Here is a 113596-nt window from a genome sequence, read left to right as displayed (position 1 = left end):
CGGGCCGGTTCGCCTCGGCCAGCCGGTCGAGCTCCTCGCGCGTGAGCTGCCGGTCGCCCAGCGCGAACCGCCAGTTGAACGCCAGCAGCGCGTCGGCCGACAGGAACGACGGCGCGTCCGAGGAGACCTTGCCCGGCTCCGCGCCCTCGTCCGCCGGGCCGACCACCGCGCGGGCCGTCAGCTTGCGGGCCAGCTCCTTGGGCCAGTGCACCTCGACACCGGCGACGGCGAGAGCACGGGCGCCGGCCGCAAGGAGATCGGTGACCTCCTCGTCGGCGAGTTCGACGACGTCCGGCACGGCCGCCGAGAGCAGCGGCGCGAGCGGCGGCCACGCGCGCGCCGCCCGCCGCAGGGCGAGCAGGGCGTCCATCCGCACACGCGGCCCGAACGCCCCGTCGGACCCCGCCCATACGTCGGCGGCGTCGGCGGCCAGAGCCGGGTCGCTCACACTGTGGATCTGCAGCACGGCGCGGAACGACGGGTCCGGATCGTCGGTGCGGGCCACGGCCTGGATGCTTGGGGCGCGCGGGGTCGGGTCCAGCGCGTCGATGTCCAGGGCCGCCGAGGCAGGGTCCGACGCCGCGAGGTCCTGCGCGCGCGTGGTCGGCTGCGGCGCCTCGATGGCCTGCGCCGCTGAGACAGGGTCCGTCGTCTCGACGTCCTGCGCCTGTGCGGTCGGGTCCGACGCCGCGAGGTCCTGCGCACGCGCGGTCGGCTCCGGCTCCTCGATGGCCTGCGCCGCCGATGCAGGATCCGTCGCTTCGACGCTCTGCGCCCCCACCGTGAGCCCGAGAACCTCGATCCGCAGCGACAGCCGCACGCCCGCGTCGAGGCCCGCTGCCACGTCGGCCGCCCAGGCGCGGTGCCCGGGCACGTGCCGGGGTTCCCGGACCGCGTAGGCGGGGCCGCCGGTGACCAGGGACGCGGCGGGGGAGCGGGGGAGCGTGTCCGCGACGGCGTCCAGGAAGCCGCGCAGCAGCCGCTCCGGGTCCGGCAGCCGCAGGGGTTCGCTCTCGTCCAGCGGGAGGGCATGCGCCTCGGGCGGCATCGCCGCGCCCAGAGCGCGGACCCGTTCGACGTCCTCGGGGCGCAGCGGGCCCGCCCGCCAGGCGTCGTGGTCGGTCTCGGACAGGCCGGGCAGCAGCAGACCACGGGCCGCGAGCTGGAGGGCCTGTACGGCGGCCGCGCCCCAGAACGCGGTCGCCCGGTGGGCGTGCGCGGCGGCACGCGCACGTGTGAGGACGGGCAGGGCCGCCCGCACCGGCAGCAGCACGGCCGGCACGGTCACCGCCTCGACGCCCCGCTCGCCCGGCACGACGACGGCGAGATCCTCGACGGTCCCCGAGGCGACGGTCGGCGGGGCGTCCCCGTCGGGGTCCCAGAAGGCGACGACTCCGGTGCGGGCCGGGTCGCCGGGGACGAACACGGCGCAGCAGCGGGCCAGTTGTGAGATCTCGGACGGTGTTGCCGCGGGAATCCTCGGCACAGGAATGCGACACTCCTCAAATTTGACTACTCGGCGCGGAGTGGCCGAGAGTACAGCACTTTCCCGGACCACCTCGAAGGGCGCGGCCGTGACCTGGGTCACTTCATGGAAGCGCTGGGTATCCCAACCTCAGGGACGTGTCCCAGTCTCAGGGACGTGTAGGGGTCGCGTCTCAGGGACGTCTCAGGGTCGTGGTGCGGAACTGCGGGAAGCGCGGACCCGTTTTCAGGACAGAGAGCGGCAGTGGCCGCGGAGGAGGCGACACATGTCGAAGAACGCGAAGATCGCCGCAGGAGGTGTGGCGGCCGGCATCCTTCTGCTGATCTGGCTGCCGTGGTGGGCCGCGCTCCTGATAGTCCTGGGAGTACCGGCCGCCGCGTACCTCACGCTGGACCCCTCGCAGCGGCGCAGGCTGCGCCGCGTCACACGCAAGGAGCTCGGTCGCTGAGACCCCCGGCCTACCGGGCCGCCCCGGTCCGGTCGGTCAGGGCGCAGGAGTCGACCACATCGCCGCTCGCGGGCCTGCTCACGGCATGGTCCGCGGGCGGCGGGGTGCCCCGCTCCACCCACGCCACCAGCGCGTCGAAGGCCGACCGGTAGCAGGGCAGGATCGGACGCAGCCGGTCCGGATAGCTGTCGTACAGGCCGTCGACGTGCGTCCCGCCCTCGACCGTGTAGTAGCGGTGCAGCCCGCCCCGCCCGCGGGCGTCGATCATCCGCGCGTACACATCCGAGTCGGCGGCCTTGGGCAGCAGCGCGTCCAGGTCACCGTGCAACGTGATCAGCGGCCGTCCGATCCGCCCGGTCAGTGCCACCCGGGCCACTGCGCGCCGGACCGACTCGGGGCGTGCGGCGTAGTCGTAGACCGCGTCGGTCGCACAGGGCGCCAGTATCTGCTCCGGGGTCGTACCGGCGGTCGGGCCGGGGCAGTCGCTGTCGTAGGACGGGTCGAACTCGGCGCGGTAGATCTTCTGCGTGACTCCCCAGTAGGCCATCTCGTGATACGGCCACAGGAACTCCGAGCCGCGCGCGAAGCCCACCGCGTACAGATCCTCGTCCCGTGCCGAGCCGGTCATGCGGGCCACGGCCGTGGGCAGCGAGGTGAGCAGGTTCGGGCCGTCCTCGGTCCACAGCGCGCCTTCCCAGTCCACGCCGCCGTCGTACAGCTCGGGGTGGTTCTCCAGCTGCCAGCGCGTCAGATAGCCGCCGTTGGAGATGCCGGTCATGTAGGTGCGCCGCGGCGCCTGCCCGTAGCGCTGGGCGACGGCGCGCTTCGCCGCGCGCGTGAGCTGGGTGGTGCGTGCGTTCCACTCGGCGACCGCGTCGCCGGGGCGGGTGCCGTCGCGGTAGAAGTCGGCACCGCTATTGCCCTTGTCGGTCGCGGCGTAGGCGTAGCCCTGAGCCAGCACCTGGTCGGAGATCGCCTTGTCCGTCGCGTACTGCCTGCGGGTGCCCGGCGCGCCCGTGACGACCAGCCCGCCGTTCCAACGGTCCGGCAGCCGGATCACGAACTGCGCGTCGTGCCGCAGGCCGTGGGTGGCGTTGAAGTGGGAGGAGTCCGGGAAGTAGCCGTCGATCTGCACCCCGGGAACCCCTGACGGGGTGCGGGTCGCTTTGGCGGTCAGCCCCGCCTGGTCCGCCAGGTCGGTGTACGCGGTACCGGCGAGCCCGGTCGTCGTCAGGTCCGCCAGACACGCACTCTCCTGATGGGCCGCGCCCGGCACGCGGACCCGCTCCTGGCGAGCGCAGTGACCAACCGTCGTTCCCGCGGCGGGAGTCGGCCAGGTGAGCGCCGTGGCCACCAGCGCGGCGGCGAGGAGCGGGATGCCTCGGGACATATGCATGAGGGCCTCCGGGTCGGATCGGGGAGTCCAGGGCTGCCTCATGGTGCGAGTGGTCCCCGACGCCATCCATGGGGCGGGACCACATGGAACGGGGCCGACGTATGGGGGCTACCGGCGGTGACTGGGTTCAGAGGGGGCGTACGGCCATCTTGTCGAGTGCCTCCAGCAGTCCCGGCAGCTCCGGGCCGCGGCCGACCGGCAGAACCTCGCCGGGCTCGTCGTCGAGGAGCACGAAGGCGATGTCGTCGGTCCTGGCCACGAGTGACCAGCCGGGCCCGTCGGCGCGCAGCGTGCGGGCGTCGCCCGGCGCGAAGGACGAGCGGACCCGGCCCAGGGGCGGCGGGGAGTCCACGTAGCCACGCGCCTCCGCGAGGACGCGCCGGATGCCGACATGGCCCTTGGGGGCGGCCGCGTCTTCGCCCTCCTCGGCCTGCTCGGCGGCCCCGTTCGCGTCCGGCGTCGGGAAGTCCGCGTCGTCGATCTGCTCGCGCCACGTGGCCCACTGGAGGGCGATCTCGTCGGCCCCCAGGCGTCGCTGGGCCGGGCCCCAGACGCTGGTGTCCGGCGGCGTCAGCGGTGGACCGTCCGCGATCTCCGGGTCGGGGTCGTGCGGGGCGGGCACGCCCGGGGCCGCGACGGCGACGGCGAGCGGCCAGCCCGGCAGGGCGGCGACGACCGTGCGTTCGTCGGGGGACAGGTCGTACTCCATGCCGCAGTCCCAGGACGCGATGGCGACGGCGACCAGCGAGACGTCGTCGATGACGACCGTCCAGCGGGAACCGTCGCCGTCCTGGCCGATCACCAGGCCGTACCCGTCGGCGAGCGGCGCGAGACCGAGCGCCGCACAGGCTTCCGGATAGTCGTCGCCCAGCGCGCTCGGGAACTTCGCCGGCGTCAGCAGCACCGCCGTGAGCACATAGAGCGCGTCGTCCGCGGCGGCGACGGCCTCTTCGTCCGTCCCGGCCATCCCAGCCTCCCCATCGGTATGTCCAACGGCGCGCACCCTAGTGCCCGCACGAGCCGCTTGTCACGACTCCCCAACACACCCGGAGCTGCAGTTTTCCGGCCGGACGGGGCGAATCGACCGCGGTCGGACCGTCCGTTCAGGCCGCCGGGAGCCCCAGGAGCGCACGGGCCACGGTACGCGGTGACTCGTCGCGCTCCCGCGCGAGGGCGATGACCGCGCGGCACGCCAGCTCGCTCACCCCGAACGACAGCGCCTCCGGCGACACCCACCCCGCGGCCTCGTCGATCCGCTCCTGATCGTCCTCCGCGCACGCCGAGACATAGGTTGCCGCGGCCTCGAACAGGTTGTGCGTGCGCCGGTCCCGGCCGTCGTCCACGTTGGTACGCACCGAGTTGACGAATCTGGCGAAAGACTTGTGGACCCTGCCGAACATGCTGACCACCTTCCCCCTGTGCTTGCCTGGCCGATCGGTCATCTCCTCCTGTTCAACGTAGAGTTGGAGCCTCGGGGACAGAAGGGGGACGGTGCGGTGAAGCGGGGCGGACGACTCTCCCCGGGGCCGCGCGCACTCGTTCTCAATGAGCTGACCAGGGGAGTCGATCAGTGAGCTCTGTCGTGGGAACGGGCCGTCGGGGCGGACGGCACGCGGTCGTCGTGGGCGGGAGCCTCGCTGGGCTGCTCGCGGCGCACGTCCTGGCCGCACACGCCGAGCGGGTGACCGTCGTCGAACGCGACCGGTTCCCGGACGGCACCGCCGCCCGGCCCGGCGTACCGCAGGGCAGGCATCCGCATGTCCTGCTCCAGGGCGGACAGGTGGCGATGGAGTCGCTGCTGCCGGGATTCCTGGCCGAGCTGCGGGCGGCGGGGGCGCCTCGGGTGGGCATGCCGTCGGACATGGTGCTGTGGCAGAACGGCCGCTGGTTCCGCCGGCTGCCCGCCACGACCCACATCTACACGGGCTCCCGCGCGCAACTGGAGGAACTCGTGCGACGCCGGGTCCTCGCCAACCCCGTGATCAGCGTGGTCGAGGGGACCGACGTCGTCGGCCTGCTCGGCGATGCCTCACGGGTGCGGGGCGTGCGGCTGCGGGAACGCTCCGGCGGTCCGGGCGCGGAGCCCGAACCCCTGGAGGCCGATCTGGTCGTCGACGCTTCCGGCAGCGGCACCAAGGCTCAGCAGTGGCTCGAGGCGCTCGGCGCCGAGACCGCGCTCGAGGAGACCATCGACACCGGGCTCGCCTACGCCTCCCGTGTCTACCGCGGCAAGAGCGGCGTCCTCGACGGCGAGACCCTCGGCTACTACGTCTACCCCAACCCCGAACAGGTCCACGCCGGTGGCGCGTTGCCACTGGAGGACGGCAGCCATCTGGTCATCGTCTCGGGGCTGCGCGGCGACGAACCGCCCACAGGGGACGACGAGTTCGAGGCGTACACCAAGCGTCTCGCGCACCCGCTCCTGGACCGGTGGCTCGACGACGCCGAACCGCTGTCGTCGGCGTTCGGCTACCGGCGGACCGCGAACATCCGCCGCCGCTACGACCTGCCCGGCCGCCGCCCGGCCGGATTCCTCGCCACCGGCGACGCGTTGTGCACCTTCAACCCGATCTACGGACAGGGCATGGCCATCGCCGCGATGAGCGCGGTCGCCCTGCGTGACGCGCTCGCCGACCGTCGCCGTACGCCGACCACGCGCCGCGTGCAGCAGGTGCTTCTCGCGGCGTCCCGGCAGGCGTGGGACATATCCGCCGGCGCGGACCGCAAGATGCCCGGCGCGGTCGGCAGCGCGGTCACCGGTGGCCCCGCGGACCGGGTCGCGGACTGGTATCTGAGCCGGGTCACGGAACGGTCCCCGGGCGACCCCGTCGTCGGGCGCGCCTTCCGCTCCGTACTGACCCTCTCCGCGCCCGTCAGCGCCCTGTTCGCGCCGCCGGTGGTCCGGGCCGTCCTCTTCACCCGACCGGGGCCCACGCCCACCGAGCCGCCGGCGACACCGGAAGAACCGGGGACCTGAACGGGGCGGGCCGGCCAGGCCGTCCGACACCCGAACGATCTCGGGCGGCCCGCCTCTGCACACCAGCCGGGCGTCACGGTCGCCCCGACCACCGCAGCACGCAGAAAGGGCGATCATCCGTGCCGAGTTGGGACCGCAGGCTGAGGGCCGCCGGTGTGCAGGACCCTGCCCTGCGGGACGACTACTCCGTCGCCGCCCGGGTCTTCGCCCGCAGGATCCTCGCCCACTACGCCGTGGTGCGGCTGCTGGTGGCCCCGGCCCTGCAACCGCACCTGATCGCCGCCTACGCCTTCCTCGCCCGCACCGACGACCTCGCCGACCAAGGCCCCCTGCACGAGCGCCTGCCGCGCTGGCGGGCCTGGTCCGAGCAGGTCACCGCCGGGCTGGACTCCGGCCAGGCACAGGACCCGGTGCTGCGGGCCTTCCTGCACACCGTGTCCGTACGGCAGTTGCCGCATCACTGGGTGCACACCTACCTCAAGGCCACCGACGAGGAACTGCACTTCACCGGTCACGCCACCGAGGCCGACTTCCAGCGCTACGTCGACCACCTCGCCCTGCCGGCCCTGATGCTGATCGAGGACCTTCAGCACGAGGGCGGCGGTGACGCGGACTTCCGCTCCCGTTGCCGCTCCTTCGCCGAAGGTCTGCAACGCCTGGACTTCCTCACCGACCTCACCGAGGACCTGGGCGAGGGGCGCCTGTATCTGCCGCAGGAGGACCTCGACCGCTTCGGCGTCACCCGCGCGGCCCTGGAACAGGGTCAGGACACCGAGGCCGTACGGGAGTTGATCGCCTTCACCTGCCGCAGGACGAGACAGGCGCTGACGGACGCGCGGGCCCTGCCGGCCGCCACCGCACCGAGTTTCCGGCCACTGCAGCGGGCTCTGCTGGAGCTGGCCGAGCACCAGCTGTCCCGGGTCGAGCGCACCGGGTCCGCGGTCACCCGACGGACCGTCGGATACGGCATCCGCAAGCCCCTGGCCGTCCTGTTCCGCGAACGGCGTGCCATGAGGAACGGGGCGTCGCGCGGGGAGTGACGGCCACCCGGTCCCCGGTGTCCGAGCGCCGCCGTCCGTCAGGTGTTGTCGACCAGCACGGCGAGCCCGGCGACCAGCCCCAGGAAGGCGAGCAGCGCGAGCAGGCAGACGAACAGGGTCAACCAGCCGGTCAGGATGCCGGCCAGCGCGAGCCCGCGTCCCTCGCCGTCGAGCCGGCGTCCGCGGAAGCGGGCGATGTGGCCCGTGGGGATCGCCGCCACCGCGCACAACATGGCCAGGGCGACGAAGACGCCCGGGTTGAGCCAGGCGATGCCGGTGGCGAAGTTGGCGAGGAACGCCAGGGCCGCGAGCGCGAAGAACGCGCTGACCTTGGCGGCGCCGTTGCGTCCCGCGAGCGGCCGTTCGGCCCTGCTCTCGTCCGTGGTGTTCATGATCGGGTCCCTTCGAGCGAGGTCAGGGTGTCACGCAGCCAGGTGAGTTCGGCGCGGGAGGTGGCGCGCGCGATCGTCAGGATCCCGCGGCGGAACGGATCGTCGAGCTCCTCGGCGCGCACCGGCCGGTCGCCGTCGTAGAAGAAGCTCGCGGGCTCCTCCAGGAACGCCAGCCTGCGCCGCAGCACGGCCGCCTGCGCGGCGGCGTCGTCCAGGTGGCGGAGGAACGCGAGCAGGGTGAACCAGCGGTTCTCGTCGGTGATGTCGCGTCGCACGGGCTCGGCGAGCCTGCGGCGCAGATCGGCCCGGCCGTCCTCGGTGAGCGTCAGGACGTGCCGGGGGGCGGCGACGGAACCGGGCTCCGTCGTGCGCTCCAGCAGTCCCGCCGTCTCCAGCCGCTTGATCGCCGGGTAGAGCGTGCTCTCGGCGACGGGTCTCACATGTCCCGTGAGCGCGGTGATGCGTTTGCGCAGCTCGTAACCGTGCAGGGGGGCGTCGTACAGGAATCCGAGGATGGCCAGCTCCAGCATGCCCGCATTCTGCCGTACCGGCGGTGTACATCGCTCACGTAGTACATCGGTTCCGATGTATGGTCAGGTGGTCGAGAAAGATTCCGAGGGGGAACGCCATGCAGCAGGCAGAGTTCGACGGCAAGGGCAGCCGCATCCGCTGGACGGAGGTGCCTGGCGCGGAGCCCGCGCGCGTGTATGTGCACGGGCTGGGGTCGATGTCGGCCGTGTACCACGCCCACATCGCGGCCCGGCCCGAACTCGCGGGCCGCCGCAGCCTGTTCGTGGACCTGCCCGGGCACGGCATCAGCGACCGGCCGGAACACTTTGGTTACACGCTGGAGGAGCACGCCGACGCCCTGGCGGCGGCGCTGGACGCGGCGGGGCTCGGCGGGGCCGAACTGGTCGCCCACAGCATGGGCGGGGCCGTCGCGATCGTCCTGGCCCACCGACGGCCCGACCTCGTCTCCCGCCTGGTCCTCACCGAGGCCAACCTGGATCCGTACCCACCGCTCACCGCGGGCAGCAGCGGCATCGCCTCCTACGAGGAGGACGACTTCGTCAGCGGCGGCCACGCGCGCGTGCTGGAAAGGGTCGGGCCGCAGTGGGCCGCGACCATGCGGCTGGCCGACCCGCGCGCGCTGCACCGTACGGCCGTCGGACTGCGGCGCGGCTCGGAGCCGGTGATGCGCGCGATCCTCGAAGGGCTCGCCGTCGAGCGGGTGTATCTCCAGGGCGAGGCGAGCGGTGAACTGGAGGGCGCGCGGGCCCTGGAGGCCGCGGGCGTGCGGGTGGTGACCGTGCCCGGCGCCGGTCACAACGTCATGTTCGACAACCCCGACGCGTTCGTGGCGGCGGTCGCCGGGCGCGACTGACGGGTCAGGCCTCCTTCACGGCCAGCGCCAGGAACCTGCTGTCCTCGTCGACGTACGACGTCATGCGCCACCCGGAACCGGCCAGCAGGGGCCGGAGGTTGGGCTCGGCGCGCAGGTCGTCCGGGGTGATCTGCCGCCCCTGCCGGGCCGCGAGGGCCGCCCTGCCGATCGGGTGGAACAGGGCCAGCGTGCCGCCCGGACGCACCACGCGCGCCAACTCCCGCAGATTCGCGGCGGGGTCGGGGAGGTGGGAGATCAACCCCGCCCCGAACACGGCGTCCAGCGACCCGGACCGCAGCGGCAGCGCGGCCACGTCCGTCAGCAGAAGGTGCCCGTCACGGTCCCGTCCGGCCCGTACGGCGGCCTGGAGCATGGCCGAGGTCAGATCGGCCCCCAGGACCACTCCCGAGGGCCCCACGGCGGCGCGCAGGGGCGGCAGGGCGCGCCCCGTGCCGCAGCCGGCGTCGAGCACACGGTCCCCCTCGCGCAGTCCTAGATCGGCGACCGCGGCCGCGTAGGCGGGGCCGTCGCCGGGGAACCGGGCGTCCCAGCCGGCGGCCCGGGCGCCGAAGAACTCCTGGACATGTGTGTGGTCGTCGCTCATGTTCCGCATGATCCCTCACCGACAAGGATGACGTCGCTGTGCACACGTTCGAGCGGGAGGCGATCGTTCAGGGGCACCTCTGCGTCATATTCCAGCACCTTTCGAAATGCGCCCCCTTTGTGCTCCCATGCCCCGACTAGCGTCCCGGAGCCATGGGACACCTGGACCACGCAGCCCTCGGCTGGCTGACCCCCGCGCTGTCGTACGTGATGGCCTGCATCGGCGCCGCGCTCGGGCTGCGCTGCACCGTCCGCGCGCTCGGCGCCACGGGACGCTCACGCCGCAACTGGCTCATCACCGCCGCCTCCGCGATCGGGACCGGCATCTGGACCATGCACTTCGTGGCCATGCTCGGCTTCAGCGTCAGCGGCACCGACATCCGCTACGACGTGCCGCTCACCATCGTGAGCCTGCTCGTCGCCATGATCGTCGTCTGCGCCGGCGTCTTCGCCGTCGGCTACAGCAAGGACCGCGCCCGCGCGCTCTTCCTCGGCGGACTCACCACCGGACTCGGCGTGGCGAGCATGCACTACCTGGGCATGGCCGCCGTACGCCTGCACGGCGGCGTGCACTACGACCCGGCGCTCGTCGGCCTCTCCGTGCTGATCGCCGTCGTCGCGGCGACCGCCGCCCTATGGGCCGCGCTCAACATCAAGTCGCCCGTCGCCGTCACCATCGCCTCCCTGATCATGGGCGCCGCGGTCAGCAGCATGCACTACACCGGGATGTTCGCGGTGAGCGTGCGCGTCAACCCCTCCGGCGCGGCCCTGCCCGGGGCCACGGCGATGCAGTTCATCTTCCCCCTCGCCGTCGGCCTCGGGTCCTACCTGTTCCTGACCTCCGCCTTCGTCGCGCTCTCGCCGACGACGGGGGAGCGCGAGGCGTCCGCCTCGGCGCAGCGGCCGGTCGCGAGCGTCACCCGTTGACGCCGCGCCGGCCCCGTCGCCCCGCCGGGCACGCCCACCCGACCACTTCCGAGGCAGGAGGCCATGCGAACACCCCGTAGGACCCCCACGAACGGCGCCGAGGCGCCCCCGTCCCCCGCCCGCGGCCGCCGCGCGCACGCCGGACCACCCGCCGACGAAGGACCGGACGAACCGGCGGGCGCCGTACCCGACGAGCCGCCCACGCGCGCGGGGCGATGGCTGATACGCCCGCGCACCGTACGCGCCAAGATCGTCTGCCTGCTGATGGTGCCGGTCGTCTCACTGCTGGCCCTGTGGGCGTACGCCACCGTGACCACCGCCCAGGACGTCTCCCGGCTGCGGCAGTTGCAGCGCGTGGACTCCGAGATCCGCTCGCCCGTCGCGGCCGCCGTCGCCGCGCTCCAGGCCGAACGCGCGGCCGCGGTGCACTACGCGACCGACCCCGCCGGCGGCCGGAGCGGTGACCTCAAGACACTCGCCGAACGCACCGACAAGGCCCTGGCCAAGCTGCGCCTCGGCGACGACAACACCGTCGCCGACAGCGAGGAACTCCCCGCCGGAGTGGCCAAGCGCCTGGAGGCCTTCGTGACCGGCGCCGAGCAACTGCGCTCCCTGCGCACGGCGGTGCTCGACCGCAGGGCCGGCTGGGACGAGACCTACGCGCGCTACACCCGCACCATCGCGACGGCCTTCGGCGTGGGCGGCGCCCTCACCGGCATCCAGGACGCCGAACTCGGCTCCGACGCGCGCGTCCTGCTCGAATTCTCCCGCGCGGGCGAGGCGCTGTCCCAGGAGGACGTCCTGCTGACCGGCGCACGCCTCGCCGGCCGCCTCGACGGGGAGCGGCTGCGGCTGTTCACCGGCGCCGTCGACACACGCCGTACGCTCACCGACTCCGCCGTCGCCGACCTGCGCGGCCCCGAACGCGCCGCCTGGCAGGACCTCGCCGACGGCAGCGCCTACGCCGACGTGGGCACCCTCGAGGACAAGGTCCTCGCGAGCCGCGCGGGCACGGCGGCGATCGCCGCGGCACCCGAGGCCACGTGGACCAAGGCCCACACACGCGTGCAGGACGAGATGCGGACCATCGAGGAGGGCGCCGGGCGCGGAGTCGCCGACCGGGCCGACCCCTTCACCCGCGGTCTGCTCACGCCCGCCGGTGCCGCCGTCCTGCTCGGCCTCGCCGCCGTCGCCGCGTCGCTCGTCATCTCCGTGCGCATCGGACGCGGCCTGGTCGTCGAACTGGAGGGCCTGCGCAACAGCGCCCTGGAGATCGCCCGGCGCAAACTCCCCGAGGCCATGCGGAAACTGCGCGCGGGGGAGGAGATCGACGTCCAGGCGGAGGCGCCGCCGGGACCGCCCTCGGAGGACGAGACGGGCCAGGTCGCCGAGGCCCTGAACACGGTCCACCGCGCCGCGCTGCGGGCCGCAGTGGAACGCGCCGAACTCGCCAGCGGCATCTCCGGCGTGTTCGTCAACCTCGCCCGCCGCAGCCAGGTCCTCGTGCACCGCCAGCTGAGCCTCCTGGACAGCATGGAACGCCGCTCCGAGGACCCCAACGAACTGAGCGACCTCTTCCGGCTCGACCACCTCACCACGCGCATGCGGCGCCACGCCGAGAGCCTGATCATCCTCTCCGGCGCGGCACCCGGCCGGGCCTGGCGCATGCCGGTCTCCCTGACCAACGTCGTCCGCGCGGCCGTCTCCGAGGTCGAGGACTACGCGCGCGTGGAGGTACGCCAGCTTCCCGAGGCGTCCGTCGTCGGCGGAGCCGTCGCCGACCTCACCCACCTCCTCGCCGAGGTCGTCGAGAACGCCGCGCAGTTCTCGCCACCGCACACGCGCGTACGCGTCACCGGCGAACCCGTCGGCAACGGCTACGCCATCGAGGTCGAGGACCGCGGCCTCGGCATGGGCAAGGAGACCCTCGCCGAGGCCAACCGCCGCATCGAACAGTCCGAGGCGCTCGACCTGTTCGACAGCGACCGGCTCGGACTGTTCGTGGTCAGCAGGCTCGCGGCCCGGCACGGCATCAAGGTCCATCTGCGGACCTCGCCCTACGGCGGCACCACCGCGGTCGTGCTGCTGCCCACCGCGCTGCTCCACAGCGGCGCGGAGGAACGTTCCCCTCGCAAGGCGGTCGACCCGGAACGCGAGTACGCGCGCGTGCCCGGCGCGGCCCGGCAGCAGGAGTCCGTGCACGCCTCGGCCGACCGGCCCGCCCTCGTGGCCCCCGTCCCGGTCGTCGCGGAGCCCAGGGCCGAGGTCACGGCCGTGGCGAAGGCGGAGGCGGGGTCCGACACCCCGCCCCCCGGAGTCACCACCCTGCGCCTGCACCGCCCCCCGGACGACGCCGAGGAATCGGACGACCTGCCCCGCCGGGTCCGGCAGGCCAACCTCGCCCCTCAGCTGCGCGAACCGCGCACCGAGGAAGCACAGCCGCAGCCCGACCCGCGCGGCGACGACCGGCGCACCCCCGAGCTCGTACGGGACCGGATGGCGGCGTACCGCGACGGCTGGGCACGCGGTGGCGGCCGCCGGCCCGGGCGCGGCGCCACCCCCGATTCCCCCGCGGTCAGCGACAGCAGCGAAGGAGACCCCGCATGATCCAGGATCCGAGCATGAGGGCCGCACAGCGGTCCGGCGAACTGGACTGGCTGCTGGACGACATGGTGCTGCGGGTCAGCGAGGTACGGCACGCGGTGGTGCTGTCCAACGACGGCCTCGCCGTCGGCTCGTCGACCGACCTGCGCCGCGAGGACGCCGAACACCTCGCCGCGGTCGCCTCCGGCTTCCACAGCCTCGCCAAGGGCGCGGGCCGCCACTTCGGAGCGGGCGGCGTGCGCCAGACGATGGTCGAGATGGACGACGGCTTCCTGTTCGTGGCGGCCGCGGGCGACGGCTCCTGCCTCGCCGTCCTCACCGCCGTCACGGCCGACATCGGCCTGGTGGCCTACGAGATGGCACGACTGGTCAAACGGGTCGGCGAGCACCTGTACACGGCGCCGCGCGTCGCCGCGCGGCCTCCCGCCGGATGAGACGAGAAGGCGGTCCACGCTCATGACGGAGGACATGACCGGCGCCCCGCGCGAGCCGGGCAGCCAGTGGTACGACGGCGAGGCCGGGCCTCTTGTCCGGCCGTACGCCATGACGGGCGGACGCACCAAACCCGGTCCCACCGGGGTGCGTTTCGACCTCATCGCGCTCGTCACGCTGGACGCGGCCGCGCCCGGCGTCGACGACGACACCGCGCTGGGGCCGGAGCACCGGGCCCTGATCGAACTGTGCCGTGTCGAGACCCAGTCGGTCGCCGAACTCGCCGCGGGCGCCGATCTGCCCGTCGGTGTGGTCCGGGTGCTCCTCGGCGACCTCCTGGAACTCGGCTGCGTCACCGTCAGCCGTCCCGTACCGCCCGCGCAGCTTCCTGACGAACGGATTCTGCGCGAGGTGATCGAAGGCCTGCGGGCCCTGTAGAGGAAAGTTCGAAAGCCAATGCACACGACTCGGTCACATCGGTCAAATAGCGGTCCAATCCCTCGAAGGGGTGCCGCAGTTGTCATCATGCTGACTTCACGCACCTGCGCCGTGCTGACTGCACGCACTCGCACAGCCGACCGTTGCCGGCACTCCCGAGAGAAGTGATCGATGGTCTCCGAGCACTCCGACGCCCAGGGCGGCGAACAGACCGCGCTGGCGTTGAAGATACTGGTCGCCGGCGGATTCGGCGTGGGCAAGACCACCCTGGTGGGCGCGGTCAGCGAGATCAGGCCGCTGCGCACCGAGGAACTCCTCAGTGAGGCCGGTCAGTTGGTGGACGACACCGACGGCGTGGACCAGAAGGTCACCACCACGGTCGCCATGGACTTCGGCCGCATCACCATCCGCTCCGGCCTCTCCCTCTACCTCTTCGGCACCCCGGGGCAGGACCGTTTCTGGTTCCTGTGGGACGAGTTGTCGCAGGGCGCCCTCGGGGCCGTGGTCCTCGCCGACACCCGGCGCCTGGAGGACTGTTTCCCCGCGGTCGACTACTTCGAGCACCGGCACATCCCGTTCGTTGTGGCCGTCAACTGCTTCACGGGGGCCCGCACTTACGGCGCCAGCGATGTCTCCCGCGCCCTCGACCTGGATCGTGGCACCCCCGTGGTGCTCTGCGACGCCCGGGACCGCGACTCGGGCAAGGAAGTGCTGATCCGGCTCGTCGAGTACGCGGGGCGGATGCACACCGCCCGGCTCCTGGACTCGGTGGGCTGACCGCGCTCGCAGGCGGGCTCCCCCGGCCTTTTCGTGCAAAGGTTCGGCCATCTTCCGCGCCTTGGCCCGTCCTCCTTGCCCGGGCCCCGGCCGTCGGGAAAGGTGGCGGGGAGATCCTCCGGCCAGGGGGAGACGTCACACGGGGAGACGGAACATGGCGCAGAACCAACAACTCGGCTGGCTGCTGGACGATCTGACCGAGCGCGTCGACCATGTGCGGCACGCGCTGGTCCTGTCCAACGACGGCCTGGTGGCGGGAGCCAGCACAGGCCTGCGCCGCGAGGACGCGGAACATCTCGCCGCCGTCGCGTCCGGACTGCACAGCCTGGCCAAGGGGTCGGGCCGCCACTTCGGCGCGGGCAGGGTCCGGCAGACGATGATCGAGTTCGACGACGCGGTGCTCTTCGTCACCGCCGCCGGCACCGGCAGCTGTCTGTGCGTGCTCTGCGGCGCGGAGGCCGACATCGGGCAGATCGCCTACGAGATGACGCTCCTGGTCAATCGCGTGGGCGAGCACCTCACCGTGGACGCCCGCCAGCCCGAGCGGAGTTCGGCCATGGACCTCTGACCTGCTGATTCGTACACCCTCACCAAGTTATCCACAGGCTCGTCGCGAGATCCGCCGGACCGGTTACGGTTTTTTCACGGCGAACGCACCCAGCGTGAGCGAGTGACTCCACGGGGGAGTACCACCATGTCAGGCGCCACCATCACCAAACCCCACCAGCTGTCCTGCGCGCCGAGCCGCGCGGCACGGGAACTGGGCCTCAAACGAAGCGAGTTCGACCTCGCCGTCCATCTCGGCCATATCCGGACCGTCCCCGACGAGGGCGGCGGGGGACGCCGGGTCACCCGCTCCGAGATCGACCGGCTCCGCACGGAGGAGGGCTTTCCCGAGGCGCTCCAGGACCGGGTACGGGTCGTGGGCACGACCGACGGCGCGGCCGTCATGGACGTGCCGGTCGGCAGGTTCACCCGGCTCGCGCGACTCGGTGTGGTGTCGCCGGTTCGCTTCTATCTGAACCGGTACCGGGCCGTGGTCTGGCTGTATCTGGCCGAGGAGCTACGGCAGGTCGCCGCCGCCGAGGAGAACTCGCCACTGCTGACCGCCCGTCGTACACCCGAGGGGATGCGTGATCTGCTGGACGCGGGCGTGGACCTGAGGGCGCGCAACTGGCGCGGACGGCACCGGGAGTTCCTGCTGCGCACGGCCGACGGGCCGTGGGAGAGCGCCGGGGTCCTGGCCGCCTTCCTCGACCTGGCCCAGATCTCGGAAATCGTCCCCGATCCCTACGAGCGCTCCCACCTGCTCCGGTTCCGGCCGGACCCGCCCGCCCAGGGGGCGCAGGGCTCGCCCGCCGCGTTCCTCGCCGAGCGGATCATGACCGCCGACGACCCGGACGAGATCGACTGGCTGAGGACCGCTCTGGCCCGGGCCCTGGAGGACGCCCGAACTCTCCGGCCCGCGCCACGCCCCGCGGCCCGGCAGACGACCCCAGCGCAGCGGACACCTCCGGCCCGGCAGACCTCTCCGGCATCGGAGCACTCTCCGGAGCAGCCGTCCGAGCCGGACGTGCCGTCCCGCGGCCTGCTCGGCTGGCTCCGCCGCAGAAGCGCGTGAGAACCGCGTGAGACGTGAGACGCGTGAGACGTGAGAAGCGTGTGACCGGGCGCGGGCGCGGGTGGCTCAGAGCGCCCTGAACAGCCCTTCCTGGACGACGGACACCAGCAGCCGTCCCTCCACGTCGTAGATCCGCCCCCGGGCCAGCCCGCGCCCACCCGTGGCGATCGGCGACTCCTGGTCGTACAGGAACCACTCGTCCGCGCGGAACGGCCGGTGGAACCACATGGCGTGGTCCAGCGACGCGATGTCGAAACTCCGCGGACCCCACAGGGGTTCGACGGGGATACGGACGGCGTCCAGGAGGGTCATGTCGCTGGCGTAGGTCAGCGCGCACGTGTGCACGACCGGGTCGTCGCCGAGCGGCCCGACCGCGCGCATCCACACCGCGCTGCGCGGCTCGGCGTCCTTGACGTCCTCGCGCGTCCAGCGCAGCCGGTCCACATAGCGGATGTCGAAGGGCTGGCGGCGCGCCATCCGCTCCCAGCGCTCGGGCAGTTCGCCCAGATGCTCCCGGATCTCGTCCGTCACCGACGGCAGCGACTCCGGGTCCGGGACCTTGCGGGCCGGCGGGAGCTGGTGCTCGAAGGAACCTTCCTCAGGCTTGTGAAAGGAGGCGGTGAGATTGAAGATCGTGCGGCCCTGCTGCACGGCGGTGACCCGGCGGGTCGTGAACGACCTGCCGTCCCGCACCCGTTCGACCTGGTACACGATCGGCACCCCGGGCCGACCGGGGCGCAGGAAGTACGCGTGCAGCGAGTGCACCGGGCGGTCGCCCTCGGTGGTGCGGTTGGCGGCGACCAGCGCCTGCCCCGCCACCTGTCCGCCGAAGACCCGCTGGAGGGACTCCTGCGGGCTCAGGCCACGGAAGATGTTGACCTCGATCTGCTCCAGGTCGAGCAGGTCGACCAGTCTCTCGGCCGGGTTCGTCATGGGTGGGATTCTCCTGTGCTCACAGCTGGCCGACGTCGGTGACACGGATGACAGCACGACCCTCCGCGTCGGAGGCCGTCAGGTCGACCTCCGCGCTGATGCCCCAGTCATGGTCGTCGTTCGGGTCGTCGAAGATCTGCCGGACGCGCCACAGACGGTTCTCCGGCTCCTCCTCGATCAGGAGCAGCTTGGGCCCGCGGGCGTCCGGCCCGGTGCCGAGGTCCTCGTACTCGTCCCAGTACTTGTCCATCGCCTCGCCCCACGCGTCGGCGTCCCAGCCGGCCTCGGCGTCCAGCTCGCCGAGCTCCTCGACCTGGTCCAGGGCGGCGAGTTCGACACGGCGGAACATGGCGTTGCGGACGAGGACCCGGAAGGCGCGGGCGTTGGTGGTGACCGGCTTGACCTCGTCGGCCTTCTCCTGGGCCTCCTCGGCGGTCATCTCCTCCGGGTTGGCCAGCTGCTCCCACTCGTCCAGCAGGCTGGAGTCGACCTGGCGCACCATCTCACCGAGCCACTCGATGAGGTCCTGGAGGTCCTCGGACTTGAGGTCGTCCGGGATGTTGTGGTCCAGCGTCTTGTAGGCACTGGCGAGGTAACGCAGGACAATGCCCTCGGTGCGAGCGAGCTCGTAGAAGGACACCAACTCCGTGAACGACATGGCCCGTTCGTACATGTCCCGGATGACGGACTTCGGGGAGAGCGGATGGTCGCCGACCCAGGGATGGCTCTTGCGGTACGTGTTGTACGCGTGGAAGAGCAGCTCCTCCAGAGGCTTCGGGTACGTGATGTCCTGGAGGCGCTCCATGCGCTCCTCGTACTCGATGCCGTCCGCCTTCATCGCGGCGACGGCCTCGCCCTTTGCCTTGTTCAGCTGGGCGACGAGGATCTGCCGCGGATCGTCCAGCGTCGATTCCACGACCGACACCATGTCCAGGGCGTAGGACGGCGAATCGGGGTCGAGGAGTTCGAACGCGGCGAGCGCGAAGGTGGACAGCGGCTGGTTCAGCGCGAAGTCCTGCTGGAGGTCCACGGTGAGGCGGACGATACGGCCGGAGGCGTCCGGCTCGTCGAGCTTCTCGACGATGCCGCCGTCCAGCAGCGAACGGTAGATCGCGATCGCGCGGCGGACGTGCTTGAGCTGCGCCTTGCGCGGCTCGTGGTTGTCCTCCAGCAGATGCCGCATCGCCTCGAAGGCGTTGCCGGGCCGCGCGATCACCGACAGCAGCATGGTGTGCGTGACCCGGAAACGGGAGGTCAGCGGCTCCGGGTCGGAGGCGATGAGCTTCTCGAAGGTGCTCTCCGTCCAGCCGACGAAGCCCTCCGGCGCCTTCTTGCGCACCACCTTGCGGCGCTTCTTCGGGTCGTCGCCCGCCTTGGCGAGCGCCTTCTCGTTCTCGACCACGTGCTCGGGCGCCTGGGCGACCACGAAGCCTGCCGTGTCGAAGCCGGCCCGTCCGGCGCGGCCCGCGATCTGATGGAACTCGCGGTTGCGCAGGGTGCGGACACGGTTGCCGTCGTACTTGGTCAGGGCCGTGAACAGCACGGTGCGAATGGGGACGTTGACACCCACGCCCAGCGTGTCCGTGCCGCAGATGACCTTCAACAGGCCCGCCTGGGCGAGCTTCTCCACCAGACGCCGGTACTTGGGCAGCATGCCGGCGTGATGGACGCCGATGCCGTGCCGTACGTAACGGGACAGGTTGCGGCCGAACTTGGTGGTGAAGCGGAAGTTGCCGATGAGATCGGCGATCTGCTCCTTCTCCTCCTTCGAGCACATGTTGATGCTCATCAGCGCCTGCGCCCGCTCCACGGCCTGCGCCTGGGTGAAGTGCACGATGTAGACCGGCGCCTGCTTGGTCTGGAGCAGTTCGGTCAGGGTCTCCGTGAGCGGGGTGAACTTGTACTCGTAGGAGAGCGGCACCGGACGGGTCGCCGAGCGGACCACCGCCGTCGGGCGGCCGGTGCGCCGGGTGAGGTCCTTCTCGAACATCGAGACATCGCCGAGCGTGGCCGACATCAGGATGAACTGCGCCTGCGGCAGCTCCAGGATCGGGATCTGCCAGGCCCAGCCGCGGTCGCCCTCCGCGTAGAAGTGGAACTCGTCCATCACGACCTGGCCGACGTCCGCCTGCTTGCCGTCGCGCAGCGCGATCGACGCCAGCACCTCGGCGGTGCAGCAGATCACCGGGGCGTCCGCGTTGACCGACGCGTCGCCGGTCAGCATGCCGACGTTCTCGGTGCCGAAGATCTTGCACAGCTCGAAGAACTTCTCCGAGACCAGCGCCTTGATCGGGGCCGTGTAGAAGGTGACCTCGTCACGGGCGAGCGCGGCGAAGTGCGCGGCCGCCGCGATCATGCTCTTGCCGGAGCCGGTGGGCGTCGACACGATCACGTTCGCCCCGGAGACCACCTCGATCAGCGCCTCCTCCTGATGGGGGTAGAGCGTGAGCCCGCGCTCCTCGGCCCACGACTCGAAGGCTTCGTAGAGGGCGTCGGGGTCTGCGGTCGGCGGCAGCTGATCGATGAGGGTCACCCACCCATCTTGCCTGCCCTCCCGCCTCATAGGGGAATCGGATGCGGCTACGAAGATCACGACCAGTACGCTGTGTCGCCGACACAGCGTCAGCGCGGCCGGTCAACTGGACAGCGGTACACGAGGAATGGGGCGGGCAACGGCCATGATGGGACCAGCACACTCACTGTCGGGAGCCGCCGCCTGGCTCGGCGTCGGAGCGGCAGCGGCCGCCGCCGGGCACACCATGCCCTGGCCGGTGCTGCTCGCCGGCGCCCTGATCTGCGCCGGGGCCGCGCTCGCCCCCGACCTCGACCACAAGGCGGCCACCATCTCGCGGGCTTTCGGTCCGATCTCGCGCGGGCTGTGCGAGATCGTCGACAAGCTCTCGTACGCCGTCTACAAGGGGACGAAGAAGCAGGGCGACCCGCGTCGCTCCGGCGGCCATCGCACGCTCACCCACACCTGGCTGTGGGCGGTGCTGATCGGCGCCGGTGTCTCGGTCGCGGCGATCACCGGTGGGCGCTGGGCGGTCCTGGCGATCCTCTTCGTGCACATGGTGCTGGCGATCGAGGGCCTGCTGTGGCGGGCCACCCGTGGCTCCAGTGCCGACGTCCTGGTGTGGCTGCTGGCCGCGACCAGCTCCTGGATCATCGCCGGGGTCCTGGACAAGCCGGGCAACGGCTCGGACTGGCTGTTCACGGCGCCGGGCCAGGAGTACCTGTGGCTGGGCCTGCCTGTCGTGCTGGGCGCGCTGGTCCACGACATCGGGGACGCGCTGACCGTCTCCGGCTGCCCGATCCTGTGGCCGATCCCGGTGGGCCGCAAGCGCTGGTACCCGATCGGTCCGCCCAAGGCCATGCGGTTCCGGGCGGGCAGCTGGGTCGAGCTCAAGGTGCTGATGCCGGCGTTCATGCTGCTCGGCGGGGTGGGCTGCGCGGCGGCGCTCAACTTCATCTGAGAGCGGAGCAGCCTTATTCGAGAGCGGAGCAGCTCTCTCCGAGAGCGGAGCGGCCCGGCGCCGGTGGCCGGGGCGGCCTCACGGGAAGCTCACTTCCCGGGTTCCGCCCCACCGCCGTACCGCCGCTCGAACTGCGCGATGCGCCCCTCGGTGTCCACCGTCCGGGCCTTGCCGGTGTAGAAGGGGTGGCTCTCCGAGGAGATCTCCACGTCCACGACGGGGTAGGTCTCGCCGTCGTCCCACTCGATGGTCTGGTCGCTCGTCGCGGTGGACCGGGTGAGAAAGGCGTAGCCGGCGGCGCGATCGCGGAAGACGACCTCGCGGTAGTCGGGGTGCTTGTCCTGCTGCATGTGCGCTCCTCGGGGTCAGCCGGACAGGGCGTCCTCGTCGACGATGTGCATCGCGGCCTCCTCGGCGGAGGCGGCCGCACCGTCGATGCCCACATCCGTGGCGATCAGGCCGCTCTCCTCGTCCTCGTGCGCGCCCTCGTCGGGGGCCACGAGCCGGCCGGAGCGACGGGCGCCCACTTCGTTGTCCAGGAGTTCGCCGTCGGTGCCGTCGACGTCGCCGATGCCGTCACCGTCGGGTACGGGGGCGTCCGGCAGCTCCTCGGCGAGCCGCTGGTCCAGGGTCTCGCGCTCGGACACCGCCACACCGGTGTGCTCGACCGCCCACGGGCGCTCCGGAGGCGACCAGCCCCGGTCGAGGGGGTCACCGACACCGTCGTCGTCCAGGGTGTCCTCCGCGTCCAGCAGTCCCGCGTCGTCCTGGATCTCGGACCCGTCGGGCTGGTAGACGTCGTCTCCCCATCCGTCGGAGCTGTTCACGGATACCTCCAGGTGGTGGGGCCGGGCCCGGTGTCACCGCGGTGGCCCGCGGCGCGGGCACAGGCCGCGTCCGGCGCGCCACGCGTGCGTCGTGTCCGGGCGTTCCCCGAACCGGTGCCGCTCTCCAGCCTTCCACCCCGGTTCGGCACCGCGCAACGGCACGGAGGGCGGACGGGGCCCGGACCGTGCCGGGATCGAGCCGTTCCGCACTCTGTCGGCGGCGCCGGAAGCCGAGGTCGGCCGGAGGTCGGTGAGGTAAGCGGTCCAGCTCCGCCGGACGTCGGTGACCTGCGCGGTCCCGCTCCGCCAGAGGTCAGCGGCTGAGCTGTCGATGGTGGCGTTCCGGGTGACGGTCAGCAGCCAGGTGAGGTCGGAGGCACGCCGAGCGTCGTAGCTGCCGGCGGCTCGCCAGGCGCGTACGAAGACGTCCTGGCTCACGTCCTCGGCGAGGGCCGGCTCCCGGGTCACCGACAGGGCCGGCCCGTACACCGCGTCCTGGAAGCGGCGTACGAAGGCGACGGACGCCTGTGCGTCGCCCAGCGCGAAGCCGGACGGGGAGCAGGCCCAGCGCGACCGAGGCCGCCATGGGCACCTCCATCGTCGAGGTCGGTGACTCACGGCTCGGCGACGTCCTCGGTGACGGCGGCTACGGGTACCGACCAGGAGCCGCCGTGTTCCCGCGACCACCCCTGATCAGCTGGTTCACCCGTGCCAGGACCTCCACAGCGCCGCGTACGCCCCGTCCGCCGCGACCAGCTCGTCATGGCTGCCGAGCTCGCTGATCCGGCCGTTCTCCACGACCGCGATGACATCGGCGTCATGCGCGGTGTGCAGCCGGTGGGCGATGGCGACGACCGTGCGGCCGTCGAGGACCCGGGCCAGGGACCGCTCCAGGTGCCGGGCCGCGCGCGGGTCCAGCAGCGAGGTCGCCTCGTCGAGGACCAGCGTGTGCGGGTCGGCCAGCACCAGCCGGGCCAGCGCGATCTGCTGGGCCTGGGCGGGAGTCAGGGCGAACCCGCCCGAGCCGACCTCGGTGTCCAGGCCCTCGTCCAGTGCCCGCGCCCAGCTGTCCGCGTCCACCGCGCCGAGCGCCGCCCACAGTTCGGCGTCGTCGGCGCCGGTGCGGGCGAGGAGCAGGTTGTCGCGGAGCGAGCCCACGAAGACGTGGTGCTCCTGGTTGACCAGGGCCACATGGGAGCGGACCCGCTCGGCCGGCATCCGGGACAACTCCGCGCCGCCCAGGGTGATCCGGCCGTCCCGGGGCGCGTAGATCCCCGCGAGCAGCCTGCCCAGCGTGGACTTGCCCGCCCCGGACGGGCCGACCAGGGCCAGCCTCGTGCCGGGGGCGACCTCCAGGGACACCTTGCGCAGCACGTCCACGCCCTCCAGGTACCCGAAGTGCACCCGGTCCGCGTGGACATGGCGCCCGTCGGGGTCCACCGAGTCGTCCCCGGCGTCCGGTTCGACGTCGCGGACGCCGACCAGCCGGGCCAGCGACACCTGGGCGACCTGCAACTCGTCGTACCAGCGCAGGATCAGCCCGACCGGGTCGACGAGCATCTGCGCGATCAGCGCACCGGTCGTCAGCTGACCGACGTCGATCCAGCCCTGGAGGACGAACGCACCGCCGACCAGCAGCACCGACGAGATGATCAGCACGTGGGTGACGTTGATGAACGGGAAGAGCACCGACCGCAGATAGAGCGTGTAACGCTCCCACGCCGTCCACTCCTCGATCCGCCGCTCCGACAGCTCGACCCGGCGCTCCCCGAGGCGGTGGGCCTCGACGGTGCGCCCGGCGTCCACGGTCTCGGCGAGCGCGGCGGCGACGGCCGCGTACCCGGCGGCCTCCGAGCGGTAGGCGGACGGCGCCCGCTTGAAGTACCAGCGGCAGCCGATCACCAGCACCGGCAGGGCGAGGAACACCGCGGCGGCCAGCGGCGGCGCGGTGACGACGAGCCCGCCCAGCAGCAGGAACACCCACACCACACCGATCGACAGCTGCGGCACGGCCTCGCGCATCGCGTTGGCGAGCCGGTCGATGTCGGTCGTGATCCGGGACAGCAGGTCACCGGTGCCGGCCCGCTCCAGGACGCCCGGCGGCAGCCCGACCGACCGTACGAGGAAGTCCTCGCGCAGGTCGGCCAGCATCCGCTCGCCGAGCATCGCGCCGCGCAGCCGGACCTGCCGTACGAACACGGCCTGCACGGCGAGCGCGAGCACGAACAGCCCCGCCGTCAGCTCCAGATGGAGCTCACGAGCGCCGTCGGACACCCGTTCCACGAGCCCGCCGAGAAGCCAGGGCCCCACCATCGACGCCACCACGGACACCGTGTTGACGGCAATCAGGATCAGGAAGGCACGGCGATGTCTGCGGAACAGCTCGCTCACGTACGCGCGTACGGTCGCGGAGCCCCCGACGGGCAGGGTGCTCGCCGTCGTCGGGGCCGCCGGGTCGTACGCCGGTGGCGCCACGCCGATCATGCCGTCTCCTCGATCTCTTCCAGCACGCCCTTCAGGGCGGCCTCATCGGCTTCTTCTTCGGTCTCGCGGGTCACGACCGCGCGGTACCGGGGTTCGGTGTGCACCAGTTCGCGGTGCACACCCACGGCCACGACCTCGCCCTCGTGCACCAGCACGACCCGGTCCGCGCGGTCCAGGAGCAGCGGCGACGAGGTGAACACCACGGTCGTGCGCCCGGACCGCAGATTCCGTACGCCCTCGGCGATCCGGGCCTCGGTGTGCGAGTCCACGGCAGACGTCGGCTCGTCCAGGACCAGCACCTCCGGGTCGGTGAACAGCGACCGGGCCAGGGCGAGCCGCTGGCGCTGGCCGCCGGACAGGGAGCGTCCGCGTTCGGTGATCCGGGCGTCCATCGCGTCCTCGACGTCGAGCGAGCCCTGGACCAGGGCGGCCAGGACGTCCTCGCACTGGGCGGCGGCCAGCGCGTCGCGCGGGTCGACGTCACCCGAGGCGGGCACGTCGAGCAGTTCGCGCAGCGTGCCGGACAGCAGCACCGGGTCCTTGTCCTGGACGAGTACGGCGGTCCGCGCGACGGACAGCGGCAGCTCGTCCAGCGGCACCCCGCCCATCAGCACGGACGTGCCCTCCTCGGCGGGGTGGCCGCCGAGCCGCTCGGCCAGCGCTCCCGCCGCGTCCGGGTCGCCGCACACCACGGCGGTGAGCCGCCCGGAGGGGGCGAGCAGACCGGTCGCCGGGTCGTACAGGTCCCCGGCCGGACTCTCACCCGTCAACGACCCCTCGGCGGACGTGGCCCGCTCCAGCGACAGCACCCGCGCGGCCCGGCGGGCCGACGGACGAGAGAAGGAGTAGGCCATCGCGATCTCTTCGAAGTGGTGCAGCGGATAGGTGAGGATCATGACCGAGCTGTAGGCGGTGACCAGTTCGCCGACGGTGATCCGGCCCTCGCGGGCCAGGCCGACGCCGTACCAGACGACCGCGATGAGCAGCAGCCCCGGCAGCAGCACCTGGATCGCGGAGATCAGGGACCACATCCGGGCACTGCGCACGGCCGCGTGCCGCACCTCCTGCGAGGCGCTGCGGTAGCGGTCGAGGAACAGTTCCTCGCCGCCGATGCCGCGCAGCACCCGCAGTCCGGCGACCGTGTCCGAGGCCAGCTCGGTGGCGCGGCCCGCCTTCTCCCGCTGGAAGTCGGCGCGCCGCGTGGCGCGCGGCAGCAGCGGCAGTACGGCGACGGCGAGGACCGGCAGGCCCACGGCGACCACGACACCGAGCGCCGGCTGGTAGACCACCAGGGCCACGCAGACGAGCACGATGGTGAGGGCGGCGGCGGTGAACCGGGAGACGGCCTCGACGAACCAGCCGATCTTCTCGATGTCACCCGTGGACACGGCCACGACCTCACCGGCCGAGACCCGCCGGGTCAGCCCCGAGCCCAGCGCGGACGCCTTGCGGGCGAGCAGCTGCTGGACGCGGGCGGCGGCGGTGATCCAGTTGGTGATGGCGGTGCGGTGCAGGAAGGTGTCGCCGAGGGCGTTGCCCACGCAGCAGAGCGCCAGCAGTCCGCCCGCGAGGGCGAGCCGGCCTCCGGAGCGGTCGACGACGGCCTGTACGGCGAGGCCCACACAGAACGGCAGGGCGGAGATGGACAGGAAGTGCAGCAGTCCCCAGGAGAGGGACTTGAGTTGTCCGCCCAGCTGATTCCGGAAGAGCCACCACAGGAATCGGGGACCCGAGCGCGCGTCCGGCACACCCGGGTCGGGATACGGAAGGTCTTGAATCTGCATGACGGATGTCGTCCCAGTGGCTCGTGGCAGGGGGGTGGAGGGACCGCGGTCGGCGGTAGCAAACCGTGAAAGGTTCGCGTCATTCCGTGGTCGGGGGCAAACGGTTTTCCGTGCGCGGTGGTGCGACCATGGCGGGGTGCGGAGCGAAGTACGGCATGCGGTGATCTGCGGAATCCTCCTGGCGGCCCTGTCCGCCTGCGGAGGCACCAACGAACGTCATACGGCGACCTCCGCGGCGAGGCCCACGGCCACCGCCCCCACCGGCATCCCGAAAACCGGCATCCCGAAAACCGGGCTCCCGGACATCGGCGCCCGCCTCCAGCGCCGTGTCCCCGCGGCCTCCCGACAGGTCGTGGCGGTCTACGGCGACGGCAAGGAGTCCCCGGACGCGACGGTCGTCCTCTACGAGAAGCGCGGCCCCGCCTGGGAGCGTCTCCGCAGCTGGCCCGCGCACAACGGCAAGAAGGGCTGGACCACGGACCACCACGAGGGCGACAAACGCAGCCCCGTGGGCGTGTTCACCCTCACCGACGCGGGCGGGGTCCTGAAGAGCCCCGGCTCGAAACTCCCGTACACACAGTCCGCTGCCTTCACCGCCCCGCGCTGGTGGGCCAAGTCGCACTGGCACGACTTCGACTACGTCATCGCCATCGACTACAACCGGGTCAAGGGCACCCCGCCGAACGACCCCACCCGCCCGGAGGGCGAGTCCAAGGGCGGCGGGATCTGGCTGCACATGGACCACGGCAGCGGTACGTCCGCCTGCGTCAGCCTGTCCAGAACCGCGATGGAGTACCTGCTGCGCACGCTCGACCCGGACCGGCATCCTGTGGTGGTGATGGGGGACAGGGCCGACCTGGCGAGCTAGCACTCGCGGGGGAGGCCTCATTGCGGAGAGCGGCCAACTCGCCGTAGAACACCGGCCATGAAGAGACGGATCATCATGTCCATGCTCGCCGGAGCGACCCTCGTGGCGAGCACCCTCCTCGGGACGGCCCCCGCCCGGGCGGCCGGGGCATCGGCCCAATCCGCCGATGTGTCGGTCCAATCCGCCGATGTGCCCGCCGAGTTCGGCTCCGACTGGCACGACCCCATCACCGCCGCCCCGCCCGTCACCAAGCCTTCGGGCAAGTCCTGCGAAGTCACGCTCGCCGAAGCTCAGTTCCGCGATTTCACGCCGTACAAGGGCAGTTACACCCCGCCGGAGGGCTGTGGCGACCGCTGGAGCAAGGTCGTGCTGCGGATGGACGGCAAGGTGAAGGGGCGTCAGTTCGACCGGCTCGGCTATCTGCACGTCGGCGGGGTCGAGATCTTCCGTACGTCGACGCCGGAGCCGTCGCCCGACGGCATCGAGTGGTCCGTGGAGAAGGACGTCACCCGCTACAGCGACACCCTGCGCTCCGGCCAGGACGTCGAGATGCTCATCGGGAACGTCGTCGACGGCACGTACACCGGTGTCATCGACGTCAAGGTCACCCTCACCTTCTACGCCGGCCGTCCCGCCGTCCAGGCCCCCGACCAGGTCCTCACCCCGGCCGACGGCACCGTCACCACCCCGCGCAACAGCGAACGCATCGTCGCCGAGGTGTACGCCACCGGCTCGGGCGGCGGCTGCGAGGAGTACTGGTATCTCACGGTCCCGGACGAGGCGCCGTACTCCTGCAAGGCCGCCGGCGGCCCCTACCGGGAGGTGCAGATCACGGTCGACGGCCAACTCGCCGGAATCGCCGCCCCGTTCCCGCACGTGTGGACCGGCGGCTGGTCCAACCCCTTTCTCTGGTACGTCGTTCCGGGCCCCCGCGCCTTCGACATCAAGCCGATCGAATACGACCTGACGCCGTTCGCCGGGATCCTGAACGACGGCGAGCCGCACCGCGTGCAGGTGGATGTCGTCGGCGTCCCCGAGGGACAGAGCGGCTGGAGCGCACCCGTGAACATCCTCGTCTGGCAGGACGCGAAGCGCGCTCAGGTCACCGGCAAGCTCACCGCGCACTCCGTCGGCGACCTCGCCAACTCCTCGACGTACACGCCCGGTTCGGAGCAGCGCCTGGACACCGAGGGTGCCCATCGGCTCACCGTCGCCGGATACGTCGACACCTCGCACGGCCGGGTCACCACCACCGTCCGCCGCTCCCTGGCGAACACCTCCACGCACCGCTGGACCGACGGCGAGAACTTCGACGCGCTCAAGGCGGCCTGGACGGACGACGAGTCGGTCACCGTCGACGGACGCGGCCCGGCCCGGACCACGCGCACGCACCGGACGTACACGATGGACGGGACCACGACGATCGGCACGGACGACCGGCTGCGGACCGTGCTGACCCTCGGTGACCGGGCCTGGGTCGTCACCGACGGCCGGCGCACCCAGTGGCTCGACGACACCTATACCGGCGACGCCACCTGGACGCTCAACGTCCCGCGCGACCAGCGGCACGCCGTCGGCACGACGAGTGAGCGCTACCGGCTGTACGGCCCAGGCCGCTGCTACGACCGCTCGCTGACCAGCGTTCAGGGGGTGCTCACCGAGGATCGACAGGGCTGCTGACGGGAGTTGTGTGCGATGCGTCACTCAAGGCGTGATTTACGCGGCCGAAACACGGCGGTCTTGTAGGAGATCAACGGCGCGGTCAAAGTGATCGCCACGGAAGCCGCTTTCCGTATCGCAGAAGTTCCCCGTCCGTGCTTCTGTGCGCCAACGTCCCCCACTAGGAGTGCCCGTGCCGCCGTCCGTCCCGTCCCTGCCGCGACGCGTCGCACGCATATTGCGTACCTCTCTCTTCGCCCAGGTCGCCGTCGCGCTGGTCCTCGGCATCGTTGTCGGAAAGCTGTGGCCCGGCTTCGCCTCGGACCTCCAGCCGCTCGGCGACGGCTTCACCCGGCTCATCAAGACGATCATCTCGCCGCTCGTGTTCTGCGTGGTCGTCGTCGGTATCGCCAAGGCCGGCGACCTCAAGGCCTTCGGCCGGATCGGGCTCAAGGCCCTGATCTGGTTCGAGGTCGCGAGCACCCTCGCCCTGCTCATCGGCCTGCTCGCCGCCAACGTCGTCCAGCCCGGCTCAGGCATGAACGTCGACCCGTCCACCCTGGACACCTCGGCGATCGACGCGAAGACGGGCGGCGGCTCGCTGCCCTCGACGACCGAGTTCATCGTCAACGCGATCCCGACCAGTTTCATCGGCGCCTTCGCGGAGAACGCGCTGCTCCAAGTCCTCATCCTGGCCTGCCTGGTGGGCGCCGCGCTGCTGCACCTCGGCCACACCAAGGTGCCGCAGGTGCTGCCCGCCATCGAGCAGGCCCAGGAGATCATCTTCGCGGTCGTCGGCTTCATCATGCGCCTCGCCCCGATCGCCGTGTTCGGCGCGATGGCCGTCCTGATCGGCAACTACGGCCTCGGCGTCATCGAGACCTACGCCAAGCTGATCATCCTGTGCTACGCCGCCGCCGCGCTGTTCATCGCGCTGCTCGCCGTCGCGCTGAAGATGCTCACCGGGCTCAGCCTCTGGAAGTTCCTGCGCTACATCCGCGAGGAGATGCTGCTCGCCCTCGGCACCGCCTCCACCGAGTCGGTCATGCCGCGGGTCATGCAGAAGCTGCGCAAGGCCGGTGCCCGTGACGACGCCGTGGGTCTGGTGCTGCCGACCGGCTACTCCTTCAACCTCGACGGCGCCTCGCTCTACCTCTCCATCGGCACGCTCTTCATCGCCCAGGCGGTGGGCGTCGACCTCAGCCTCGGCCAGCAGATCACCGTCGTCCTGGTGCTGATGCTGACCAGCAAGGGCATGGCCGGCATCCCCGGCTCCGCCTTCCTCGCCCTGTCCGCGACCGCGTCCTCGCTGGGCGCGATCCCGGCCGGAGCCGTCGCCCTGCTCCTCGGCGTGGACCGCATCATGGACTCGATGCGGGTCGTGACGAACCTGCTCGGCAACTGCGTCGCCGTCTTCGCGGTGTCCCGCTGGGAGGGGGCGCTGGACCTGGAGAAGGCGAAGAAGGTGCTGGACGAGGGGAAGACCGAGGCCGAGCCCGATCCCGAGGCCGAGCTCGAACCTGAGGAGGGGGCCGCCGAGGCGGTCGTGCCCGCTCAGAAGACGAAGGAGACGGCCTCCGAGGCCAGTTGACCCCAGCAGCCAGTTGACCCCAGCAGCACAGCGAAGAAGAAGGCCGCGGCTCATCGCCGCGGCCTTCTCTCATGTCTTCAGCACCGCTTCCCCGGCTCGGGCGCAGCCCCGTCCACCAACGTGTCCAGCAGGACACCCAGCACCGCGCGCTCCTTCTCCGTCAGCGGCTCCAGGATCTCCGCCGCCGCCGACCTCCGCGCTCCCCGCAACTCCCGCAGCGCCTTGCGTCCGTCGTCCGTCAGCTCGATCCGGATCACCCGCCGGTTCGTCGGATCCGGCACCCGCCGCACCTTGCCGGCCGCCTCGAGCCCGTCGACCAGCGACGTCACCGCGCGCGGCACGACCTCCAGCCGCTCCGCGAGATCGGCCATCCGCGGCGGCGAGCCGTAGTGCGCGAGCGTGCGCAGCAGCCGCGACTGGGCCGGGGTGATGCCCAGACCGCTCTGCTCGATGTGCCGCTTCTGGATGCGATGCACACGCCGGGTGAACCGGAGCAGCTGCTCGGCGAGCAGGCCGTCGGAATCGGGGGTGGTCGCGGGCGCGGGGTCGGTCATACGGGAACAATAACAGGACCTTGTGCATTGTGAGTATAGGTAACAATGAGCTATGGTCCGTGAGTCTCACCCGACAAGCCTCCCGAAGGAGCCCATGCACCCCGACAACGAACCCAAGTGGACACCGGCCGGCGACTCACCCGAGCAGCCCCGGCAGGTCCGCCGCATCCTGAAACTCTTCCGCCCCTACCGCAGGCGTCTCGCCGTCGTCGGCCTCCTCGTCGGCGCCGCGTCCCTGGTCTCGGTCGCCACGCCCTTCCTGCTGAAGGAGACGCTGGACGTAGCGATCCCCGAGGGCCGCACCGGTCTGCTCAGCCTGCTGGCGCTCGGCATGATCCTCAGCGCCGTACTGACCAGCGTCTTCGGCGTCCTCCAGACCCTGATCTCCACAACGGTCGGCCAGCGCGTCATGCACGACCTGCGCACCGCCGTCTACGACCGCCTCCAGCGGATGTCGCTCGCGTTCTTCACGCGCACGCGTACCGGTGAGGTCCAGTCCCGTATCGCCAACGACATCGGCGGCATGCAGGCGACCGTCACCTCCACCGCCACCTCGCTGGTCTCCAACGCCACCAGCGTCGTCGCCACGATCGTCGCGATGATCGCCCTGGACTGGCGGCTGACCGTCGTCTCGCTCCTGCTGCTCCCCGTCTTCGTGTGGATCAGCCGCCGCGTCGGCAACGAACGCAAGAAGATCACCACCCAGCGCCAGAAGCAGATGGCCGCGATGGCCGCCACCGTCACCGAGTCCCTCTCGGTCAGCGGCATCCTGCTCGGCCGCACCATGGGCCGCTCCGACTCGCTGACCCGGTCCTTCTCGGAGGAGTCCGAGCGGCTGGTCGACCTCGAAGTGCGCTCCAGCATGGCGGGCCGCTGGCGCATGGCCGTCATCACGATCGTCATGGCCGCCATGCCCGCCGTCATCTACTGGACCGCGGGCCTCGCCCTCCAGATGGGCGGCCCGGACGTCTCGATCGGCACCATCGTCGCCTTCGTCTCGCTCCAGCAGGGCCTGTTCCGCCCGGCGGTCAGCCTGCTCGGCACCGGTGTCCAGATCCAGGCCTCCCTCGCGCTGTTCCAGCGCATCTTCGAGTACCTCGACCTGCCCATCGACATCACCGAGCGTGAGAACCCCGTCCACCTCGACACCATCAAGGGCGAGGTCCGCCTGGAGGGCGTCGAGTTCCGGTACGACGACAAGAGCCGCGCCATCCTCGACGGCATCGACATCACCGTCCCCGCCGGCGGCAGCCTCGCGGTCGTCGGCCCGACCGGCGCCGGAAAGTCCACGCTGGGCCACCTGGTTCCGAGGCTGTACGACGTCGCGGGCGGCCGCGTCACCCTCGACGGGGTCGACGTGCGCGACCTCGACTTCGACACCCTCGCCCGCGCGGTCGGCGTCGTCTCGCAGGAGACGTACCTCTTCCACGCCTCGGTCGCCGACAACCTGCGCTTCGCGAAGCCGGACGCCACCGATGAGGAGCTCTATGCGGCGGCGAAGGCGGCGCAGATCCACGACCACATCGCGGGTCTGCCCGACGGTTACGACACGGTCGTCGGCGAGCGCGGCCACCGCTTCTCGGGCGGCGAGAAACAGCGCCTGGCCATCGCCCGGACGATCCTGCGCGACCCGCCGGTCCTGATCCTCGACGAGGCGACCAGCGCGCTGGACACCCGGACCGAGGCGGCCGTCCAGGAGGCCATCGACGCCCTGTCCGCCGACCGCACCACGCTCACCATCGCGCACCGCCTGTCCACCGTCCGCGGCGCCGACCAGATCGTGGTCCTGGACTCCGGGAGCGTGGCCGAGCGCGGTACGCACGAGGAACTCCTGGAGAAGGACGGACGGTACGCCGCCCTCGTACGCCGGGATGCTCAACTGGAACCGACAAGCTGAAGATATGCCGGGTTTGTAACGATCTGGGGGTTACCGTGCCCGCATGTACCAGAACACTCCGTCACGGAGCACGATCCGACTGACGCGCCGGGGCCGACTCGTCCTCATCGCGACCGGGGCCGTCGTGGCCGGCACCGCCGTGGCGGTGCCGCTGCTGAGCCTGGAGAACGACAAGGACGCCAAGCCCACCTCGCTGGTGATCCCCGAGGGCTGGCGCGCGAGCCAGATCTACGACGCCGTCGACAAGGCGCTCGTCCGCCCGGCCGGCACCACCAAGAAGGCGCTCGCCAAGGCCGGTCTGAAGCTGCCGAACGACGCCGAGGGCAACCCGGAGGGCTATCTCTTCCCGGCGACCTATCCGCTGAACGACAAGTCGACTCCCGAGTCGCTGCTGTCGTTCATGGTCAACACGGCGAACCAGAAGTTCAGCGGCGCCCCGGTCGCCGCCGGTGCCCAGCGCAACGCGATGAACGTCTACCAGGCCGTCACCATCGCGAGCATCATCCAGGCGGAGGCGGCCTCCAAGGCCGACATGGGCAAGGTGGCGCGGGTCATCTTCAACCGTCTGGAACGCGGGATGCCGTTGCAGATGGACTCCACCATCAACTACGCCCTCAACCGCTCCACGCTGAAGACGACCGAGGCCGACACCCGGATCGACAGCCCCTACAACTCGTACCAGCGCATGGGCCTGCCGCCGACCCCGATCGACAACCCGGGCGAGGAGGCGGTGCGCGCGGCGATCTCGCCGACGCCGGGCGACTGGCTGTACTTCGTCACGGTGAAGCCGGGGGACACCCGGTTCACGGCGAGCTACGAGGAGCACCTCAAGAACGTGGCGGAGTTCAACGCCCAGCAGAAGAGCGGCGGTTCGCCGAGCGGGAGTTCGCGTCCTTCGCAGGCTCCCAGGAAGTGACCCGGCGGGCGGGACGTCAGGCGGCGGCCTCTTCCCCTTCGAGGCCCTTGTCGAGGTGCTCTTCGAGGAGCCGTCTGATGTCCCGTACGGCCGCACGGCCCGCGCGGTTGGCGCCGATGGTGCTGGCCGACGGGCCGTAGCCGACGAGGTGGACGCGTGGATCGGCGACCGCGCGCGTCCCCTCGACCCGGATCCCGCCGCCCGGCTCGCGCAGCTTGAGCGGCGCGAGATGGTCGACGGCGGCCCGGAAGCCGGTCGCCCACAGGATGACGTCGGCGTCGACGCGCCGCCCGTCACTCCACTCCACGCCCTCCGGAGTGATCCGGTCGAACATCGGCTGCCGGTCGAGGACCCCGTCCTCGATGCCCTGCCGGATCGCGTCGTTCAGCGGCAGCCCCGTCACCGAGACCACGCTCTTCGGCGGCAGCCCCTGCCGCACCCGCTCCTCGACCAGCGCGACGGCCGCCCGGCCGACGTCCTCGGTGAACTGACCCTCGCGGAAGACGGGCGGGCGCCGGGTGACCCAGGTCGTGGAAGCCGCGTACGGGGCGATCTCCAGCAGATGCTGGGTCCCCGACGCGCCCCCGCCGACCACGACGACCCGCTGCCCCGCGAACTCCTCGGGCCCCGGGTACTGCGCGGTGTGCAACTGCCGCCCCCGGAACGTCTCCTGACCCGGATAGCGCGGCCAGAACGGCCGGTCCCAGGTGCCGGTCGCGTTGATCAGCGCCCGCGTCGCCCAGGTCCCGGCCGAGGTCTCGACCAGCAGCCGCCCGCCGTCCCCCTCCCGCACCGCGCGCACATCGACGGGCCGCCGCACCCGCAGATCGAAGGTCCGTTCGTACGCGGCGAAGTACTCGGCGATCACCTCGGAGGACGCCCGCCCGGGATCGGCGCCCGTGAGCTCCATGCCCGGCAGCGCGTGCATCCCGTGCACCTTGCCGTACGTCAGTGAGGGCCACCGGAACTGCCACGCCCCGCCCGGACCGGGGGAGTGGTCCAGGACGACGAAGTCGCGCTCGGGCTCGAAACCGGTCCGGCGCAGGTGGTAGGCGCTGGACAGACCGGCCTGACCAGCGCCTATGACGACGACCTCGGTGTTGTTCACGGTTCTACCAACCATGCCGGGGTCGCGGATCTTCCCCCGAGGTCAGCGCCCTTCGGTCAGTTCCCCGCGGCGCGCGGAGCCGTGGTCGAGGCCGGCAGGCCGCCGTTGTACCGGGGGTCCACGAACTCGGCGAAGTCGACCTTCTTCGGGATCAGCTTCAGCTCGGTGAAGGTGTCGGCGATGGCCTGCTCGGAGGCGATGAGCGGCTTGTCGACCGCGACCGCGACCCGGGTGGAGTTGGTGCGCTTGACCGAGGCCAGCGCCACGTCGTAGGGCAGCCCGGTGTCCTTCGCCCAGACCTTGGCCCACTCTTCCTGGTGGTCGTACACCCATTCTGTGGCCCGGCGCAGCCGCTCCAGGTAGTCCTTGATGGCCGCGGCCTTGTCCTTGTCCGCGAGCGCGCTCGGCGCGGCCACCTGGACGTTGATGCCGTTGACCACCCCTTCGCCGGTGGTGAGGATGCGCCCCTGCTTCGCCTGGAGGATCTGCGAGGTGTACGGGTCCCAGACCGCCCACGCGTCGACCTGGCCGCTGGTGAACGCGGCCAGCGCGTCGGCGGGCTGGAGATACTTGACCTTGATGTCGCTGATCGAGAGCCCGGCGTCCTTCAGCGAGGCGACCAGCTGGTAGTGCGCGGACGAACCCTGCGCCACGGCCACCGACTTGCCCTTGAGGTCGGTGGTCTTCTTCAGCTTCGAGTCGTCGGGTACGAGGATGGCCTCGCCCTTGGAGTTGCCGTGCCAGGCGGCGACCACCTTGATCTTCGACCCCGCGCCCGCCGCGAACACCGGCGGGGTGTTGCCCACGCCGCCGATGTCCACGGCCTTGGCGTTGACGGCCTCCAGCAGGGGCGGGCCGCTGGTGAAGGTCGACCACTTGATCTTGTAGTCGAGGTCGTCGAGTTCACCGGCGGCCCGCAGGATCGCCTCCGAACCACCCTTCTGGTCACCGACGTTGAGCGTGAGGGAGCCCTTGCCGTCGGTGCCGGACCCCGTGCTCGCGGACGAGTCGCCACCGCAGGCGGTGAGCAGGAGGGCGAGGGGGAGGAGCAGTGCGGCGGGGACGAGGCGTCGTCGCATGGGGGTTCCGTTCTTTCTGTCTTGTCGGTGTCGCGGTGGGGGTGTCGGCGTGCGGGGCGTGGAACGTGGGGTGTTGGCGTGCGGGGTGTTCTCGTTCAGGCGGCTTCCGCGGCCGTGTCGACGCCCAGGCGTTCCAGGAGGCTCGTGCGGATCTCGGCGAAGCGGGGGTCGGCGATGTCGCGCGGGCGGTCCAGGTCGATGCGCTCCTCATGGGCGATGACCCCGTCGTCCATCACGAGGACGCGGTCGGCGAGCAGGACGGCCTCCTCGACGTCGTGCGTGACGAGCAGGACCGCGCAGCCGCGCCGCTGCCACAACTCGCCCACCAGACGCTGCGCCTTGATACGGGTGAGCGCGTCGAGCGCGCCGAACGGCTCGTCCAGCAGCAGCAGATCGGGCTCGCGCACCAACGCCCGGGCCAGTGAGGCGCGTTGGGCCTCGCCGCCGGAGAGGGTCTTGGGCCAGGCGTCCGAGCGATGGCTCAGTCCGACCTCGTCGAGGGCCTGGTCGGCGACGGTGCGCGCGGGCTTGCCGGGCAGGCCGAGAAGGACGTTGCGCCACACCTTCTTCCACGGCATCAGCCGGGGCGCCTGGAAGGCGACGGCCTTGCGGCGCGGCACCAGGACGGTGCCCTCGATCTCGCGGTCGAGGCCGGCGAGGATGCGCAGCAGGGTGGACTTGCCGCAGCCGCTGCGGCCGAGGAGGGCCACGAACTCGCCCTTGCGGACGGTGAGTTCGAGGTCGTCGATGACGGCACGGTCGTAGAAGGAACGGGTCAGCCCCGCCACGCGCACCGCGTCTGCGGTCACCGGCCGGTGAACGTCGGTCGCCATTGCAGCAGCAGCCTTTCGAGGGTGCGGACGATGAAGTCGGCGAGGAGGCCGAGGAAGGCGTACACGATCAGGCAGACCACGATCACGTCGGTGCGCAGGAAGTCCCGCGCCTGCACCATGAGGAAGCCGATACCGGAGTCCGCGTTGACCTGCTCGGCGAAGACGAGCGCCAGCCAGGCGATGCCGAGGGAGTAGCGCAGGCCGGTCATGGCGCCGGGCAGTGCCCCCGGCAGGATGACGTGCCGCACGAGCCCCCAGCGCGAGAGCCCCAGGGACTCCCCGGCCTCGATCAACTGGGCGTCCACGCCACGGATTCCGGCGTAGACGTTGAGGTAGAGCGGGAAGGTCACGCCGAGCGTGATGATGGCGACCTTGGGTGCCTCGCCGATCCCGAACCAGATGATGAACAGCGGGATCAGCCCGACGAACGGCACCGTCCGCAGCATCTGCACGGGCGCGTCCACCAGGTCCTCCCCGATCCTGAACAGGCCCGAGACGAGGGCGAGTCCGGTGCCGATGAGGGTGCCGAGGAGCAGACCGGCCGCGACCCGCTGGAGCGAGGTGCCCATGGCGGTGGTGAGCGACCCGTCGGAGATCAGATCACCGGCGACCCGCGCGATACGACTCGGTGGGGCGAGCACGTCGGGGGTCAACACACCGGTGGAGCTGAGGACTTGCCACAGGGCCAGCAGCAGGAGCGGGCCCGTGGTGCGGCGCAGCCAGCGGGGGACGCGGGCGCGGCGGGAGGAGGCGGGGACGATGGGTTCGAGGTCGAGCGGGGCGTCCGCGGTGGATGTAACCGAAATATCGGGTTCATGAGGATGTGGTGGGGCATGGCTGATGCTCATGAGTGCTCCACGGAGGGGGGAGGGGATGCGGCCGGGCGCCGCCGCGTCAGGCGGGCATCCCGGTCAGGGGTGCGCGCGCATCAGACGTGCGGGGAGGGCGGAACGCAGACGCGAGGGGGTGTGAAAGAGGGCGTCAGCAGCCGCGACGACACGCGGCGGAAGCCACCCGCAGCAGGTCGATGTGACCGCGCGTGGTGAGCAGAGCTGAACGCAACATGCCGCAGAAAGTAGCCAGCTGGCGTGGGCATGGTCAATGGCGTCTCGCGGAATGGACCCGCGGTATCAGTCGCTGGGCGGCGGTTCGCGCGCGCGGCGGGACGGATGGGCGAGGATGGCCGCATGTCAGACGCGTTCACCACCCGAGTACTGAACATCGCCTCCGGTTCCACGGAGCGGGTCGTCGACCTCACCGCCGACTGCGAGGCCTTCCTGCGCGACGCCGCCGCCGGTCGCGACGGCCTCCTCAACATCTTCGTCCCGCACGCCACCGCGGGCATCGCGATCATCGAGACGGGCGCCGGCAGCGACAACGACCTCCTCGCCGCCCTCCACACCCTCCTCCCCGCCGACGACCGCTGGCAACACCGCCACGGCAGCCCGGGCCACGGCCGCGACCACGTCCTCCCGGCATTCGTCCCGCCGCACGCGACGCTGCCGGTGGTGGGCGGGAGACTGGAGTTGGGGACGTGGCAGTCGGTTTGCCTGGTCGACACGAACAGGGACAACCCGCAGCGGAAGGTCCGGGTCTCCTTCCTCGCCGGCTCCTGAGGGTGTCGTCCAGGCACGGCTGGCCGGCTCGCCCGCCCGGTTCGGCCGGTTCGCCCGGTCAGTAGACGGTCAACCCGTAGGCGCTCAGCACCTCCTGGATCGGCTGGTAATAAGTGGTCCCGCCGACCGTGCAGTTGCCGGAACCGCCCGAGAGGATGCCGATGACTTTGTCGCCGGCGTAGAGGGGGCCGCCGCTGTCGCCGGGTTCGGCGCAGATGTTCGTCTGGATGAGGCCGTAGACGATGTCTCCGCTGCCGTAGTTGACGGTCGCGTTGACGGCGGTGACGCGGCCGCAGTGGACGCCGGTGGTCGCTCCCCGGCGGCAGACGGACTGGCCGACGTACGCCGTGGCGGTGCCGGTGATGTCGACGGAGCCGATGGTGCCGGGGTGCGGTACGGCCGAGTTGGTGTAGCGGACGACGCCGAAGTCGTCGCTGGGGAAGCTGGTGGCCGTGGTGGCGCCGATCACCGTGGTCATGGCGGAGCTGGTGTACCAGGTCGTCGCGCCGTCGGTGCAGTGCCCTGCCGTGACGAAGTAGTACGTGCTGCCGCTCTGCACGTTGACGCCGGCCGAGCAGCGCCAGGCGGAGGTGTAGATGGCGTCGCCGCCCGAGAGGAGGGTGCGGAGGCGGCCGTCGGTCCGTTCGACGCTCGCGGCGTTCGTGAATCGGCTGGTGGCGGCGCGGAGTCGGGTCAGGGCGGTGTCCGTGACGGTGGAGTCGGCCAGGACCCGTAACCGGCCGGTGCGCTCGTCCACGGACCAGGACGTCCCGGCGATTCCCAGGGACTCGACGGCCGAGGCCGCGGCGGCGGACGGGGCGACGGGGGCCGCGGCCGCGCCCGGGCCGGAAGCCGCCAGGGCGGCGCCGACGAGCAGGCTCAACACCGAGGCGATCAACCCTGAACGTCTGATGGTGGTACGGCGTGCTCTCATCACCCAGGCCTCATTCCTTGGAGGACATGGTGCGGGGACATGTGGTGGCGCGCGGGTGCCGGGGCCTCAGTGTGCCCGGCGGCGCCCGGTGAGGGGTAGACGGGCTTCGGCCGAAGAGGGCCGTGAGAGCCCCGTGCCTTCCGTGAGAGCCCTGTGACTTCCGGTCGGACTCCTCCACCGGACTTCGAGTACGCGTCGAGCCCCTGCCATCAGCCTTTCGAGGCGCTGGTTTCCCGGCGAGCCGAGCGCGGGCAAGCCGTGTGTCCGTCCTCGGTCCTGGTGCCCTTCGATCCCGACGGGAGTCCCCCCACCATGGCAACGTTCCTCTACCGACTGGGCCGTTTCGCGTTCCGCAGGCGTGGCCTGACGGTCCTGTTGTGGCTGCTGGTCCTCTTCGGTGCCGGATTCGCGGCGTCCTCCGCTCCGCCGCCGCCCGCCGACACCTTCTCCATGCCGGGCACCGAGTCGCAGAAGGCCTTCGACCTGCTGGAGGAGAAGTTCCCGACGGCGAGTGCCGACGGAGCCAGCGCCCGGGTCGTCCTCCGAGCCCCCGAGGGGGAGCGGATCACCGCGGCTCAGAACAAGGCGGCCGTCGCCGACCTCGTGGCCGCCCTCGGCAAGGATCCGAAGGTCTCCCAGGTCACCGACCCGTTCAAGAGCAACGCCGTCAGCAAGGACGGCACCACCGCCTACGCCGTGGCCACCTACAAGGTGTCGGCCACCGAACTCACCGACAAGCAGCACGACGCCCTCGACAAGGTCATCGAGTCGGGCCGTGCCGACGGTCTGACCGTCGAGGCGGGCGGTGACGCGGTCAAGGTCGACACCGCGATGAGCGGCGTCGGCGAGAAGATCGGTCTGCTGATCTCCGCGGTCGTCCTGCTGATGACCTTCGGTTCCCTGATCGCGGCGGGCATGCCCCTGCTCACCGCCGTCATCGGTGTCGGCGTCGGCATCAGCGCGATTACCGCGCTGGGCAGCGTCCTCGGGCTGTCCTCGACCACGACGACGCTCGCCATGATGCTCGGCCTCGCCGTCGGCATCGACTACGCGCTGTTCATCGTCTCCCGCTACCGCTCGGAGCTGCTGGAGGGCCACGAACGCCGGGAGGCCGCGGGCCGCGCGGTCGGCACCGCGGGCGGCGCCGTCGTCTTCGCGGGGCTCACCGTCATCGTCGCGCTGGCCGGTCTGAGCGTGGTGAACGTCCCCGTGCTCACCAAGATGGGGCTGGCCGCCGCCGGTACGGTCGCCGTGGCCGTCCTCATCGCCATCACCCTGGTCCCCGCCCTGCTCGGCTTCGCCCCCGTGCGGGTGCTGCGCCGCCGTGACCGCGCCGCCTTCCGCGGCAAGCCGCTGTCGGCCCGCAAGCAGCGCAAGGCGGCCAAGCGCGCCGCCAAGCAGGCCGCGCAGAGGCCCAACCTCGGTGCCCGCTGGGCCCGTTTCGTCCTGCGCCACCCGGTCGCCGTCCTGCTGGTCGGTGTCGTCGGCCTCGGTGCCGTGGCCCTGCCCGCCGCCCAACTGGAGCTCGGTCTGCCCGGCGAGGGCACGATGGCCACCGACACCACCCAGCGCAAGGCCTACGACATGCTGTCGGACTCCTTCGGCGCCGGCTTCAACGGCCCGTTGACGGTGACCGTCGAGTCCGACAAGGCGGCCGAGACTGCGAAGACCATCGGCGCGCAGTTCGCCAAGCAGCCGGGCGTGGCCTCCGTCGCCCCGCCGACCGCCAACAAGGCGGGCGACACCGCGATCTTCAGCGTCGTACCGACCACCGGACCCGACGCCACCGCCACCGAGGAGCTCGTGCGCTCCCTGCGCGACCGCGCGGGCGCCCTGGAGAGCGGCACCGGCTCGGAGATCCTGATCACCGGTCAGACGGCCCTGCTCATCGACTTCTCCCACACCCTGGACAAGGCCCTGCTGCCCTACCTCGGTCTGGTCGTCGGCCTCGCCTTCCTGCTCCTGATGGTGGTCTTCCGCTCCCTGCTGATCCCCTTCAAGGCGGCCCTCGGCTTCCTGCTCTCGATCGGCGCGGCACTCGGCGCGGTCGTCGCGGTCTTCCAGCAGGGCCACCTCGCCGGCGTGTTCGGCATCGACCAGCCCGGCCCGGTCATCAGCACCATGCCCATCCTGATGATCGGCGTGGTCTTCGGACTCGCCATGGACTACGAGGTGTTCCTGGTCAGCAGGATGCGCGAGGCGTACGTCCACGGTGCCGCGCCCGGCGACGCCGTCGTCACCGGCTTCCGCTACGGCGGCCGGGTCGTCACCGCGGCGGCCGTCATCATGATCAGCGTCTTCTCCGGCTTCATCGCGGAGGACAACGACCTCATCAAGATGATCGGCTTCGCCCTCGCCTCGGCCGTGCTCTTCGACGCCTTCGTCGTCCGCATGGCCATCGTCCCCGCGCTGTTCGCCCTGCTGGGCGCGAAGGCCTGGTGGCTGCCCAAGTGGCTCGACCGGCTGCTGCCCGACCTGGACGTCGAGGGCGCGAAGCTCGACCAGGGCCGGGCGAGCGGGCCGTTCTCCCGTCCGCACCTGCAACGCGAGCACGAACTGATCCGCTGATTCCTCTGATTCCTCTGATTCCCCTGATCCCCCGGTGGACCGGCGCCCGGCCCGGCATCACTTCCAGTCGTACGCGTACGCGGCGACCCACGTGATGTCGAGCTGGGCGCTGCTGCCCGGCGCGGCGCCCGGCCCCTCCAGGGCACTCTCGTTCTGGAGCACCCAGGACAGCGGGCGGGCCGGCACATCGCGGGTGTCGTGGCCGATCTGGCGGCCGTCGACGAAGAACCGCACATGGCCCGGCGTCCACTCGGTCGAGACCGTGTGCCACTCCGTCCAGTCGTCGCTCCCCTTGAAGTAGCCCTGCTCGCCCCCGCCGCACGGATGGTGGAAGGCGGTCAGGTCGCCGTCCCAGTTGCCCTCGGGATGGTCCATCTCGCAGCCGCCGCCATAGTGCAGCCAGGCCGACTTGTACCCCGGGGCGACCTTGGTCACCTTGATACGGGCGCTGTACTTGCCGTACTTCATCTGCATGACCGCACGTGGCACCACCGCCGCCGCGTGCACGGGCCCTCCGTCGGCGGGCCGCCACATCCTGATGTACATCCGGCCGTCGCCGTTCGGCGCGGGCCCCACGCTCACGGTGTCCTCCGGGTGGTAGACACCCACGACACTCCGGCCCCGGTCGTTCGCCGTGTCACGCCAACCGGTCGGATAGGCCCACCAGTTGTCGCGGTACTTGCCGCGCAGGCCCCCGCACTCCGCGCCGGAGGTGTCGACGCGCCGGTCGCAGTCGCTGAACGCGCCGAGCGGCACCCGATCGCCGTTGAAGTCCTCCGCGAGGACCTGCCAGAAAGGCCCGCAGTCGCCCCGGGGCAGCGCGGTGCCCGTGGTGTGACAGGCGTCGGCCTGCTCCTCGGGTGCCCCGTCGGCACGGGGGATGCCGAGAGCGGCGGCCAGGAGCACCAGCCCCATGGACATCAGCAGGGTGCGCCTGCGCGTACGCGTGTGCGGTGCGGCGTGCAAGCCCATCGGAAGGTCCTCCGGTCCCGGTGTCGTACGACGTGCCGCGCGAGGGAGCATCCTCGCCGCAGCGCCGGTACGGCACCACCCCCGCGACGACCCGAGTAACGGACCGCCGTCCTCCGCCTCGGCCGGGCCGCGTTGCCTTCCGACTATCCGATCGTTGATCACTTCACGCGGTGAGCGATGATCGGAGAGCCCTGTGCGCATGAGCGACCTCCAGCGGTGCGAGATCCGGCCCGGAAGGCTGGTCGAGTGGACGCTGCATCCGGCGTCCGTGGGAGCGGCGCGCAGACTCCCGGACGACGCGCGGCCACCCGCGTACGTCCAGGAGTCCCACATCCGCACCGCACGGACCGTCCGGGAGGACGGACTGTTCGTACCGACCTGGCTCGGCACCGCCTTCGACATCCCCGGGCGTATCGAACTCGACGTGCTCCAGGGCGCGTTGCAGGCCTGGACCCTGCGGCACGAGACGCTGCGCAGCGGCTTCCGCTGGGCCGGTGAGGAGATGCGCCGGTTCACGCTCGACGCGGACGCCGTCGCCCTGCACCGCGAGGACATCGGGGAGTTCGCGGACGCCGTGACCCTGACCCGCTATCTGCAGGACCGTTTCGACGTCGCCGCCGACGCGCTCGGCTGGCCGAACTTCCTGTTCGCCGCGGTCGTCCGGGACGACGGCGCGAGCGTCTACATGGCGTTCGACCACAGCAACGTGGACGCCTACTCGATCCACCGCATCATGGCCGAGATCCACGAGCTCTACACGGCCGGACTCGACGGACGGGCCCTCACACCCCAACCGGTCGCCAGTTACGTCGACTTCTGCGCGAGCGAACGCAGCGACGCCGACCAGATCGATGACACCCACCAAGTCGTCGCCCGCTGGCGGGAGTTCATCGCCCGCTGCGACGGCAGACTGCCGAACTTCCCCGTCGACCTCGGCCTCGACCCCCAAGGCCCGCTGCCCGAGCAGAAGTTCCTCCAGGAGATGCTCGTGGGCGCCGAGGACGCGGCGGCCTTCGAGGCGTACTGCCGCCCCTACGGCGGAAGCCTGGTCGGGATCGTCGCCGCCGTCGCCCTCGCCGCCCGCGAGATCAGCGGACTGACCGTGTACCGGACCGTCGTGCCCTTCCACACCAGGGTCAAGTCCCGCTGGGCCGACTCGGTCGGCTGGTACGTCGGCGGTGCCCCCGTCGAGATCCCGGTGGCGCAGGCCGCCGACTTCGACGGCGTCCTCGAACTGGTCCGCGCCGCGCTGCGCGACACCCGCGCCCTCTCCCGTATGCCCCTCGCCCGCGTCCTGCGCCTCCTCGGCGCCGACTTCCGCCCCACCTCACCCGACCTCTACTCGATCGTCTCCTACGTCGACTCCCGCGGCCTCCCCGGCGCCGAACGCTGGCAGGAGCTGAAGGCGTACGGGCTGATCCGGGTGTCGTACGGCGACCAGGTGTGCGCCTGGGTCACCCGCGTCCACGAGGGACTCCAGTTCGCCTGCCGGCTGCCCGACACGGACGTGGCGGACAAGAACCTGCGACGGTGCGCGGAGCTCGTACGGGAACGGATCGTCGAGGTGGCGCGGGCGGGCAAGTCGCTGTCCGTACCGGGGTAGCCGCGCCTCAGGGAACGTGGAAGGGGCCGGGTGTCTCAGCGCGTGAAGACGAGTTCCGCCTGGTCGCGCCGGGTGGTGTGCAGGTCCCAGTACACGGGGGAGATCTCCTCCGGCTGGGCCGTCGGGAAGTCGGGGATGACCGACATGCCGATGGACACGTCGATGCCGACGTGGGCGGCCTGCACTCCGGTGCCGGCCAGTTCCTTGTGCAGGTTGAGCACCCAGTTGCGCAGCGCCGCGGCCGCGGCGTTCACGTTGCCGACCTGCGGGACGGGGTCGATGGAACCGGCGCCCGTGGTGAACAGCAGGGTGCCCGCGCCCGCCTCGCGCATGGCGGGCAGTACGGCCTTGGTCGCGGCGATGGCCCCGTAGAGCTGGAACTCCATCTCCCGCTGCACATGGGAGGGTTCGGTGTCGACCGGGGTGGTCAGCGTGGTCGAGCCGAAGGTGCCGACGGGGGAGTACTCCAGGACGTCGATGCCGCCGAAGTGCGCGGCGGCGTCCTTGAGGGCCCGGGTGAGCGCGTCGCGGTCGAGCACGTCCGCGGGGAAGGCGGCGGCGGTGACACCCTCGGCGGTGAGGGTGCCGACGAGGTCGTCGAGCTTGCCGCGGTCGCGGGAGATCAGGGCGACGTCGAAGCCCTGGGAGCCGAAAGTACGGGCGATGGCCAGGCCCAGCTGGGGTCCGGCGCCCACGATGGCGATGGTGGTCATAGCGATCCTTTCCAGATGTGGATAGAGCTATCCGTATCGAGGTTGCAGATATGGAATGCCCTATCCGGTTCACTGTCGTCAGCGTAGCAGGGGAAACGGATAGGGTGTTCCGATTGCTGGAGTGGTGGTCGTCACCCCTGCTGAGGCGCGGAAGCGCCCGCTGTGGGCCGGACACCCGATGTCCGGCCCACAGCGGGCGCATTCGAAGTCGAAGTCGAAGCCGAACCAGCTCAGTCCGTCATGGCGTCGCGCACGAGTGCCGTGTCGACGAACTGCTCGAACCGCACGATGAGTCCGCCGCGTACGACGAAGTGATGCGCGACGCGGACGGCGAGCGCCTTGCCTGTGGCCTTGTTCCTGGCCGTGTATCGGGCCAGGACAACGACGTTCTCGCCCTCGACGACGTAGGTGTCGTCGTGTGCGGCCCAGCCGTCCCACTCCTTGCCGAGCTGTTCCATGACGTTGGCGGTGACGCCGTCGGGGGTGCGGTAGGTGCCGGCGAGCGGGAAGCCCGCCATCTCCGTCCACTCCACGTCGGGGGCGAGGGTGGCGCGCAGGGCTTCCAGGTCACCGGCGGCGGAGGCCAGGTACTGGCGGCGTACGACGTCGGCGGGCGCGGTGGAGGTGGCGAACCCTGTCGGGTCGGTACCTGTCGGGTCGGTCATGGTCAGCCCCACTTCATCTCGCCCTTGGCGACCTTCGCGCCGATCTGGGCGGCGATCAGCATGCCGTTGTCGGGGTAGCGGGCCACGAGCGACTCGGTCAGTGCGGCGCCGTCGGCGGCCTTGCCGAGCTCCTCCTCGAAGGCGACGAGGTAGTCACGGGTGGCGGTGATGGCGGAGGCGTCGGCCGGGGTGCCGGGCAGGCGGTGGCCGGGGACGACCAGCTCGGGCTGGAGCGAGGCCATCTCGTCGAGCAGCTTGATCCAGAGGGCGCGGTCGTCGGGGGTGGGGGTGTCGGCGACCCAGACGTGCTCCTGCTGGAAGAGCAGGACGCCGCCGAGGAGAGCGCGGTGCTCGGCCTGCCACAGGTAGTGGCGGTCGGAGAGGCCTTCGGGGCCGCCCTTGAGCTCGAAGCGGTGGCCCTCCAGGGTGAGGTCGCCGGTGAGCGGGGTGAGGTCGACCAGGCGGGTGGGGAGGTTGGGGCCGAGCGCCGCCCAGGCCTTGAGCTTGCCCTCGTAGGAGTGCTTGATGTGCTCGATGACGATGGGGGTGGCGACGAAGGCCGCGTCGGGGAAGGCGTCGGCGATGACCTCGGCGCCGAAGTAGAAGTCCGGGTCGCCGTGGCTGACGAAGACGGTGGTGAGCTGCTTGCCGGAGTCGAGGATCTCGGCGACCAGCCGGTGGCCGTCGGCGCGGGTGAAGGCGGCGTCGACCAGGAGGGCCTCGTTCTCGCCGGTGACGAGGGTGGCGGTCTTGTTCTTGCTGCCGGCCGGGAAGTCGAGGTCGAGGACCTTGAAGGAGAGCGTGCTCATCGATGACTCCTTGTGCGGTGGGGACGGGGGAGGTTCAGCGGGTGGGAAGGGCCGCGAGCCGCTGGTCGACCTCGGCGGCGGTGGCGTGCCCGTAGGCCAGCGGCAGGACGGAGTCGCCGTCGACCGCCAGCAGCGTGGGGAATCCGGTGACCCCGAGCTCGGCGGCCCGGCGGAAGTCGGCCCGCGCCGCCGACCGCGCCTCGGGCGCCTCGAAGGCGGCGACCACGGCGTCGGCGTCGATTCCGGCGGCCTCGGCGACCGCGCGATAGGTGGCCGGGTCGGAGAGGCTGCGTCCGTCGACGTAGAAGGCGTCCTGGAGGGCCGTCGCCAGCTCGGCCACGCGGTCGGGAGCGACCTGGCGCAGGGCGGCGACACCGCGCGCGGCGGCCTCGGAGTCCATCACGAACGAGCCGTCGGCGATCAGCCCGTCGTACGCCGCTCCGAACGCCGCGCCGGTCAGCTCGGCGATCTTGGCGTTGGCGCCCTGGACGTAGCCGAACTCCCGGATCGGCACCCGGCGCGACCCGGTGAACAGGCCGCCGGAGACCACCTCGACCGGCAGTTCGGGGTGGCGGCCGGTGACCTCGCGCAGGGTGCGGGAGAACCCGTGCGACCAGCCGCAGTAGGCGTCGAAGACGTAGACGAGCTTCATCGGAGACCTCGGCAGGGATCCGCGCCCGCCGGTTGCGAGCGATTCATCTGACAGAACAGTAACTGACGTGTCAGATATTTCGGGGCTCGTGTGAGCTGGGACACACGGGTGGGGCTCAGTCCATTACATCAGCGTCGCCGCCGGTCCGCAGGGTCCGCGGCAGGTCAGGGCAGTCGAGGCAGCACGTCCCGGGCGGTGTGGCTGAGGATGCGCAGATCCTCCGCGAACCGCGCCCGGTCCGCCGCGGGGAGCGGCTCCACGAAGTACCGCTTGATGTTCTCCAGGTGCACCCGGGACGCCCGTACGGCGGTCTCCTCGCCCAGCGGGGTCAGCCGCACCAGCCTGCCGCGCCGGTCCTCGGGGGACTCCGTGCGGGTCACGAGACCCGCCTTCTCCATGCGATCGACCAGCCGGGTGACACCACCGGTGGTCAGTACCTGCTCCTGGGCGACGGCCCGCATGGAGAGCCCCGGCTCGCCCGCCCGCCCGAGGATCAGCAGCACCTCGAAGACGAGATGGCTGATCCCGCACTCCACCTCCAGCGCGCGGCCGAGGATGTACTCCAGCCGGTTGGCCGCCCCCTGGAGCCGCCCGAACGCGAGGATCAGCTCATGATCGGCGGCCTCCTTCGCCGTCCTGATCTCCGCTTCCTCACCCACGGCCGCGCCGCCCCTCTCGTCGTTTCGGTACACCGTACCGATCAAGCCTTGGAGCGTGGCCCGGGCGGCCCACCTGGACTCCCCGGCCTTCGCCGGTCAGTGGGCGGCCTTCTCGGTGGCGGCCCAGGCCGCGAGCAGTCGCAGCGCGTCGTGTTCGGAGGTGCCGGGGGCCGCGCTGTAGGCGGTGAGGGTCAGTCCGGGCTGGGCGGGCAGTTCCATGGCGTCGAAGTCGAGGCTGAGGACACCGATGGCGGGGTGCCGGAAGGACTTGCGGCCGGAGTGGTGCAGCCGCACGTCGTGCTTCGCCCACGCGGTACGGAACTCCTCGCTGCGGGTGACCAGTTCACCGATCAGGCCGGTCAGCTCGGAGTCGTGGGGCGCGCGTCCGGCCTCGGTGCGCAGCAGGGACACCGTGGTGTTCACGGACTCGTCCCGGTCGGGGAAGAAGTCACGGCCGCCCGGCGTGAGGAACTGGGCGCGGGCGATGTTGACCGTCTCGCTGTCCGGGTCGGGGAACAGCGGGGCGTACAGGGCGCGGCCGAGGGCGTTGGTGGCGAGGATGTCCAGGCGGCCGTTGCGGATGAAGGCGGGCGAGTCGGTCATGGACCGCAGGACCCGCAGGAGGCTGTCCGGGAGCGGGCCACGGGTACGCCGGGCACCCCGTACCGGACGTCTGGCGGCGGCGCGGGCCAGGTCGAACAGATGGGCGCGCTCGGCGTCGTTCAGCTGGAGGGCGTTCGCGACCGCGTTGAGCACCTCATCCGAGGCGCCGGCGAGACGGCCGCGCTCCAGGCGTACGTAGTAGTCGATGCTGACGCCCGCGAGCAGGGCGACCTCCTCCCGGCGCAGACCCGGAACGCGCCGGTGGCCGCCGTAGGCGGGGAGTCCCGCCTGCTGCGGGGTGACCTTGGCGCGGCGGGAGGCCAGGAACTCACGGATGTCGCTCTGGGTATTCACGCATACCAGGCTAGATCGGGCGGCCCGGCCGTGGGGGGTCCTGTCGGCACCTGGCACGGCAGTCCCTTCCGCACCCTCCTGATCTGCGGTTTCGTCGGCCTGCTCGTCGGCGACGGCAAGGGCGACGGTGACGGAACGACCTGGCTGGAGCCCGTCACCGACGAGCAGTACGTCGCCGCGCTCAGCTCTGCCGGCCAGTGACGGAGGTGAGGGCGTGCGAGAGGGCCGCGTCGTCGGGCGGGCCGTCCGTCCAGCGGGCGGCGATGTGGCCGTCGGGGCGGACGAGCAGTGCGCCCTGAGGGGTGAGCTCGCAGAGGTCGGCGTGGGCGGCGGGGAGGGGCTCGACGCGCACCGGCCATGGGGCGGAGGCCTGTCGCTCCCACGGGGTCGGGTCCGGGGTGAGCAGGGTGAACCATTCGCCGACGGCGTCGAGGGTGGAGCGGCCGGGGGTGAGCCAGAGGTGGGGCATGCGGTGACCGGGGCGGGGGGTAGGGACGTAGTCCGTGCCCGTGCCCGTCCCTGCGTCCGGGGCTGTGTGCGTCTCCGTCTGCACAGCAGCGGAGTCATAAGCGACGCCCAGCACCAGCCCGAGCTGCGCGAAGTACCGCTCCGACCACGGCAGTTCGACACCGTCCGGGGACGCGTCACCGGCCTCCAGCTGCTCCTTGCGCCTGTCCTGCGCCTGGTACATGAGCTGGGCGTTGGCCACCGCCTGCTGGAGGGTGCGTTCGGCGACGGGCCGGCGTTCCGGTTCGTAGGTCGCCAACAGGTCAGGTCCGGCCCACCCTTGGAGCACGCCGGCGAGTTTCCAGCAGAGGTTGTGCGCATCGGCCAGGCCGACGTTCATGCCCAGGCCCCCGGCGGGCGGGATCGTGTGCGCGGCGTCGCCCGCCAGCAGGATCCGGCCGTGCCGGAAGCGTTCGGCGACGAAGGCGTTCACCGTCCAGTGCTCGACCCGCAGCACCTTGGCGCGTACGTCGGTGCCGGGGCCGAGGGCGTGGGTCACGAGGTCGGCCCAGTCGGCGTGTTCGGCGTTCTCGGGGGTGGGGGCGATCCAGGCCCAGCCGCCCTCGGGGTACAGCGGGAGGAACCCGCCGTGCGCGGTGAAGTAGACCCCGGCGGGCTGGCCGGCGGACCAGTCGGTGAGGTCGGCGTCGAAGACGACGGTCGTGGAGCGGGCGATCGGTCCGGGGCCGGCGGTGTCGATGCCGAGGTGTTGCCGGACCGTGGAGTTCGCCCCGTCGGCGGCCAGTACGTGGCGTGCGCGGACGGTCGTCTCCGTACCGCGTCCGTGGTCGACGAGCGAGGCCACCACGTGGTCCGCCTCCTCGCTCAGGTCGACGAGTTCGACACCGAAGCGTGTCGGTGCGGTGGCCGCGGCCAGCAGCGTGGGTTCGAGCCGGTCCTGCGAGGTCACCACGCCGAGCACGGGGCTCTCGGCGATCGGCGCGTTGAGCCCGACCATCGCGGCCGTGGCGAAGTCGCCGCCGCGCAGGGTGTCGCGGAAGCGGATCCGGCCGAACTCGGGGGCGAACGCCTTGTCCGCGATCGGGGCGGCGAGCCCGAGCTGCCGGTAGATCTCCATGGAGCGGGTGTTGACGAGGCGCGAGCGGGGGAAGGGCGACAGCTCGCGGTGCTTCTCGACGAGCAGGGAGCGCACGCCCCAGCGTTCCAGCAGCACGCGGGCGGTGAGCCCGACCGGGCCGCCACCGACGATCAGTACGTCCACCTCGGCGTCGTCGCCTCGAAGCGTCATGCGATCAATCTTCCGTACCCGATGGCCGCCCGCAAAAGCGCACGCGGGCGGCGCACGGAAGTGCGCCCCGCGTCAGCCGGCCGCCGCGCAGGAACCATGCCGCGCGATCGCGTACGTTCGGGTGCATGAACAGTGACCACCGTGAACGGGCGGAGCGTTTCGTCGAGTTGCACCGGGAGGGCTGTTTCCTGCTGCCCAACGCGTGGGACGTGGGTAGCGCCCGTGTCCTGGAGGCGGTGGGATTTCCCGCCGTGGCGACCACGAGCGCGGGTGTGGCCTTCTCCCTGGGGCGCCCGGACCACGACTTCCACGACGAGAAGGGACCGGAGGGCCGGGTCGACCGCGACACGATGATGCGGCGGATCGGCGAGATCGCCGGCGAGCTCACCGTGCCCCTCAGCGCGGACCTGGAGGACGGGTTCGGTGAGGCCCCCGAGACCGTGGCCGCAACGATCGCCCTGACCCTCGCCGCCGGTGCCGCGGGCGGCAACATCGAGGACTTCACCGGTGACCGGGCGCGACCGCTGTACGAGGAGTCCCTCTCGGTGGACCGCATCCGCGCGGCCCGGGCCGCCGTCGACACCGCCGGTGACCCGTTCGTGCTGGTCGGCCGGACCGATGTGCTGCTGGTCGGCGGCCCGCTCGACGAGGCCGTCCGGCGGGCCAACGCCTACCTCGCGGCCGGCGCGGACTGCGCGTTCGTCCCGGGCGCCGCCGACGCCGGGACCATCGGCACGCTGGTACGGGAACTCGACGGCCCCCTCAATGTGGTCATGGGACTCACGGGCAACGCCCTGTCGCTGGACGACCTCCGGGAGCTCGGTGTCCGAAGGGTGACGGTCGGCGGCAGTATCGCCCGCGCGATGTACCGCCATCTGCTGGACTCGGCACGGGAGTTGGCGCGCACCGGCACCTTCTCCTATGCCGAGGACCAGATCTCGCAGACGGATCTCAACGACCTGTTCCGGCGGAGCTGAGGCAGGGAGCGGCCTACGCGGAGACCTCCTCCGGACGGGGTACGGCGGCGCTCTCGGCCGAGTCGTCGAGCGTGCCCTGGTGCGTCTCCCGTACGAAGCACACGGTCAGCGCGGTGATCGCGGCGCCCCCGGTGAGCAGCAGCGCCACCGGGGTGCTGTCGCCGCTTCCGGCCACCAGGCTCCCGGCGATCATCGGGGAGAACCCGGCGCCGACGAGAGTGGCGCCCTGGTAGCCGAGGGAGGCGCCGGTGTAGCGGACCTTCGTGCCGAACATCTCGGTGAGCAGCGCGCCGAGCGGGCCGTACATCGTGGACTGGGCGATGCCGTGGCCGAGGACGACGGCGAGGATCAGCAGCCCCGGCGACTTGGAGTCGACCAGCGCGAGGACGGGGAAGGCGAGCGCGGCCGAGGCGATGGCTCCGGCGAGGACGACCGGGCGGCGGCCGACCTTGTCGGAGAGCGCGGAGGCGCAGGGCAGTACGACGAGCGCGACGCAGGCCGAGACGGTGAGCGCGTCGAGCACCTGCGGGCGGGCGTACCCGATGCCGGTGGCGTACGCGATCATGTAGCTGGTCAGCAGGGACTGCGCGGTGAAGGCGCCGATGCCGACACCGCAGGCCAGCAGTACGGGGCGCGGGTTGCGCAGGACGTCGAGGATCGGCAGCCGGGACTCGGCGCGGTCCTTCTTCACCTCGGCGAAGAGCGGGCTCTCCACCACCTTGAGCCGGACGAACAGGCCGACGCCGAGCAGGGCGACGCTGAACAGGAACGGCACCCGCCAGCCCCACGCCGCGAAGTCGTCCTTGGGGAGGGTGACGACGTAGGCGACGACCGCGGTGGACAGCAGGGAGCCGAGCGGGGCGCCCATCTGCGTGAAGCTGGACCACAGACCGCGGCGCCGGCCGCCGGCGTGCTCGACGACCATCAGGGTCGCGCCGCCCCACTCACCGCCGATCGCGATGCCCTGCACGACGCGCAGGGCGATCAGCAGGACCGGCGCCCACACACCGATCGTGTCGTACGTGGGCAGCAGGCCGATGAGGAAGCTGGCGCCGCCCATCAGGCCCATGGTGAGCAGCAGCATGGACTTGCGGCCGAGCCGGTCGCCGAAGTGGCCGAAGAGGATGCCGCCGAGCGGACGGGCGACATAGCCGGCGGCGAAGGTGCCGAACGCGGCGATCGTGCCGACAGCCGGGTCGGCGCCGGGGAAGAACAGTTCGCCGAAGACGAGCGCGGCGACCGTGCCGTAGACGAGGAAGTCGTAGAACTCCACGGCGGTGCCGAGCAGTCCGGAAGCCGCGACCAGGCGCAGCTGTCGGGTCCGCTCGGCGGCCGTGGAGGGTGATGCGACGGGGGACGGGGGCATCGCGGTCTCCCTTGACCGGGGGAAGGACACCGCGAAAGTAGGCTCTCAGGTGACCGCCGTCAAGAAAGTGCACAACATTGGTCGCCGGGGGACCGGTCCGCTTCCCTGCCTTTGAAGGGCGTGTGAAGGCCCCTCGCACCCCGCCCGCCCCCTGCGCCCCCTGGTCTAGGGTGCGTCGGGTGGACGCGTTGACAACTGAAGATCCGCAGCACATAGGCCCGTACCGGCTGCTCGCCCGTCTCGGCGCGGGCGGCATGGGGCGCGTGTATCTCGCCCGCTCCGAGGGCGGGCGGACGGTCGCCGTGAAGGTGGTGCGAGCCGAGTACGCGGAACAGCCCGAGTTCCGGCAGCGGTTCGCGCACGAGGTGGCCGCCGCGCTGCGGGTCGGCGGACGGTGGACCGCACCCGTCCTGGACGCCGACACCGAGGCGGCCACCCCCTGGGTCGCCACCGGCTATGTCCCGGGCCCGGATCTGCACAGCGTGGTCGCCGACGAGTACGGCCCGCTGCCCGAGCACTCCCTGCGCGCCCTCACCAACGGACTCGCCCACGCCCTGCGTGCCGTCCACGGCGCCGCGCTCGTCCACCGTGACCTCAAGCCGTCCAACGTCCTGCTCACCATCGACGGACCCCGCGTCATCGACTTCGGTATCGCCCGCGCCCTGGACGGCATGGCCGACGGGATCAGGACCCGGACCGGCGCGGTCATCGGCTCGCCCGGGTTCATGTCGCCCGAGCAGGTGCGCGGACAGCGGCTCACCCCGGCCTCCGACGTGTTCTGCCTGGGCTCCGTCCTCGCGTTCGCCGCGACCGGGCGGATGCCGTTCGGTACGGCCGACAGCGGGGTGCACGCCGTCATGTTCCGGATCGCCGAGGAGGAGCCGGACCTGGACGGCGTCCCGTACGGCATCCTCGACCTCGTCCGTGCCTGTCTCCAGAAAAAGCCCGCCGAACGGCCCACGGTGGAGCACCTGTTGGCGTGGACGAGCGACGCGTACGTCGGCGACGGCACCCCCTGGCTGCCCGGTCCGCTCCTCGCCGGACTGGGCAGCCACGCGGCCCGGCTCCTGGACGCGGACGCCCCCGTGCACACACCGCCGCCCGCCCCGACTCTGGGCGGCAGTGACGGCCCCACCAGACCTCCCCGGCCGTCCCGTTCCCGTGCCCGATGGATCGCGGCCGCCACCGCCGTCGCCGTCACGGCCGCCGGCGCCGTCGTGGCCACCCGGCTCTCCGGCGACACGGAGACGAAGGACGACGACAAGCCGGCGCCGGCGGGGGAGAGCAGCGCCGAGACCCACACCTTCGGCGGTGCCTGGGCCGGGATCGTGCAGCGCTCGGACAGCTCCGTGGCGGACGAGCACGAGTACCTGCGCATCGACGTCGACGAGAACGCCGAACCCGGCCGGAAGGCGGCCGACTTCGTCTACCTGAGCAAAGAGATCTACTGCAAAGTCGAGTCCACTCTCGGGTCGAAGAAGGGCGACACGCTGACCCTCGCCTCCTTCAAGGTGGTCAAGGCCGTTCCCGCGGAGGAGGCCAAGGGGGCTTGCGATCTCAGCCGGACGAAGGGCATCAAGTCATCGCCCGGAAAGCTCACTTGGACCATGGGTGACATGACGGCCGACCTCAAACCCGTGGCGAACACCGGGAATCGGCCGGTCCCCGCCAAGTTCCTCGGCACCTGGGAGTCGGAGATCCAGGGCACGCTGACCCTCAGGCAGGGCCCGGTCGGCACGAAGGCCCAGTTCACCGGTTGGTCGATCGACTGGCGCTGCCACGGAACCGCCGAACTGGTGTCGGCCTCGGACGACTTGGTGAACCTGAGCCCCCTGGAGCTCGACGCCTCGACCCCGCGCGGCATCGGCTGCCCGCACGGCGTCCCCACGACCCTCACCTGGAAGTCGGCGAACGAACTGGAGATGCGCTACCCGGAGAGCGGCGGGATCCGTCTGACCCGGGTCAAGTGACGCGCTTGGCCGAGCGGCCGTCCCCGAACAGCAGCCGCCGGGGATTCGCGACCCGGAACGCGTACGCCGCCGCCCCGCCCAGACCGAACCCGGGATGCTGCGGCGGCTCCGCGTACGGCCGGTCCGAGCCCTGCACCACGGCGTCCACCCCGAGGGCGCGGACCACGGCGTCCACGGCGCGGGGCCCGTACGAGGACGTCTCGACGAACACGTACGGATCCACCGCCCCCGAGCCGTCCCCGCGCGCGGCGAACCGTTCCCCGTGCAGCGGGGCGAGTCCGGCGAGCAGCGCGAAGCACACCCGCAGCCGGGGGTGCCGGGGCCGCCCGAAGGCGCGGAAGGCGAACCAGGCGGCGTGCATCTGCTGGACGTAGGGCACCATCGCGGGCCACCAGCCGGGACCTTCCGCGCCGCCGGGCGCGGGTCCGGGGTGGACGAAGAGCGGCAGGTCGCGCTCCTCCAGGAGGTCGAGCAGCGGGGCGCAGCGCGCGTAACCGGCCGCGTCCACCAGGGCGTTGGCCGGGAGCTGGAGTCCGGCGAAGCCCGCGTCGAGGTCCCGGGCCGTCTCCTTCGCGTCGATGTCCCGTACACAGGCCGCCGCCCAGGCGCCGAACGGTTCGGGGAGCGCGGCCGAGCCCTCGTGGTAGGCGTCGAGGAGCGGACGGGCCTCGGCCGCCGGCAGCCACTCCACACCGATCGGGGCCGACAGGGAGACCAGGGCCCGGCCCAGACCGTCCGTGGCGGCGAGAGCGGCGCGCAGGGCGATGTCGTGGTCGGCGGGCGGGATGTCGTACGGCGGCTCGCCGTCCAGGTGGAGGGTCCAGCCGTCCAGGTACGGCGGCTCGCGGCGCGCCCGCAGGGCGGCCACCAGGGACGGGGTCCACAGATGCTGGTGCACGTCGACGTTGGTCATGCCACTTCCCCCAGCCAGGCGCGCAGTGTGCTCCGGACGTCCACGGCACTCATGATCTCGTGCTCCACCACCTCCACGTCCACCCCGCAGGGCCGGTCCTCGGCCAGCGGCGGCACGAATGTCCGGATCGCCCGGTGCAAGTACTCCGGACCCCGCCCGAGCGCGGTCGGCGCCGCCAGCTCCACGGCCTGCGCGGCGACCAGCGCCTCCACGGCGAGCAGCAGCCGCAGCCGGCCGAGCAGCGTAGCGAGCCGCCGGGCCCCCAGCGAGGCGTTGGTCGAGTCGTCCTCGACCGCGTCGGCGCCGTGCCGGGGATCGGTGGACACCGGCACGGACAGCATGCGGATCTCGGCGACCAGCGCCTGCGCCGTCTTCGTCAGCGGCGCGAAGCCCGAGCGCTCCGGGCCGTGGGGGGAGAGGTTGGCCGGAAGGCCGCTGACGGCCGGGTCCAGGAGCCGCCGCATCCGCTCGGCGGACAGGGCCGCGGTCTGGGTCAGCGCCAGCGCGAGGGTGTCGAGGGCGAGTGCCAGGGCCGGGGTGTGGAAGTTTCCGGAGGAGAGGATCTCCCCGGTGTCGCCCAGGACGACCGGGTTGTCGCCGCAGCCGTTCAGCTCCGGGTCCAGCGCGGCCGAGGCGAAGTCCAGCGCCGCGTACGCCGCCCCGTGCACCTGCGCCGAGCAGCGCAGACTGACGGGATCCTGCACCCGCCGCGCGGTCCGCGGCAGCTCCCCGCCCCGCAGCAGTGCGAGCAGCTCACCCGCCGCCCGGGCCTGCCCCGGCGCGGGCCGCAGCCCCAGCACGCGGGGGTCGAGCGGGCTGGTGTTCGCCCGGAATCCCTCGTACGTCAGTGCGGTGACCCCCTGGGCCAGGGCGAGGACCGCCGCCGCCTCGTGCAGCACGAGCGCCCCCTGCCCGGCCGCCAGCGGACTCGCCCCGCACAGCACGATCCCGTCCTTCGGGCCGAGCCGGACCGGCGCGAGCCCCGCCCGCCGCAGCGCGGTCGCCCCGTCGAGCACCTCGCCCGCGAACTCGGCACGGCCCTCTCCGATGACGACCAGACCGACATGGGCCATCTGGCACAGATCGGAGGCGCCGATCGACCCGACCTCCGGGACGACGGGGTGCACGCGCACGTTGAGCAGATCCACCAGCAGCCGTACGGTCTCCGGCCGCACCCCGCTCCCGCCGCCCGCGACGCCGTTCACCCGGGCGAGCAGCGCGGCCCGCACGACGGGCACCGGCAGCGGCTCCCCGACCGCGTTGGCGCGCCCCCGGACGGTACGGACGCTGAACAGCTCCAACTCCTCGCGGGGCAGCGCGTACGAGGACCGGCTGCCGAGCCCGGTCGTCAGGCCGTACGTCGGCACCCGGCGGTCCACGACGTCCTCGACGACGGCACGTTCACGCTCCAGCCGGGTCAACACGCCGTCGGGGAGAGTGACTTGCTCGCCGTGGTGGGCGACGGCGACGACATCGTCGTACGACAGCGTCCGCCCGTCGATGACGATCACGCGAACCTCAACTTCTGGCCGAGGCCGCGCTCTTCGGCCTTGCGCAGCATCGCCGCGCCGAGCGCGATGTCGGAGAGGGACAGGCCGCGGTGCCAGAACAGATTGGTCTCGTCCGGGCTCTCGCGGCCCGGCTTCAGACCGGCGACGATCTCGCCCAACTCGCCGTGCAGATTCGACTCGTTGAGCCTGCCCGAGTCGACGTGGGCGCGCAGCGCGCCGAACGGGCCCGCGTGCGCCTGTCCCCAGTCGTCGACGACGATCTTGTCCATGACGTCGGTGAGACCGAGCTCGACGGCGCTGTTCGTCCCGTAGGGCACGACCAGGGCGCCCGGTGCGATCCACTCGGTCCTCAACAGCGGTTCCGGGCGCTCCAGTCGGGACGCCTCGACCACGATGTCGGCGCCCTCGACGCAGGACCGCCAGTCCTCGGTCACGGTCACGGGCTTGCCGAGGTCGCGCTCAAGGCGCTCGGCGAACGCCTTGCGGCTCTCGGGGCGGCGCGAGTGGACGCGGATCTCGGTGAGGTCGAAGAGCCGGTCGAGAAGCCGGACGTTCCAGTACGAGGTGGCACGGGCGCCGATGTGGCCGAGCACCCTGGCGTCCGGGCGGGCCAGATGGCGGGCGCCCAGCGCGGTGAGGGCGCCGGTGCGCATCTCGGTGAGGGCGGTCGCGTCGAGGACGGCCGCCGGCATGCCGGTGCGCGGGTCGAAGAGGTTGAGCAGCGCCATCTCGGACGGCAGCCCCTGCCGGTAGTTGTCCACGTAGTCGCCCACGATCTTGACCCCGGCCAGCGACAGCGGGGCGACATAGCCGCGGAGCACATTGAAATGCCCGTTGAACGCCGGGTCCGGGGTGAGGTGGACGCGCGGCTCGATCACCGTCTCGCCGAGGCCCTGGGCGCGCAGCCCGGCCTCGACGGCGTCGAGTATCTCCTCGTCGGTGAGTTCCAGGCGGGCGATGTCGGCGCCGTTCAGAAAGGTGAACCAGACCGGTTCCATGGGGGGACTCTCCCTGCCTCTGAGCTGGGCATTTGCGGATTTCGTACGAATGTAACGCGCCGTTCACAGAACGCCATTGACGCGCCATTCAGTCTCCGGGGACTCTGCATGACCATATGCAGTCGGGCAAGGGGCAGTCTTGATCAGATTCGACGTGGTGAGCAAGAGGTATCCGAACGGCACCACAGCCGTCGACGAGCTGTCCCTGGAGCTGGCCGAGGGCGGCATCACGGTCCTGGTCGGCCCCTCCGGCTGCGGCAAGACCACCACCCTGCGCATGATCAACCGCATGGTGGAGCCGACCTCCGGGACGGTCAGCCTGCGCGGCAAGGACATCCGGGAGGTCAACGCCCCCGAACTGCGCCGCGGCATCGGGTACGTGATCCAGCACGCGGGGCTCTTCCCGCACCGGACGATCCTCGACAACATAGCCACCGTCCCGCTGCTGCTCGGCTGGAGCAAGAAGAAGGCGCGGGCACGGGCGGCCGAGCTGCTCGAACTCGTGGGCCTGCCCGGCGAGTTCGCGGGGCGATACCCCAACCAGCTCTCCGGCGGACAGCAGCAACGCGTCGGTGTGGCGCGGGCGTTGGGCGCCGATCCGCCGGTGCTGCTCATGGACGAGCCGTTCAGCGCGGTCGACCCGATCGTGCGGGCCGAGCTCCAGGCGGAGTTCATCCGGCTCCAGAAGGAGCTGCACAAGACGATCGTCTTCGTCACCCACGACATCGACGAGGCGATCAAACTCGGCGACAAGATCGCGGTGTTCCGCACCGGCGGCAAGCTCGCCCAGTTCGACAGCCCCGAAAGGCTGCTCGCCCAGCCCGCCGACGACTTCGTCGCCGGGTTCGTGGGACACGACCGGGGCATCCGCCGGCTGTCCTTCGTCAAGGCGACCGAGGTGCCGCTGCGGGAGGGGACCGTGCTGTCCGCGGCCACTCCCGTGGCGAAGGCGAGGGCGGCCGGCGAGCCCTGGGTGCTGGTCGTCGACGACGAACGACGGCCGCTCGGCTGGGCCGCCGTCGCCGAACTCCCCTCCGGCGGCACCCTCGCGGACGCCCCGCTCAAGGAACTCGGCCACACCTTCCACCTCGTCACGGACTCGGCGCGCGCCGCCCTCGACGCGGCGCTCCTGTCACCCGCGCGGCTCGCGGTGGCCGTGGACGCGGAGGGCGCGGTCGCCGGGGTCGTGGACGCGCACGAGCTGAGCGGCGGGCTGAACGGGGCCGGGGCCGAGCACGAGCCGATCGGCGGGGTGAGCGATGAGTGACGGCGAGCCACTGGTCCGCTGGGACTGGATAGCCGACCACGCCGGTGAACTCGCCGACTACACCGGCGTACACCTCCGCCTCGGCCTGCTGCCCGTGCTGTTCGGGCTGATCATCTCCGTGCCGCTCGGTATCGCGTGCCATCGCTGGCGGTGGCTGTACCCGCCAGTGCTGACCGTGGCCAACATCCTGTACTCGATACCGTCGTTGGCCCTGTTCATGATCTTCGTGCGGTACACGGGGCTCACCGAGCAGACCGTGCTGATCCCGCTGACGCTCTACACCCTCTCCGTCCTGGTCCCCAACGTGGTCGACGGGCTGGCCTCGGTTCCCGAACCGGTCCGGCTCGCCGCCACCGCGATGGGCTTCGGCTCGGTGCGCCGGGTCGTGCAGGTCGACCTGCCGATCGCCGTCCCCGTCGTCATCGCCGGGGTGCGCGTCGCCGCCGTGTCGTCCATCAGCCTTGTCGCCGTGGGGCAGTTGATCGGCCAGGGAGGGCTCGGCTACTACATCATCCGCGGCCTCCAGCTCGACTTCCCGACCCCGATCGTCACCGCGATCGTCCTGATCATGCTGCTCGCGCTCGTCACCGACGCCCTGCTGGTGCTGGCGCAGCGGCTGCTCACCCCCTGGTCCAGGAGCAAGGCATGAACGACTTCCTGAACCAGACCGAGCTCGTCTGGCACTGGCTGACCGACTCCCGGCAGTGGCACGGCGACGAGGGCATCCCCGCCCGGCTCCTCGAACACCTCACCTACAGCGGTCTGTCGCTGCTGTTCGCCGCGCTCATCGGGCTGTCCTTCGGACTGCTCGTCGGGCACACCGGGCGCGGCGCGTTCGCCGTGGCGAGCGTGGCCAACCTCGCGCGGGCCGTCCCGACCTTCGGCCTCGTCGTGCTGGTCGTCACCCTCGCCGGGCTCAGCACGGCACCCGTACTGGTCGCGCTGGTGGCGCTCGCGGTCCCGCCGATCCTCATCAACACGTTCGAGGGCGTACGGGGCGTGGACCCCGCGACCCGGGACGCGGCCCACGGGGTCGGCATGACCGCGTGGCAGGTGCTCTTCCGGGTGGAGGTGCCGATGGCGCTGCCGCTCATCCTCCTGGGCCTCAGGGTCGCCGCGATCCAGGTCGTGGCCACCGCGACGGTCGCCGCGTACCCCGGGCTCGGGGGCCTCGGCCGCTTCATCGTCGACGGGCTCTCCCGCAACGACTACGAGCTCGTCATCGGCGGCTCCACGGTCGTCGTCGTCCTGGCGCTCGTCGTGCAGATCGTGTTCACCGCGCTGCGGCGCGCCATCGTCTCGCCGGGCCTGCGGGTCGCGGCGCCGAAGTCCTGAGTTCACCGGGCCATTCCGGCTCCTTTTTGTAAGGCATTGAGAAAGGAACCACCCATGCGAGGCATGTACAGAGCCGCCGCGTTCGCGCTCATCGGCACCCTCTCCCTCACCGCCTGCGGCGGCAGCGACAGCGACGACAACCCGCTGGACGCCGGCAGCGCCGACAGCGACAGCAAGGCGATCGTCGTCGGCTCCGCCAACTTCCCCGAGAACCAGCTGCTCGCCGAGATCTACTCGCAGGCCCTGGAGGCCAAGGGCCTCAAGGTCACCCGCAAGTTCGACATCGGTGCCCGCGAGGTCTACTACGACCAGGTCGTCAAGGGCGGCATCGGCGTCTTCCCCGAGTACAACGGCGCCCTGCTCGCGGTCGCGGTCGACAAGACCAGCACCGCCACCAGCACCGAGGACATCAACGCCGAACTGAAGGCGAAGCTGCCGAAGTCGGTGGAGATCCTCGACTCCGCCGCGGCGCAGGACAAGGACTCGGTGACGGTCACCGCCGAGAAGGCCGCCAAGTACAACCTCAAGACCCTCGCCGACCTCAAGTCGGTCGCCAAGGACTGGACGATCGGCGCCGGTTCGGAGTTCAAGACCCGCACCCAGGGCGGAGTCGGCCTCAAGACCGTCTACGGCGTGGAGTTCGGCAAGTTCCAGCCGCTGGACGCGGGCGCGCAGAGCACCCTGCTCAAGCTGCTCAAGGACGACAAGGTCCAGGCCGCGAACATCTACACCACCGACCCCGCGATCGTCGAGGACAAGCTCGTCGTCCTGGAGGATCCGAAGAACCTGTTCTCCTCGCAGAACGTCACGCCCCTGGTCTACAAGGACGCGGTGAACGACACGGCCAAGGCGGCCCTCAACGGGGTCTCGGCCAAGCTCACCACCGAGGACCTGCTGGAGCTGATGAAGAAGCTCGTCAACGACAAGGAGGACGCGAGCGACGTCGCCAAGGAGTGGCTGACCTCGGCCGGGCTGGTGAGTTGACCGGCCCCTCCCGCCCGGACACACCGGCACCGTCGGCCCTCGCACGGCTCCAGCAGCTCTTCGAGGGCCGACGGCTCACCCCGACCCAGCGCCGTATCGCACAGTGCCTGGTCCGGCAGGCGGCGGCCGTGCCCTTCCTGTCGAGCGTGGAACTGGCCCAGCTGGCCGGGGTGAGCCAGCCGTCGGTGACCCGCTTCGCGAGCGCGCTGGGCTTCGACGGCTATCCGGCGCTGCGCCGGCACATCCGGGACCTGGCACCGGCCGCGACCGACGGGAACGGCCGCGCACCGAACCCCTACCAGCGGGCGATCCGCGCGGAGATCGAGAACCTCCGCCAACTGGATTCCCTGCTCGCGGACCCCACCCCGGTGGCCCGAGCGGGCCGCCTCCTCGCCGCCTCCCGCCCCCTGCCGGTCCTCGGCCTGCGCGCCTCCGCCGCCCAGGCCCGGGGGTTCGCCTACTTCAGCGCCAAGGTCCACCCCGACGTACGCCTCCTCGACCAGGGCGGCTCCCTCCTCGCCGACCGCATCGACGCCGCCCGCCACGCCGGGGCCACCGCCCTCCTCTGCTTCGCCCTGCCACGCCACCCGCGCGAACTCCTCGACACCCTCGCCCACGCCAGGGCCACCGGCCTCACCGTCATCACGATCGCCGACGGCACCTTCGCCCCGGTTGCCGCCCACAGCGACCTCCTCCTCCCGGCGGCCGTGGGCACGGGCCTGGTCTTCGACACCGCGAGCGCGCCGATGCTGCTCGGCCAGGTCCTCCTGGACGCCATGTGCGACGAACTTCCGGACGCCCAGGCGCACTTGGAGACCTTCGACGCGCGGGCGGCGGCAAGGGGGCTGTTCGTGGACTGAGCGGTCCTTGATCCGGGCGCGTACCCCTGGTCGTCGCAGGGCTACCCGGCGGCCGGTTCGTAGTCGCTGATCGCGTAACGGGCCTCGTCGTCGACGGCGTTCTCCTCCCAGTTCAGGAAGATCCGCGTCGGATGCCCGTCCGCCGCGTACTCCGCCTCCGCCGTGTCCGCGTCCTCGCCCCGGGCCTGCTCCAGCTGATCCAACAGGGCCCCGAGCGTGGGCACTTGATCAGGCAGCTGCCGTACGACCCGACGCGCGCTGTCGTCGAGACCGACCGCCTTCGCCACCTCGCCGTCCCGGACCGTGATCCGGAAGGTGCCGATGAGGGCCCGTTCGCCCTCGGTCGAGGTCAGGGTGTACGTGTACGCGGCGGGTTCCTCCCACTCGGGCGCGCTCGGGGCCGCCTCGTCCCCGCACGCGGCAAGGCTCCCGGCGAGCACGGCTGCGGTGAGGAGTGTGCGTACGGCGGTCATGGCGGCCCCTTCCCGGACGGTCACTGCTACGACGCCGGGCGGGCGCGCGACGTTCGGTCGCCTGGGCCGGGCCTCACTGTGAGATGCGGGCCTCGATGCCGTCGAGGAGGAAGTCCAGGCCGATCCGGAAGGTCTCGTCGGCGTCCAGGTGGACGGCGTCGTGGACCACGGTGGACAGCGCGGGGAACCGGCCGGTGGCGAAGGCACGCAGCAGATACGGGCCGAGTTCGGCCTGCCAGCGCTTCTCGTCCATCCCGGTGGCCCGTTCGGCACGCCGCTCGGCGATCTCCCGGCGCACCGCCCCGATCACGTACGCGTTGACCGCGCCGACCATCGGCATGACGACGTCCACGTCGACCTCGCCCAGCGCGGCCACCACGGTCTCGCCGGTGGCCAGCGCGTGCGGCCCGAGCTGGGGCCGGCCGCCCAGCAGATCGGCGAGCCACTCGTGCTCGTGAGCGGCGTCCCGGGTCGCTTCGGCGAGCGAGCGGAGCACCTCCCGCCACCCGTCCCCGACCGGCCGGATCTCGCCGTACGCGGCATCGACCATGAGGTCGAGAAGTTCGTCCTTGCTGTCGATGTAGCCGTACAGCCGCATCGGCCCGACGCCCAGTGCGCCGGCGACCTTGCGCAGCGACACCGCCTCCAGGCCGTCGACGTCGGCCAGCGCGATCGCCGCCCGGACGATCCGCTCCCGGCTCAGCGCGGCCGGTACCGGTCGCTCCGGCGGCTCGGGCCTCTCCCACACCAACATGCCGCTCACATTACAGAGCATGGGGCGATACAGTGTATCGGCCAATACGCTGTATCGAGGAGACGGTCATGACCATCGCCATAGTCGGAGCCGGCCTGGGAGGCCTGGCCCTGGCCCGAGTCCTGCATCTGAACGGCATCGACGCCGTCGTCCACGAACGTGAGGCGTCACGTGACGCACGCGGTCAGGGCGGCACGCTCGACATCCACGCCGGGACCGGGCAGCGGGCGCTGCGCGAGGCCGGTCTGATCGACCGCTTCCATGAGCTCGCCCGGGGTGAGGGCCAGGACATGCGGCTGCTCGAACCGGACGGCACCCTGCTGCTCCAGGAGGACACCCCCGACGACGCCCCGCTGGAACGCCCCGAGATCGACCGCGCCGACCTGCGCGGTCTCCTCCTGGACTCCCTCCCCGACGGCATGGTGCGCTGGGGGCACGCCGTGGAGTCCGCCGGCGACGGCCTGCTGCACTTCACCGACGGCACCAGGACGACGTACGACCTGCTGGTCGGCGCCGACGGCGCTCGCTCCCGGATCCGCCCGCTGCTGACCGACGCCCGGCCGACGCACACCGGCCACAACATCGTGCAGCTGCGGATCCCCGACATCGACCGCACCCACCCCGACCTCGCGGCGATGGTCGGGCGCGGCACGTACTGGGTGCTCGGCGACGGGCGGTCCCTGGCGGCGCAGCGCAACAGTGACGGCTGCGTACGTGTCGGCCTCGGCTTCTACAACAGCCCCGAGGACTGGTTCGAGACCAGCGGGATCCCCTTCGACGCCCCGGCCGCCGTCCGGGTGCGGCTGATCGAGCTGTTCGCCGACTGGGACCCACGGTTCACCGCCCTGATCGCGGCCTGCGACGACACCGTCCTGCGGTGGGCGATCGGCACCCTCCCGATCGGGCTGACCTGGCCGTCGAGGCCGGACGTCACCCTGCTCGGCGACGCCGCGCACCTGATGCCGCCCATGGGGGAGGGCGCCAACATGGCGCTGCTCGACGGCGTCCTGCTCGGCCTCGCGCTGGCCGCGCACCCGGACGACTTCCCCGCCGCCGTCGAGGAGTACGAACGCGAGATGTTCGAACGCGCCGGCGCCGCCGGTCGGCTGTGCACGCGGGTCCAGGAACTCCTGTCGAAGCCCGACGCCGGCCGGAGGATGCTCGCGTTCTTCCAGCCGGCGTGACGGCGAGGACGGGATCGCCTGATCGCGCTTGGGCGGAGGGGGACGATCGTTCCGTGCGGAGGCGATCTCGCCCGGACGCGAAAGATGAGGTTGACTCGGGGCTCCGGTCCGGAACCCTCACAGGAGCCCTTCGTGACGTATGACATCGCCGCCCTCCGCTCCCAGTTCCCCGCCCTGGGCGCCGGGACGGCGCACTTCGACGGCCCCGGCGGCACTCAGACACCGCAGGCCGTGATCGACGCGATAGCGGACGCGCTGGCGCACCCGCTGTCGAACCGGGGCAGCGTGACGCTGGGGGAGCGCAACGCGGAGACCCTCGTCGTCGAGGCCCGCCGGGCCATGGCCGACCTGCTGGGCGCCGACCCGCGCGGGATCGTCTTCGGGCGCAGCGCCACCCAGCTCACCTACGACTTCTCCCGCACCCTCGCCGACACCTGGTCACCCGGCGACGAGGTCGTCGTGACGCGCCTCGACCACGACGCCAACATCCGCCCCTGGGTCCAGGCCGCCGCGCGGGCCGGTGCCACCGTCCGCTGGGCCGAATTCGACCCGAAGACCGGCGAGTTGACCCCGGACGACATCCGCGCCGTGCTGTCCGACCGCACCCGCCTGGTCGCCGTCACCGCCGCCTCCAACCTCATCGGCACCCGGCCCGCGATCGCCGAGATCTCCCGCCTGGTGCACGAGGCGGGAGCGCTGCTGTACGTCGACGGCGTCCACTACACCGCCCACACGCTGGTCGATGTGGAGCGGCTCGGCGCGGACTTCTTCGTCTGCTCCCCGTACAAGTTCCACGGCCCGCACCACGGAGTCCTCGCCGCCGCCCCGGAACTCCTGGAGACCCTGCACCCCGACAAGCTGCTGCCCTCCACCAACGTCGTGCCGGAACGTTTCGAACTGGGCACCCTGCCCTATGAGTTCCTCGCGGGCACCCGGGCCGCGGTCGACTTCCTCGCCGGACTCGACCCGACCGCCACGGGCACCCGGCGCGAGCGCCTCGTCGCGTCCTTCGAGGCACTCGAAGCCCACGAGCACACTCTGCGCACCCAGCTGGACAAGGGTCTGGCCGCACTCCCCGGCATCACGATCCACTCCCGGGCGACCGACCGCACCCCCACCCTGCTGCTGACCTTCGAGCAGCACTCCACGGCCGACGCCTACGCCTTCCTCGCGGAACGCAACATCCAGGCGCCCGCAGGCTCCTTCTACGCCATCGAGGTCTCCCGCCATCTGGGCCTCGGCGACACCGGCGGCCTCCGCATCGGGCTCGCCCCCTACAACGACACGGAGGACGTGGACCGGCTTCTGACGGGACTGGCGGAGTTCCTAACCAAGTAATTCACCGACCAGCGCGGCGACTTGCTCCACCTCGATGAGGAAGCCGTCGTGTCCGTACGGTGACTCGATCACCCGTAGCCGGTCCGCCGAGGCGATTCCGGCCGCCAACTCCGCCTGCTGGGCGGGCGGATAGAGGCGGTCGGAGTCGACCCCGGCGACGAGAGTCCTGGCGGTCACCCGGCGCAGCGCGCCCCGCACCCCGCCCCGGCCGCGTCCGACGTCGTGGCTGTTCATCGCCTCGGCCAGCGTGACGTAACTGCCCGCGTCGAAGCGGCGCACCAACTTCGCCGCGTGATGGTCGAGATAGGACTCGACCTGGTACCGGCCGCCGAACCACGGGTCCTCCGCGCCCTGCGGCGAGCGGCCGAAGCGGACCTGGAGCTCCGGCTCGCTGCGGTAGGTGACATGGGCGAGCCGCCGGGCGAGCCCGAGTCCGGCGTGCGGGCCGCGGCCCGTGTCGTAGTAGTCGCCGCCGCACCAGTGCGGGTCGGAGCGGATGGCGTGCAGCTGGATGTTGGCCAGGGCGATCTGCTCGGCGCTCGCGGCGGCTGTGGTGGCGAGCAGCAGGAGTGCGGCGGTGCGCTCGGGATACGACACGGCCCATTCCAGCGCGCGCATCCCGCCCATCGAGCCGCCGATCGCCAGCGCCCAGCGGCCGATACCGAGCGCGTCCGCCAACTCGGCCTCCGCCGCCACCTGGTCACGCTGCGTCAGAAACGGAAAGCCGCTGCCCCAGGCCCGCCCGGACGGTCCTGACGACGACGGTCCCGTACTGCCCTGGCAGCCGCCGAGTACATTCGGCGCGACCACGAACCAACGGTCCGTGTCGAGCGCCCGCCCCGGCCCGATCAGCCCGTCCCACCATCCCGGCGTGGGGTGCCCGGGCTCGGCGGGGCCCACGACATGGCTGTCGCCGGTGAGGGCGTGCAGCACGAGCACGGCGTTGGAGGCGTCCGGCGCGAGCCGCCCCCAGGTCTCGAACGCCAGCCGCGCGCCGGGGAGTTCACCGCCCGCCTCCAACGGCAGCGGCTTCTCCCGCACATGCCACTGCCGGCGCCCGGGCGGGTCCCCCTCCCGCCAGCCCCCGGAGGCCGGCGGGAGAGGAACCTCGGACGGCGTCAGTACGGTGTTCAGGACGCGCCCTTGATCGAGTCACCGACCGTGCCCGCGCCCTTCGCCGCACGGAACCCGGCCTCCAGGTCCGCCTTGAGATCGGCGAGGTTCTCGATCCCCACCGACAGCCGCACCAGGCCCGGCGAGGTCCCGGTGGCCCCCAACTGCGCCTCGTCCAGCTGGGAGTGGGTGGTGGACGCCGGATGGATGATCAGGCTGCGCACGTCACCGATGTTGGCGAGATGGCTGAACAGCTCGACCGCGTCCACGAACCGCTTGCCCGCCTCGACGCCGTCCCGCAGCTCGAAGGCGAGGACGGCACCGGCCCCGCGCGGCAGATACTTCCGCCCCGCCTCGTGCCAGCGGTTGGACTCCAGTCCCGGGTAATGGACGGCGGCCACCTCGTCGCGCTGCTCCAGCCACTCGGCCAGCGCCTGGGCGTTCGCGGAGTGCCGCTCGATGCGCAGGCTCAGCGTCTCCACGCCCTGGAGCAGCAGGAACGCTGAGTGCGGGGAGAGCGCGGGGCCGAGGTCGCGCAGCAACTGCACCCGCAGCTTGATGGCGAACGCGCCCGGGCCGAGCGCGGGCCAGTACTGGAGCCCGTGGTAGCTCGGGTCGGGCTCGGTGAAGTCCGGGAACCGCTCGGCATGCGCCCCGAAGTCGAAGGTGCCGCCGTCGACCACCACCCCCGCGATCGTCGTGCCGTGCCCGCCGAGGAACTTGGTCGCCGAGTGCACGACAATGTCCGCGCCGTGCTCAAGCGGCCGCAGCAGATAGGGAGTCGGGACCGTGTTGTCCACGATCAGCGGCACACCCGCCTCGTGCGCCACGTCCGCGACGGCCCGGATGTCGAGGACGTTGCCGCGCGGATTGCCCAGCGTCTCCGCGAACAGCGCCTTGGTGTTCGGCCGGACCGCCGCCCGCCACGCCTCGAAGTCGTCCGGGTCGTCCACGAAGGACACCTCGATACCGAGCTTCGGCAGCGTGTGCCGGAACAGGTTGTACGTGCCGCCGTACAGCGACGTACTGGAAACGATGTGATCGCCCGAGCTCGCGAGCGTCAGGATCGCCAGAGTCTCCGCCGCCTGCCCGGAGGCCAGTGCCACGGCGGCGACTCCGCCCTCCAGTGCGGCGATCCGCTGCTCGAAGACGTCCTGGGTGGGGTTGTGGATCCGGGTGTAGATGTTGCCGGGCTCGGCGAGCGAGAACAGGTCGGCGGCGTGCTGGGTGTCCCGGAACACGAACGACGACGTCTGGTAGATCGGCGTCGCCCGCGCCCCGGTCGTGGGGTCGGGGGCGGCACCGGCGTGGATCTGCTTGGTCTCGAAGGACCAGGCGGAGGTGTTTTCGGGCTGGCTCATGGGAGTGCTCCCTTGTGCGGAGGGGAAGAAGGGCGTGCCGCAGGGCGGGGGCGCGCCCGGAACAGGGCAGCGCTCAGTACCGTGCGGAGAAGAAGCCGAAGAAGGCCAAGAAGATGCAGGTCAGAAGCCGGAGCGAGGGATCAGCGCTCGACGGAACAGCCCGTGGTGGTGACACGCACGTAATCGACGTGGCGGCGGGTCACGAGCACGGTCATGGGCTCAGATAAGCACAGGAGGGCCGCCCGACACCAGCATCCCTGGTTCGTCTCACGAGGCAAGACGCATGGTGGACGCACCTTCCTCCGTGTGCTTTGATCCCGGCCATGGAGACCACTGGCACGGCACACACGGTGCTGCTCGACCCGTTCTGGGTGAGCCGCCGCGCCGACCAGTTCGACCAGGTCTGTTGCTGAACGGTCTGTTGCTGAACGCCGGTCATCGGCCCGCGACGCCTGCTTCCTCTCCCACCGCGCTTCTCCGCATCCTCGCCATCGGCAACTCCGCCTCCCGGTAGGCCGGTTCGTTCGCTGCTGCCGCTAAGGAACACCCATGGCCCAGCCCACAGCCCTGCCCGTCATCGACATCTCCCGCTTCCGCGCCCCCGGCACCGACCGCGCCGCCTTCCTCGCCGAACTCCGGGACGCCGCCCACGAAGTGGGGTTCTTCTACGTCACCGGGCATGGCGTCCCGGCGTCCCTCCAGGCCGAGATCCTGGGCGCGGCCCAGGACTTCTTCGCGCTGCCCGAGGAGCGGCGGCTGGAGATCGAGAACCTCAACTCGCCCCAGTTCCGCGGCTACACGCGCACCGGTACCGAGTACACGGCGGGCAGCGCCGACTGGCGCGAGCAGATCGACATCGGTCCCGAGCGGGAGGCCGTCGACGTCGGCCCGGACGACCCCGACTACCTGCGGCTCGTCGGCCCCAACCAATGGCCCTCCGCACTCCCGGAGTTGAGGGACATCGTGCTGCGCTGGCAGGGCGAGGCACTGCGGGTGAGCCGTGAGGTCCTCCGTGCGCTTGCGGCCGCGCTCGGCCAGGACGAGGGCTACTTCGACCAGTGGTTCGATGAGGAGGCGGCCGTCCATGTGAAGGTCGTCCACTACCCGCCGCGGGCCGCCCGCGACGCCGACCAGGGCGTGGGCGCGCACAAGGACTACGGCTATCTCGCCCTGTTGCAGCAGGACCAGGTCGGCGGACTCCAGGTGCGGCGCGAGGACGGCGAGTGGATCGACGCCTCGCCCGTACCCGGCGCGTTCGTGTTCAACATCGGCGAGATGCTGGAGATCGCCACCCAGGGCTATCTCAAGGCCACCCACCACCGCGTGGTCAGCCCGCAGCCCGGCGTCCACCGCTACTCGATCCCCTTCTTCCTCGGCCCGCGCCTGGACGCCGTCGTCAAGCCGCTCCAACTCCCGCCGGAACTGGCGGCATTGAGCCGCGGAGTCACCGACGACCCGGACAACCCGCTGCTGGCCGCCTTCGGGGAGAACGCCGTCGTCGGCTGGCTCCGCTCCCATCCACGGGTCGCCGAACGCTGGTGGTCGGACGTACTGGAGAAGCGGGAGAACCGATGAGCAACTGGGCCTTCGAGACACAGCAGGTGCACGCCGGCGCCGTGCCCGACCCCACCACCGGGGCGCGTGCCGTGCCGATCCACCAGACGACGAGCTATGTCTACCGGGACACCGCGCACGCCGCCGCGGCCTTCGAGCTCTCCGACCTCACCACCCACGCCTACACCCGGCTGTCGAACCCGACCACCGCCGTGGCCGAGGAACGCATCGCCGCCCTGGAGGGCGGGTCCGCGGCCGTCGCCGTGGCCAGCGGCCAGGCCGCGACCACCCTCGCGCTGCTCAACCTGGCCCGCGCCGGCGACCACATCGTGGCCTCGTCCTCGCTGTACGGCGGCACCCGCACCCTCCTTGAGCACACGTTCGCCGACTTCGGCGTCGAGGTCACCTTCGTCGACGACCCGGACAGCCTCGCCGCCTGGTACACCGCCGTACGCCCCACCACCAAGGCGTTCTTCGGCGAGACCATCGGCAACCCGCGCGGCAACGTCCTCGACATCGAGGCGGTCGCCCGGATCGCCCACGAGGTCGGGGTGCCGCTCGTCGTCGACAACACGGTGCTCACGCCGTATCTGCTGCGGCCCCTGGAGCACGGCGCCGACATCGTCGTGCACTCCACCACCAAGTTCCTGTCCGGCCACGGCACCGGCATCGGCGGGGCCGTCGTCGACAGCGGGCACTTCGACTTCGGCGCCGACCCCGACCGCTGGCCGGGACTGACCCGTCCCGACCCGACGTACAACGGGCTGTCCTTCTGGGACTCCTTCTCCGACCTCGGCCTCGCCTACGCGCTGCGGCTGCGCACCCGGCTGGTCCGGGATCTGGGACCCGCCGTCTCACCCTTCAACAGCTTCCTGCTCCTCCAGGGCCTGGAGACGCTGAGCCTGCGCATCGAACGGCACGTGTCCAACGCCCAGTTGATCGCCGAGTGGCTGGAACAGCAGCCGCAGGTGGCGAAGGTGCACTACGCGGGACTGCCGTCCAGCCCCTGGCACGCCCCGGCCAAGCACTATCTGCCGCGCGGCACCGGAGCGGTCCTCGCCTTCGAGCTCGCGGACGGTCTGGAGGCGGGCCGGCGGTTCGTCGAAGGGGTCCGGCTGTTCAGCCATCTCGCCAACATCGGCGACGTCCGCAGCCTCGTCATCCACCCCGCCTCCACCACCCACTCCCAGCTGGACCCCCAGCAGCAGCTCGCCGCCGGGGTGACACCCGGCCTGGTCCGGCTCTCGGTCGGCATCGAAGGCGCCGAGGACCTCATCGCCGACCTCGAAACCGGACTCCGCGCGGCAGCCACCGCCGTATGACCCACGACCCACGCACCCGAGAGGCACGATCCGCCATGCGCCGCAGCACCCCCCTCCGGCTCGCCGCCACCGCAGTACTCGCCGGACTGGCCGCGACCGCGTGCGGCACCGGCTCCGCCGACGACCCCGCGAACGCCGGGCAGACCAGCCAGGCCGCCGAGCCCGCGGACATCGACACCGGCGCCACCGTCGACGTACGCCTCGTCCTGGAGCCGACCAGCCTCGACATCGCGTCCACGGCGGGCGCGGCGCTCGACCAGGTCCTCCTCGACAACATCTACGAGGGCCTGCTGACCCGCGACGAGGACAACAGGATCCAGCCGAGCCTCGCCACCAAGTACGAGACGTCCTCCGACGGCCTCACTTACACCTTCCACCTCGCCGACGACGCCACCTTCCACGACGGCACCAAGGTGACGGCCGCCGACGCCGTGTGGTCGATCCAGCAGGTCACCGCGAAGGGTTCGAAGAACCCCGACGCGGCCGCGCTCGCCTCTGTGGCGAGTGCCACCGCATCCGATGACCACACCGTCGTCATTAAGCTCAAGCACCGCGACACAGGCTTCACTTGGGGCCTGACCGGACGGGCCGGGGTCGTCTTCAAGAAGGGCACCGACTTCTCGGCGCTCGCCGGGAAGGAGAACGGCACCGGCCCGTTCAAGCTGTCCGGCTGGAAGCGCGGCTCCTCCATCACCTTCGTCCGCAACGACGACTACTGGGGCAAGAAGGCCAAGGTCGCCAAGGTCGTCCTCCACTACATCAAGGACGACAACGCCGCCCACAACGCGCAGCGGACTGGCCAGACGGACGTCGAGACGGCCGTGGACGCGACCCTGCTCCAGCCGTTCGCCGACAAGAGCGCGTACACCGTGCTGCGCGGCGACACCACCGACAAGTTCACCCTCGCCCTCAACAACGCCTCCGGCCCCACCAAGGACGTCCGCGTCCGCCGCGCGATCCGCCAGGCCATCGACAAGGCGGGCCTCATCAAGACCCTCGGCGGCGCAGCCGTCCAGGTCGGCGGCCCGATCCCGGCCACCGATCCGGGCTACGAGGACCTCACCTCGGTCGACGCATACGACCCCGACAGCGCCAAGAAGCTGCTGAAGCAGGCCGGTTACGGCGACGGGCTCAAGCTCACCGTCCAGATCCCCAACATCTACCCGACCGAGATCGGCGACTACCTCGTCTCGCAGCTCAAGCAGGTCGGCGTCCAACTCACCGTCCGCCAGGTCGAGTTCCAGAGCTGGCTCGACTCCGTCTACACGAAGCACGACTACCAGCTCAGCCTCGTCGACCACGCCGAGGCCCGCGACCTCTACAACTTCGCCAACCCCGCCTACTACTTCGGCTACGACAACGCCGACGTCCAGAAGTGGTACGCCGCCGCCCAGACCGCCGCGAACGACTCCGAGCGAGACGCGCTGCTCAAGAAGGCCGCCCGCAAGGTCTCCGAAGACGCCGCCGCCGACTGGCTGTTCGTCAACAAGACCCTCACCGTCGTCCGCAGCGGCGTCACCGGGGTGCCGATCAACTTCACCAGCAACCGCTACGACCTCGCGAACCTCGCCGTGGCGAAGAAGTGAGCCCGGCATGACCCTCTATCTGCTGCGCCGGGCCGGGCTCCTCGCGGTGTCCCTGCTCGCCGCCAGCGTGCTGATCTTCCTGGTGCTGCGGCTCCTGCCCGGAGACATCGCCCAGACGATCGGCGGCATCAAGGCCACCCCCGCCCAGGTCGCGGCCGTCCGCCACGACCTGGGCCTGGACCGGCCGCTGCCCGCCCAGTACGGCGACTGGATCGGCGGCGCCGTGACCGGCGACTTCGGACGCTCGGTCCTCGACGGTACGTCGGTGTCGGGACAGCTCGCCGAGAAGCTCGCGGTGACCGGGCCCCTGGCGGCGGGCGCGGTCCTGCTGGCGCTGGCCTTCGCCGTACCGCTGGGCGTCTTCGCCGCCGTACGCCGGAACTCCCGGCTCGGCGGTGCGGTCAACGCCTTCGGACAGCTCGGCATCGCCCTGCCGACACTCTGGGTCGGGCTGCTCCTGGTCGTGGTGTTCGCCGTGCAGTTGCGGTGGCTGCCCGCGCAGGGCTTCCCCGTCGACGGCTGGGCCGAGCCCGGTCAGGCGCTGCGCAGTCTCGTCCTGCCGTGGATCACCCTGGCCCTCGCCGAGGGTGCGGTGCTGCTCAGATTCGTACGGTCCGCCGTCCTTGACGTCCTCCACCAGGACTGGCTGCGCACCGCCCGCGCCAAGGGCCACACCCGCACCGGCGCCCTGATCCGGCACGGGCTGCGCAACGCCGCCGTACCGGTGGTGTCGGTGCTCGGGCTCCAGATCGCCGCGCTGGTCGCGGGCGCGGTCGTCGTCGAGCAGGTGTTCGTGCTGCCGGGCGTCGGCCAGATGCTCATCGCGGACGTCGGCAACCGGGACCTGGACAAAGTGCAGGGCGAGATCCTGCTGCTCACGGGCGCGGTGCTGGTGATCGGGTTCCTCGTGGACCTCGCACACCGGCTGATCGACCCGAGGCTGCGGAGCGCCGCATGAACCGGGCCCTCGTCAAGAGCCGCAGCGGCTTCGCCGGCCTGCTTCTCGTCGGCCTCCTCGTGCTGTCAGCCCTCGTCTCGCTCGCCTGGACACCGTACGACCCCACCTTCGCGAACCCTCGGGACAGCTGGCTCCTGCCGTTCTCCGGCGGTCACCTCCTCGGCACCGACCGTCTGGGCCGCGACGAGCTCAGCATGCTGCTGACCGGGGCCCGTTCCACCCTGACGACCGCCCTGCTCGCGGCGGCCGTCGCGGCCGTGGTCGGACTGGCGCTCACCTTCGCGGCGGTCCTCGTGCCGCGCTGGATCGGTGCCCTCGTCGTCCAGTTCACGGACGTGCTGATCGCGTTCCCCGTCCTGCTCATCGCCATGATCCTCACGGCGGTGTACGGCGGCTCGACCTGGACCGTCGTCCTCGCGATCGGCATCGGAGCGGGCGTCAACCTCGCCCGGGTCGCGCGTGCCGAGGCCGGGCGGGTCCTGAACACCGACTACGTCCTCGCCGCCCACGCGGCGGGCTCGGGCACCTGGCGCACGGTCCGCAAGCACCTTCTGCCGAACATCGCGCCCACGCTCATCGTGCAGCTCTCGCTCGTCCTGTCGGTGGCGGTGCTCGCCGAGGCCGCCCTGTCCTTCCTCGGGTTCGGCGCCCCGGCGCCCACCGTCTCCTGGGGCCGCATGCTGCACGAACAGCAGGCATACATCGCCGCGCGCCCGCTCCTCGTCATCTGGCCGGGCATCGCCGTCGCCGCCTCCGTGCTCGGCTTCAACCTCCTCGGCGACGGGCTGCGCGAGGCCGCCGACGCCCGGCTGCGGGTCCGGGAGGCGGCATGAGCCTGTTGACGATCACCGACCTGAGCGTGCGGATCGGCGGCACGACGGTCGTCGACGAGGTGAGCCTGTCCGTGGCCCCCGGTGAACGGCTCGCGCTCATCGGCGAGTCCGGCTCGGGGAAGTCCCTCACCGCCCTCGCCGTCATGGGCCTGCTCCCGGAGGGCGCCGAGGCCACCGGCAGCATCCGCCTCGGCGGACAGGAACTGCTCGGCCTCGGTGACCGCGAGCTGTCCCGGCTGCGCGGCGAGCGCATGGCCATGGTGTTCCAGGAGCCGATGAGCGCCCTCAACCCCCTGATGCGGATCGGGAAACAGCTCGCCGAGCCCCTGCGACTGCACCGCGGCCTGGGCCGCCGCCAGGCCGCGACCGCCGCCGTCGACCTCGCCGCACAGGTCGGTCTCCCCGACCCCGGACCTCTCGTCCGCTCCTGGCCCCACCAGCTCTCCGGCGGCCAACGCCAGCGCGTAGGCCTCGCCATGGCCCTCGCCACCCGCCCCGCCCTGCTCATCGCCGACGAACCCACCACGGCCCTCGACGTCACCGTCCAGGCGGACATGCTCGGGCTCCTCGACGACCTGGTCCAACAGCACGGCACCGCCCTGCTGTTCATCAGTCACGACCTCGCCGTCGTCGCCCGACTGTGCTCACGCGCCGCCGTGTTGAAGGACGGGCGGCTCGTCGAGGAGGGGTCCACCGGCACCCTCGTACGAGCGCCCCGACACCCCTACACACAACAGCTCGTGGCGGCCGCACGCGCCACCGGCACCGAGGAGGTCACCCGATGACCGTCCTGCTCCGGGCGACCGGCCTCCACCGGAGCTTCCGGCTGCCCCGCACCTCGCTCCTCGCCCCGGCCGCCCACCGCCACGCCGTTCAGGACGTCTCCCTCGCACTGACGGAGGGTCAGAGCCTGGGCGTGGTGGGGGAGTCGGGCTCGGGGAAGTCGACGCTCGCCCGGCTCCTGCTCGCCCTCGACCGGCCTGACTCCGGAACCGTGCACTACCGGGACCGGGAGATACGGCCGGGCCGGGGCCTGAACTGGTTCCGGCGCGAGGTCCAGGTCGTCTTCCAGGACCCCATGGGCTCCCTCGACCCGCGCGCCACCGTCCGCGACATCGTCGCCGAACCGCTCGAGTGCCTGCGGATACCCGGCGACCACGACGACCGGGTGGACGAACTGCTGCGCGCCGTCGGCCTGGATCCCGGCGCGCGCGGCCGGTACCCGCACGAGTTCTCCGGCGGTCAGCGCCAACGCATCGCCATCGCACGGGCGTTGGCGCCCAGCCCGAAAGTCCTCGTCGGCGACGAACCGCTCAGCGCCCTCGACGTCTCGGTGCGCGCCCAGATCCTCGACCTCCTCGACGACCTCGCCGAGGAGTACGGCCTGACGCTGCTGTTCGTCTCCCACGACATCGGTGTCGTCCGCCGGCTGTGTACCGACGTGCTGGTGATGAAGGACGGCCACGCCGTCGAACAGGGCCCCGCCGCCTCCGTGCTCGGGGATCCGCAACACCCCTACACACGCCGCCTGCTGGCCGCCGTACCCCGGCTGCCCGTATGACCGGGAGGACCGCATGACCGCACAGACCCCGCGCCGGCTCGCCCTGGGCGCCCACGTCCAGGGCACCGGACCGCTCGACTTCTCGTTCTACGCCGACCTGGCCCGCACCCTCGAACGGGGCAGGTTCGACACGCTGTTCATCGACGAGGCACCGCTCGACGAGCGCCCGCGCACCGAACCGCTCACCCTGCTGGCCGCGCTCGCCCTCGTCACCGAGCACATCGGCCTTGCGGCGACGGCTACCACCACCTGGCACCACCCGTTCCCCATCGCCCGCAAACTCGCTTCCCTGGACCACCTCTCGGGCGGCCGGGCCGGCTGGAACACGGTCACCTCCGAGGACGAACTGCACAACCGCCGGGCCGACGAGTTCCTCCAGGTCGTCAAGGCGCTCTGGGACAGCTTCGACGACGACGCCGTCATACGGGACAAGGCGGGCGCCCGCTACTACGACCCGGCCGGACTGCACACCCCGCACCACCGCGGCGAGCACTTCAGCGTGCGCGGACCGCTGAACATCTCCCGGCCGCCGCAGGGACATCCGGTGGTCTTCCAGGCCGGATCCGCCGAACAGGGACGGGAGTTCGCCGCCCGCCACGCCGAGGTCCTGTTCACGGAGGTGCGCGAACTCGGGGCGGCCCAGGCGTACTACGCCGATGTGAAGGCGCGGGCCGTCGCGGCCGGACGTGACCCCGCGCATGTCCTGGTGTGGTCGAGCCTCACCCCGTTCGCCGCGCCCACCGAGACGCCGGAGCGGATCGCGGACCACATCGAGACCTGGTTCCGCGCGTACGCCGCCGACGGCTTCCACCTTGCGTTCCCCCAACAGCCGGGTGTTGCAGAGGAGTTCGTGGACGACGTCATCCCGCTGCTCCAGCAGCGCGGCCTGTTCCGCACCGAGTACGAGGGCACCACCCTGCGCGAGAACCTCGGGCTGCCGCGCCCGGTCGCTCCCGCCCGACAGCTCCAGGAGGCCGGCCGATGAGCCGCCGCACCGACCAGCTCCACCTCAACGCCTTCCTCAAACCGCCGGGGGAGTACCTCGCCGCATGGCGGCACCCCGACACCGCCGCGGACGCCGGAGTGAACATCCGCGAGGTCCTCTCCTTCGCGCGGACCGCCGAACGGGCCGCCTTCGACGCGGTGTTCCTCGCCGACCTCGTCGGTGTGCCGTTCGCGAGCCAGGACGTCCTCAGCCGGGTCAGTGTCGTCAACGACTCCTTCGAACCGACCACCCTGCTGGCCGCGCTCGCCGCCCGCACCTCCCGGATCGGCCTGATCGCCACCGCCTCGACCAGCTACAACGAGCCCTACGACGTGGCCCGCACCTTCGCCTCCATCGACCACCTCTCCGGCGGCCGGGCGGGCTGGAACGTGGTGACCTCCCTGAACGACGGCGAGGCACAGAACTTCGGCCTCGACACCCACCTCGACCATGACACCCGCTACGAACGCGCCGAGAAGTTCTACGACGAGGTCACGGCCTCCTGGGACACGAGCCCGTCCCCACAGGGCCGCCCCGTCACCGTGCAGGCCGGCGCCTCCGAGGCGGGCAAGAACCTCGCCTCCCGCATCGCCGACGTGATCTTCTCCGGCATCCGGGACCTCACCAAGGCCCAGGAGTTTTACACCGAGATCAAGGAACGCGCCGCCGCCCACGGCCGCGACCCGGACCATCTGAAGGTCCTCCCGGCGCTCTCCGTCATCACCGCGCCCACCGAGTCCGAGGCCCGGGAGAAGCTGGCCCGCCTCACCGAACTCCTGCCCCCACAGGTCGCGTTGGCGGACCTGTCGTACTGGCTCGGCGGCTTCGACCTCAGTTCCTATCCCCTGGACGGCCCGCTCCCCGAACTCCCGGTCTCCAACCAGTCCCACACCGCCCAGCAGCAGATCTACGAGGAGGCCCGCCGCGACAACCTCACCATCGGGGACCTGGTCCGACGCGTGGCGAACGACGACCGCAGCATCGTCGGCACGCCGGAGCAGGTCGCCGACCACATCGAGGAGTGGTTCCAGGGGCGCGCGGCGGACGGCTTCAACGTGGTGTTCCCGTATCTGCCGGGCACCCTGGACGACTTCGCCGACCTGGTCATCCCCGAGCTGCGCCGCCGCGGCCTGTTCCGCACGCACTACACGGGCGGCACACTGCGGGAACACCTGGGCCTGCCCCGGCCGTCCGTGCGCGGGTGATGCTCCCGGGCCAGGACCGTGCCGCGCGCCATGTGCTGCTGGTGTGCCTGGCCGCGGGGGCGACCACCCTGGTGGACCAGGCGGTTCTGAACATCGCCGTGCCCAGCATGCGGCAGTCGCTCGGCGCCGGACCCGCGGACGTCCAGTGGATCGTGGCCGGTTACTCCCTCGCCTTCGGTCTGGCCCTGGTGCCCGGCGGCAGCCTCGGCGACCGCTACGGCCGCAAGCGGTTCTTCCTCGCCGGAGTGGCGGTCTTCCTCCTAGCCGGGATCGTCGCCGCGACCGGAACGGCACCGGGCACCCTCATCGGCGCCCGGCTGGTCCAGGGCGCTGCCGCCGGACTCGTCAACTCGCAGGTGATCGGCACGATCCAGGACGTCTTCCACGGCGTGGACCGCGGCCGGGCGCTGGGCCTGTACGCGGTCACCGGCGGCGTCGCCGCGGCACTGGGCCCACCCCTCGGCGGCGCGCTGGTCGCCGGACTCGGCGCGGAGGCGGGCTGGCGCTGCTGTCTCCTGCTCAGCACACCCTGCGCGGTCCTCACCCTGACCCTCGCGACCCGCTGGCTGCCACCGCCCCGACGGACCTCGGGGGAAGCACGCCTCGACATCCTCGGGCTGGTCCTGGCCTGCGGCTGCACACTCACCCTGATGCTGCCCTTCATCCGCACTCCGGACAGCGTGGCACAGGCGGTGGCCTGGCCGTGCGCCCTCGCCGCCCTCTTCGTGCTCCATCAACGACTACGGGCACGGCGAAGCCGTCCGCCGCTGGTGCACCCGGCGCTGACCTCCTCGAAGCCGTACCTGCTCGGCACGGGCGTCGCCATGGCCCAGTTCGGGTCCTCGCTGGCCCTGTCCCTGGTCCTCACCGTCTTCGCGCAGGACGGGCTCGGTCTGTCCGCACTGGTCACGGCCGCCGTCCTGTTGCCCTCGGCGGCCGCGATGGGCGTCTCCTCCGCGTTCGCCTGGCGGGTCGTGCGCCGGCTGGGGCCGCGCACCGTCCACGCAGGCCTGATTCTGGGCATCGCCGCCGCCCTCGCCGGGGCGCTGGTCGCCCTCCGGGTCCCCGAGCCAGGGCTGCCGGTCGCCCTCGCCGGGACGTACATGCTGGCCGGGCTCGCCTCGGGGCTCACCGTCGCGCCCAACCAGACCCAGGTCCTCCAGCACGCCCCGGCCGAGGCCGCCGGAGTCGGCGGCGCCATCCTCCAGATGGCCCAGCGCATCGCGGCGGCGGTCTGCCTCAGCGCCGTCTCCGCGGTCTACCTCCACACCGGGTCCGGCTCACCGCGCGCCGCGTACGCCCTGGCGTCCTGCGTGTGCGGCGCGCTGCTCGCGGTGGCACTGGTGCTGGCGTTGCTGCGTGGGTCCACCGCGACGCCACGGTCCCCGGCACGCGCGGCGACGAAGGCCACGAGTGCCGAGGTGAGGCGACGTGAGGTGACGTGACGGGCGGGACGGTGAACTGACACCGACGGGTGCGGGCTCGCGCAGGGCGTATGGGGCACCCTCCCCGGCCCGCCAGTTCAGGCCCGCCCGCCCCCGCCGCTCAGCCCGCCCCACCCCGCTCCAGCGGAATCCGCTCGCCCGCCTCCACCGCCACCGTCAGCCGGTTCTCGGTCGGCGGCAGCGGGCAGGTCGCCAGGTCGGTGTAGGCGCACGGCAGGTTCCCCGCGCGGTTGAAATCGATCGTGACCGCACCCGAGGCGTCGGGAGCGGCGATCTGAAGGGAGCGGTTCGCCGCGTAGGTCGTCACGCCGGAGGTCCGGTCGGTGAACAGCACCATCAGGGCGCCGGGGCCCCGGCCGTTGAACGCCGTGAGCCGATGCCGTACGCCGTCCAGTTCGAACTCGACCTGGCCGGGGGAGTCGTAGACGTGCTCAAGCCCCTCGACGGCGGCCCCCACCGTCACCGGACGCGACGCGTCGAAGGGCAGGAAGCGCCCGGCGACCACCCAGCGCGGGTCCGGCGCATAGGCCGGCGTGCGGGTGAACGACGTACGCAACGGGTTGTCAGGATGGCGAGGGCGCACGATGTCCTGTCCGCCGCGCTTGGCGACCTCGATGACCGCGTCGCCCCAGCCCGCGTACACGCTGTCGCGTTCGGCGATGACACCGAAGTCGTACCGGCCGCGCACCGGCTCGCCCTCGATGGTCAGCTCCTCGCCCTCGTCCAGCGTCACCACCACCCCTTCGGCGGTGCTCGACCAGGCGCCGGGCGCGTCCTCGAACCGCTCGGGCTCCGCGCCCAGCCAGTGCAGGCCGGTGATCGCGAGGAACCCGTGCGGGCCGGACAGCACCGCTTCCTTCTGCCGGTGCCACTCCTCCCATTCCTGGACGAAGCTCACCCGGTCGACGTCTTGGACGGTCATGTCCGCTCCCTCGCTGTGCGGTGGCTGTCCTTGCTCCAACCGCCGTACCGCCGCAGATCATCCCGAAACGGCGAACCACACGTGAGCGGGCTCTCATGGCACGACGGGGACATTGCCGAGACGATGGGGGGCGTCACCGGCAGGCCGAAGGGATCGGGAATGCTCCGCAAGGTACTGGTCGCCAACCGTGGTGAGATCGCCATTCGCGCGTTCCGAGCCGGTTATGAACTCGGCGCGAGGACCGTCGCCGTCTTCCCGCACGAGGACCGCAACTCGCTGCACCGGCTCAAGGCCGACGAGGCGTACGAGATCGGCGAACCGGGACACCCGGTGCGGGCGTATCTCTCCGTCGAGGAGATCATCCGGGCTGCCCGTCAGGCCGGTGCCGACGCCGTCTACCCGGGCTACGGGTTCCTCTCCGAGAACCCCGAGCTCGCGCGGGCCTGCGAGGAAGCCGGCATCACCTTCGTCGGACCGAGCGCGGAGATCCTGGAGCTGACGGGCAACAAGGCCCGTGCCGTGGCCGCCGCGCGCGCGGCCGGGGTGCCGGTGCTGGGGTCGTCCGAGCCGTCCAGCGATGTCGACGAGCTGGTGCGGGCCGCCGAGGACATCGGCTTCCCGGTGTTCGTGAAGGCCGTCGCCGGTGGTGGCGGGCGCGGTATGCGGCGCGTCGAGGACCCGGCCCAGCTGCGGGAGTCCATCGAGGCGGCCGCACGCGAGGCGGCCTCCGCCTTCGGCGACCCGACCGTCTTCCTGGAGAAGGCCGTCGTGGACCCCCGCCACATCGAGGTGCAGATCCTCGCCGACGGCCAGGGCGACGTCATCCACCTCTTCGAGCGCGACTGTTCGGTGCAGCGCCGCCACCAGAAGGTCATCGAGCTGGCGCCCGCGCCCAACCTCGACCCGGAGCTGCGCGACCGGATCTGCGCCGACGCCGTCCGCTTCGCCCGCGAGATCGGCTACCGCAACGCGGGCACCGTGGAGTTCCTCCTCGACCCGCAGGGCAACCACGTCTTCATCGAGATGAACCCGCGCATCCAGGTCGAGCACACGGTCACCGAGGAGGTCACCGACGTCGACCTCGTCCAGTCCCAGCTCCGCATCGCCGCCGGCGAGACCCTCGCCGACCTCGGCCTGTCCCAGGAGACGGTGACCCTGCACGGCGCCGCTCTCCAGTGCCGGATCACCACCGAGGACCCCGCCAACGGTTTCCGCCCCGACACCGGCCGCATCAGCGCCTACCGCTCGCCCGGCGGCTCCGGCATCCGCCTCGACGGCGGAACGACCCATGCCGGTACGGAGATCAGCGCGCACTTCGACTCGATGCTGGTGAAGCTCACCTGCCGGGGCCGGGACTTCGGCACCGCGGTCAAGAGGGCCCGGCGTGCCGTCGCCGAGTTCCGGATCCGCGGTGTCGCCACCAACATCCCCTTCCTGCAAGCCGTGTTGGACGACCCGGACTTCCAGGCGGGCCGTGTCACCACGTCGTTCATCGAGCAGCGCCCGCATCTGCTGACCTCGCGCACCTCCGCCGACCGCGGCACCAAGCTGCTCACCTACCTCGCCGACGTCACCGTCAACAAGCCGCACGGTGACCGCCCCGACCTGATCGAACCCACGAGCAAGCTGCCGCGCCTCACCGCCGAAGTGCCGCCCGCCGGTTCGAAGCAGAAGCTCACCGAACTCGGGCCCGAGGGCTTCGCCCGCTGGCTGCGCGAGTCCCCGACCATCGGCGTCACCGACACCACCTTCCGCGACGCCCACCAGTCGCTGCTCGCCACCCGCGTGCGCACCAAGGACCTTCTCGCCGTCGCTCCCGTGGTCGCCCGCACCCTGCCCGAACTCCTGTCCCTGGAGTGCTGGGGCGGCGCCACCTACGACGTCGCCCTGCGCTTCCTCGCCGAGGACCCCTGGGAGCGGCTCGCCGCCCTGCGCGAGGCCGTCCCCAACATCTGCCTCCAGATGCTGCTGCGCGGCCGCAACACCGTCGGCTACACCCCGTACCCGACCGAGGTGACCGACGCCTTCGTCCAGGAGGCCACCGCCACCGGCATCGACATCTTCCGCATCTTCGACGCCCTCAACGACGTCGGCCAGATGCGCCCCGCGATCGAGGCCGTACGCGAGACGGGCACCGCGATCGCCGAGGTCGCCCTCTGCTACACCTCCGATCTGTCGAACCCGGACGAGCGGCTCTACACCCTCGACTACTACCTGCGGCTCGCCGAGCAGATCGTCGAGGCGGGCGCCCACGTCCTGGCCGTGAAGGACATGGCCGGACTGCTCCGCGCCCCCGCCGCCGCGACTCTCGTCTCCGCCCTGCGCCGCGAGTTCGACCTCCCCGTCCACATCCACACCCACGACACGGCGGGTGGCCAGCTCGCCACCTACCTGGCCGCGATCCAGGCCGGCGCCGACGCCGTGGACGGAGCCGTCGCCTCCATGGCGGGCACCACCTCCCAGCCGTCGCTCTCGGCGATCGTCGCCGCGACCGACCACTCCGCCCGCCCGACCGGCCTCGACCTGCGGGCCGTCGGCGACCTGGAGCCGTACTGGGAGAGCGTCCGCCGCATCTACGCCCCCTTCGAGGCCGGCCTCGCCTCCCCGACCGGACGCGTCTACGACCACGAGATCCCCGGCGGCCAGCTCTCCAACCTGCGCACCCAGGCCGTCGCCCTCGGCCTCGGCGACCGGTTCGAGGACATCGAGGAGATGTACGCCGCCGCCGACCGCATCCTCGGCCACCTCGTCAAGGTCACCCCGTCCTCCAAGGTGGTCGGCGACCTCGCCCTGCACCTGGTCGGCGCCGGGGTCTCCCCGCAGGACTTCGAGGCGACCCCGGACAGGTTCGACATCCCCGACTCTGTCATCGGCTTCCTCCGCGGCGAGCTCGGCACCCCGCCCGGCGGCTGGCCGGAGCCCTTCCGCAGCAAGGCACTTGAGGGCCGCGCCGCTCCCAAGCCCGCCCCCGAGCTGACGTCCGAGGACCGCGACGGACTGGAGAAGGACCGCCGCGTCACCCTCAACCGCCTCCTCTTCCCCGGTCCGACCCGCGACTTCGAGACCCACCGCCAGTCCTTCGGCGACACCAGCGTCCTGGACAGCAAGGACTTCTTCTACGGACTGCGCCCGGGCAAGGAGTACGCCGTCGACCTCGAACCCGGCGTCCGGCTCCTCCTCGGTCTGGAGGCCGTCGGCGAGGCCGACGAGCGCGGGATGCGCACCGTGATGTCCACCCTCAACGGGCAGCTCCGGCCCATCCAGGTCCGCGATGTCGCCGCCGCCTCCGACGTCCCGGTCACCGAGAAGGCCGACCGCTCCAACCCCGGCCATGTCGCCGCCCCGTTCGCCGGCGTCGTCACGCTCGCCGTCTCCGAGGGCGACGAGGTCGCGGCCGGCGGCACGGTCGCCACGATCGAGGCCATGAAGATGGAGGCCGCGATCACCGCGCCCAAGGCGGGCAAGGTGTCCCGGCTCGCCATCAACCGGATCCAGCAGGTGGAGGGCGGCGACCTGCTCTTCGTGATCGGCTAGAGCACGGTCAGACCATGAGCGCTCCGGCCGGATGGCCGTGCACACGGCCGCACGTGGTGAGGGCGAGGACCCCGGTGCCGGCCACCCGGGTTCTCGCCCCGAGCGCTCCGGGGTCGACGCAGACGCGGGCGGCGATGTCCGTGGCGTAGCAGGTGTCGGGTATCGCGAGTTCCTCCTTCACCTGCCGGTAGCGGGCCGCGAACGCCTCGTGGTCCGTATGGCTCACGCCGGCGAAGGCGCCTTCGGGGAAGCCGTCCTCGTGCGGCAGGAGGTAACCGGCCTCGGCCGGATGCCCGGGACCCTCGTAGCCCTTCTCCTCGGCGTCGTACGCGTCGTAGTGGCGCACCACCTCACCGCCCTCGGCCAGGCACCAGGCCGTCCAGTCGTCCCCGCAGCTCATCCCGAACCAGTGCGCGGCACCGAACCGGCGGCTCAGCTCGGCGCACCGCCGTCGCACCACCTCCGGCAGCGCCTCCTCCCGGTCGTCCGCGTCGTCGATCAGATGGGTGTCCTCGGCCGAGTCGCCGAAGACCAGCGTCCAGCCGTCCAGCGCCGGGCTGACGAAGACCCGGGCGCAGCGCTGGTGCGGATGCTTGCGGTCCCAGCTGTGGCTGTCGTTGTTCCAGGCCGAGGCACCCGTCCGCAGGGTCACCGGCTCCGGGTCGGCCAACTCGAAGGCCTCCAGCACCGCTTGCTGGTCGTCGCTCGGCACCGCGTACCAGGATCCGCACAGATGCATGCCCTCGGGTGTCTCGGTCAGCCGCTTGATCCTCGTCAGCCTGCGCCACACCGCCAGGTCCCGGTCGCCCAGCGCGCCCGGACCGCCGATCTCCGCCAGCGCCTCCAGAGCCCCGGCCCGGATCCGAGGCGCGGTCGCGGGCTGCCGCCGCAACCGCTGAAGCGCCGGTACGGCCCCCGCACCGATCTCCTTGAACGCCCAGACCGCCCGCTGCCGGACCTCGGGCACCGGATCTCCCAGCGCGGGCACCAACGCGTCGACGAACCCGGTCGCGGCCTCGCCCCGGCACTGGAAGAAGTAGAGCGCGTCGCTGCGGACCGCCGGATGCCGATGCCGCAACAGCGGTGCGTAGACCGCCGGATCCGTCACTTTCAGACGCCCCAGCGCCCACCCGGCCCGCCGAGCCGCCTCCGGCGAATCCGCCGCCGCGACCGCCTCGGCGAGGGGGAGCAGCGCGGGCTCGCCGATTCTGCGCAGCACATCCGCCGACACGGTCCAGTCGACCGGCGACCCCTCGTCGCAGAGCACCTCCACGACCGCGGCGACGACCGGGGCGCCCTGCTCCACCAGGGCGTCCCGTGCCTCCTTGGAGCCGGAAAGTGCCGTGCTCACCCGTGCTTTGTCCATGGCGAAACCCTAGACGGGGGCACTGACAATGCCCCCGGCCCGATCCCCGGGCAGTCCCTCCTCGCCGGGCAGGCCCTCCTCACGCGAGCGATAGCTATCTTGACATAGGTATCTCTGCATACCTATAGTCGCCGCATGCCCCCGTTCAGCGCCGCCGCCCAGGAGATCGACCGCGTGGCCGCCGATCTCCTGCTGTGCCTGCCCGCGCTGCACCGGGCGATGGACCGGCGTATCAGCCAGGACTTCTCGCACCCCAAGCCGCCCGAGGCGCAACTGGCCCTGCTGTGGCATGTGCGGGCCCATGAAGGGGTCACGGTCCGTGAGGCCGCCGAGGCTCTGATGATGAAGCCGAACAATGTCAGCGCGCTGGTCTCGCAGTTGACTCAGCAGGGCGAACTGGAGCGGCGTCAGGACGCGACCGACAAGCGGGTCGCGCACCTCTGTCTGACGGAAACGGCCCGCGAGCGCATCGCCCAGGTCGAACAGCTCATGAGCCACCATCTCGTGTCCGCGCTGAAGGCGTTGACGGACGGGGAGCGCGCCGCGCTCGGTGCGGCGACGGGGGCCTTGGAGTCCCTGTCCCGTCACCTTCGTGCCGCCCAGGGCTGACGCCCGGGGCGGCACCTGCCTGCCCCCACCTCTCCTTCCTCGGAACCAGGACCCGGCTTCCCCATGCCCTCTTCCACCGTCGCCCCCGTCGGCGCGCCCCCGCTCGCCGACGAGGCCCGCCGCGGCCCCCGCTCCAACCCCTGGCTGACCCTCATAGCCGTCGCGTTCGGCCTGTTCATGGTCGGCCTGGACGGCTCGGTCGTCTCGATCGCCAACCCGGAGATCGGCCGCGACCTGAACGCCTCCACCGCCGACCTCCAATGGGTCACCAACTCCTACCTGTTGGCCCTCGCGGCCGCCCTCATCCTCGGCGGCAAGCTCGGTGACCGGCTGGGCCGCCGCACCTTCTATCTGATCGGAGTCGCCGGGTTCACCGTCGCGTCCGTCGCGATCGGGCTCGCCGGTTCGATCGAGGGCGTGATCGCGTTCCGCGCCCTCCAGGGCTTCTTCGGCGCGCTGTTGATGCCCAACACCCTCGGCCTCCTCCGCGCGGTGTTCCCGCCGAAGAAGTTCGGCATGGCCGTCGGCATCTGGGCCATGGTCTCCTCGGTGTCCACCGCGCTCGGCCCCATCGTCGGCGGTCTGCTCGTGGAGCACGTCAACTGGGAGTCCGTCTTCTACATCAACGCCCCCATCGGGGTCATCGCCCTCGTCTACAGCGCGCTCGTCCTGCCGCAGAGCAAGAACACCGCGGCGGCGGGCGAGAAGTTCGACATCCCCGGCGTCGTACTCCTCGCCGCGGGCCTGCTCGCCGTCGTCTTCGGCGTCGTCAAGGGCGAGACATGGGGCTGGACTTCGGCCGGCACCCTCGGCGCGATCGGCGCGGGCGTGCTCGTCCTGGTCGTCTTCGGCTTCTACGAGACCCGTGTCGCCCACCCGCTGCTGCCCATGCGGCTGTTCCGCAACCCGGCGCTCACCGTCGGCACGGTCATCACCGCGCTCAACTTCTTCGTCCTGCTCGGCACGATCTTCTTCGTCATGCTCTACCTCCAGAACGTGCGCGGCTTCTCACCCGTCGAAGCGGGCGTACGCACCCTGCCGTTGAGCCTCGCCTCCGTGGTCGCCTCCCCGCTGGGCGCGGCGCTGACCGAGCGGTTCAGCGCCCGGTTCACCATGCCGCTGGGCATGCTGCTCCAGGCGGCCGCCATGTTCACCATGCTGACCTGGAGCGCGGATTCCTCGTACGCCACCATGTGGCCGCCCTTCATCGCGATGGGTCTCGGCGTCGGCATGGTGATGTCCGCCTCCTCGGAGGCCATCGTGGGCAACGCCCCGGTGAAGGACGGCGGTGTGGCGGGCGGTCTCCAGGCCACCGCGCTCCAGATCGGCGGCGCGCTCGGCACCTCGGTCCTGGTCTCCGTCATCAGCAGCCGGGTCGGCTCCACCCTCACCGGCGAACTCACCGACGCCGGAGTGCCCGCGCGGGCGGCCCAGGGGCTCGGCGAGGCCAAGGACGCCGTGGCCATGGGCGTGGCACCCGTCTCCGACGGCATGCCGGACCAGCTGAAGGCCGCCGTCGTCGAGGGCAGCCACGACGCGTTCATGAACGGTGTGCACACGGCGGTGCTGGCCACCGGTGTGCTCGCGGTGCTGGGCGCGATCGCGGCGGCGATCGGGGTGCGGCGGGCGCCGGTCCAGGAGCACGGCGTACAATGATTGAAGTCTAAAACACTGGGTGGGGGCGTGGCTCACGCGCGCGTGCGCCACGCCCCCACCCGCCTTCGCCCCCCGCCTCTTGGATCGAGGTCCCCCATGCACGTCGTCATCAGCGGTTCTTCGGGATTGATCGGCGGCGCACTGGCCGCGTCGCTGCTGGACGACGGGCATCAGGTGACCCGCCTGGTCCGCCGGGAGCCGCGGCCTCGCGACGACGGCAGCCAGGAGGCGCGCTGGGATCCGCGGGCCGGGCTGCTGGATCCGGCGGTGCTCGACGGGGCGGACGCCGTCGTCGGGCTCGCCGGGGCCGGGGTGGGGGACCGGCGGTGGACGACGGCGTACAAGAAGCAGATCCGCGACAGCCGGGTCCTCGGCACCACCACCCTGGCGACGGCGATCGTGGCCTGTGAGAAGCCGCCGCCGGTCTTCGTCTCCGGGTCCGCCGTCGGCTACTACGGCGAGACCGGCACGGACGGGATCGACGAATCGGGCGCGCCGGGGCAGGACTTCCTGGCCGGCGTCTGCCAGGAGTGGGAGGCGGCCGCACAGACCGCCGGCGAGGCCGGGACGCGGGTCGTGAACACACGCTTCGGGATCGTCGTGTCGCCCCGCGGCGGAGCGATGGGCCGACTGCTGCCGCTCGCCCGCGCGGGCCTCGGCGGCCGCCTGGGCAGCGGCGACCAGTACTGGAGCCACATCTCGCTCGCCGACACGGTCCGCGCCCTGCGGCACGTCGTCGACACGGACTCCGTCGCCGGACCCGTCAATCTGACGTCCCCGCACCCCGCGACCAACCGCGAGGTCACCGCCGCCGTCGGCAGGGCGCTGCACCGGCCGACCGTGTTCGCCGTCCCCGGTTTCGCACTGCGGCTCGTCCTCGGCGAGTTCGCCGACGGCATCCTGATGAGCCAGCGCGTACTGCCGGGCGCACTGCTGGCCTCGGGCTTCACCTTCGAGCACCCGACCATCGACGAGGCGCTCACTGCCGCCGTCGGGCGCGGGGCGACCGGCTGATCAACTGGTAAGGGTCTTGAGGCAGGCGTACGGTCGAACAGTGGACGGCACCGTTCACTGAGAGTGCGATACGCCATGAGCAGCAGCCCGCAGCCGACTTCCGCAGCTCAAGCCACCACCAGGGACACCGGTGGTGGCGGAAACGGCATGGCCCTTCTGGTCATCGCCTCCTGCCAGCTGATGGTGGTCCTCGACATCACCATCGTGAACATCGCGCTGCCGGACATCCAGCGCTCCCTGGACTTCTCCACCACCAGCCTCGCCTGGGTGGTCAACGCCTACACCCTCACCTTCGGCGGACTGCTCCTGCTCGGCGGCCGCGCCGGCGACATCCTCGGCCGCCGACGGGTGTTCATCTGCGGAGTCCTGCTCTTCGTCCTCGCGTCCCTGCTCGGCGGGCTCGCCCAGAACGAGGGCCAACTCCTCGCCGCCCGCGCCCTCCAGGGCGTCGGTGGCGCCATCGCCTCGCCGACCTCCCTCGCCCTCATCAGCACGACATTCCGCGAAGGCCCGGAACGCAACCGGGCGTTCGGGGTGTTCGCCGCGGTCTCGGCGGGCGGCGGAGCGATCGGACTGCTCGCCGGCGGCATCCTCGTCGAGTATCTGAACTGGCGGTGGGTGCTCTTCGTCAACGTCCCCATCGGACTGCTCATCGCCCTCGCCACCCCCCGCTGGATCAGGGAGTCCGAACGCCATCCGGGCCACTTCGACATCACCGGCGCCCTGACCTCCACCGCCGGCATGGTGCTGCTGGTCTACGGGTTCATCCGGGCCGCCCAGGAAGGCTGGCGGGACGCGCTCACCCTGGCCTCGTTCGCCGCGGCCGTCATCATCCTGGCGGTGTTCATCCTGGTCGAACGCCGGTCCCGGCAGCCGATCACCCCGCTGCACATGTTCGCCGACCGCAACCGCGCGGGGACGTACGGCATCATGCTGTGCCTCGCCGCCGCGATCTTCGGCATGTTCTTCTTCCTCACGCTCTTCGTGCAGAACGTGCTCGACTTCAGCCCGCTGGCCACCGGGTTCGCCTTCCTGCCGGTGAGCGCGGTCATCGCGATCGGCGCCGGACTCGCCTCCAAGTTCCTGCCGACGTACGGCCCCAAGCCGTTCATGGTGGTCGGCGCGATCCTGGCGGCGGCCGGCCTCGCCTGGCTGACGCTGACCGACGTCGACTCCACCTACGCGGGCAGCATCCTGGGCCCGATCCTCGTCTTCAGCCTGGGCATGGGCATGGAGTTCGTCTCGCTCACCCTGATGGCGCTGTCCGACGTGCCCGTCCAGGAGACCGGCGCGGCCTCCGGACTCCTCAACGCCACCCAGCAGGTGGGCGGTTCGCTGGGCCTGTCCATCCTGGTCACGATGTTCGGCACGGCCAGCACCAACGAGGCGGACAAGCAGGTCCCGCGCTTCCTGGACCAGGCCACCCCCGCCGAACTCCTCCAGTTCAAGCGCACCGGACAACTCCCCGGGCACTGGGGCGACGAGGTCCTCACCGCGGGAGTGTCGGCCGCGTTCATCGTGGCGGCGATCTTCACCGCCGTCGCCGCGCTCATCGCCGTCCTCGCCATCCAGGTCCGCCCCTCCGACCTCGAACGCCTCAAGGGCGACGGCATGCCCTCACCCCAGTGAGGCGGCCGGCGCGGGAACCAGCCCCAACTGCTGGGCCCGCAACACCGTCCCGAGCCGGTCATGGGTGCCGAGCTTGCGATAGATGTTCGCGACATGCTTGTGCACCGTCCGCTCGGTTATCCCCAGCCGGCGTCCCATCGCGGCGGCCGTCAGCGCGTCGCCCAGCAGGAGCAGCACGGTCGACTCCCGTGGCGTCAGGCCCGCGTCGTCGGCACCCGGCACGAACACCCGCTGCAAGAGCTGCCGTTGCTGCTCGATCCCCGCCAGCAGCGGCTGGAGCCGGCCGGCGACCGAGACCTCGTCGTCGGTGAAGTCGCGCCCCGAGCGGTAGACGATGCAGCCGGTGATCGGGGCCTTCGACCGCGGCAGCGGAATCCCCAACGCGTGGTCCACGTCCATGATGTCGTCGATCAGCCGCGCGGTCCGGCTCGCGGACCACCGGCGTCCCGCCGCCCGCCGTGCCGTCACCGGCGCCCGGTCCGGGCTCGCCCCGTAGAGCTGAGCGAACGGATACCCGGCCCGCAACAGCCCCATGGCCTCGTCCCCGAGCGCGTCGAACTCCGGGCCCACGCCCGGCGACAGACCGAGCGTGCCCCCGCTCTCGCTCCAGTCGTCCAGCTTGTAGATCAGGGCCTCGCCTCCGATGAGGTCCGGCAGCGCGGCCGCCACCGACGGCCACAATTGCGCGGGATCACGCTCGTGGAGTGCGGCGACGGCCACCGCCAGCATGCGCTCGTAGGCTCCGCCCAGCCCCTGTGCCACGTCCTTGCTCCACTCGTCCGCGTACGCAGTTGTACCCATACCTGCGCCACCCCGTGTCACTCCAGAATGCAACAGAGCGACAGCGACGTTCTCGTGTACTCCAGCACACCGGCGCCACGGCGCCCCCAGGCGGGGGAGAACAGGCCCGGAGGGGGTGCCTGTGTCTCCCCGACCGATCTCCGTGCGGACCGCCGGCGCGGGGGACCGGCGGTCCGCACGGGGGTCGTCCACCGCCCGTACGCGGCGCCCTACTACGGCGCGTCCGGCCGCATCGCGTCCGAGATGGACTTGACGCCACCGTGGGCCGTGAGCCCGCCGTCCACCGGAATGTCCGCCCCGGTGATGAACGAGGACGCGTCGGAGATCAGGAACACCACCAGCGGGGCGATGTCGTCGACACTGCCGCTGCGCCCGAGCGGTGTCTCCCGGATCGTCGTCTCGCGGAACGCCTCCGTGGCGGCCGCCGTCATCTCCGTCTCGATGTACCCGGGATGGATCATGTTGACCCGGATGCCCCGCGGCCCCAACTCGGTGGCCGCGATCTTCGACACTCCGCGCAGCGCCCATTTGCTGGCCGTGTAGGCGACCGGGTAGTAGCCGGTCAGCGCCGCGGACGAACCGACGTTGACGATCGAGGACCCGGGCGGCATCAGCGGGGACAGATGCTGGATGCCGAGCAGCGGCCCGGTCGTGTTGACCGCCTGGACCCGCGCCATGTCCTCGGCGCCGACCTCCCCGAGCCGCCCGCGCTGGATCACGCCCGCGTTGTTGACCAGGCCGTCGACACGGCCGTACGACTCCCGTAGTGCGGCGGCCAGTTCCGCCCAGTCCGTCTCGCTGCTCACGTCGAGGCGACGGCAGCCGTCGCCCTCCGGCCGTACGTCGGTGGCGACCACCTCGGCCCCCGCCCGGGCCAGTGCCGCCGCCTCCGCGGCCCCCTGACCACGGGCCGCACCCGTGACGACCACGACCTTCCCGGCAAGCGGGGATGCGCTCTCACTCATGCCGGGAAACCTACTGCCCCGGCACGTCGAGCCCCGGCTCGCGGGTGGGACCGGGGTTGAACACCGTGTGATGACTTTCCGGCGCCGCGAGACAGGCGACCGGCAGCCCACCTGTGTCAACGACGATCGCCGCGTCCACCTGGCGGTGCGTGAGGTGTCCGCGGAGCGCCGGTGAACAGGAGCGACACCCCGGCGAACAGCGTGAGCAGCGCGCTGAGGCCGCGCAGGCCGACGCCGATGACGCCCAGCACCAGGAAGTGCGGCATGGCCAGAAGCCACCACTTCACCAGCCACAGCCGGCGCGACAGCCCCTGGCCCCCGCTCATGAGTGAGCTCAGTGTCCGACGGGCGCGCGCCCGAGCCCAGGCCTGAAAGGAGCCACAGACGTACGTCAGTCGCGGGCGTCGCGCTCCGCCTTCTCGGCGTTCTTCTTCTTGATCCGGATGTTCTCCTGGCGGACCTCGGCCTGCGTGGCCCGCTCCTTGGCCAGCCACTCCGGCTGCTCCTGCTTCAGCGCCTCGATCTGCTCGGTGGTGAGCGCCTCGGTGACACCGCCGCGCGCGAGGCCCGCGATGGACACGCCGAGCTTGGCCGCGACCACCGGACGGGGGTGCGGACCGTTGGCCCGGAGGTCCTGGAGCCACTGGGGCGGATCGGCCTGGAGCGCGGCGAGCTCGGCCCGCGAGACCACACCCTCACGGAACGTGGCGGGGGTGGCGTCGAGGTACACACCCAGCTTCTTCGCCGCGGTCGCGGGCTTCATGGTCTGGGTGCTCTGGTGCTGCGTCATGCTGTCAAGGGTATCGACTGAGTGAACCCTCGCCGACCACGGCGGGTAACCTGGCCAGGTGACAGGCTCGGAAGAACCCCCTCAGTTCCGGCTCGCGTACGTCCCGGGAGCGACCCCCGCGAAGTGGGTGCGGATCTGGCACGAGCGGCTGCCGGACATCCCGCTCACCCTCCTCCAGCTCTCCGCCGCCGAGGCGGTCGACGCGCTGCGGGGCGGTGCCGCGGACGCCGGTCTCGTACGGCTGCCGGTCGACCGTACGTTCTTCAGCGCCATCCCCCTCTACACCGAGACCACGGTCGTCGTCGTCCCCAAGGACCACGTCATCGCCGCGGTCGAGGACGTGACCCTGGAGGACCTGGCCGACGAGACCGTGCTGCACCCCCTCGACGACGTCTTCGACTGGGAGCGGCCGCCCGGCGAGCCCGCCTTCGAGCGCCCCGCGACCACCGAGGACGCCGTCGAGCTGGTCGCGGCCGGGATCGGCGTGCTCGTCGTCCCGCAGTCGCTGGCCCGCCTGTACCACCGCAAGGACCTCACCTACCGGCCGGTCACGGACGCCCCCGAGTCCTCCGTCGCCCTGTCGTGGCCGGAGGAGGCGACCACCGACCTGGTCGAGGACTTCATCGGCATCGTCCGGGGGCGCACGGTCAACAGCACGCGGGGCCGCCAAGCCGCTCCGGAGCAGCCCAAGGCGAAGGCCGCGCCGAAGAAGCAGCCGAAGCGCCCCGACGCGGCCGGCGGGCGACGCAAGCCGCCCGCCGCCAAGAAGGCCCAGGGCGCGAAGCGCGGCAAGCCCCGGCGCCGCTCCTAGGAGTCCTCGTGGGCATCAGGGGACGTAGGTCGCCTGTCCCGCCGTGTTGATCACCGTCTGGCCGTCGGCCTGCGAGAGCAGCCCGGCGGACACCCACGCGTTCACCGTGCTCGTCACCTTGGTCACCAGTGCGCTCTTGCTCGCGAAGGGCGCCCCCGCCCAGATCTCGTCGAGCAGTGTGGTGCCGTCGGACTTCGCGGGATTCGCGACCCCTGAGTCGAGGGTGCCGAAGACGACCTTGGGCTCCGAGCGCCGGAAGTAGGCGTGTGTCGGATTCTCCGTGCCCTCCAGGAAGGGGGCGAACTCGGTGCCGTTCAGGGTGTAGTGGAGGGGCGTGCCGCTCACCGGGGTGAGGGTGGGCAGCAGGTCGCCGGAGAGGGCGGCGTTGGCGTAGAGCCCGAACTGGAGGTAGCTGGTGGCCGAGTTGCGGGCGACCAGGTTGACCGGGCCGTAGAAGAGGGTCTGCAACGCCGGGTCGTCCAGGGCCTTCTCGACGCGCAGCCGGAACGGCACGGTGATCCGGACGACGTCGCCGGCGTTCCAGGTCCGGGACACCGTGAAGTAGCTCCCGGGAGCCGGAGTCCCGCTCACCGCACCGCCGTTGACGGTCACCTGGAATCCGGCCGTGGCCCACGACGGCACGCGCAGCTTCAGGGCGAAGGCCGCGCTGCTCCCGCCGAAGGTGAGCGTGGTGCCCTGCTCGCGCGGATAGGCGGTGGCCTGAGTGACCGTCACCCCCTGCTCCGTCCAGGTGAGTTGGGACGGGCTGTAGAGATTGACGTACAGCGCGCTGCCGTCGGCGGCCTTGAAGTACACCGAGTCCTGGTACTTGGTGGCGCTCTCCATGCCGGTGCCCTCGCAGCAGGTCGTGCCCTGCTTGGGCGTGTAGTCCCGGACATGACCGGGCGTCAGCCCGATGAAGTAGGTGACGAGCGGCTTCTCCGCGTCGGCCTTGTCCTGCTTGGAGCCGAGCACCTGGTTGAACAGGGCCCGCTCGTAGTAGTCCATGTACTTCGGGGTCTGCTCGTGGAAGAAGAGGGTCCGGCTGAGCTTCAGCAGGTTGTACGCGCAGCACGTCTCGGCGTTCGTGTCGCTGATCGTGCCCGCGATCAGCCCCGAGGCCTTCCAGAACTCGCCGGTGCTGGTGCCGCCGATGCCGTACATGCGGTTCGGGACGACCATGCCCCAGAAGTTCCGCGCGGCGGTGAGGTAGCGCGTCTCGCCGGTCGCGTCGTACAGCCGCAGCAGTCCGGTGAAGATCGGTATGTGCTGGTTGGCGTGGAGCCCGTTGAGGGTGTCGGTGTTCGCGGCGCAGGCGTCGATGAGGGAGTCGAGGTCGAACAGCTTGGCCAGCGCGAGGTGTTCGGCCTTCCCGGACCAGGAGTGCAGGTCCACGATCGCCTCGACGATCCCGCCGAACTCACCGCTGGAGAACAGCCCCCACATCCGCTGGAGCGTCGCCTCGGGCAGCACCGACAGCCGGGAGTACATCCAGTCGCCCATGCCGGACGCGAGATCGAGGGCGCGGGCGTCGTCGGTGGCGGCGTACGCGTCCAGCAGGCCGCGCAGGATCTTGTGGGCGGTGTAGTACGGCGCCCACACCTTCGTGTAGTCGCTGGCGGTCCTGGTCTCCAGGTCGATGAACTGGGTCTCCGGGTACGCCGCCAGGAACCCGGGGTGGCTCGGCCCGCCCCAGGTGCGGCGCAGGGTGGCGGTCAGCCCACGGCCGGAGGCGTCGCTGAAGGTGCCGCCGCCGGTGGCCTGGAACCAGTACGACACGAGGTTGCCGAGCCCGGCCGTGGAGAGCTTCGCCTCGTTGGTCTGGAGCGAGGTGATCTCGGCCTGGGTCAGGGCGCGCGACCATACGTTGAACTCGTCGTAGGCGCCCGCGTAGACGGGGTCGCCCGAGTAGTTCGAGCGGCCGAGCCAGTTGTTGGTGAGGGTGCCGAGCGTGGCCGGGTTGAGGGTCATCGCGGTGTTCGTGGCGACGGCGGTGCCGTTGACGTACAGCGTGCCGGTGCTGCCGGAGATCGTGACCGCGAGGTGGCTCCACTGGTTCAACGGCAGCGCGGCCGTACCGTTGAGCCCCTGCTCGCCGCCGGCACCGCTGGTGGTGATGGCGAACCGCGGCACACCGCTGGCGTTGCGGGTGGCCAGGTACATGTACCGGGTGGTGTCGTTGCCGAAGTCGAAGGCACGCTGCCAGTTGGCGTCGTGGGTGGGCTTGACCCACACCGACAAGGTGATCGCGGAGGCCCCGCCGAGCACCGCGGCGGGCAGGTCGACGTACTGATACGACCCGCGTACGTTCTCGTGCGCGGAGCCCCACTTACCGCTGACGGTGAGCATCTTCGGGTCGGTGCGCAGGGCGGCGCGGGCCTCGGTCAGTGCGGTGACCATGGCCGCGATCTTGTCCGCGAACACCTGCTCTCCGGTACCCGCGTAGGCCTGCGCCAGCATGGTGAGGAAGTGCCCGGTGTAATGCCCGCGCAGATTCCCATTGGCCTCCCCGTCCAGCCCTTCCCACCCCCCGGGCGCGACCGCCCCGCCGGTGGCGAGACCGGCGTTGGCCCGGAAGACCTGGAGCAGCCGGTTCACGTCGTAGCCGCGGGCGTGGTCGAGCATCAACTGCCGTTTGTCGGCGAAGATGCCTGGTTTGAGGGCGACTTCGTCGAGGGCGAAGGGCTGGACGGTCCAGGCGGCGGGTGCGGCGGCCGCGGTGGCGTCGGCGGCGGTGGTCGCGGCCACGGCCCGGCCGCTCGCCGTGTACGAGAGCGCGGGTGCGGCCGCGGCGAGGGCGGCTGCGTGGAGGAGGTTTCGTCTGGAGAGGGGCGGGGCCATGTGTGCTCCTCTATCGCTGTCCGTAATATCGAACGTCATTCGAATGATCGACCAGACGATAGAGAGGGGGCGGGGGAGCGTCAACGGGTCTGGAGGGCTCAGTTCCGGTCGGTCGGAGCCTCGCTCTCACACGTCGAAGTAGAGCTCGAACTCGTGCGGATGCGGCCGCAGTTGCAACGGAGCGATCTCGTTCGTCCGCTTCAGGTCGATCCACGTCTCGATCAGATCCGGCGTGAACACATCCCCCTGAAGCAGATACTCATGGTCCGCCTCCAACGCGTCCAGCACCGACGGCAGATCGGTCGGCACCTGCGGCACGCTCGCGTGTTCCTCGGGGGCGAGCTCGTACAGGTCCTTGTCGACCGGTTCGGCGGGCTCGGTCTTGTTGCGGATGCCGTCGAGGCCGGCGAGGAGCATCGCGGAGAAGGCGAAGTACGGGTTGCAGGACGGGTCCGGGGCGCGGAACTCCAGGCGCTTGGCCTTCGGGTTCGCGCCCGTGATGGGGATGCGGATGCAGGCGGAGCGGTTGCGCTGGGAGTACACCAGGTTGACCGGGGCCTCGAAGCCCGGCACCAGGCGGTGGTACGAGTTCACCGTCGGGTTGGTGAACGCCAGCAGCGACGGGGCGTGCCGGAGGAGGCCGCCGATGTAGTGGCGGGCGGACTCGGAGAGGCCCGCGTAGCCCTCCTCGTCGTAGAACAGGGGGCTGCCGCCCTGCCAGAGGGACTGGTGGGTGTGCATGCCGGAGCCGTTGTCGCCGAAGATCGGCTTGGGCATGAAGGTGGCGGTCTTGCCGTTGCGCCAGGCGACGTTCTTGACGATGTACTTGTAGAGCTGAAGGTCGTCGGCGGCGTGGAGCAGGGTGTTGAACTTGTAGTTGATCTCGGCCTGCCCCGCCGTACCCACCTCGTGGTGCTGCTTCTCCACCAGGATGTTGCACTTGATGAGTTCCAGGGTCATCTCGGCCCGCAGATCGGCGAAGTGGTCCACCGGCGGGGCCGGGAAGTAGCCGCCCTTGTAACGGACCTTGTAGCCCCGGTTGTCCTCCAGCGCCCCGGTGTTCCAGGCGCCCGCCTCGGAGTCGATGTGGTAGAACGCCTCGTTCTGCGAGGTCTTGAAGCGGGCGCTGTCGAAAACGTAGAACTCCGCCTCAGGACCGAAGTAGGCGGCGTCCGCGATCCCCGTCGAGACCAGGTAAGTCTCCGCCTTCCGGGCCACGTTGCGCGGGTCGCGGCTGTACTGCTCACCGGTCACCGGGTCATGGATGAAGAAGTTGACGATCAGGGTCGTGTCCTTGCGGAACGGATCCAGACGCGCCGTCGCCAGGTCGGCCCGCAACGCCATGTCGGACTCGTGGATGGCCTGGAAGCCGCGGATCGACGACCCGTCGAAGGCCAACTCCTCGTCAGGATCGAAGATCTCCACCGGAACGGTGAAGTGCTGCATGATCCCGGGCACATCACAGAAACGCACATCGACGAACTTGACGTCCACGTCCGAGATGAACTTCCTGGCTTCCTCGGCGTTCTGGAACATCCGACTCACCCTTCGCGACAGAGACGGCGGGGTGTCCTGGGGGCACTGTAGGCACGGACGGATGTGATCGGAAGGAAAGTTGCCGGGACCGCGCGAACAGGCGGCCGGCCGGCATCCCTGGGGGCGCGGGGAACTGCGCGACCAGCCACAACGGCGCCGCACCAGGACGATGACCGTACCCGGCACCTTCCCACCCCGGCTCCCCCAGCGGAGCGCTCTGGCAGAATCGGCCGCGTGGACCGGTGGCTCCTCGAACGAGAGCCCGAACTGACGCGACTGACCGCGGCCGCCCGGGACGCGGCGGACGGGTCCGGCTCCGTCGCGCTCGTCTTCGGCGAGGCCGGGATCGGCAAGTCGAGCCTGGTGAAGGCGATGCCGGACCGGCTCCCGGGCAAAGCCCGCATCCTCGTCGGCCAGTGCGACGACCTCGCCACCCGGCGCCCCCTCGGCCCGTTCCGCGACCTCGTCGGCAGCGTCGGTGCCGACCTCGCGCGCGCCGTCATGGAGGGCGGCGACCGACACCGCGTCTACGAGGCCCTGCACGGCGAACTGGCCGGCACCCCGCACCCCGCGGTGCTCGTCGTCGAGGACGTCCACTGGGCCGACGAGGCCTCCCTGGACGCCCTGCGCTTCCTGGTGCGGCGCATGGAGCAGCTCCCCGCGCTCCTCGTCCTGACCTACCGGGACGACGAGTTGAGCCGCGGCCACCCCCTGCGTCACCTCCTCGGCCAGGTCTCCCGTACGCCCCGTGTGCACCGCCTGCCCCTCGCCCGGCTCTCCCTGGACGCCGTACGCACCCTCAGCGCGTCCCGCCGTCTCGACCCGGCCCAGGTGTACGAGGTGACGTCCGGCAATCCGTTCTTCGTCGCCGAGATCGTGGCCGCCGGCGGCACCGGGGGAGTGCCCCCGACCGTCGTGGACGCCGTCCTGGCCCGGCTGCGGGGACTGGACGCGGCGACGGTGGACGCGCTGGAGCAGCTCGCCGTCGTCCCGTCGGCCGTCGAACGCCCGCTGGTGGACGCCCTGTTGACGGACGGCGTGGCGGTGCTCGCACAGGCCGAGCAGCGCGGGCTGCTCGCCGTCGTGCCGGAGCGGGTGGCGTTCCGGCACGAGCTGATCCGGCGGGCCGTCGCCGACTCCCTGCCCGCCGCCCGCCGTATCGAGCTCAACCGCAACGCCCTCACCGCGTTCGTCGCCCGGCCCGGCTCCGACGCCGCCCGGATCGTCCACCACGCCGACCAGGCGGGCGACTTGGACGCCATCGCCCGCTACGGCCCCGACGCCGCCAAGGACGCCGCGAGTACCGGCGCCCACCGCGAGGCCGCCGCCCAACTCCGGCTGGTCCTGCGCGAACGGCACCGCTACGGCCCGGCCGAACTCGCCGACCTGCTCGAACGGCATGCCGTGGAGAGCTACACCATCGCCGACTCCGCCGCCGCCGTCACCGCCCAGCGGGAGGCGGTCGCCCTCCGCCGCTCCCTCGGCGACACCCTCGCCCTCGGCGCCGACCTGCGCTGGCTCTCCCGGATCCACTGGTGGGCCGGGGACGCCGAGCCGGCGCAGGAGGCCGCCCGGGAGGCCGTCGCCGTCCTGGAACACGCGGGCGACGACCGGCTGTTGGCCCTCGCCGTCAGCAACACCGCCCAGCTGCGGATGCTCACCGACCGGTACACCGAGGCCGTCGAACACGGCGAACGCGCGATCACCCTCGCCCGCAAGGCGGATGACGCGGCGATCCTCTCCCACGCCCTCAACAACGTCGGCACGGCACGATGGCGTGCCGGAGACCCCGGCGGACGGCTCCAGGTCGAGGAGAGCCTCGACGTCGCCCTCGCCGCGGGCGAGGTCGAACACGCCTGCCGCTCCTACGCCAACCTCATCTGGAACCTCCTCGACCACCTCCAGTACGCCGAGGCGGACGTCTTCCTGCCCCCGGCCATGGACCTCGCCGACCGCGCCGAACACCTCGGCTTCCTCAACTACCTCCACGTGGAACTCGCCATCCGGCGTCTCGCCGCCGCCGACTGGGAGGACGCCGAGAAGCAGGCCGAGTACGGCATGCACGACTTCGTGCCCGCTCGCTGCCCCGCCCTCACCGTCCTCGCCCGGGTCCGCACCCGCTGCGGCCGCCCCGGCGCCGCCGAACTCCTCACCGAGGCGCGGGAGATCGCCGTACGGACCCGGGAGCTGCAGCGCACCGGGCCCGTGGCGGCGGCGCTCGCGGAGGCGGCCTGGCTGCGCGGCGACCTCGCCGCCCTGGTGGCCGCCGCCCGGCCCGTGCACACCCAGGCCGACCGTCTGCCCGGCGTCCCCTACCGCGCCGAACTCGGCTACTGGCTCACCAAGGCGGGACACCCGGTCCACCTGGACGACTCGGACCATCCCTACGCCCTCCAGGCCCGCGGCCAGTGGCGCGAGGCCGCCGCCGTCTGGCAGGAGGCCGGCTGCCCCTACGAACACGCCGGCGCGCTCGCCGAGAGCCCCGACCCCGCTGACAAACTCACCGCGCTCGCCGCCCTCGACACGCTCGGCGCCGAACCCCGGGCGCAGCTCCTGCGCACCGAGCTGCGCGCCATCGGCGTACGCCACATCCCCCGCGGCCCCCTCGCCGCGACTCGCGAGAACCCCGCCGGACTCACCCGGCGCCAGCTCCAGGTCATGCGGCTGCTGGCGGAAGGCCTGACCAACGCCGAGATCGCGCACCGGCTGGTGGTGTCGGTCCGCACCGTCGACAACCACGTACGCGCGATCCTCGACAAGCTCGACGCGCCCACCCGACGCCATGCCGCCGACCGCGCGACCCGGCTGGGTCTGCTGGGGGAACCCGAAGGGCCCCTTCCGGGCGCCGAAACGTAGGTATGCCGGGGCGCCGACCTGGGTGACGGCCACGGATGCCGAGTCGTGCGCAACGCGAATAGAACGTGCGGGACAAGCCAAACTTCTCGAATCGGGGGATGCGCATGACCAGCACGCCCGCCCAGGCCGCACGACGTGAGCTGACCGGCTTCACCGGCGACCTGATCGGCCCTGACGACGCCGGCTACGAGGAGGCCCGCGCCGTCTACAACGCGATGATCGACCGGCGGCCCGCCCTGGTCGCCCGGTGCTCCGACGCCGACGCCGTGGCCCGAACCATCGGCTTCGCCCGCGCCCACGACCTGCCCCTCGCCGTCCGCGGCGGCGGCCACCACGGCGCCGGGCTCGGCACCGTCGACGGCGGCGTGGTCGCCGACCTGTCGCCCCTCAAGGACGTCCTCGTCGACCCGGAGGCCCGCACCGTCCGGGTCGGCGGGGGCTGCGTCTGGGGCGAGGTCGACCGGGCCACCAACGCCCACGGCCTCGCCACCCCCAGCGGCATCATCTCCACCACCGGCGTCGGCGGCATCGCCACGGGCGGCGGCCTCGGCCACCTCACCCGCAAGTGCGGGCTGACCATCGACAACCTGCTGGAGGCCGACGTCGTCCTCGCCGACGGCCGGCAGGTCCGGGCGAGCGCCGACGAGAACAGCGACCTGTTCTGGGCGATCCGCGGCGGTGGCGGCAACTTCGGCGTCGTGACGTCCTTCCTGTTCCGGCTGCACGAGATCAGCACGGTGATCGCCGGACCCACCTTCTGGCCGATCGAGGCCAGCGCCGAAGTCCTCGCCGCCTACCGGGAGTTCCTCCCGAACGCCCCGCGCGAACTCAACGGCTTCTTCCTCCACGGCACCGTGCCACCGGCCCCGCCGTTCCCCGAGGAGATCCAACTCCGCAAGACGGCGGGCGTGGTGTGGTGCTGGACCGGCGCCGACACCGAGGCGGCCGCCCGCGCGATGGCACCGCTGCTCGACGCCCTGCCCCAACCGCTGCTGCACGCCCCCATGCCGATGCAGCACCCCGACATCCAGACCGCGTTCGACGGGCTCTACCCACCCGGCCACCAGTGGTACTGGCGGGCCGACTTCGTCGAGACCATCCCGGACGAGGCCGTCGAACTCCACGCCAAGTTCGGCGCCGAGGTCCCCACCATGCAGTCGACCATGCACCTCTACCCGATCGACGGGGCCGCCCACGACGTCGGCCAGGACGAGACCCCCTGGGCCTACCGCCACGCCCGCTGGGCCTCCGTGTACGCGGGAGTGGACCCCGACCCGGCCAACGCCGAGCTGATCAAGCGGTGGACGGTCGACTACTTCGACGCGCTGCACCCGTACTCGGCGGGCGGCGCCTACGTGAACATGATGATGGACGAGGGCCAGGAGCGCGTCCGCGCCAGCTACAAGGGCAACTACGCCCGACTGGCCCGCATCAAGGCCGACCGCGACCCGGACAACGTCTTCCGCCTCAACCAGAACATCCAGCCGGCCCCGAAGCCGAGCCACGAGGCCCGGCCGTAGTTCCGTGGCAGGCCCGCGTCCCAGGGCTCGGTCTCCGGCCCTGGGGCGCCCACCAGGTGTCGATGAACGGGCGGTGCCCCGGGCGGGGGACGGGGCACCCCTCCAGCGCCGCCACGATCCCGGGCGGGGCCCGGTTCGGCTACGGAGTCGAGCGAGGCCGACGAGGGTCTTCGTCCAGCCGGAGGCCCACCAGCCAGTCGTAGCCGAGCCGCGCCGTGAACTCCTGCTGGCCGCCGCGCAGGAGCAGGCCGGCGGTGGCGAACTCCGGGGCGTCCGACTGGGCGGCGACGTACGGGATCGCGATGCAGCGCATGCCGGCGGCGTGCGCGGCGGCGGCGCCCGGGGCGGCGTCCTCCAGGACCACACAGTGGGCGGGGTCGGTGCCGAGACGGCGGGCCGCCTCCAGGAAGACGTCCGGGTTGGGCTTGCCGCGCTCGACCTCGTCGGCCGAGACGACGGTACGGAGATGGGCGGCCAGGCCGGTGCCCTGGAGGATCGCGGCGATGGCCTCCGGGGAGGAACCCGAGGCCACGGCCATCGGCACGCCTTCGGAGGCGAGCAGCTCCACGAACTTGCGCATCTCGGGGTAGGCGGCGGTGTTCGCGCGGGCCAGTTCCAGATAGCGGCGGTTCTTGGCGGCGAAGAGTTCCTCGACGGAGGCCGCCAGGCCGTACTCCCGCTTCCAGATCCCGACCGTCTCCAGGGTGCTGATCCCGACGTACCGCTCGTGCTCGGCCCAGGTGAAGTCGGGGACGCCGTGCTCGGCGAGGATCTGGCGGCCCGCCTCGTAGTAGTTCGGCTCGCTGTCCACGAGCGTTCCGTCGAGATCGAAGATGACCGAGAGGGTGCCGAGATTGCTCATGGTGTCCAGGATGTCAGGCACGGGTGGCGCGGCCGATCGACTCCACCAGCGGCAGCAGCCGGTGCGGCACCCGCTCGCGCAGGGCCACCTCGGTGCGGGTACGGACCACGCCCGGCAGGCTGATCACCTTCTGGATCACATCCTCCAGATGCGCGTTGTCCCGCGCCACGACCCGGGTCAGCAGATCCCCGCCGCCCGCGATCGAGAAGGCCTCCACGATCTCCGGCACGGCGGCCAGCGCGTCACCCACGTCGTCGAGACGCCCCTGGGTGACCTCGATGTGCACGAACGCCAGCACCGGATGGCCGAGGGCCGCGGGGGAGAGGACCGGACCGGTGCCGGTGATCACACCGTCCCGCTCCAGCCGGTCGAGGCGGGCCTGGAGCGTGCCGCGGGCGACCCCCAGGATGCGGGCGTACTCGCGCACGCTCGTGCGGGGCTGTTCCAGGAGCAGCCGCAGGATGCGGGTGTCCAGCTCATCGACGGCCATGGTGCGCGGCCTCTTCCCGTGCGTGGTCCGTTGGCCCGTTGATGGACGAGCCGAGACCGATGTGGCTGTGCCAATGGCCCAGCATATTCGACGCCACTTGAGCCAGTCGCACCGACGATGCTGCAATGAGCGGGTCGATGGCGCTGCGGACCTCCGCGGCGCCTTTTTCATGCGGAGATCCGGCCGTCCGCCGAGCGGCGGCCGAGAGCGAATCGGGGGCGGAGAACAGTGGTGAAGAGGGTGTTCGTGGCGCCGGACCCGGGGCGCGTCCGGTTGCGCTTCGCCGCGCGAGCCGTGCTGGGCATCGGGCTCGCGGTCGTCGTCTGCGGCCTCGCCGGACACTCCCTCATCGGCGCCGTCACCGGCGGCCTCGCCGCGCTGCTCACGCTGTTCACCGTCACCGACGCCACGGTCCGCGGACAGGCGGTCACCACCGCGCTGCTGCCCGTCGTCGGACTGCCCGTGCTCGCCGCCGCGGCCGAACTCCACGCCCACCCCGTCGCCCGCGACCTCACCTTCCTCGCCGTCACCGGCGCGGGCGTGTACGCGCGCCGCTGGGGCCCGCGCGGACACAGCCTCGGCGTCTTCGCGTTCATGACCTTCTTCGTGGCCCAGTTCCTGCGCGCGACCCCGGACCACCTGCCCGAGCTGTACGCCGCCGTCCTGCTGTCCGTGCTGAGCGCGGCCGCGGTCCGCTTCGGCCTGTGGTGCTACGAGCGCCGCCTGCCCCCGGCCCCCGTGCCCGCCCCGCCCACCGGCACCGGCCTGGCCCGCGTGACCACCCGACAGGCGGTCCAGGCGACCGCCGGCGCCGCCTTCGCGCTCGTCGTGGGCCAACTGGTCTCCCCGGAGCGCTGGTACTGGGCCGTCGGCGCCACCTGGTGGGTCTTCGTCAACACCACCTCCCGCGGCGAGACCCTGATCCGCGGCTTCCGCCGGGTCCTGGGCACCGTGACCGGCATCGGCCTCGGCCTGCTCGTCGCCGTCCCGCTGGACGGCGCCGCGATCCCCTCGGCCGTGATCATCGCCGGCTGCGTCTTCGGGATCTTCTACACGGCCGCCGTCTCGTACACCTGGATGATGCTCTGCGTCACGGTCATGGCCGAACTGCTCTACGGCCTCCTGGGCGTCCTCACCCCCGGCCTGCTCGCCCTGCGCCTCGCGGAGACCGGCATCGGGGCGCTCGGCGCGGTCCTCGCCGTGCTGTTCGTCCTGCCCGTCACCACCCACACCACCACCGACGCCTGGATCCAGCGCGCCCTGCGCTGCGTCCACGCCTGCACCGCCGAGGCCGCCGCCCGGCTGCGCGGCGTCCCGGACGCCGACCCGGCCCCGCTCGTCGCCGAACTGGAGCAACTCCTCGCCCGCGTACGGCTCTCCGTCGCCCCGCTGGTGCACCCCCTCAACCCGATGCTCCGCCGCAAGCGGCGCGCCCGCCGGGTCCTCACCCTCCTCGACGACTGCGCCCGCGAGATCCGCGGCCTGGCCGCCGTCGCCGCCGACCCGGAGGCCTCGCACGACGCCCGCCTGGCCGCGGCGAGCTGGCGGGTGGAGGCGGCGGTGGAGGCGCTCACCGCGGGTGGAACCGTCGTCGTCACGCCCCAGCCGCCCGCCGGGGAACCCGCTCTGGCTCATCTGCACGGCCTGGAACGGGCCCTCGCCGAACTGGCCACCCCGCTGCGGAAGCCGTCCGGCTCGCGTCTGGTGGGAGCCTGAGCCGCTTCTGGGGGCTACCCGGAAGTAGCACATTTACCGGCCATCCAGAGGGTGGATCAGGCCACGAGGCGGGTAACTCCGCGGCTATCGACGCACCGAGCCCCCGCGGGCCGTGCGGGAGCGGTCCGCGGGCGAACCGCCTGGGGGTTGCCATGCGGAACTTCCCGCGTATCGACGGACACCGGGAGCTCGTGCCCCAGGGCTGTCCGCAGCCCCGGTGGGAGGAGCCCGGCGGCCGGCTGGACCGCTTCGGCGGCGCGCGGCGCGATCCACCGGCGTACGAACTCCTGCGCGCCGCCGCCGAGTTCCTCACCCTGCGTCACACCGAGGAACGGCTCGGCGATCCCGCCCGCCGGATCGCCGCCGCGCACGCCGAGATCGCGGACACGGGCACCTACCGCCACAGCACGGAGGAACTCGTCTTCGGCGCCCGCGTCGCCTGGCGCAACGCCAACCGGTGCATAGGGCGCCTGTACTGGCGTTCCCTGCGCGTGCGCGACCTGCGGGAGGTCCGCGACGGGGAGGACGTCGCCGAGGCATCCGCCGAGCACCTCCGGGAGGCCACCAGGGACGGCCGGATCCGCGCCCTGATCTCGGTCTTCGCCCCGGACGAACCGGGCCGACCGGGACCGCGCATCTGGAACGAACAGCTCGTCCGCTACGCCGGCTACACCCGCCCCGACGGCGCTGTCACCGGCGACCCGCGCAACGCCGGCCTCACCGCGCTCGCCCTGCGCCTCGGCTGGCCCGGCGGTCCGGGCACCCCCTTCGACGTGCTGCCCCTGGTCGTCCAGGGCGGCGGCGACGAGAAGCCCGCCTGCCACGACCTGCCGGACGACGCGGTGCTCCAGGTGGAGCTGACCCACCCCGAGCACACCTGGTGGCGGGCGCTGGGCCTGCGCTGGCACGCGGTGCCCGCGCTCGCCAACATGTGCCTGGAGATCGGCGGTGTCTGCTATCCGGCGGCGCCCTTCAACGGCTGGTACATGGGCACCGAGATCGGCGCCCGCAACCTCGCCGACACCGACCGCTACGACCTCCTGCCGCGCATCGCCGAACACCTCGGCCTCGACACCCGCTCCGACCGCACCCTGTGGAAGGACCGCGCCCTCGTCGAACTCAACCGCGCGGTCCTGCACTCCTTCGACCGCGCCGGCGTCACCGTCACCGACCACCACACCGAGTCCCGGCGCTTCATCGACCACCTCGGCCGCGAGGAACGCAAGGGCCGCCGCGTGGGCGCCGACTGGTCCTGGATCGTGCCCCCGATCTCGGCCAGCGCCACGCCGGTCTTCCACCGCACCTTCGAGACGCTGGAGCACCGGCCCGCGTACGTCCACCACCCCGAGGCGCTGGCCCGCGCGCGGGGCGAGGTCACCGCCGTGTCCACGGCGGGCCGGTGAAGCGGCGTCCCCGAAGGCCGACGTGGCCGCGTCCATTGCGGGTCGATGAAAAGGCCCCCCATTTGGTCTAGACCGATGCTGATCCACTGCTACCGTCGCCCCGAACGGCACAGGACCGAGAGGGGACAGCGGTGGCAGAACGGCAGCGGAGGGCCTTCATCGGGTCGTTCACGGCGGCTGGAGGCCCCGGCATCGTGACGGCGGCCGTGGACCCGGACAGCGGCGCCCTGACGCCCCTGAGCGGCGTGGACGGCCTGCCCGACCCCTCCTACCTGGCCCTGTCGCCCGACGGCGGCACGCTGTACGCGGTCAGCGAGACCGCCGACGGAGCGGTGGCCGCGTACCGGGTGACCGGCGACAGGCCCGAGCCGGCCGGCCCACCGGTGCGGGTCGGCGGCGACGGACCCACCCACCTCGGCCTGTACGACGGCCACGTCCTGACCGCCAACTACGGCTCCGGCAGCGTCACCGCCGTGCCCGTACGCCCCGACGGCTCCCTCGCGACCACCCCCTCGGGCCTGCTGCGCCACACCGGCTCCGGACCGCACTCCCGGCGCCAGCAGGGCCCGCACGCCCACCAGATCCAGGCCGACCCGAGCGGACGCTGGGCCGTCGGCGTCGACCTCGGCACGGACTCGGTGCGCGTGTGCACGCTCGCCGACGGCAGCCCGCGGGTCCACCACGAGACCGCGCTGCGTCCCGGCTCCGGGCCCCGCCACCTGGCCTTCCACCCGGACGGCACATACGCCTACGTGCTCAACGAACTCGCCCCGACCGTCACCGTCTGCCACTGGGACGCCGCCGAGGGGTTCCTGAAGCCCCTGACGGAGGTCCAGGTGCTGCCCGACGCCTCGGCCGGCGACGCCTACCCCTCGGGCATCGTCGTCTCGCCCGACGGCCGCTTCGTCTGGACCGCCACCCGCGGCGAGGACGTCCTGTCCACGTTCGCCGTCGAGGGCGAGAAACTGCGGCTCGTCGGCACCGTGCCCTGCGGAGGGCACTGGCCGCGCGCCCTCGCGGGATCGCGGGGCTTCCTGTACGCCGCGAACGAGCGCTCCGGCGATGTGACCTGGTTCGCGATCGACCCGGACACGGGACTGCCGTACCGGAGCGGCTCGATCGAGCTGGCCGCGGCCTCCTGCGTGATCTTTGGCTGAGCGGCCTCCGCGAAGGGCACCCCGAACACGCCGAAGGGCCCGTCTCCCCAGCTGGGAGCGGGCCCTTCGGCATTGCTACGGCTGTGCTGTGCTGCGTGGTGCCCGGCGCGGCGCCGGTCAGTGGGTCGGCGTGCCCTGCGGCTGCTGCGGGGCGATGCCCAGCGCCGTCGTGTACTTGGCCAGGGCGAGCTTGCCGATCGCCGGATAGGGGCCGAGCGCCTCGGCGGCGGAGCAGCCGGCCTCCTTGGCGGCCTCCTCGATCAGGCCCGGGTCGATCTCCGGCCCTATCAGGTACGGCGCCAGCGCCAGCTGCTGCGAGCCGGAGCCGCGCAGCTGCTCGGCCACGGACGCGATCGAACCCTCCTGGTCGAGCGCGGCGGCCATCACCGGCACGGCGAGGCGCGCGGCGAGCAGCATGCCGGTGATCCCGGCCGCCTGCACCGCCTCGTCACCGCCGACCGAGGCCAGGATGATGCCGTCCGCGGCGGTGGCCACGGTGAACAGCCGGGCCCGGTCGGCGCGGGCCAGACCGGCCTCCGAGAGCCGGACGTGCAGCGCCTCGGCGAGCAGCGGGTGCGGACCGAGGACGTCGGTCAGGTCGGCCGCGACCCGGCTGTCCATGACGGCCTGGCGGACGACCCGCAGCAGCGCACTGTCCGGACCGGCAAGGAGCGGCACGACGACGGCGACGGGGCCCTCGGGCTCCTTGACCTCCACGCCGGCGGCCTTGGCCTGCTCGTAGCGGGCGGCGCGCTCCTCGGCGGCGTGCACGAGCACCGACTGGAGCGTGGGGAACTCCGCGTCGTCCCCGTCGAGGTAGCCGATCCGCGCGTCCAGGCCGGGCAGCTCGGAGCGGGCGATGCTCACGACCTCCTCGGCGAGGCTGCGCGTCGCGGCGCTGGGCGTGCCCGGCACCGCGAGGACGAGCGCGGGCGCGCCCTCGGGAGCCGCCAGGGGCTCGGGACGGCGGTGCCGTCCGGGCTGGCGGGGGCGCGGCATTCGTACTGGCAGGCCGGCGGGCCCAGTGGGGGAGCTCATGGCGCCGCATGTTACTGGTTTCCTGGGCTTCCCTGTTCGGGGAGGGTGCAGGTGAGCGGTATCCGTCCGGTTTTGTCTGATGAGTTACGTACGGATCGGAACCGGCGGCCGTGTCGGGATCAGTCGCTCTTTCCGGTCACGACGGACAGCATCGACTCATCACCCGGCAGAGTGAGAGCCCCTGCCGCCAGGTCCGTTGCGATCCGCACGGCCCCGTGCAGCGGGTCGCCGGCCGCCGGTACCCGGCGCGCGTGCGGCAGCCGCTTCGCCAACTCCTCCGCCAGGGGGACGAGAAGCGGGTCGCCGATCTTGAACAGGCCGCCGGTGAGCGCGACTCGGGGTGTTCCGTCGGCGGGGCAGACGGCCGCCGCGGACTCCGCCATGTGCCCGGCGGCGGCCCGCAGGATGTCCGCGGCGACGGGGTCGTCCGGCGCGCAGGCGGCGACCTGCGGCACGAAGGAGGCGAGCACGGCGGGACGGTCCGGGCGCGGATAGAGCCGGCCGGGCAGCCCCGGCATCGCGCCGAACAACTCCTCGGCGCGGGCCAGCAGTCCGGCCGAGCCGCCGGGCCTGCCGTCGTACGCCCGCAGCGCCGCCTCCAGCCCCGCCCGGCCGATCCACGCGCCGCTCCCGCAGTCGCCGAGCAGATGCCCCCAGCCGTCCGCACGGTGCCACCGGGTCAGATCGGTGCCGATCGCGATGAGCCCCGTCCCGGCGGCGACCACGGCACCGCGCGTCGCCCCGAGCGCGCCGACGTAGGCGGTCACGGCGTCCGCGGCCAGAGCGATGTCATGGACCCCGAACTCCCGCCCCAGCGCGCCCGGGAGCTCGGCCCGCAGGGCCTCCCCGAGGGTGGTGAAGCCCGCGGCGCCGACGGCGGCGGTGCGCAGCCGGGCGACACCCGTCTCGGTGGTCAACGCCCGCACCATCGGCACCAGTTGTTCCATCAGGTGTACGGGGTCGATCCCCCGCGCCCCGGTGCGCACGGGCTCCCGCGACTCGCGCTGTGCCAACGGCCCGCGGTCCACCGTCCCGACGACGACCCGGAGCCCGGAGCCACCGGAGTCGACGGCCAGGATCCCGTCACCGCCGGCCGTCACGGCAGGCGCCAGTCCACCGGCTGTCCTCCCTGCCGCACCAGCAGGTCGTTGGCCCGGCTGAACGGGCGGGAGCCGAAGAAGCCGCGGTCGGCCGACATCGGGGACGGATGGGCGGACTCCACCGACGGCAGACTGCCCAGCAGCGGACGGAGGTTGCGGGCGTCACGGCCCCACAGGATGGACACCAGCGGCTTGCCGCGCGCCGCGAGCGCCCGTATCGCCTGCTCGGTGACCTCCTCCCAGCCCTTGCCGCGGTGCGCGGCCGGCTTGCGCGGGGCCGTGGTGAGCGCCCTGTTGAGCAGCAGCACGCCCTGCTGGGTCCACGGCGTCAGATCGCCGTTGGACGGCTGGGGGAGCCCCAGGTCCGTGTTCATCTCCCGGTAGATGTTGATCAGGCTGCCGGGCAGCGGCCGCACCTCCGGCGCGACCGAGAAGCTCAGCCCCACCGCGTGACCCGGCGTCGGGTACGGATCCTGTCCGACGATCAGGACGCGGACGTCGTCGAAGGGCTGCTGAAAAGCCCGCAGGACATTGGATCCGGCCGGGAGATACGTACGTCCCGCGGCGATCTCCGACCGCAGGAAGTCGCCCATCTCGGCGATCTTCCCGGCGACGGGTTCGAGGGCCTTCGCCCAGCCCGGTTCGACGATTTCATGCAAGGGTCGTGGTGCCACGGCGTCACCCTACTGCCGTACGGGCAGCGCTGATCAACCGGTGGCCAAAGCCCCGTTGTCCCCCCTCGTGGCTCATCCGACCACCGCGGCCCGCACACACAGCACGTCCGGCAGATGGGACGCGAGCTGCCGCCAGCTGTCGCCGTCGTCGGCCGACGCGTACACCTCGCCGTTGCGATTGCCGAAGTACACGCCCGCCGGGTCCGCGTCGTCCGTGCACAGCGCGTCCCGCAGCACGGTGCCGTAGTGGTCCTCCTGCGGCAGCCCCGCCGACAGCGGCTCCCAGCTCTTGCCCGCGTCCGCCGTACGGAAGACCCGACATCGGTGGTCGGCCGGGACCCGGTCCGCGTCGGCGTTGATCGGGAAGACGTACGCCGTGTCACCGCGGTGCGGATGAGCGGCCGCCGCGAACCCGAACGTCGACGGGAGGCCCTCGCCGATGTCCGTCCAGTGCGCGCCCGCGTCGTCGCTGCGGTACACACCCCAGTGGTTCTGGAGGTACAGCCGGTCCGGGTTCCCGGCGTCCTTGGTGACCTTGTGCACGCACTGCCCGAACTCCGGGTGGGGATCGGGCAGGAACACCGCCGAGACACCGGAGTTGGAGGGCGCCCAGCTCGCGCCGCCGTCCGTCGACCTGAACACTCCGGCCGTCGAGACGGCGACCGTCACGGCCCGCGGGTCGCGCCGGTCCGTCAGGATCGTGTGCAGGCCCTCACCGCCGCCGCCCGGGACCCACTGGGAGCGGGTGGGGTGCTCCCACAGCGGGCGGACCAGCTCGAAGGTCTCGCCGCGGTCCTCGGAGCGGTACAGCGCGGCCGGTTCCGTGCCCGCGTACACCACGTCCGGCTCGGCCGCCGCCGGGTGCAGCTGCCACACCCGCTCCAGCGAAGCCCCGGTGTCCTTGGGGAACTTAACGGCCGGCTGGGCCGGCTCGGTCCAGGTCCGGCCCAGGTCGTCGGAGTGGAACACGGACGGCCCCCAGTGCGCGCTGTCGCCGCCGGCCAGCAGCCGCGGCCGCTCGCCCCGGGTGTCGATCGCGACCGAGTACACGGCCTGTGCGTTGAAGTAGGGACTCTCGTCGAACTCCCAGGTGCCGCCCCGCCCGCGCCCGATGAACAGGCCCTTGCGGGTGCCCACGGCCAGCAGTACCTCGGTCATGCCGATCACCTCCGTGACGTCCTTGTCTCAGATATCGGCCAGTCTGCACCCCACCACTGACAGTCTCCCGTGGAAACGGCTCCGTCGCAGGTCAGGCCGGGGATGGTAACCGCTTGCGGCTATCTGCGGGCCACTTTCCGAAAGAGCCGGCCGCGAGGGTGTGACCCGTGCGACGTTCATGCCGGGGCCGCTCCCTGAGCACCGAGGAGACGTTCCCCGTATGGAAAGGCGGTCCGGCATGTACACGCGCTCATGAGGAGGAAGCCTTCGATGACGTTCCGTGGTCCGAAGGTGTGGCTGTGGCGGTGGCGGCGCAATCCGCTCAAGCGCCGTGCCGACAGGGTGGAGGCCTGGGCCGTGCTCGGTGCCTGGCTGCTCACCGTCCTCGCCGGAGTGCTCGCCGGGACGGCGGCGACCGGGGCCGTCGAGCAGAGCCTCGCCCGGGAGCGCGTCGAGTGGCAGCCGGTCGAGGCTCACCTCACCGCGAAGGCGCCCGGCCGACCGGGACAGGCCGGATCCACCGGCGGCGACCAGGTGTGGGCCAAGGTGAGCTGGCCGGGCCCGGACGGCACCGCGCACACCGGCCAGGTCCGGGTCCACCCCGGCAGCCCCGCCGGTACCCCGGTCACCGTCTGGACGGACGTCGAAGGCCGCCTGGTGACCCGCCCGGCCACCCCGTCCCAGGCCGCCCTCCGCGCCTCCCTCGTCGGCGGTCTGGTGGGAGTGAGCGCCGCCTTCGTGCCCTTCGTCGGCGGCCGCATGCTCCGCGGCCGCCTGGAACGCCGGCGCATCGACCAGTGGGACACGGAGTGGGCACGCTTCGGCCCGGTGTGGAGCGGACGACGGGCCGAGGGCGGCTC

At 71.7% G+C, this 113596-nt stretch carries 103 protein-coding genes (2 of these 103 running past the window's edge); 52 read left to right on the top strand and 51 right to left on the bottom strand.

Annotated elements, in window-relative coordinates; all coding sequences use genetic code 11:
- A protein-coding gene (locus ABZ928_RS29260) for an SNF2-related protein (protein WP_361525208.1) crosses the window boundary here: on the bottom strand, window positions 1-1486 show its 5' portion. The gene continues 1646 nt to the left of window position 1, outside the view; only the first 1486 of its 3132 coding nucleotides appear in the window; the start codon lies at window positions 1484-1486; the stop codon falls past the left edge of the window.
- A gap of 265 nt (window positions 1487-1751) precedes the next feature.
- Here ABZ928_RS29260 and ABZ928_RS29255 point away from each other — a divergent pair, with 265 nt between their 5' ends.
- On the top strand, window positions 1752-1934 hold the full coding sequence (locus ABZ928_RS29255; RefSeq protein ID WP_361525205.1) for a hypothetical protein: 183 nt from the start codon (window positions 1752-1754) through the stop codon (window positions 1932-1934).
- A gap of 10 nt (window positions 1935-1944) precedes the next feature.
- On the opposite strand, the gene ABZ928_RS29250 is transcribed toward ABZ928_RS29255, so the two are convergent.
- The 3 genes from ABZ928_RS29250 to ABZ928_RS29240 form a co-directional block, all read right to left on the bottom strand.
- Window positions 1945-3330, bottom strand: coding sequence for a tannase/feruloyl esterase family alpha/beta hydrolase (locus ABZ928_RS29250; RefSeq protein WP_361525203.1), 1386 nt, complete (start codon window positions 3328-3330; stop codon window positions 1945-1947).
- A 127-nt stretch (window positions 3331-3457) separates the two neighbouring features.
- Window positions 3458-4297, bottom strand: coding sequence for a hypothetical protein (locus ABZ928_RS29245; protein ID WP_361525200.1), 840 nt, complete (start codon window positions 4295-4297; stop codon window positions 3458-3460).
- Window positions 4298-4433: 136 nt separating this feature from the next.
- Window positions 4434-4730 (bottom strand): hypothetical protein, encoded by a 297-nt coding sequence (locus ABZ928_RS29240; RefSeq protein ID WP_361525197.1) that lies wholly within the window; start codon window positions 4728-4730, stop codon window positions 4434-4436.
- A 221-nt stretch (window positions 4731-4951) separates the two neighbouring features.
- Here ABZ928_RS29240 and ABZ928_RS29235 point away from each other — a divergent pair, with 221 nt between their 5' ends.
- Window positions 4952-6307 (top strand): FAD-dependent monooxygenase, encoded by a 1356-nt coding sequence (locus ABZ928_RS29235; protein ID WP_361525848.1) that lies wholly within the window; start codon window positions 4952-4954, stop codon window positions 6305-6307.
- A gap of 155 nt (window positions 6308-6462) precedes the next feature.
- On the top strand, window positions 6463-7347 hold the full coding sequence (locus ABZ928_RS29230; RefSeq protein WP_361525195.1) for a squalene/phytoene synthase family protein: 885 nt from the start codon (window positions 6463-6465) through the stop codon (window positions 7345-7347).
- A gap of 38 nt (window positions 7348-7385) precedes the next feature.
- On the opposite strand, the gene ABZ928_RS29225 is transcribed toward ABZ928_RS29230, so the two are convergent.
- Together ABZ928_RS29225 and ABZ928_RS29220 are read right to left on the bottom strand one after the other, a co-directional pair.
- A complete protein-coding gene (locus ABZ928_RS29225; RefSeq protein WP_361525192.1) occupies window positions 7386-7739 on the bottom strand; it encodes a DUF4190 domain-containing protein in 354 nt (117 codons plus the stop codon).
- Window positions 7736-8269, bottom strand: coding sequence for a PadR family transcriptional regulator (locus ABZ928_RS29220; protein ID WP_361525189.1), 534 nt, complete (start codon window positions 8267-8269; stop codon window positions 7736-7738). The genes ABZ928_RS29225 and ABZ928_RS29220 overlap by 4 nt, the downstream gene beginning before the upstream one ends.
- 98 nt (window positions 8270-8367) lie before the next feature.
- Here ABZ928_RS29220 and ABZ928_RS29215 point away from each other — a divergent pair, with 98 nt between their 5' ends.
- Window positions 8368-9123, top strand: coding sequence for an alpha/beta hydrolase (locus ABZ928_RS29215; protein WP_361525187.1), 756 nt, complete (start codon window positions 8368-8370; stop codon window positions 9121-9123).
- Window positions 9124-9127: 4 nt separating this feature from the next.
- Here ABZ928_RS29215 and ABZ928_RS29210 read toward each other — a convergent pair whose 3' ends face one another.
- The gene (locus ABZ928_RS29210; protein WP_361525184.1) at window positions 9128-9727 is read right to left on the bottom strand and encodes a class I SAM-dependent methyltransferase; all 600 of its coding nucleotides are present in this window, start codon (window positions 9725-9727) and stop codon (window positions 9128-9130) included.
- A gap of 152 nt (window positions 9728-9879) precedes the next feature.
- Here ABZ928_RS29210 and ABZ928_RS29205 point away from each other — a divergent pair, with 152 nt between their 5' ends.
- The 7 genes from ABZ928_RS29205 to ABZ928_RS29175 all read left to right on the top strand — a co-directional run bounded on the left by ABZ928_RS29205 (window position 9880) and on the right by ABZ928_RS29175 (window position 16525).
- A complete protein-coding gene (locus tag ABZ928_RS29205) occupies window positions 9880-10653 on the top strand; it encodes an MHYT domain-containing protein (protein WP_361525182.1) in 774 nt (257 codons plus the stop codon).
- Between the two features lie 63 nt (window positions 10654-10716).
- Window positions 10717-13260, top strand: coding sequence for a nitrate- and nitrite sensing domain-containing protein (locus ABZ928_RS29200; RefSeq protein ID WP_361525180.1), 2544 nt, complete (start codon window positions 10717-10719; stop codon window positions 13258-13260).
- Window positions 13257-13691, top strand: coding sequence for a roadblock/LC7 domain-containing protein (locus ABZ928_RS29195; protein ID WP_361525177.1), 435 nt, complete (start codon window positions 13257-13259; stop codon window positions 13689-13691). Before ABZ928_RS29200 ends, ABZ928_RS29195 begins: the two co-directional genes overlap by 4 nt.
- A 22-nt stretch (window positions 13692-13713) precedes the next feature.
- A complete protein-coding gene (locus tag ABZ928_RS29190; protein ID WP_361525175.1) occupies window positions 13714-14127 on the top strand; it encodes a DUF742 domain-containing protein in 414 nt (137 codons plus the stop codon).
- A gap of 171 nt (window positions 14128-14298) precedes the next feature.
- Window positions 14299-14904 carry an ATP/GTP-binding protein gene (locus tag ABZ928_RS29185; RefSeq protein ID WP_361525172.1) on the top strand — a complete coding sequence of 202 codons (606 nt, stop codon included), beginning with the start codon at window positions 14299-14301 and terminating at the stop codon, window positions 14902-14904.
- Window positions 14905-15058: 154 nt separating this feature from the next.
- On the top strand, window positions 15059-15472 hold the full coding sequence (locus tag ABZ928_RS29180) for a roadblock/LC7 domain-containing protein (protein ID WP_361525169.1): 414 nt from the start codon (window positions 15059-15061) through the stop codon (window positions 15470-15472).
- Between the two features lie 126 nt (window positions 15473-15598).
- Window positions 15599-16525, top strand: coding sequence for a DUF6397 family protein (locus ABZ928_RS29175; protein WP_361525166.1), 927 nt, complete (start codon window positions 15599-15601; stop codon window positions 16523-16525).
- Window positions 16526-16591: 66 nt separating this feature from the next.
- Here ABZ928_RS29175 and ABZ928_RS29170 read toward each other — a convergent pair whose 3' ends face one another.
- Together ABZ928_RS29170 and ABZ928_RS29165 are read right to left on the bottom strand one after the other, a co-directional pair.
- Window positions 16592-17458: an acyl-CoA thioesterase II gene (locus ABZ928_RS29170; RefSeq protein WP_361525163.1), complete on the bottom strand. Its 867-nt coding sequence runs from the start codon at window positions 17456-17458 to the stop codon at window positions 16592-16594.
- Window positions 17459-17477: 19 nt separating this feature from the next.
- Window positions 17478-19991 carry a DUF3516 domain-containing protein gene (locus ABZ928_RS29165; RefSeq protein WP_361525161.1) on the bottom strand — a complete coding sequence of 838 codons (2514 nt, stop codon included), beginning with the start codon at window positions 19989-19991 and terminating at the stop codon, window positions 17478-17480.
- 145 nt (window positions 19992-20136) lie between these two features.
- Between ABZ928_RS29165 and ABZ928_RS29160 the strand changes: the two genes are divergently transcribed.
- On the top strand, window positions 20137-20931 hold the full coding sequence (locus ABZ928_RS29160) for a metal-dependent hydrolase (RefSeq protein ID WP_361525159.1): 795 nt from the start codon (window positions 20137-20139) through the stop codon (window positions 20929-20931).
- An 89-nt stretch (window positions 20932-21020) separates the two neighbouring features.
- On the opposite strand, the gene ABZ928_RS29155 is transcribed toward ABZ928_RS29160, so the two are convergent.
- The 5 genes from ABZ928_RS29155 to ABZ928_RS29135 form a co-directional block, all read right to left on the bottom strand.
- The gene (locus ABZ928_RS29155; RefSeq protein WP_361525156.1) at window positions 21021-21281 is read right to left on the bottom strand and encodes a type B 50S ribosomal protein L31; all 261 of its coding nucleotides are present in this window, start codon (window positions 21279-21281) and stop codon (window positions 21021-21023) included.
- 15 nt (window positions 21282-21296) lie between these two features.
- A complete protein-coding gene (locus tag ABZ928_RS29150) occupies window positions 21297-21758 on the bottom strand; it encodes a DUF5709 domain-containing protein (RefSeq protein ID WP_361525153.1) in 462 nt (153 codons plus the stop codon).
- Window positions 21759-21791: 33 nt separating this feature from the next.
- A complete protein-coding gene (locus ABZ928_RS29145; protein WP_361525150.1) occupies window positions 21792-22376 on the bottom strand; it encodes a sigma factor in 585 nt (194 codons plus the stop codon).
- A gap of 84 nt (window positions 22377-22460) precedes the next feature.
- Complete coding sequence (locus tag ABZ928_RS29140) at window positions 22461-24242, bottom strand: ABC transporter ATP-binding protein (RefSeq protein WP_361525147.1); 1782 nt, start codon at window positions 24240-24242, stop codon at window positions 22461-22463.
- Window positions 24239-26026 carry an ABC transporter ATP-binding protein gene (locus ABZ928_RS29135; protein WP_361525144.1) on the bottom strand — a complete coding sequence of 596 codons (1788 nt, stop codon included), beginning with the start codon at window positions 26024-26026 and terminating at the stop codon, window positions 24239-24241. The genes ABZ928_RS29140 and ABZ928_RS29135 overlap by 4 nt, the downstream gene beginning before the upstream one ends.
- A gap of 136 nt (window positions 26027-26162) precedes the next feature.
- On the opposite strand from ABZ928_RS29135, the gene ABZ928_RS29130 reads away from it, so the two are divergent.
- The 3 genes from ABZ928_RS29130 to ABZ928_RS29120 all read left to right on the top strand — a co-directional run bounded on the left by ABZ928_RS29130 (window position 26163) and on the right by ABZ928_RS29120 (window position 30144).
- The gene (locus ABZ928_RS29130; RefSeq protein ID WP_361525141.1) at window positions 26163-26894 is read left to right on the top strand and encodes a L,D-transpeptidase family protein; all 732 of its coding nucleotides are present in this window, start codon (window positions 26163-26165) and stop codon (window positions 26892-26894) included.
- A 57-nt stretch (window positions 26895-26951) separates the two neighbouring features.
- Window positions 26952-28574, top strand: a complete 1623-nt coding sequence (locus ABZ928_RS29125) for a peptide-N4-asparagine amidase (RefSeq protein ID WP_361525139.1) — start codon at window positions 26952-26954, stop codon at window positions 28572-28574.
- A 172-nt stretch (window positions 28575-28746) separates the two neighbouring features.
- Entirely contained in the window at window positions 28747-30144 is a 1398-nt protein-coding gene (locus ABZ928_RS29120) for a cation:dicarboxylase symporter family transporter (RefSeq protein WP_361525136.1), read from the top strand.
- Window positions 30145-30221: 77 nt separating this feature from the next.
- Here the strand turns inward: ABZ928_RS29120 and ABZ928_RS29115 are convergent, their stop codons facing one another.
- Complete coding sequence (locus ABZ928_RS29115) at window positions 30222-30698, bottom strand: MarR family transcriptional regulator (protein WP_361525133.1); 477 nt, start codon at window positions 30696-30698, stop codon at window positions 30222-30224.
- Between the two features lie 94 nt (window positions 30699-30792).
- On the opposite strand from ABZ928_RS29115, the gene ABZ928_RS29110 reads away from it, so the two are divergent.
- Together ABZ928_RS29110 and mltG are read left to right on the top strand one after the other, a co-directional pair.
- Window positions 30793-32595 carry an ABC transporter ATP-binding protein gene (locus ABZ928_RS29110; RefSeq protein ID WP_361525131.1) on the top strand — a complete coding sequence of 601 codons (1803 nt, stop codon included), beginning with the start codon at window positions 30793-30795 and terminating at the stop codon, window positions 32593-32595.
- A 43-nt stretch (window positions 32596-32638) separates the two neighbouring features.
- Window positions 32639-33511, top strand: coding sequence for an endolytic transglycosylase MltG (gene mltG, locus ABZ928_RS29105; protein ID WP_361525128.1), 873 nt, complete (start codon window positions 32639-32641; stop codon window positions 33509-33511).
- 16 nt (window positions 33512-33527) lie between these two features.
- Here mltG and ABZ928_RS29100 read toward each other — a convergent pair whose 3' ends face one another.
- From ABZ928_RS29100 to ABZ928_RS29080, 5 genes are all read right to left on the bottom strand, one after another.
- Window positions 33528-34619: an NAD(P)-binding domain-containing protein gene (locus ABZ928_RS29100; protein WP_361525126.1), complete on the bottom strand. Its 1092-nt coding sequence runs from the start codon at window positions 34617-34619 to the stop codon at window positions 33528-33530.
- Between the two features lie 56 nt (window positions 34620-34675).
- Window positions 34676-35698 carry an ABC transporter substrate-binding protein gene (locus ABZ928_RS29095; protein ID WP_361525123.1) on the bottom strand — a complete coding sequence of 341 codons (1023 nt, stop codon included), beginning with the start codon at window positions 35696-35698 and terminating at the stop codon, window positions 34676-34678.
- 95 nt (window positions 35699-35793) lie between these two features.
- Complete coding sequence (locus tag ABZ928_RS29090) at window positions 35794-36531, bottom strand: ABC transporter ATP-binding protein (protein ID WP_361525121.1); 738 nt, start codon at window positions 36529-36531, stop codon at window positions 35794-35796.
- Window positions 36504-37379 (bottom strand): ABC transporter permease, encoded by an 876-nt coding sequence (locus ABZ928_RS29085; RefSeq protein WP_361525118.1) that lies wholly within the window; start codon window positions 37377-37379, stop codon window positions 36504-36506. Before ABZ928_RS29085 ends, ABZ928_RS29090 begins: the two co-directional genes overlap by 28 nt.
- Window positions 37380-37512: 133 nt before the next feature.
- Complete coding sequence (locus tag ABZ928_RS29080; protein ID WP_349817350.1) at window positions 37513-37596, bottom strand: putative leader peptide; 84 nt, start codon at window positions 37594-37596, stop codon at window positions 37513-37515.
- A gap of 122 nt (window positions 37597-37718) precedes the next feature.
- On the opposite strand from ABZ928_RS29080, the gene ABZ928_RS29075 reads away from it, so the two are divergent.
- Complete coding sequence (locus ABZ928_RS29075; protein ID WP_361525115.1) at window positions 37719-38147, top strand: secondary thiamine-phosphate synthase enzyme YjbQ; 429 nt, start codon at window positions 37719-37721, stop codon at window positions 38145-38147.
- A gap of 58 nt (window positions 38148-38205) precedes the next feature.
- On the opposite strand, the gene ABZ928_RS29070 is transcribed toward ABZ928_RS29075, so the two are convergent.
- Window positions 38206-39081, bottom strand: a complete 876-nt coding sequence (locus ABZ928_RS29070) for a S1 family peptidase (protein ID WP_361525112.1) — start codon at window positions 39079-39081, stop codon at window positions 38206-38208.
- A gap of 312 nt (window positions 39082-39393) precedes the next feature.
- Between ABZ928_RS29070 and ABZ928_RS29065 the strand changes: the two genes are divergently transcribed.
- Window positions 39394-41649 (top strand): MMPL family transporter, encoded by a 2256-nt coding sequence (locus ABZ928_RS29065; RefSeq protein WP_361525110.1) that lies wholly within the window; start codon window positions 39394-39396, stop codon window positions 41647-41649.
- A 57-nt stretch (window positions 41650-41706) separates the two neighbouring features.
- On the opposite strand, the gene ABZ928_RS29060 is transcribed toward ABZ928_RS29065, so the two are convergent.
- A complete protein-coding gene (locus ABZ928_RS29060) occupies window positions 41707-42621 on the bottom strand; it encodes a glycoside hydrolase family 16 protein (protein WP_361525108.1) in 915 nt (304 codons plus the stop codon).
- Between the two features lie 199 nt (window positions 42622-42820).
- On the opposite strand from ABZ928_RS29060, the gene ABZ928_RS29055 reads away from it, so the two are divergent.
- Window positions 42821-44224 (top strand): condensation domain-containing protein, encoded by a 1404-nt coding sequence (locus tag ABZ928_RS29055; RefSeq protein ID WP_361525105.1) that lies wholly within the window; start codon window positions 42821-42823, stop codon window positions 44222-44224.
- A gap of 35 nt (window positions 44225-44259) precedes the next feature.
- On the opposite strand, the gene ABZ928_RS29050 is transcribed toward ABZ928_RS29055, so the two are convergent.
- The 6 genes from ABZ928_RS29050 to ABZ928_RS29025 form a co-directional block, all read right to left on the bottom strand.
- Window positions 44260-44937 (bottom strand): SDR family oxidoreductase, encoded by a 678-nt coding sequence (locus ABZ928_RS29050; RefSeq protein WP_361525102.1) that lies wholly within the window; start codon window positions 44935-44937, stop codon window positions 44260-44262.
- A gap of 230 nt (window positions 44938-45167) precedes the next feature.
- Window positions 45168-45602 (bottom strand): nuclear transport factor 2 family protein, encoded by a 435-nt coding sequence (locus ABZ928_RS29045; protein WP_361525100.1) that lies wholly within the window; start codon window positions 45600-45602, stop codon window positions 45168-45170.
- 2 nt (window positions 45603-45604) lie between these two features.
- A complete protein-coding gene (locus tag ABZ928_RS29040) occupies window positions 45605-46411 on the bottom strand; it encodes an MBL fold metallo-hydrolase (protein WP_361525097.1) in 807 nt (268 codons plus the stop codon).
- Window positions 46412-46445: 34 nt separating this feature from the next.
- Window positions 46446-47063: a DsbA family protein gene (locus ABZ928_RS29035; protein ID WP_361525094.1), complete on the bottom strand. Its 618-nt coding sequence runs from the start codon at window positions 47061-47063 to the stop codon at window positions 46446-46448.
- A gap of 164 nt (window positions 47064-47227) precedes the next feature.
- Window positions 47228-47722 (bottom strand): MarR family transcriptional regulator, encoded by a 495-nt coding sequence (locus ABZ928_RS29030; RefSeq protein WP_361525092.1) that lies wholly within the window; start codon window positions 47720-47722, stop codon window positions 47228-47230.
- Window positions 47723-47818: 96 nt separating this feature from the next.
- A complete protein-coding gene (locus tag ABZ928_RS29025) occupies window positions 47819-48679 on the bottom strand; it encodes a helix-turn-helix transcriptional regulator (protein WP_361525089.1) in 861 nt (286 codons plus the stop codon).
- 30 nt (window positions 48680-48709) lie between these two features.
- On the opposite strand from ABZ928_RS29025, the gene ABZ928_RS29020 reads away from it, so the two are divergent.
- Window positions 48710-48880, top strand: coding sequence for a hypothetical protein (locus ABZ928_RS29020; RefSeq protein WP_361525087.1), 171 nt, complete (start codon window positions 48710-48712; stop codon window positions 48878-48880).
- Here the strand turns inward: ABZ928_RS29020 and ABZ928_RS29015 are convergent.
- Window positions 48861-50435 carry an FAD-dependent monooxygenase gene (locus ABZ928_RS29015; RefSeq protein ID WP_361525085.1) on the bottom strand — a complete coding sequence of 525 codons (1575 nt, stop codon included), beginning with the start codon at window positions 50433-50435 and terminating at the stop codon, window positions 48861-48863. The two genes, ABZ928_RS29020 and ABZ928_RS29015, sit on opposite strands and share 20 nt — an antisense overlap.
- A gap of 125 nt (window positions 50436-50560) precedes the next feature.
- On the opposite strand from ABZ928_RS29015, the gene ABZ928_RS29010 reads away from it, so the two are divergent.
- Window positions 50561-51412 (top strand): isocitrate lyase/phosphoenolpyruvate mutase family protein, encoded by an 852-nt coding sequence (locus tag ABZ928_RS29010; RefSeq protein ID WP_361525082.1) that lies wholly within the window; start codon window positions 50561-50563, stop codon window positions 51410-51412.
- A gap of 13 nt (window positions 51413-51425) precedes the next feature.
- Here the strand turns inward: ABZ928_RS29010 and ABZ928_RS29005 are convergent, their stop codons facing one another.
- Window positions 51426-52778, bottom strand: a complete 1353-nt coding sequence (locus ABZ928_RS29005) for an MFS transporter (protein ID WP_361525080.1) — start codon at window positions 52776-52778, stop codon at window positions 51426-51428.
- Between the two features lie 179 nt (window positions 52779-52957).
- On the opposite strand from ABZ928_RS29005, the gene ABZ928_RS29000 reads away from it, so the two are divergent.
- Window positions 52958-54748: a serine/threonine-protein kinase gene (locus ABZ928_RS29000; protein WP_361525078.1), complete on the top strand. Its 1791-nt coding sequence runs from the start codon at window positions 52958-52960 to the stop codon at window positions 54746-54748.
- Here the strand turns inward: ABZ928_RS29000 and ABZ928_RS28995 are convergent.
- The 3 genes from ABZ928_RS28995 to ABZ928_RS28985 are packed head-to-tail and all read right to left on the bottom strand — an operon-like array spanning window position 54741 to window position 58170.
- Window positions 54741-55661 carry an amidohydrolase gene (locus ABZ928_RS28995; protein ID WP_361525076.1) on the bottom strand — a complete coding sequence of 307 codons (921 nt, stop codon included), beginning with the start codon at window positions 55659-55661 and terminating at the stop codon, window positions 54741-54743. The genes ABZ928_RS29000 and ABZ928_RS28995 overlap by 8 nt on opposite strands.
- On the bottom strand, window positions 55658-57172 hold the full coding sequence (locus ABZ928_RS28990; RefSeq protein ID WP_361525074.1) for an aromatic amino acid lyase: 1515 nt from the start codon (window positions 57170-57172) through the stop codon (window positions 55658-55660). The genes ABZ928_RS28995 and ABZ928_RS28990 overlap by 4 nt, the downstream gene beginning before the upstream one ends.
- Window positions 57169-58170: an ornithine cyclodeaminase family protein gene (locus ABZ928_RS28985; protein ID WP_361525071.1), complete on the bottom strand. Its 1002-nt coding sequence runs from the start codon at window positions 58168-58170 to the stop codon at window positions 57169-57171. Before ABZ928_RS28985 ends, ABZ928_RS28990 begins: the two co-directional genes overlap by 4 nt.
- Before the next feature lie 139 nt (window positions 58171-58309).
- Here ABZ928_RS28985 and ABZ928_RS28980 point away from each other — a divergent pair, with 139 nt between their 5' ends.
- The 5 genes from ABZ928_RS28980 to ABZ928_RS28960 all read left to right on the top strand — a co-directional run bounded on the left by ABZ928_RS28980 (window position 58310) and on the right by ABZ928_RS28960 (window position 62616).
- Window positions 58310-59437 (top strand): ABC transporter ATP-binding protein, encoded by a 1128-nt coding sequence (locus tag ABZ928_RS28980; RefSeq protein ID WP_361525068.1) that lies wholly within the window; start codon window positions 58310-58312, stop codon window positions 59435-59437.
- A complete protein-coding gene (locus ABZ928_RS28975) occupies window positions 59430-60086 on the top strand; it encodes an ABC transporter permease (protein WP_361525066.1) in 657 nt (218 codons plus the stop codon). The genes ABZ928_RS28980 and ABZ928_RS28975 overlap by 8 nt, the downstream gene beginning before the upstream one ends.
- Window positions 60083-60772, top strand: a complete 690-nt coding sequence (locus ABZ928_RS28970; protein ID WP_361525063.1) for an ABC transporter permease — start codon at window positions 60083-60085, stop codon at window positions 60770-60772. Before ABZ928_RS28975 ends, ABZ928_RS28970 begins: the two co-directional genes overlap by 4 nt.
- 63 nt (window positions 60773-60835) lie before the next feature.
- On the top strand, window positions 60836-61756 hold the full coding sequence (locus ABZ928_RS28965) for an ABC transporter substrate-binding protein (protein ID WP_361525845.1): 921 nt from the start codon (window positions 60836-60838) through the stop codon (window positions 61754-61756).
- Entirely contained in the window at window positions 61753-62616 is an 864-nt protein-coding gene (locus ABZ928_RS28960; RefSeq protein ID WP_361525060.1) for a MurR/RpiR family transcriptional regulator, read from the top strand. The genes ABZ928_RS28965 and ABZ928_RS28960 overlap by 4 nt, the downstream gene beginning before the upstream one ends.
- A 41-nt stretch (window positions 62617-62657) precedes the next feature.
- Here ABZ928_RS28960 and ABZ928_RS28955 read toward each other — a convergent pair whose 3' ends face one another.
- Window positions 62658-63089: a DUF6174 domain-containing protein gene (locus ABZ928_RS28955; RefSeq protein WP_361525057.1), complete on the bottom strand. Its 432-nt coding sequence runs from the start codon at window positions 63087-63089 to the stop codon at window positions 62658-62660.
- Between the two features lie 73 nt (window positions 63090-63162).
- Complete coding sequence (locus ABZ928_RS28950; protein WP_361525842.1) at window positions 63163-63843, bottom strand: TetR/AcrR family transcriptional regulator C-terminal domain-containing protein; 681 nt, start codon at window positions 63841-63843, stop codon at window positions 63163-63165.
- A 68-nt stretch (window positions 63844-63911) separates the two neighbouring features.
- Here ABZ928_RS28950 and ABZ928_RS28945 point away from each other — a divergent pair, with 68 nt between their 5' ends.
- Both ABZ928_RS28945 and ABZ928_RS28940 read left to right on the top strand, forming a co-directional pair.
- Window positions 63912-65027, top strand: a complete 1116-nt coding sequence (locus ABZ928_RS28945) for an FAD-dependent monooxygenase (RefSeq protein ID WP_361525054.1) — start codon at window positions 63912-63914, stop codon at window positions 65025-65027.
- Window positions 65028-65159: 132 nt separating this feature from the next.
- Window positions 65160-66365 (top strand): cysteine desulfurase-like protein, encoded by a 1206-nt coding sequence (locus ABZ928_RS28940; RefSeq protein ID WP_361525051.1) that lies wholly within the window; start codon window positions 65160-65162, stop codon window positions 66363-66365.
- On the opposite strand, the gene ABZ928_RS28935 is transcribed toward ABZ928_RS28940, so the two are convergent.
- Both ABZ928_RS28935 and ABZ928_RS28930 read right to left on the bottom strand, forming a co-directional pair.
- Window positions 66354-67499, bottom strand: a complete 1146-nt coding sequence (locus tag ABZ928_RS28935) for a homoserine O-acetyltransferase (RefSeq protein ID WP_361525839.1) — start codon at window positions 67497-67499, stop codon at window positions 66354-66356. The two genes, ABZ928_RS28940 and ABZ928_RS28935, sit on opposite strands and share 12 nt — an antisense overlap.
- On the bottom strand, window positions 67496-68839 hold the full coding sequence (locus ABZ928_RS28930; protein WP_361525049.1) for a bifunctional o-acetylhomoserine/o-acetylserine sulfhydrylase: 1344 nt from the start codon (window positions 68837-68839) through the stop codon (window positions 67496-67498). Before ABZ928_RS28930 ends, ABZ928_RS28935 begins: the two co-directional genes overlap by 4 nt.
- A 549-nt stretch (window positions 68840-69388) precedes the next feature.
- Here ABZ928_RS28930 and ABZ928_RS28925 point away from each other — a divergent pair.
- The 10 genes from ABZ928_RS28925 to ABZ928_RS28880 are packed head-to-tail and all read left to right on the top strand — an operon-like array spanning window position 69389 to window position 80288.
- A complete protein-coding gene (locus ABZ928_RS28925) occupies window positions 69389-70414 on the top strand; it encodes a 2-oxoglutarate and iron-dependent oxygenase domain-containing protein (RefSeq protein WP_361525047.1) in 1026 nt (341 codons plus the stop codon).
- Entirely contained in the window at window positions 70411-71715 is a 1305-nt protein-coding gene (locus ABZ928_RS28920) for a bifunctional o-acetylhomoserine/o-acetylserine sulfhydrylase (RefSeq protein ID WP_361525044.1), read from the top strand. The genes ABZ928_RS28925 and ABZ928_RS28920 overlap by 4 nt, the downstream gene beginning before the upstream one ends.
- A 35-nt stretch (window positions 71716-71750) precedes the next feature.
- Window positions 71751-73301, top strand: a complete 1551-nt coding sequence (locus ABZ928_RS28915) for an ABC transporter substrate-binding protein (RefSeq protein WP_361525041.1) — start codon at window positions 71751-71753, stop codon at window positions 73299-73301.
- A 7-nt stretch (window positions 73302-73308) separates the two neighbouring features.
- Window positions 73309-74259: an ABC transporter permease gene (locus ABZ928_RS28910; protein WP_361525038.1), complete on the top strand. Its 951-nt coding sequence runs from the start codon at window positions 73309-73311 to the stop codon at window positions 74257-74259.
- Window positions 74256-75092: an ABC transporter permease gene (locus ABZ928_RS28905; RefSeq protein WP_361525035.1), complete on the top strand. Its 837-nt coding sequence runs from the start codon at window positions 74256-74258 to the stop codon at window positions 75090-75092. Before ABZ928_RS28910 ends, ABZ928_RS28905 begins: the two co-directional genes overlap by 4 nt.
- Window positions 75089-75877, top strand: coding sequence for an ABC transporter ATP-binding protein (locus ABZ928_RS28900; RefSeq protein WP_361525032.1), 789 nt, complete (start codon window positions 75089-75091; stop codon window positions 75875-75877). Before ABZ928_RS28905 ends, ABZ928_RS28900 begins: the two co-directional genes overlap by 4 nt.
- Entirely contained in the window at window positions 75874-76653 is a 780-nt protein-coding gene (locus ABZ928_RS28895; RefSeq protein WP_361525029.1) for an ATP-binding cassette domain-containing protein, read from the top strand. The genes ABZ928_RS28900 and ABZ928_RS28895 overlap by 4 nt, the downstream gene beginning before the upstream one ends.
- Before the next feature lie 13 nt (window positions 76654-76666).
- Window positions 76667-77638 (top strand): LLM class flavin-dependent oxidoreductase, encoded by a 972-nt coding sequence (locus ABZ928_RS28890; RefSeq protein WP_361525026.1) that lies wholly within the window; start codon window positions 76667-76669, stop codon window positions 77636-77638.
- On the top strand, window positions 77635-78843 hold the full coding sequence (locus tag ABZ928_RS28885) for an LLM class flavin-dependent oxidoreductase (protein ID WP_361525024.1): 1209 nt from the start codon (window positions 77635-77637) through the stop codon (window positions 78841-78843). The genes ABZ928_RS28890 and ABZ928_RS28885 overlap by 4 nt, the downstream gene beginning before the upstream one ends.
- A complete protein-coding gene (locus ABZ928_RS28880) occupies window positions 78843-80288 on the top strand; it encodes an MFS transporter (protein ID WP_361525836.1) in 1446 nt (481 codons plus the stop codon). Before ABZ928_RS28885 ends, ABZ928_RS28880 begins: the two co-directional genes overlap by 1 nt.
- Before the next feature lie 100 nt (window positions 80289-80388).
- Here ABZ928_RS28880 and ABZ928_RS28875 read toward each other — a convergent pair whose 3' ends face one another.
- Window positions 80389-81210 (bottom strand): DUF1684 domain-containing protein, encoded by an 822-nt coding sequence (locus tag ABZ928_RS28875; protein ID WP_361525021.1) that lies wholly within the window; start codon window positions 81208-81210, stop codon window positions 80389-80391.
- Window positions 81211-81369: 159 nt separating this feature from the next.
- Here ABZ928_RS28875 and ABZ928_RS28870 point away from each other — a divergent pair, with 159 nt between their 5' ends.
- Window positions 81370-84744 (top strand): pyruvate carboxylase, encoded by a 3375-nt coding sequence (locus ABZ928_RS28870; protein ID WP_361525018.1) that lies wholly within the window; start codon window positions 81370-81372, stop codon window positions 84742-84744.
- Between the two features lie 7 nt (window positions 84745-84751).
- Here ABZ928_RS28870 and ABZ928_RS28865 read toward each other — a convergent pair whose 3' ends face one another.
- Window positions 84752-86110, bottom strand: a complete 1359-nt coding sequence (locus tag ABZ928_RS28865) for a HEAT repeat domain-containing protein (RefSeq protein ID WP_361525015.1) — start codon at window positions 86108-86110, stop codon at window positions 84752-84754.
- Between the two features lie 135 nt (window positions 86111-86245).
- Here ABZ928_RS28865 and ABZ928_RS28860 point away from each other — a divergent pair, with 135 nt between their 5' ends.
- The 4 genes from ABZ928_RS28860 (at window position 86246) to ABZ928_RS28845 (ending at window position 91018) form a co-directional block, all read left to right on the top strand.
- Window positions 86246-86719, top strand: a complete 474-nt coding sequence (locus ABZ928_RS28860) for a MarR family transcriptional regulator (protein ID WP_361525012.1) — start codon at window positions 86246-86248, stop codon at window positions 86717-86719.
- A 63-nt stretch (window positions 86720-86782) separates the two neighbouring features.
- Window positions 86783-88375 carry an MFS transporter gene (locus tag ABZ928_RS28855; protein ID WP_361525009.1) on the top strand — a complete coding sequence of 531 codons (1593 nt, stop codon included), beginning with the start codon at window positions 86783-86785 and terminating at the stop codon, window positions 88373-88375.
- 96 nt (window positions 88376-88471) lie between these two features.
- Complete coding sequence (locus ABZ928_RS28850) at window positions 88472-89389, top strand: TIGR01777 family oxidoreductase (protein WP_361525007.1); 918 nt, start codon at window positions 88472-88474, stop codon at window positions 89387-89389.
- Between the two features lie 147 nt (window positions 89390-89536).
- Window positions 89537-91018 carry an MFS transporter gene (locus ABZ928_RS28845; protein ID WP_361525004.1) on the top strand — a complete coding sequence of 494 codons (1482 nt, stop codon included), beginning with the start codon at window positions 89537-89539 and terminating at the stop codon, window positions 91016-91018.
- Here the strand turns inward: ABZ928_RS28845 and ABZ928_RS28840 are convergent.
- The 4 genes from ABZ928_RS28840 to ABZ928_RS28825 form a co-directional block, all read right to left on the bottom strand.
- Complete coding sequence (locus ABZ928_RS28840) at window positions 91007-91819, bottom strand: LuxR C-terminal-related transcriptional regulator (RefSeq protein ID WP_361525001.1); 813 nt, start codon at window positions 91817-91819, stop codon at window positions 91007-91009. The genes ABZ928_RS28845 and ABZ928_RS28840 overlap by 12 nt on opposite strands.
- 212 nt (window positions 91820-92031) lie before the next feature.
- Window positions 92032-92784, bottom strand: a complete 753-nt coding sequence (locus tag ABZ928_RS28835; RefSeq protein ID WP_361524998.1) for an SDR family oxidoreductase — start codon at window positions 92782-92784, stop codon at window positions 92032-92034.
- A 116-nt stretch (window positions 92785-92900) separates the two neighbouring features.
- Window positions 92901-93110, bottom strand: a complete 210-nt coding sequence (locus ABZ928_RS28830; protein ID WP_361524995.1) for a hypothetical protein — start codon at window positions 93108-93110, stop codon at window positions 92901-92903.
- Between the two features lie 65 nt (window positions 93111-93175).
- The gene (locus ABZ928_RS28825; RefSeq protein WP_361524992.1) at window positions 93176-93574 is read right to left on the bottom strand and encodes a DUF5997 family protein; all 399 of its coding nucleotides are present in this window, start codon (window positions 93572-93574) and stop codon (window positions 93176-93178) included.
- Window positions 93575-93632: 58 nt separating this feature from the next.
- On the opposite strand from ABZ928_RS28825, the gene ABZ928_RS28820 reads away from it, so the two are divergent.
- Window positions 93633-94385, top strand: a complete 753-nt coding sequence (locus ABZ928_RS28820) for a LysR family substrate-binding domain-containing protein (protein WP_361524990.1) — start codon at window positions 93633-93635, stop codon at window positions 94383-94385.
- 15 nt (window positions 94386-94400) lie between these two features.
- On the opposite strand, the gene ABZ928_RS28815 is transcribed toward ABZ928_RS28820, so the two are convergent.
- Both ABZ928_RS28815 and glnA read right to left on the bottom strand, forming a co-directional pair.
- A complete protein-coding gene (locus ABZ928_RS28815) occupies window positions 94401-97226 on the bottom strand; it encodes a beta-L-arabinofuranosidase domain-containing protein (protein WP_361524987.1) in 2826 nt (941 codons plus the stop codon).
- Between the two features lie 126 nt (window positions 97227-97352).
- Window positions 97353-98762 carry a type I glutamate--ammonia ligase gene (gene glnA / locus ABZ928_RS28810; protein ID WP_361524984.1) on the bottom strand — a complete coding sequence of 470 codons (1410 nt, stop codon included), beginning with the start codon at window positions 98760-98762 and terminating at the stop codon, window positions 97353-97355.
- A gap of 234 nt (window positions 98763-98996) precedes the next feature.
- Here glnA and ABZ928_RS28805 point away from each other — a divergent pair, with 234 nt between their 5' ends.
- On the top strand, window positions 98997-101618 hold the full coding sequence (locus ABZ928_RS28805) for an AAA family ATPase (protein ID WP_361524981.1): 2622 nt from the start codon (window positions 98997-98999) through the stop codon (window positions 101616-101618).
- Between the two features lie 104 nt (window positions 101619-101722).
- Window positions 101723-103138, top strand: coding sequence for an FAD-binding oxidoreductase (locus ABZ928_RS28800; RefSeq protein ID WP_361524978.1), 1416 nt, complete (start codon window positions 101723-101725; stop codon window positions 103136-103138).
- A gap of 139 nt (window positions 103139-103277) precedes the next feature.
- Here ABZ928_RS28800 and ABZ928_RS28795 read toward each other — a convergent pair whose 3' ends face one another.
- Together ABZ928_RS28795 and ABZ928_RS28790 are read right to left on the bottom strand one after the other, a co-directional pair.
- Window positions 103278-104000, bottom strand: a complete 723-nt coding sequence (locus ABZ928_RS28795; RefSeq protein ID WP_361524975.1) for an HAD family phosphatase — start codon at window positions 103998-104000, stop codon at window positions 103278-103280.
- A 13-nt stretch (window positions 104001-104013) separates the two neighbouring features.
- On the bottom strand, window positions 104014-104490 hold the full coding sequence (locus ABZ928_RS28790) for an Lrp/AsnC family transcriptional regulator (RefSeq protein ID WP_361524973.1): 477 nt from the start codon (window positions 104488-104490) through the stop codon (window positions 104014-104016).
- Between the two features lie 228 nt (window positions 104491-104718).
- Between ABZ928_RS28790 and ABZ928_RS28785 the strand changes: the two genes are divergently transcribed.
- The 3 genes from ABZ928_RS28785 (at window position 104719) to ABZ928_RS28775 (ending at window position 108766) form a co-directional block, all read left to right on the top strand.
- Window positions 104719-106206, top strand: coding sequence for an FUSC family protein (locus ABZ928_RS28785; protein ID WP_361524971.1), 1488 nt, complete (start codon window positions 104719-104721; stop codon window positions 106204-106206).
- A gap of 152 nt (window positions 106207-106358) precedes the next feature.
- Window positions 106359-107609 carry a nitric oxide synthase oxygenase gene (locus tag ABZ928_RS28780; protein ID WP_361524968.1) on the top strand — a complete coding sequence of 417 codons (1251 nt, stop codon included), beginning with the start codon at window positions 106359-106361 and terminating at the stop codon, window positions 107607-107609.
- 131 nt (window positions 107610-107740) lie between these two features.
- On the top strand, window positions 107741-108766 hold the full coding sequence (locus tag ABZ928_RS28775; protein ID WP_361524966.1) for a lactonase family protein: 1026 nt from the start codon (window positions 107741-107743) through the stop codon (window positions 108764-108766).
- A 117-nt stretch (window positions 108767-108883) separates the two neighbouring features.
- On the opposite strand, the gene ABZ928_RS28770 is transcribed toward ABZ928_RS28775, so the two are convergent.
- The 4 genes from ABZ928_RS28770 to ABZ928_RS28755 form a co-directional block, all read right to left on the bottom strand.
- Window positions 108884-109804 (bottom strand): hypothetical protein, encoded by a 921-nt coding sequence (locus ABZ928_RS28770; protein ID WP_361524963.1) that lies wholly within the window; start codon window positions 109802-109804, stop codon window positions 108884-108886.
- A gap of 119 nt (window positions 109805-109923) precedes the next feature.
- Window positions 109924-110904, bottom strand: coding sequence for a BadF/BadG/BcrA/BcrD ATPase family protein (locus ABZ928_RS28765; RefSeq protein WP_361524961.1), 981 nt, complete (start codon window positions 110902-110904; stop codon window positions 109924-109926).
- Window positions 110901-111578, bottom strand: coding sequence for a uracil-DNA glycosylase (locus tag ABZ928_RS28760; protein ID WP_361524958.1), 678 nt, complete (start codon window positions 111576-111578; stop codon window positions 110901-110903). Before ABZ928_RS28760 ends, ABZ928_RS28765 begins: the two co-directional genes overlap by 4 nt.
- 72 nt (window positions 111579-111650) lie before the next feature.
- Window positions 111651-112736 (bottom strand): exo-alpha-sialidase, encoded by a 1086-nt coding sequence (locus tag ABZ928_RS28755; protein ID WP_361524955.1) that lies wholly within the window; start codon window positions 112734-112736, stop codon window positions 111651-111653.
- 270 nt (window positions 112737-113006) lie between these two features.
- Here ABZ928_RS28755 and ABZ928_RS28750 point away from each other — a divergent pair, with 270 nt between their 5' ends.
- Window positions 113007-113596: the 5' portion of a hypothetical protein gene (locus tag ABZ928_RS28750; protein ID WP_361524953.1), read on the top strand. Its footprint extends 7 nt past the window's final position; the window shows 590 of its 597 coding nt (coding positions 1-590); the start codon lies at window positions 113007-113009; its stop codon lies off the right edge, out of view.

Source organism: Streptomyces sp. NPDC046909 (assembly GCF_040644695.1).
GTDB lineage: Bacteria > Actinomycetota > Actinomycetes > Streptomycetales > Streptomycetaceae > Streptomyces.
This window is presented reverse-complemented; position numbering and strand designations above follow the sequence as displayed.

Bases quoted from the DNA above. Each gene is read 5' to 3' on its own strand.
- ABZ928_RS28950 (WP_361525842.1), bottom strand. From the start codon at position 63,843: ATGTTGGTGTGGGAGAGGCCCGAGCCGCCGGAGCGACCGGTACCGGCC.
- ABZ928_RS29140 (WP_361525147.1), bottom strand. From the start codon at position 24,242: ATGATCGGCGTGGCGCCACCGGCGTACGACCCGGCGGCCCCGACGACG.
- ABZ928_RS28815 (WP_361524987.1), bottom strand. From the start codon at position 97,226: ATGGCCCCGCCCCTCTCCAGACGAAACCTCCTCCACGCAGCCGCCCTC.
- ABZ928_RS28945 (WP_361525054.1), top strand. From the start codon at position 63,912: ATGACCATCGCCATAGTCGGAGCCGGCCTGGGAGGCCTGGCCCTGGCC.
- ABZ928_RS29160 (WP_361525159.1), top strand. From the start codon at position 20,137: ATGATGGGACCAGCACACTCACTGTCGGGAGCCGCCGCCTGGCTCGGC.
- ABZ928_RS28885 (WP_361525024.1), top strand. From the start codon at position 77,635: ATGAGCCGCCGCACCGACCAGCTCCACCTCAACGCCTTCCTCAAACCG.
- ABZ928_RS29170 (WP_361525163.1), bottom strand. From the start codon at position 17,458: ATGACGAACCCGGCCGAGAGACTGGTCGACCTGCTCGACCTGGAGCAG.
- ABZ928_RS29190 (WP_361525175.1), top strand. From the start codon at position 13,714: ATGACGGAGGACATGACCGGCGCCCCGCGCGAGCCGGGCAGCCAGTGG.
- ABZ928_RS28865 (WP_361525015.1), bottom strand. From the start codon at position 86,110: ATGGACAAAGCACGGGTGAGCACGGCACTTTCCGGCTCCAAGGAGGCA.
- ABZ928_RS28790 (WP_361524973.1), bottom strand. From the start codon at position 104,490: ATGGCCGTCGATGAGCTGGACACCCGCATCCTGCGGCTGCTCCTGGAA.
- ABZ928_RS29045 (WP_361525100.1), bottom strand. From the start codon at position 45,602: ATGACCGACCCGACAGGTACCGACCCGACAGGGTTCGCCACCTCCACC.
- ABZ928_RS29005 (WP_361525080.1), bottom strand. From the start codon at position 52,778: ATGCCCCCGTCCCCCGTCGCATCACCCTCCACGGCCGCCGAGCGGACC.
- ABZ928_RS28840 (WP_361525001.1), bottom strand. From the start codon at position 91,819: ATGGGTACAACTGCGTACGCGGACGAGTGGAGCAAGGACGTGGCACAG.
- ABZ928_RS29240 (WP_361525197.1), bottom strand. From the start codon at position 4,730: ATGTTCGGCAGGGTCCACAAGTCTTTCGCCAGATTCGTCAACTCGGTG.
- ABZ928_RS29040 (WP_361525097.1), bottom strand. From the start codon at position 46,411: ATGAGCACGCTCTCCTTCAAGGTCCTCGACCTCGACTTCCCGGCCGGC.
- ABZ928_RS28975 (WP_361525066.1), top strand. From the start codon at position 59,430: ATGAGTGACGGCGAGCCACTGGTCCGCTGGGACTGGATAGCCGACCAC.
- ABZ928_RS29085 (WP_361525118.1), bottom strand. From the start codon at position 37,379: ATGAGCATCAGCCATGCCCCACCACATCCTCATGAACCCGATATTTCG.
- ABZ928_RS29060 (WP_361525108.1), bottom strand. From the start codon at position 42,621: ATGGGCTTGCACGCCGCACCGCACACGCGTACGCGCAGGCGCACCCTG.
- ABZ928_RS28855 (WP_361525009.1), top strand. From the start codon at position 86,783: ATGCCCTCTTCCACCGTCGCCCCCGTCGGCGCGCCCCCGCTCGCCGAC.
- ABZ928_RS28995 (WP_361525076.1), bottom strand. From the start codon at position 55,661: ATGACCAACGTCGACGTGCACCAGCATCTGTGGACCCCGTCCCTGGTG.
- ABZ928_RS29135 (WP_361525144.1), bottom strand. From the start codon at position 26,026: ATGCAGATTCAAGACCTTCCGTATCCCGACCCGGGTGTGCCGGACGCG.
- ABZ928_RS29035 (WP_361525094.1), bottom strand. From the start codon at position 47,063: ATGAAGCTCGTCTACGTCTTCGACGCCTACTGCGGCTGGTCGCACGGG.
- glnA (WP_361524984.1), bottom strand. From the start codon at position 98,762: ATGTTCCAGAACGCCGAGGAAGCCAGGAAGTTCATCTCGGACGTGGAC.
- ABZ928_RS29195 (WP_361525177.1), top strand. From the start codon at position 13,257: ATGATCCAGGATCCGAGCATGAGGGCCGCACAGCGGTCCGGCGAACTG.
- ABZ928_RS28920 (WP_361525044.1), top strand. From the start codon at position 70,411: ATGAGCAACTGGGCCTTCGAGACACAGCAGGTGCACGCCGGCGCCGTG.
- ABZ928_RS29055 (WP_361525105.1), top strand. From the start codon at position 42,821: ATGAGCGACCTCCAGCGGTGCGAGATCCGGCCCGGAAGGCTGGTCGAG.
- ABZ928_RS28965 (WP_361525845.1), top strand. From the start codon at position 60,836: ATGTACAGAGCCGCCGCGTTCGCGCTCATCGGCACCCTCTCCCTCACC.
- ABZ928_RS28770 (WP_361524963.1), bottom strand. From the start codon at position 109,804: ATGAGCTCCCCCACTGGGCCCGCCGGCCTGCCAGTACGAATGCCGCGC.
- ABZ928_RS28780 (WP_361524968.1), top strand. From the start codon at position 106,359: ATGCGGAACTTCCCGCGTATCGACGGACACCGGGAGCTCGTGCCCCAG.
- ABZ928_RS29180 (WP_361525169.1), top strand. From the start codon at position 15,059: ATGGCGCAGAACCAACAACTCGGCTGGCTGCTGGACGATCTGACCGAG.
- ABZ928_RS29245 (WP_361525200.1), bottom strand. From the start codon at position 4,297: ATGGCCGGGACGGACGAAGAGGCCGTCGCCGCCGCGGACGACGCGCTC.
- ABZ928_RS29050 (WP_361525102.1), bottom strand. From the start codon at position 44,937: ATGACCACCATCGCCATCGTGGGCGCCGGACCCCAGCTGGGCCTGGCC.
- ABZ928_RS29075 (WP_361525115.1), top strand. From the start codon at position 37,719: ATGTCAGACGCGTTCACCACCCGAGTACTGAACATCGCCTCCGGTTCC.
- ABZ928_RS29065 (WP_361525110.1), top strand. From the start codon at position 39,394: ATGGCAACGTTCCTCTACCGACTGGGCCGTTTCGCGTTCCGCAGGCGT.
- ABZ928_RS28755 (WP_361524955.1), bottom strand. From the start codon at position 112,736: ATGACCGAGGTACTGCTGGCCGTGGGCACCCGCAAGGGCCTGTTCATC.
- ABZ928_RS28850 (WP_361525007.1), top strand. From the start codon at position 88,472: ATGCACGTCGTCATCAGCGGTTCTTCGGGATTGATCGGCGGCGCACTG.
- ABZ928_RS29010 (WP_361525082.1), top strand. From the start codon at position 50,561: ATGAACAGTGACCACCGTGAACGGGCGGAGCGTTTCGTCGAGTTGCAC.
- ABZ928_RS28825 (WP_361524992.1), bottom strand. From the start codon at position 93,574: ATGACGCAGCACCAGAGCACCCAGACCATGAAGCCCGCGACCGCGGCG.
- ABZ928_RS29015 (WP_361525085.1), bottom strand. From the start codon at position 50,435: ATGACGCTTCGAGGCGACGACGCCGAGGTGGACGTACTGATCGTCGGT.
- ABZ928_RS28915 (WP_361525041.1), top strand. From the start codon at position 71,751: ATGCGCCGCAGCACCCCCCTCCGGCTCGCCGCCACCGCAGTACTCGCC.
- ABZ928_RS28800 (WP_361524978.1), top strand. From the start codon at position 101,723: ATGACCAGCACGCCCGCCCAGGCCGCACGACGTGAGCTGACCGGCTTC.
- ABZ928_RS29225 (WP_361525192.1), bottom strand. From the start codon at position 7,739: ATGAACACCACGGACGAGAGCAGGGCCGAACGGCCGCTCGCGGGACGC.
- ABZ928_RS28845 (WP_361525004.1), top strand. From the start codon at position 89,537: ATGGCCCTTCTGGTCATCGCCTCCTGCCAGCTGATGGTGGTCCTCGAC.
- ABZ928_RS28985 (WP_361525071.1), bottom strand. From the start codon at position 58,170: ATGGAACCGGTCTGGTTCACCTTTCTGAACGGCGCCGACATCGCCCGC.
- ABZ928_RS29070 (WP_361525112.1), bottom strand. From the start codon at position 39,081: ATGAGAGCACGCCGTACCACCATCAGACGTTCAGGGTTGATCGCCTCG.
- ABZ928_RS28970 (WP_361525063.1), top strand. From the start codon at position 60,083: ATGAACGACTTCCTGAACCAGACCGAGCTCGTCTGGCACTGGCTGACC.
- ABZ928_RS28875 (WP_361525021.1), bottom strand. From the start codon at position 81,210: ATGACCGTCCAAGACGTCGACCGGGTGAGCTTCGTCCAGGAATGGGAG.
- ABZ928_RS28835 (WP_361524998.1), bottom strand. From the start codon at position 92,784: ATGAGTGAGAGCGCATCCCCGCTTGCCGGGAAGGTCGTGGTCGTCACG.
- ABZ928_RS29110 (WP_361525131.1), top strand. From the start codon at position 30,793: ATGCACCCCGACAACGAACCCAAGTGGACACCGGCCGGCGACTCACCC.
- ABZ928_RS28795 (WP_361524975.1), bottom strand. From the start codon at position 104,000: ATGAGCAATCTCGGCACCCTCTCGGTCATCTTCGATCTCGACGGAACG.
- ABZ928_RS29175 (WP_361525166.1), top strand. From the start codon at position 15,599: ATGTCAGGCGCCACCATCACCAAACCCCACCAGCTGTCCTGCGCGCCG.
- ABZ928_RS28910 (WP_361525038.1), top strand. From the start codon at position 73,309: ATGACCCTCTATCTGCTGCGCCGGGCCGGGCTCCTCGCGGTGTCCCTG.
- ABZ928_RS29185 (WP_361525172.1), top strand. From the start codon at position 14,299: ATGGTCTCCGAGCACTCCGACGCCCAGGGCGGCGAACAGACCGCGCTG.
- ABZ928_RS29210 (WP_361525184.1), bottom strand. From the start codon at position 9,727: ATGAGCGACGACCACACACATGTCCAGGAGTTCTTCGGCGCCCGGGCC.
- ABZ928_RS28905 (WP_361525035.1), top strand. From the start codon at position 74,256: ATGAACCGGGCCCTCGTCAAGAGCCGCAGCGGCTTCGCCGGCCTGCTT.
- ABZ928_RS29115 (WP_361525133.1), bottom strand. From the start codon at position 30,698: ATGACCGACCCCGCGCCCGCGACCACCCCCGATTCCGACGGCCTGCTC.
- ABZ928_RS28890 (WP_361525026.1), top strand. From the start codon at position 76,667: ATGACCGCACAGACCCCGCGCCGGCTCGCCCTGGGCGCCCACGTCCAG.
- ABZ928_RS28955 (WP_361525057.1), bottom strand. From the start codon at position 63,089: ATGACCGCCGTACGCACACTCCTCACCGCAGCCGTGCTCGCCGGGAGC.
- ABZ928_RS29080 (WP_349817350.1), bottom strand. From the start codon at position 37,596: ATGTTGCGTTCAGCTCTGCTCACCACGCGCGGTCACATCGACCTGCTG.
- ABZ928_RS29255 (WP_361525205.1), top strand. From the start codon at position 1,752: ATGTCGAAGAACGCGAAGATCGCCGCAGGAGGTGTGGCGGCCGGCATC.
- ABZ928_RS28930 (WP_361525049.1), bottom strand. From the start codon at position 68,839: ATGAGCCAGCCCGAAAACACCTCCGCCTGGTCCTTCGAGACCAAGCAG.
- ABZ928_RS28870 (WP_361525018.1), top strand. From the start codon at position 81,370: ATGCTCCGCAAGGTACTGGTCGCCAACCGTGGTGAGATCGCCATTCGC.
- ABZ928_RS28925 (WP_361525047.1), top strand. From the start codon at position 69,389: ATGGCCCAGCCCACAGCCCTGCCCGTCATCGACATCTCCCGCTTCCGC.
- ABZ928_RS29250 (WP_361525203.1), bottom strand. From the start codon at position 3,330: ATGCATATGTCCCGAGGCATCCCGCTCCTCGCCGCCGCGCTGGTGGCC.
- ABZ928_RS28830 (WP_361524995.1), bottom strand. From the start codon at position 93,110: ATGAGCGGGGGCCAGGGGCTGTCGCGCCGGCTGTGGCTGGTGAAGTGG.
- ABZ928_RS28895 (WP_361525029.1), top strand. From the start codon at position 75,874: ATGACCGTCCTGCTCCGGGCGACCGGCCTCCACCGGAGCTTCCGGCTG.
- ABZ928_RS29125 (WP_361525139.1), top strand. From the start codon at position 26,952: ATGAAGAGACGGATCATCATGTCCATGCTCGCCGGAGCGACCCTCGTG.
- ABZ928_RS29090 (WP_361525121.1), bottom strand. From the start codon at position 36,531: ATGGCGACCGACGTTCACCGGCCGGTGACCGCAGACGCGGTGCGCGTG.
- ABZ928_RS28880 (WP_361525836.1), top strand. From the start codon at position 78,843: ATGCTCCCGGGCCAGGACCGTGCCGCGCGCCATGTGCTGCTGGTGTGC.
- ABZ928_RS28860 (WP_361525012.1), top strand. From the start codon at position 86,246: ATGCCCCCGTTCAGCGCCGCCGCCCAGGAGATCGACCGCGTGGCCGCC.
- mltG (WP_361525128.1), top strand. From the start codon at position 32,639: ATGTACCAGAACACTCCGTCACGGAGCACGATCCGACTGACGCGCCGG.
- ABZ928_RS29200 (WP_361525180.1), top strand. From the start codon at position 10,717: ATGCGAACACCCCGTAGGACCCCCACGAACGGCGCCGAGGCGCCCCCG.
- ABZ928_RS29215 (WP_361525187.1), top strand. From the start codon at position 8,368: ATGCAGCAGGCAGAGTTCGACGGCAAGGGCAGCCGCATCCGCTGGACG.
- ABZ928_RS29095 (WP_361525123.1), bottom strand. From the start codon at position 35,698: ATGCGACGACGCCTCGTCCCCGCCGCACTGCTCCTCCCCCTCGCCCTC.
- ABZ928_RS28900 (WP_361525032.1), top strand. From the start codon at position 75,089: ATGAGCCTGTTGACGATCACCGACCTGAGCGTGCGGATCGGCGGCACG.
- ABZ928_RS29220 (WP_361525189.1), bottom strand. From the start codon at position 8,269: ATGCTGGAGCTGGCCATCCTCGGATTCCTGTACGACGCCCCCCTGCAC.
- ABZ928_RS29155 (WP_361525156.1), bottom strand. From the start codon at position 21,281: ATGCAGCAGGACAAGCACCCCGACTACCGCGAGGTCGTCTTCCGCGAT.
- ABZ928_RS29205 (WP_361525182.1), top strand. From the start codon at position 9,880: ATGGGACACCTGGACCACGCAGCCCTCGGCTGGCTGACCCCCGCGCTG.